106 protein-coding genes (2 of these 106 only partly in view) are annotated in these 114,520 nt (G+C 66.1%); 58 read left to right on the top strand and 48 right to left on the bottom strand.

The features are described from left to right. Positions 1-297, top strand: partial view of a preprotein translocase subunit SecA gene (gene secA / locus CJ028_RS14015; protein WP_105035836.1) — the 3' portion only. It extends 2,511 nt beyond the left edge of the window; the window shows 297 of its 2,808 coding nt (coding positions 2,512-2,808); the start codon falls outside the window, past its left edge; the stop codon is at positions 295-297. An 87-nt stretch (positions 298-384) separates the two neighbouring features. On the opposite strand, the gene CJ028_RS14010 is transcribed toward secA, so the two are convergent. Beyond that, the gene (locus CJ028_RS14010) at positions 385-825 is read right to left on the bottom strand and encodes an Rv3235 family protein (RefSeq protein ID WP_105035835.1); all 441 of its coding nucleotides are present in this window, start codon (positions 823-825) and stop codon (positions 385-387) included. 132 nt (positions 826-957) lie between these two features. Here CJ028_RS14010 and CJ028_RS14005 point away from each other — a divergent pair, with 132 nt between their 5' ends. The 4 genes from CJ028_RS14005 (at position 958) to CJ028_RS13990 (ending at position 5,070) form a co-directional block, all read left to right on the top strand. After that, positions 958-1,557 carry a hypothetical protein gene (locus CJ028_RS14005; RefSeq protein WP_105035834.1) on the top strand — a complete coding sequence of 200 codons (600 nt, stop codon included), beginning with the start codon at positions 958-960 and terminating at the stop codon, positions 1,555-1,557. A gap of 93 nt (positions 1,558-1,650) precedes the next feature. Next, positions 1,651-2,286 (top strand): hypothetical protein, encoded by a 636-nt coding sequence (locus tag CJ028_RS14000; RefSeq protein WP_105035833.1) that lies wholly within the window; start codon positions 1,651-1,653, stop codon positions 2,284-2,286. Beyond that, positions 2,286-3,548, top strand: a complete 1,263-nt coding sequence (locus CJ028_RS13995) for a CpaE/TadZ family protein (RefSeq protein ID WP_105035832.1) — start codon at positions 2,286-2,288, stop codon at positions 3,546-3,548. Before CJ028_RS14000 ends, CJ028_RS13995 begins: the two co-directional genes overlap by 1 nt. Before the next feature lie 28 nt (positions 3,549-3,576). Then, a complete protein-coding gene (locus tag CJ028_RS13990) occupies positions 3,577-5,070 on the top strand; it encodes a sensor histidine kinase (RefSeq protein ID WP_105035831.1) in 1,494 nt (497 codons plus the stop codon). Positions 5,071-5,282: 212 nt separating this feature from the next. On the opposite strand, the gene CJ028_RS13985 is transcribed toward CJ028_RS13990, so the two are convergent. Beyond that, positions 5,283-5,531, bottom strand: coding sequence for a WhiB family transcriptional regulator (locus tag CJ028_RS13985; RefSeq protein ID WP_035837005.1), 249 nt, complete (start codon positions 5,529-5,531; stop codon positions 5,283-5,285). Between the two features lie 192 nt (positions 5,532-5,723). Between CJ028_RS13985 and CJ028_RS13980 the strand changes: the two genes are divergently transcribed. Beyond that, positions 5,724-6,179 carry a hypothetical protein gene (locus CJ028_RS13980; RefSeq protein WP_240607280.1) on the top strand — a complete coding sequence of 152 codons (456 nt, stop codon included), beginning with the start codon at positions 5,724-5,726 and terminating at the stop codon, positions 6,177-6,179. 72 nt (positions 6,180-6,251) lie between these two features. Here CJ028_RS13980 and bcp read toward each other — a convergent pair whose 3' ends face one another. The 3 genes from bcp to aroA form a co-directional block, all read right to left on the bottom strand. Then, complete coding sequence (gene bcp / locus CJ028_RS13975) at positions 6,252-6,731, bottom strand: thioredoxin-dependent thiol peroxidase (RefSeq protein WP_105035830.1); 480 nt, start codon at positions 6,729-6,731, stop codon at positions 6,252-6,254. 169 nt (positions 6,732-6,900) lie between these two features. Beyond that, positions 6,901-7,962, bottom strand: a complete 1,062-nt coding sequence (gene rsgA / locus CJ028_RS13970) for a ribosome small subunit-dependent GTPase A (RefSeq protein WP_240607292.1) — start codon at positions 7,960-7,962, stop codon at positions 6,901-6,903. A gap of 81 nt (positions 7,963-8,043) precedes the next feature. Beyond that, on the bottom strand, positions 8,044-9,405 hold the full coding sequence (aroA, locus tag CJ028_RS13965) for a 3-phosphoshikimate 1-carboxyvinyltransferase (protein ID WP_105035828.1): 1,362 nt from the start codon (positions 9,403-9,405) through the stop codon (positions 8,044-8,046). 105 nt (positions 9,406-9,510) lie between these two features. On the opposite strand from aroA, the gene CJ028_RS13960 reads away from it, so the two are divergent. Next, a complete protein-coding gene (locus tag CJ028_RS13960; RefSeq protein ID WP_105035827.1) occupies positions 9,511-10,191 on the top strand; it encodes a sigma-70 family RNA polymerase sigma factor in 681 nt (226 codons plus the stop codon). Continuing rightward, the gene (locus CJ028_RS13955) at positions 10,188-10,430 is read left to right on the top strand and encodes a zf-HC2 domain-containing protein (protein WP_105035826.1); all 243 of its coding nucleotides are present in this window, start codon (positions 10,188-10,190) and stop codon (positions 10,428-10,430) included. Before CJ028_RS13960 ends, CJ028_RS13955 begins: the two co-directional genes overlap by 4 nt. Before the next feature lie 4 nt (positions 10,431-10,434). Here the strand turns inward: CJ028_RS13955 and CJ028_RS13950 are convergent, their stop codons facing one another. Beyond that, complete coding sequence (locus CJ028_RS13950; protein ID WP_105035825.1) at positions 10,435-11,220, bottom strand: VOC family protein; 786 nt, start codon at positions 11,218-11,220, stop codon at positions 10,435-10,437. Between the two features lie 179 nt (positions 11,221-11,399). After that, positions 11,400-15,161, bottom strand: coding sequence for a multifunctional oxoglutarate decarboxylase/oxoglutarate dehydrogenase thiamine pyrophosphate-binding subunit/dihydrolipoyllysine-residue succinyltransferase subunit (locus CJ028_RS13945; RefSeq protein WP_105035864.1), 3,762 nt, complete (start codon positions 15,159-15,161; stop codon positions 11,400-11,402). Positions 15,162-15,341: 180 nt separating this feature from the next. Between CJ028_RS13945 and guaB1 the strand changes: the two genes are divergently transcribed. The 9 genes from guaB1 (at position 15,342) to CJ028_RS13900 (ending at position 26,709) form a co-directional block, all read left to right on the top strand. Continuing rightward, a complete protein-coding gene (guaB1, locus tag CJ028_RS13940; protein WP_105035824.1) occupies positions 15,342-16,781 on the top strand; it encodes a GMP reductase in 1,440 nt (479 codons plus the stop codon). Between the two features lie 173 nt (positions 16,782-16,954). Continuing rightward, positions 16,955-18,307, top strand: a complete 1,353-nt coding sequence (locus tag CJ028_RS13935) for a hemolysin family protein (protein WP_105035823.1) — start codon at positions 16,955-16,957, stop codon at positions 18,305-18,307. Beyond that, complete coding sequence (locus CJ028_RS13930; RefSeq protein WP_105035822.1) at positions 18,304-19,380, top strand: hemolysin family protein; 1,077 nt, start codon at positions 18,304-18,306, stop codon at positions 19,378-19,380. Before CJ028_RS13935 ends, CJ028_RS13930 begins: the two co-directional genes overlap by 4 nt. 213 nt (positions 19,381-19,593) lie before the next feature. Next, positions 19,594-20,022 carry a VOC family protein gene (locus CJ028_RS13925; protein ID WP_105035863.1) on the top strand — a complete coding sequence of 143 codons (429 nt, stop codon included), beginning with the start codon at positions 19,594-19,596 and terminating at the stop codon, positions 20,020-20,022. A gap of 84 nt (positions 20,023-20,106) precedes the next feature. Further along, positions 20,107-20,982, top strand: a complete 876-nt coding sequence (locus CJ028_RS13920) for an ADP-dependent NAD(P)H-hydrate dehydratase (RefSeq protein WP_105035821.1) — start codon at positions 20,107-20,109, stop codon at positions 20,980-20,982. A gap of 39 nt (positions 20,983-21,021) precedes the next feature. After that, positions 21,022-22,260, top strand: coding sequence for a glycosyltransferase family 87 protein (locus tag CJ028_RS13915; RefSeq protein ID WP_240607279.1), 1,239 nt, complete (start codon positions 21,022-21,024; stop codon positions 22,258-22,260). Further along, positions 22,257-25,049: a cation-translocating P-type ATPase gene (locus tag CJ028_RS13910; protein WP_240607278.1), complete on the top strand. Its 2,793-nt coding sequence runs from the start codon at positions 22,257-22,259 to the stop codon at positions 25,047-25,049. The genes CJ028_RS13915 and CJ028_RS13910 overlap by 4 nt, the downstream gene beginning before the upstream one ends. Positions 25,050-25,090: 41 nt before the next feature. Beyond that, entirely contained in the window at positions 25,091-25,393 is a 303-nt protein-coding gene (locus CJ028_RS13905) for a thiamine-binding protein (RefSeq protein WP_105035820.1), read from the top strand. 38 nt (positions 25,394-25,431) lie between these two features. After that, positions 25,432-26,709, top strand: a complete 1,278-nt coding sequence (locus tag CJ028_RS13900) for an MFS transporter (RefSeq protein ID WP_105035819.1) — start codon at positions 25,432-25,434, stop codon at positions 26,707-26,709. 12 nt (positions 26,710-26,721) lie between these two features. Here the strand turns inward: CJ028_RS13900 and CJ028_RS13895 are convergent, their stop codons facing one another. The 6 genes from CJ028_RS13895 to CJ028_RS13870 form a co-directional block, all read right to left on the bottom strand. Then, complete coding sequence (locus CJ028_RS13895; RefSeq protein WP_092111590.1) at positions 26,722-27,378, bottom strand: response regulator transcription factor; 657 nt, start codon at positions 27,376-27,378, stop codon at positions 26,722-26,724. Between the two features lie 48 nt (positions 27,379-27,426). Beyond that, the gene (locus tag CJ028_RS13890) at positions 27,427-28,764 is read right to left on the bottom strand and encodes a US12 family protein (RefSeq protein ID WP_105035818.1); all 1,338 of its coding nucleotides are present in this window, start codon (positions 28,762-28,764) and stop codon (positions 27,427-27,429) included. Further along, entirely contained in the window at positions 28,761-29,930 is a 1,170-nt protein-coding gene (locus CJ028_RS13885; protein ID WP_105035817.1) for a sensor histidine kinase, read from the bottom strand. The genes CJ028_RS13890 and CJ028_RS13885 overlap by 4 nt, the downstream gene beginning before the upstream one ends. Before the next feature lie 71 nt (positions 29,931-30,001). After that, positions 30,002-31,204: a homoserine O-acetyltransferase MetX gene (gene metX / locus CJ028_RS13880; RefSeq protein WP_105035816.1), complete on the bottom strand. Its 1,203-nt coding sequence runs from the start codon at positions 31,202-31,204 to the stop codon at positions 30,002-30,004. A 71-nt stretch (positions 31,205-31,275) separates the two neighbouring features. Beyond that, positions 31,276-32,607, bottom strand: coding sequence for a bifunctional o-acetylhomoserine/o-acetylserine sulfhydrylase (locus CJ028_RS13875; protein WP_105035815.1), 1,332 nt, complete (start codon positions 32,605-32,607; stop codon positions 31,276-31,278). Positions 32,608-32,720: 113 nt separating this feature from the next. Next, positions 32,721-33,848, bottom strand: a complete 1,128-nt coding sequence (locus CJ028_RS13870) for an acyltransferase family protein (RefSeq protein WP_105035814.1) — start codon at positions 33,846-33,848, stop codon at positions 32,721-32,723. Positions 33,849-33,877: 29 nt separating this feature from the next. Between CJ028_RS13870 and CJ028_RS13865 the strand changes: the two genes are divergently transcribed. Next, complete coding sequence (locus CJ028_RS13865; protein WP_105035813.1) at positions 33,878-34,660, top strand: SDR family NAD(P)-dependent oxidoreductase; 783 nt, start codon at positions 33,878-33,880, stop codon at positions 34,658-34,660. Between the two features lie 382 nt (positions 34,661-35,042). On the opposite strand, the gene CJ028_RS13860 is transcribed toward CJ028_RS13865, so the two are convergent. From CJ028_RS13860 to CJ028_RS13850, 3 genes are all read right to left on the bottom strand, one after another. Beyond that, entirely contained in the window at positions 35,043-36,659 is a 1,617-nt protein-coding gene (locus tag CJ028_RS13860; protein ID WP_105035812.1) for a monocarboxylic acid transporter, read from the bottom strand. Beyond that, on the bottom strand, positions 36,656-37,003 hold the full coding sequence (locus CJ028_RS13855; RefSeq protein WP_105035811.1) for a DUF485 domain-containing protein: 348 nt from the start codon (positions 37,001-37,003) through the stop codon (positions 36,656-36,658). The genes CJ028_RS13860 and CJ028_RS13855 overlap by 4 nt, the downstream gene beginning before the upstream one ends. Before the next feature lie 81 nt (positions 37,004-37,084). Further along, entirely contained in the window at positions 37,085-39,013 is a 1,929-nt protein-coding gene (locus CJ028_RS13850; protein ID WP_105035810.1) for an AMP-binding protein, read from the bottom strand. Positions 39,014-39,120: 107 nt separating this feature from the next. Here CJ028_RS13850 and CJ028_RS13845 point away from each other — a divergent pair, with 107 nt between their 5' ends. The 8 genes from CJ028_RS13845 to CJ028_RS13810 all read left to right on the top strand — a co-directional run bounded on the left by CJ028_RS13845 (position 39,121) and on the right by CJ028_RS13810 (position 46,111). Further along, entirely contained in the window at positions 39,121-39,816 is a 696-nt protein-coding gene (locus CJ028_RS13845) for a GntR family transcriptional regulator (protein WP_105035809.1), read from the top strand. Positions 39,817-39,830: 14 nt separating this feature from the next. Next, positions 39,831-41,366, top strand: a complete 1,536-nt coding sequence (locus tag CJ028_RS13840; protein ID WP_105035808.1) for an MmgE/PrpD family protein — start codon at positions 39,831-39,833, stop codon at positions 41,364-41,366. Continuing rightward, positions 41,366-42,292: a methylisocitrate lyase gene (gene prpB / locus CJ028_RS13835; RefSeq protein WP_105035807.1), complete on the top strand. Its 927-nt coding sequence runs from the start codon at positions 41,366-41,368 to the stop codon at positions 42,290-42,292. The genes CJ028_RS13840 and prpB overlap by 1 nt, the downstream gene beginning before the upstream one ends. Before the next feature lie 9 nt (positions 42,293-42,301). Further along, complete coding sequence (locus CJ028_RS13830; RefSeq protein ID WP_105035806.1) at positions 42,302-43,441, top strand: bifunctional 2-methylcitrate synthase/citrate synthase; 1,140 nt, start codon at positions 42,302-42,304, stop codon at positions 43,439-43,441. Positions 43,442-43,534: 93 nt separating this feature from the next. Further along, on the top strand, positions 43,535-44,110 hold the full coding sequence (locus CJ028_RS13825; RefSeq protein WP_105035805.1) for a phosphoribosyltransferase: 576 nt from the start codon (positions 43,535-43,537) through the stop codon (positions 44,108-44,110). Further along, entirely contained in the window at positions 44,107-44,814 is a 708-nt protein-coding gene (locus tag CJ028_RS13820) for a Type 1 glutamine amidotransferase-like domain-containing protein (protein ID WP_105035804.1), read from the top strand. Before CJ028_RS13825 ends, CJ028_RS13820 begins: the two co-directional genes overlap by 4 nt. A 3-nt stretch (positions 44,815-44,817) precedes the next feature. After that, positions 44,818-45,540, top strand: a complete 723-nt coding sequence (locus tag CJ028_RS13815) for a uracil-DNA glycosylase (protein WP_105035803.1) — start codon at positions 44,818-44,820, stop codon at positions 45,538-45,540. Beyond that, entirely contained in the window at positions 45,533-46,111 is a 579-nt protein-coding gene (locus CJ028_RS13810) for a GNAT family N-acetyltransferase (RefSeq protein WP_205684050.1), read from the top strand. Before CJ028_RS13815 ends, CJ028_RS13810 begins: the two co-directional genes overlap by 8 nt. Positions 46,112-46,126: 15 nt before the next feature. Here the strand turns inward: CJ028_RS13810 and CJ028_RS13805 are convergent, their stop codons facing one another. Beyond that, on the bottom strand, positions 46,127-46,951 hold the full coding sequence (locus tag CJ028_RS13805) for an SDR family NAD(P)-dependent oxidoreductase (RefSeq protein ID WP_105035802.1): 825 nt from the start codon (positions 46,949-46,951) through the stop codon (positions 46,127-46,129). A 77-nt stretch (positions 46,952-47,028) separates the two neighbouring features. On the opposite strand from CJ028_RS13805, the gene CJ028_RS13800 reads away from it, so the two are divergent. Next, positions 47,029-48,459 carry an amidase gene (locus CJ028_RS13800; protein WP_105035801.1) on the top strand — a complete coding sequence of 477 codons (1,431 nt, stop codon included), beginning with the start codon at positions 47,029-47,031 and terminating at the stop codon, positions 48,457-48,459. 36 nt (positions 48,460-48,495) lie between these two features. Here CJ028_RS13800 and CJ028_RS13795 read toward each other — a convergent pair whose 3' ends face one another. Further along, the gene (locus tag CJ028_RS13795; RefSeq protein ID WP_105035800.1) at positions 48,496-50,553 is read right to left on the bottom strand and encodes an MMPL family transporter; all 2,058 of its coding nucleotides are present in this window, start codon (positions 50,551-50,553) and stop codon (positions 48,496-48,498) included. Between the two features lie 100 nt (positions 50,554-50,653). Here CJ028_RS13795 and CJ028_RS13790 point away from each other — a divergent pair, with 100 nt between their 5' ends. Next, on the top strand, positions 50,654-51,136 hold the full coding sequence (locus CJ028_RS13790; protein ID WP_105035799.1) for a Fur family transcriptional regulator: 483 nt from the start codon (positions 50,654-50,656) through the stop codon (positions 51,134-51,136). A 47-nt stretch (positions 51,137-51,183) separates the two neighbouring features. Further along, on the top strand, positions 51,184-52,674 hold the full coding sequence (locus CJ028_RS13785) for a catalase (protein ID WP_105035798.1): 1,491 nt from the start codon (positions 51,184-51,186) through the stop codon (positions 52,672-52,674). 106 nt (positions 52,675-52,780) lie between these two features. Here the strand turns inward: CJ028_RS13785 and CJ028_RS13780 are convergent, their stop codons facing one another. Together CJ028_RS13780 and CJ028_RS13775 are read right to left on the bottom strand one after the other, a co-directional pair. Beyond that, positions 52,781-53,140, bottom strand: coding sequence for a Fe-S oxidoreductase (locus CJ028_RS13780; protein ID WP_105035797.1), 360 nt, complete (start codon positions 53,138-53,140; stop codon positions 52,781-52,783). Between the two features lie 9 nt (positions 53,141-53,149). Continuing rightward, positions 53,150-54,613, bottom strand: a complete 1,464-nt coding sequence (locus CJ028_RS13775; protein WP_105035796.1) for a dihydrolipoyl dehydrogenase family protein — start codon at positions 54,611-54,613, stop codon at positions 53,150-53,152. Positions 54,614-54,831: 218 nt separating this feature from the next. On the opposite strand from CJ028_RS13775, the gene CJ028_RS13770 reads away from it, so the two are divergent. The 3 genes from CJ028_RS13770 to CJ028_RS13760 are packed head-to-tail and all read left to right on the top strand — an operon-like array spanning position 54,832 to position 57,336. Further along, the gene (locus CJ028_RS13770; protein ID WP_105035795.1) at positions 54,832-55,815 is read left to right on the top strand and encodes a diacylglycerol/lipid kinase family protein; all 984 of its coding nucleotides are present in this window, start codon (positions 54,832-54,834) and stop codon (positions 55,813-55,815) included. Then, positions 55,812-56,630, top strand: a complete 819-nt coding sequence (locus CJ028_RS13765; protein ID WP_105035794.1) for an alpha/beta fold hydrolase — start codon at positions 55,812-55,814, stop codon at positions 56,628-56,630. The genes CJ028_RS13770 and CJ028_RS13765 overlap by 4 nt, the downstream gene beginning before the upstream one ends. A gap of 1 nt (position 56,631) precedes the next feature. Further along, positions 56,632-57,336 (top strand): esterase/lipase family protein, encoded by a 705-nt coding sequence (locus CJ028_RS13760; protein ID WP_105035793.1) that lies wholly within the window; start codon positions 56,632-56,634, stop codon positions 57,334-57,336. A gap of 99 nt (positions 57,337-57,435) precedes the next feature. On the opposite strand, the gene CJ028_RS13755 is transcribed toward CJ028_RS13760, so the two are convergent. The 3 genes from CJ028_RS13755 to CJ028_RS13745 form a co-directional block, all read right to left on the bottom strand. Next, positions 57,436-58,224, bottom strand: coding sequence for a crotonase/enoyl-CoA hydratase family protein (locus CJ028_RS13755; protein ID WP_105035792.1), 789 nt, complete (start codon positions 58,222-58,224; stop codon positions 57,436-57,438). 38 nt (positions 58,225-58,262) lie between these two features. Further along, complete coding sequence (locus CJ028_RS13750) at positions 58,263-59,096, bottom strand: arginase family protein (RefSeq protein ID WP_105035791.1); 834 nt, start codon at positions 59,094-59,096, stop codon at positions 58,263-58,265. Between the two features lie 144 nt (positions 59,097-59,240). Further along, the gene (locus CJ028_RS13745) at positions 59,241-59,972 is read right to left on the bottom strand and encodes a PspA/IM30 family protein (protein ID WP_105035790.1); all 732 of its coding nucleotides are present in this window, start codon (positions 59,970-59,972) and stop codon (positions 59,241-59,243) included. Between the two features lie 218 nt (positions 59,973-60,190). On the opposite strand from CJ028_RS13745, the gene CJ028_RS13740 reads away from it, so the two are divergent. Beyond that, positions 60,191-60,970, top strand: a complete 780-nt coding sequence (locus CJ028_RS13740; protein ID WP_105035789.1) for a gamma-glutamyl-gamma-aminobutyrate hydrolase family protein — start codon at positions 60,191-60,193, stop codon at positions 60,968-60,970. Between the two features lie 12 nt (positions 60,971-60,982). On the opposite strand, the gene CJ028_RS13735 is transcribed toward CJ028_RS13740, so the two are convergent. Both CJ028_RS13735 and CJ028_RS21755 read right to left on the bottom strand, forming a co-directional pair. Then, positions 60,983-62,230 (bottom strand): trans-sulfuration enzyme family protein, encoded by a 1,248-nt coding sequence (locus CJ028_RS13735; RefSeq protein ID WP_105035788.1) that lies wholly within the window; start codon positions 62,228-62,230, stop codon positions 60,983-60,985. 335 nt (positions 62,231-62,565) lie between these two features. Further along, positions 62,566-62,763 (bottom strand): hypothetical protein, encoded by a 198-nt coding sequence (locus CJ028_RS21755; RefSeq protein ID WP_276309387.1) that lies wholly within the window; start codon positions 62,761-62,763, stop codon positions 62,566-62,568. A gap of 74 nt (positions 62,764-62,837) precedes the next feature. On the opposite strand from CJ028_RS21755, the gene CJ028_RS13730 reads away from it, so the two are divergent. Beyond that, positions 62,838-63,974 (top strand): FAD-dependent oxidoreductase, encoded by a 1,137-nt coding sequence (locus CJ028_RS13730; RefSeq protein WP_240607290.1) that lies wholly within the window; start codon positions 62,838-62,840, stop codon positions 63,972-63,974. Between the two features lie 131 nt (positions 63,975-64,105). Further along, positions 64,106-64,438: a M20/M25/M40 family metallo-hydrolase gene (locus CJ028_RS22095; protein WP_105035786.1), complete on the top strand. Its 333-nt coding sequence runs from the start codon at positions 64,106-64,108 to the stop codon at positions 64,436-64,438. A 49-nt stretch (positions 64,439-64,487) separates the two neighbouring features. On the opposite strand, the gene CJ028_RS13720 is transcribed toward CJ028_RS22095, so the two are convergent. Together CJ028_RS13720 and CJ028_RS13715 are read right to left on the bottom strand one after the other, a co-directional pair. Next, a complete protein-coding gene (locus CJ028_RS13720; protein WP_105035785.1) occupies positions 64,488-64,688 on the bottom strand; it encodes a hypothetical protein in 201 nt (66 codons plus the stop codon). A gap of 178 nt (positions 64,689-64,866) precedes the next feature. After that, positions 64,867-66,777, bottom strand: coding sequence for a gamma-glutamyltransferase family protein (locus CJ028_RS13715; protein WP_105035784.1), 1,911 nt, complete (start codon positions 66,775-66,777; stop codon positions 64,867-64,869). A gap of 146 nt (positions 66,778-66,923) precedes the next feature. On the opposite strand from CJ028_RS13715, the gene CJ028_RS13710 reads away from it, so the two are divergent. Further along, positions 66,924-67,430 carry a hypothetical protein gene (locus CJ028_RS13710; RefSeq protein ID WP_105035783.1) on the top strand — a complete coding sequence of 169 codons (507 nt, stop codon included), beginning with the start codon at positions 66,924-66,926 and terminating at the stop codon, positions 67,428-67,430. Positions 67,431-67,466: 36 nt separating this feature from the next. On the opposite strand, the gene CJ028_RS13705 is transcribed toward CJ028_RS13710, so the two are convergent. From CJ028_RS13705 to CJ028_RS13675, 7 genes are all read right to left on the bottom strand, one after another. After that, entirely contained in the window at positions 67,467-68,450 is a 984-nt protein-coding gene (locus tag CJ028_RS13705) for an FHA domain-containing protein (protein ID WP_105035782.1), read from the bottom strand. A 2-nt stretch (positions 68,451-68,452) separates the two neighbouring features. Then, positions 68,453-68,725 carry a hypothetical protein gene (locus CJ028_RS13700; RefSeq protein ID WP_105035859.1) on the bottom strand — a complete coding sequence of 91 codons (273 nt, stop codon included), beginning with the start codon at positions 68,723-68,725 and terminating at the stop codon, positions 68,453-68,455. Positions 68,726-68,867: 142 nt separating this feature from the next. Next, a complete protein-coding gene (locus CJ028_RS13695; RefSeq protein ID WP_105035781.1) occupies positions 68,868-69,146 on the bottom strand; it encodes an HPr family phosphocarrier protein in 279 nt (92 codons plus the stop codon). 54 nt (positions 69,147-69,200) lie between these two features. Further along, positions 69,201-70,946 carry a phosphoenolpyruvate--protein phosphotransferase gene (gene ptsP / locus CJ028_RS13690; RefSeq protein WP_276309386.1) on the bottom strand — a complete coding sequence of 582 codons (1,746 nt, stop codon included), beginning with the start codon at positions 70,944-70,946 and terminating at the stop codon, positions 69,201-69,203. Positions 70,947-71,049: 103 nt separating this feature from the next. Continuing rightward, positions 71,050-73,062 (bottom strand): PTS fructose transporter subunit IIABC, encoded by a 2,013-nt coding sequence (locus CJ028_RS13685; protein ID WP_105035779.1) that lies wholly within the window; start codon positions 73,060-73,062, stop codon positions 71,050-71,052. Next, a complete protein-coding gene (locus tag CJ028_RS13680; RefSeq protein ID WP_105035778.1) occupies positions 73,059-74,060 on the bottom strand; it encodes a 1-phosphofructokinase family hexose kinase in 1,002 nt (333 codons plus the stop codon). Before CJ028_RS13680 ends, CJ028_RS13685 begins: the two co-directional genes overlap by 4 nt. Beyond that, positions 74,057-74,845 (bottom strand): DeoR/GlpR family DNA-binding transcription regulator, encoded by a 789-nt coding sequence (locus tag CJ028_RS13675; protein WP_105035777.1) that lies wholly within the window; start codon positions 74,843-74,845, stop codon positions 74,057-74,059. Before CJ028_RS13675 ends, CJ028_RS13680 begins: the two co-directional genes overlap by 4 nt. Positions 74,846-75,017: 172 nt before the next feature. Here CJ028_RS13675 and CJ028_RS13670 point away from each other — a divergent pair, with 172 nt between their 5' ends. The 5 genes from CJ028_RS13670 (at position 75,018) to CJ028_RS13650 (ending at position 80,862) form a co-directional block, all read left to right on the top strand. Further along, complete coding sequence (locus CJ028_RS13670) at positions 75,018-76,181, top strand: exonuclease SbcCD subunit D (protein WP_105035858.1); 1,164 nt, start codon at positions 75,018-75,020, stop codon at positions 76,179-76,181. Further along, the gene (locus CJ028_RS13665; RefSeq protein WP_105035776.1) at positions 76,178-79,210 is read left to right on the top strand and encodes an AAA family ATPase; all 3,033 of its coding nucleotides are present in this window, start codon (positions 76,178-76,180) and stop codon (positions 79,208-79,210) included. The genes CJ028_RS13670 and CJ028_RS13665 overlap by 4 nt, the downstream gene beginning before the upstream one ends. A gap of 148 nt (positions 79,211-79,358) precedes the next feature. Next, positions 79,359-79,895, top strand: coding sequence for a 5' nucleotidase, NT5C type (locus CJ028_RS13660; RefSeq protein ID WP_105035775.1), 537 nt, complete (start codon positions 79,359-79,361; stop codon positions 79,893-79,895). 326 nt (positions 79,896-80,221) lie between these two features. After that, a complete protein-coding gene (locus tag CJ028_RS13655; RefSeq protein WP_240607286.1) occupies positions 80,222-80,569 on the top strand; it encodes a hypothetical protein in 348 nt (115 codons plus the stop codon). Continuing rightward, entirely contained in the window at positions 80,566-80,862 is a 297-nt protein-coding gene (locus CJ028_RS13650) for a hypothetical protein (protein WP_105035774.1), read from the top strand. Before CJ028_RS13655 ends, CJ028_RS13650 begins: the two co-directional genes overlap by 4 nt. A gap of 35 nt (positions 80,863-80,897) precedes the next feature. Here the strand turns inward: CJ028_RS13650 and CJ028_RS13645 are convergent, their stop codons facing one another. The 4 genes from CJ028_RS13645 to CJ028_RS13630 form a co-directional block, all read right to left on the bottom strand. Further along, entirely contained in the window at positions 80,898-81,767 is an 870-nt protein-coding gene (locus tag CJ028_RS13645; protein WP_105035773.1) for an amino acid ABC transporter ATP-binding protein, read from the bottom strand. Continuing rightward, positions 81,754-82,422 carry an amino acid ABC transporter permease gene (locus tag CJ028_RS13640; RefSeq protein ID WP_105035772.1) on the bottom strand — a complete coding sequence of 223 codons (669 nt, stop codon included), beginning with the start codon at positions 82,420-82,422 and terminating at the stop codon, positions 81,754-81,756. Before CJ028_RS13640 ends, CJ028_RS13645 begins: the two co-directional genes overlap by 14 nt. Positions 82,423-82,434: 12 nt before the next feature. After that, a complete protein-coding gene (locus tag CJ028_RS13635) occupies positions 82,435-83,238 on the bottom strand; it encodes an amino acid ABC transporter substrate-binding protein (protein WP_105035771.1) in 804 nt (267 codons plus the stop codon). Positions 83,239-83,369: 131 nt separating this feature from the next. Beyond that, positions 83,370-85,511: a DEAD/DEAH box helicase gene (locus CJ028_RS13630; RefSeq protein WP_105035770.1), complete on the bottom strand. Its 2,142-nt coding sequence runs from the start codon at positions 85,509-85,511 to the stop codon at positions 83,370-83,372. Positions 85,512-85,808: 297 nt separating this feature from the next. Between CJ028_RS13630 and CJ028_RS13625 the strand changes: the two genes are divergently transcribed. The 3 genes from CJ028_RS13625 to CJ028_RS13615 all read left to right on the top strand — a co-directional run bounded on the left by CJ028_RS13625 (position 85,809) and on the right by CJ028_RS13615 (position 88,228). Then, on the top strand, positions 85,809-86,015 hold the full coding sequence (locus CJ028_RS13625) for a type II toxin-antitoxin system RelE family toxin (protein ID WP_240607276.1): 207 nt from the start codon (positions 85,809-85,811) through the stop codon (positions 86,013-86,015). 148 nt (positions 86,016-86,163) lie between these two features. Next, a complete protein-coding gene (locus CJ028_RS13620) occupies positions 86,164-86,898 on the top strand; it encodes a hypothetical protein (protein ID WP_105035768.1) in 735 nt (244 codons plus the stop codon). Positions 86,899-86,947: 49 nt separating this feature from the next. After that, a complete protein-coding gene (locus tag CJ028_RS13615; RefSeq protein WP_105035767.1) occupies positions 86,948-88,228 on the top strand; it encodes a M18 family aminopeptidase in 1,281 nt (426 codons plus the stop codon). 12 nt (positions 88,229-88,240) lie between these two features. Here the strand turns inward: CJ028_RS13615 and CJ028_RS13610 are convergent, their stop codons facing one another. Continuing rightward, complete coding sequence (locus tag CJ028_RS13610; protein WP_105035766.1) at positions 88,241-89,149, bottom strand: oxygenase MpaB family protein; 909 nt, start codon at positions 89,147-89,149, stop codon at positions 88,241-88,243. Between the two features lie 209 nt (positions 89,150-89,358). Next, entirely contained in the window at positions 89,359-90,930 is a 1,572-nt protein-coding gene (locus CJ028_RS13605) for a PucR family transcriptional regulator (protein ID WP_105035765.1), read from the bottom strand. Positions 90,931-91,054: 124 nt separating this feature from the next. Between CJ028_RS13605 and CJ028_RS13600 the strand changes: the two genes are divergently transcribed. The 8 genes from CJ028_RS13600 (at position 91,055) to CJ028_RS13565 (ending at position 100,195) form a co-directional block, all read left to right on the top strand. After that, the gene (locus CJ028_RS13600) at positions 91,055-92,137 is read left to right on the top strand and encodes a BMP family ABC transporter substrate-binding protein (protein ID WP_105035764.1); all 1,083 of its coding nucleotides are present in this window, start codon (positions 91,055-91,057) and stop codon (positions 92,135-92,137) included. Beyond that, positions 92,134-93,858 (top strand): ABC transporter ATP-binding protein, encoded by a 1,725-nt coding sequence (locus CJ028_RS13595; protein ID WP_105035763.1) that lies wholly within the window; start codon positions 92,134-92,136, stop codon positions 93,856-93,858. The genes CJ028_RS13600 and CJ028_RS13595 overlap by 4 nt, the downstream gene beginning before the upstream one ends. Then, on the top strand, positions 93,855-95,012 hold the full coding sequence (locus CJ028_RS13590) for an ABC transporter permease (RefSeq protein WP_105035762.1): 1,158 nt from the start codon (positions 93,855-93,857) through the stop codon (positions 95,010-95,012). Before CJ028_RS13595 ends, CJ028_RS13590 begins: the two co-directional genes overlap by 4 nt. After that, positions 95,012-95,911: an ABC transporter permease gene (locus CJ028_RS13585; RefSeq protein ID WP_105035761.1), complete on the top strand. Its 900-nt coding sequence runs from the start codon at positions 95,012-95,014 to the stop codon at positions 95,909-95,911. Before CJ028_RS13590 ends, CJ028_RS13585 begins: the two co-directional genes overlap by 1 nt. 32 nt (positions 95,912-95,943) lie before the next feature. Further along, positions 95,944-96,396 carry a nucleoside deaminase gene (locus CJ028_RS13580; protein WP_105035760.1) on the top strand — a complete coding sequence of 151 codons (453 nt, stop codon included), beginning with the start codon at positions 95,944-95,946 and terminating at the stop codon, positions 96,394-96,396. A 178-nt stretch (positions 96,397-96,574) separates the two neighbouring features. Further along, positions 96,575-98,044 carry a sugar porter family MFS transporter gene (locus CJ028_RS13575; protein ID WP_105035759.1) on the top strand — a complete coding sequence of 490 codons (1,470 nt, stop codon included), beginning with the start codon at positions 96,575-96,577 and terminating at the stop codon, positions 98,042-98,044. 263 nt (positions 98,045-98,307) lie between these two features. Beyond that, the gene (locus CJ028_RS13570; RefSeq protein ID WP_161498987.1) at positions 98,308-99,546 is read left to right on the top strand and encodes an exonuclease domain-containing protein; all 1,239 of its coding nucleotides are present in this window, start codon (positions 98,308-98,310) and stop codon (positions 99,544-99,546) included. A 199-nt stretch (positions 99,547-99,745) separates the two neighbouring features. Then, positions 99,746-100,195, top strand: a complete 450-nt coding sequence (locus CJ028_RS13565; protein WP_105035757.1) for a hypothetical protein — start codon at positions 99,746-99,748, stop codon at positions 100,193-100,195. 33 nt (positions 100,196-100,228) lie between these two features. On the opposite strand, the gene CJ028_RS13560 is transcribed toward CJ028_RS13565, so the two are convergent. Both CJ028_RS13560 and CJ028_RS13555 read right to left on the bottom strand, forming a co-directional pair. Next, on the bottom strand, positions 100,229-100,615 hold the full coding sequence (locus tag CJ028_RS13560; protein WP_105035756.1) for a TraR/DksA family transcriptional regulator: 387 nt from the start codon (positions 100,613-100,615) through the stop codon (positions 100,229-100,231). An 18-nt stretch (positions 100,616-100,633) separates the two neighbouring features. Beyond that, positions 100,634-101,428 carry an RNase H family protein gene (locus CJ028_RS13555; protein WP_105035755.1) on the bottom strand — a complete coding sequence of 265 codons (795 nt, stop codon included), beginning with the start codon at positions 101,426-101,428 and terminating at the stop codon, positions 100,634-100,636. 272 nt (positions 101,429-101,700) lie between these two features. On the opposite strand from CJ028_RS13555, the gene CJ028_RS13550 reads away from it, so the two are divergent. From CJ028_RS13550 to CJ028_RS13530, 5 genes are all read left to right on the top strand, one after another. Further along, on the top strand, positions 101,701-102,210 hold the full coding sequence (locus CJ028_RS13550) for an MFS transporter (RefSeq protein WP_439099047.1): 510 nt from the start codon (positions 101,701-101,703) through the stop codon (positions 102,208-102,210). A gap of 177 nt (positions 102,211-102,387) precedes the next feature. After that, the gene (locus CJ028_RS13545) at positions 102,388-102,744 is read left to right on the top strand and encodes a (2Fe-2S)-binding protein (protein ID WP_105035754.1); all 357 of its coding nucleotides are present in this window, start codon (positions 102,388-102,390) and stop codon (positions 102,742-102,744) included. Positions 102,745-102,873: 129 nt separating this feature from the next. Continuing rightward, positions 102,874-103,140, top strand: a complete 267-nt coding sequence (tatA, locus tag CJ028_RS13540; protein WP_105035753.1) for a twin-arginine translocase TatA/TatE family subunit — start codon at positions 102,874-102,876, stop codon at positions 103,138-103,140. 48 nt (positions 103,141-103,188) lie between these two features. Further along, positions 103,189-103,944, top strand: coding sequence for a twin-arginine translocase subunit TatC (tatC, locus tag CJ028_RS13535; RefSeq protein WP_105035856.1), 756 nt, complete (start codon positions 103,189-103,191; stop codon positions 103,942-103,944). A gap of 331 nt (positions 103,945-104,275) precedes the next feature. Next, on the top strand, positions 104,276-105,115 hold the full coding sequence (locus CJ028_RS13530; RefSeq protein WP_240607274.1) for a ferritin-like domain-containing protein: 840 nt from the start codon (positions 104,276-104,278) through the stop codon (positions 105,113-105,115). 210 nt (positions 105,116-105,325) lie between these two features. Here the strand turns inward: CJ028_RS13530 and CJ028_RS13525 are convergent, their stop codons facing one another. Continuing rightward, positions 105,326-106,963, bottom strand: a complete 1,638-nt coding sequence (locus CJ028_RS13525) for a molybdopterin-dependent oxidoreductase (RefSeq protein WP_105035751.1) — start codon at positions 106,961-106,963, stop codon at positions 105,326-105,328. A 112-nt stretch (positions 106,964-107,075) separates the two neighbouring features. On the opposite strand from CJ028_RS13525, the gene CJ028_RS13520 reads away from it, so the two are divergent. Next, positions 107,076-109,574: a DEAD/DEAH box helicase gene (locus CJ028_RS13520; RefSeq protein ID WP_105035750.1), complete on the top strand. Its 2,499-nt coding sequence runs from the start codon at positions 107,076-107,078 to the stop codon at positions 109,572-109,574. A 30-nt stretch (positions 109,575-109,604) separates the two neighbouring features. On the opposite strand, the gene CJ028_RS13515 is transcribed toward CJ028_RS13520, so the two are convergent. From CJ028_RS13515 to CJ028_RS13495, 5 genes are all read right to left on the bottom strand, one after another. Further along, the gene (locus CJ028_RS13515) at positions 109,605-110,531 is read right to left on the bottom strand and encodes a sulfurtransferase (protein ID WP_105035749.1); all 927 of its coding nucleotides are present in this window, start codon (positions 110,529-110,531) and stop codon (positions 109,605-109,607) included. A 92-nt stretch (positions 110,532-110,623) separates the two neighbouring features. Then, positions 110,624-111,079: a LysM peptidoglycan-binding domain-containing protein gene (locus CJ028_RS13510; protein WP_105035748.1), complete on the bottom strand. Its 456-nt coding sequence runs from the start codon at positions 111,077-111,079 to the stop codon at positions 110,624-110,626. A 142-nt stretch (positions 111,080-111,221) separates the two neighbouring features. Further along, positions 111,222-112,607 carry an L-serine ammonia-lyase gene (locus CJ028_RS13505; RefSeq protein WP_105035747.1) on the bottom strand — a complete coding sequence of 462 codons (1,386 nt, stop codon included), beginning with the start codon at positions 112,605-112,607 and terminating at the stop codon, positions 111,222-111,224. A gap of 113 nt (positions 112,608-112,720) precedes the next feature. Then, complete coding sequence (locus CJ028_RS13500; RefSeq protein ID WP_105035746.1) at positions 112,721-113,308, bottom strand: WxL domain-containing protein; 588 nt, start codon at positions 113,306-113,308, stop codon at positions 112,721-112,723. A gap of 249 nt (positions 113,309-113,557) precedes the next feature. Continuing rightward, positions 113,558-114,520: the 3' end of an ice-binding family protein gene (locus CJ028_RS13495; RefSeq protein WP_161498986.1), read on the bottom strand. 975 nt of this gene lie beyond the right edge of the window; 963 of the gene's 1,938 nt are visible here — the last part of the coding sequence; the start codon falls outside the window, past its right edge; it ends in the stop codon at positions 113,558-113,560.

Genomic DNA, 114,520 nt, shown 5'->3' with positions numbered 1-114,520 from the left:
GCCGTCGCCGGACCGGTCGTTGCGGCCAAGGGGCTCGCGCCGACGGATTCCGTGGAAGAGAAGCTCAGCTACACCGCACCGAGCGACTCAGGGGGAGTCGAGGTGCGCAACCAGCGCGGCCAGATTCAGCAGGCAGCCACTGACCGGGCCAGGCGCTCGGCCACGGTCGCGGCGAGCGATGACGAGCCGGCCGAAGCGGCCGGTCCGCCCCAGCGCGGAGCGTTTGGGCAGAAGACCGAGGGTGCCGCCCCGGTGAACCGGGCCGAGCGCCGCTCGCAGGGCAAGAAAAACAGCTAGCCCTAACCCCACCACATCAACGCGTTCCCATCCATGGACGCGCGTTGATGGGGTGGGGCATCCGTCTGCTGGTGGGACTGCCGGGCATCACAAGACGACGAGTACGGTAGCCCTCCAGCGCTGATCCAAGCCCTCCAACTGCACGGAGACGACGTGCGCTCTTCGTTTGTCGTACACCAGGATCACCGCGTTGAAACCGCCGGTTTCGGTCGGCCAGGTCTTGACGTGGTCGATCCACAGTCTCGGCCGTTGGGCGACAATTCCCGTGATGGCCCTGGCACGAGAGGCGATCGTTACCCGAACGCGCAGATGGGCATAGACGTCGTCGGTGACCCAACGCGCCAGCTGCTCGAGGTCTCTGGCTCCGGCGATGACCTCGATGGCCCGCAGTGCGAGGGCGCGCAGTAATTGTTCTGTGTCGGGCCCGCGCGCAATTTCGATCCGCTTCGGGCTGACTCCGCGCTGGTCGGGGTGGGGCTCCAACGGGTTGGCCTGCAGACGGGCAGTCCCGGAGCCAGGTGACGTCATTGTTCCTCCTGATATCGAACGTGCAACTCGTGTGGCGCAAAACCTAAGCAGCTTGATCGCTGCTCTGTCGAGCGCTTAAAGAGCCTGTGCACAACCCAAGCGAGAACGCTCGGCGTCGGCTACTTTCAACGTGTGCGCTGGGATGATCTGTTTGACGACCTCGAAGGGCAACTCGAACGCGAGCTGCACTCCGAGGCCACTGACCTGCGCCTGCAGGAAGAACGTACGCGGTTGGAAAAGCTCTCCCTGCGCACTCGGTTGAGCAACGTGGTGCGATCGGCCGGCCCCGGTGGCACGGTGCAACTGCGCATCGTGCTGGTCTCCGGTGAGACCATCGTGGTTCGACCGACGACGCTGGGCCGTGACTGGCTCGCAGCGGACGTGCCTGGCCCCGCCAATGGGCGCGTTCAGTGCGTGATCCCGCTCTCGGCCATCGCCGGGGTGGTGCTCAGCGATGAGCAGAGCCTGGCCTCGCTCGCGGTCGAGTCCGAATCCACCGGCAAGCTCATCGAACGCGTCGGCTTTCCTTTCGTGCTGCGAGACCTGTGCCGGCGGCGGCGCTTCGTGGAACTCGACACCCGTGGTGGTGTCCTGGCCGGCACCATCGACCGGGTGGCGCGTGACCACCTCGATCTGGCGGTGCATCCGCTCGGAACGCTGCGCCGCGCGCCGGAAGTTCTGCACTACCGACTCGTGCCGTTCTGGCAGATTCACGTCATCCGGCTCGGATAGATGTGGATATCCTTATTTTTTTTTACGAATATGCACAATCGGCCACGATAGAGGCCACATCATCAGAATCGATTCAGACAAGCGAGGTAACGGATGAAAACACCCCGTCCCACACGCACGCACCGCCGATTCTGGGTCGACCCCCGATTCGTCATCGGTCTGGTGCTGGTCGCTGCCTCGATATCGGGAGTCGGCGCGATTGTCGCCGGCACTGACCGCACCACGGCGGTCTACACCGCACGGCACACACTGACCGTCGGTGACCAGCTCCGCTCGGCCGACCTCATTGAAACCCGCGTACAGCTCGGCGGAACGGCCGACCTGTACCTGGTGCCGTCCTCCGGGCTGAAGGGTGGACTGCTCGTCACGCAGACGATTCTGACCGGCGAGCTGGTGGCCCGGTCAGCGGTCGGGGAATCGTCGGGGAGTGACGTGACCAGTGTCGTCGTCGACGTTCCGGGCCGACTGGCAGCCTCGATCGCGGCCGGTTCGGTCGTCGACATCTGGTCGGCGCGGGCGACCGGTCCGAGCGAATACGCGCCACCAACGATTCTCGTGGGGCAGGCCGTCGTCGTGCGAATCGTCGAACCGACCGGTATCATTGCCGCCTCCAGTGGGCAATCCGTCGAGATACTCGTGCCGAAAGCCAACGTGGGCGCGGTGCTCGAGTCCATCATGAACGGTGACGCCCTCGCGATCGTGCCCGTGAACACCCCGGTGGTGCCCTGATGGCCCGGCTCGCGCTCGTGCTGGACCGGGCGACCGAGCAGCGCATGCTGGCCGACATCATCGATTGTGGCCACAGCGTGCTCACACGCGTGGATACCGCCCGGGAGTTCCTAGAGACACTGTCGCATGGGCAACCCCACGTCGTGGTGGTCAGCGGTCGCCGCGAATCCCTGACCGGCCAACTGATCGCCGCGTGCGACGAGCGCGGCATTCGGGTCGTCGCCCTGACGAAGACGGAACAGGAGCGGCGCCACGCCGGCACGCTCGGCCTCTACGAAACGGTCGCGATTCCCTGCGACTGGTCGGAGATCGAAGATTTGCTCGTGTCAGGGGTTGTCGTCCCGTTGCGGGTGGGGGAACGACACTTCACCGGCGGCGCACTCAACACCGGCTCGGTGATCGCGGTGTGGGGCCCGAGCGGCGCCCCGGGGCGCACCACGCTCGCCATCAACATTGCGGCGGAAATCGCAGCGGCCGGCCACACTGTCGTCTTGGCCGACGTCGATACCTACAGTGCCTCGATCGCTCCGAGCCTGGGCATGCTCGACGAAGCCCCGGGGTTCGCCGCCGCCTGCCGACTGGCCGGCAGCGACAGCCTGAACCAATCGGAGCTCGAACGTATCGCCCAACGCTACAACTCGCCCAAGGGTGCCTTCTGGGTGCTCACCGGCCTCGGCCGGCCGTCGCGCTGGCCGGAACTCTCGACCGAACGGGTCACCCGCACCATCGACGCTTTGCGCCACTGGGTGGACTACGTCGTGCTGGACACCGGGTTCAGTCTGGAAAGCGATGAAGAACTGACCAGCGACCTGTTGGCGCCCCGGCGCAACGCGGCCACCGTCACTGCCCTGCGCGTGGCAGACCACGTCGTCGCCTGCGGGCTGGCCGACCCGGTCGGGATGGCCCGGTTTCTCCGCGCCTGGAGCGACCTCACCGAGGTGATCGGCAGCAGCACGGTCAGCGTCGTGATGAACCAGGTGCGGGCGAGCGCGGTCGGGCTGAATCCACGCGGGCAGGTCGCGGCAATGCTGTTGCGTTTCGGCGGTATCGAATCATCGATCGTGGTGCCGCACGACCAGGGCAGCCTGGATGCAGCGGTGTTGACCGGGCGCACCCTGCGGGACGCCAGCCCGAAGTCTGCGGCGCGCGTGAGCATCCGTCGTTTTGTGCTGGAGGAACTGATCGTGGTTGCAGCTACGGAATCCAAGCGGATACCGCGGCGCGCCCGGTGGCGCGGACGAAAGGCGGCCCCGGCCACGTGAGGTCCGAGTTACATCTAGGCTATGGAGAGTGTCGACGCTCAGTGATCTCGTACTTGCCCAGGGCCGCAACAGCGCGGAAGATGTGGACTGGCTGCACATGCTGGTCGCGGACGGCCAGCTGCTCGCCGACCTTGCCTTCGCGGATATCGTCGTGTGGGTTCCGGCGCAGGCCGGCAGCTTCGTCGCGGTCGCGCACGCGCGTCCTTCAAGCGCCGCCACGCTGTTCTACCGCGACTTCGTCGGGCAGCAGATCAAGGTCGAATGGCGCAATCAGGTTACCGAGGCCTTCGAAACCGCGAGGATCGTCGACGCCACCGCTCCCGACTGGTACGAGGAGACGCCGACCCGGGTGCGAGCTATCCCGGTGCTGCGCCGCCTGAGCACGACCGGCGCCGCGGTAACGGATGCCCCGGTGGCGGTGCTGACCTGCCATAGCAACCTGAGCGAGGCTCGCACGCCGGGACGCCAAGAGCTGACCTTTAACGATTGCGCCAACGATCTGTTCGCCATGATCGCGTCCGGCGATTTTCCCGACCTCGGAGCTCCAACCGGTCCGCGCCGCGGCGCGCCGCGCGCCTCCGACGGGCTGCTTCGGCTCGATGTCGACGGACTGACCACCTTTGCCAGCCCTAACGCGCTCTCCGCGTTCAACCGCATGGGTTTCGCGGAGGAACTCGAGGGAGAGTCGCTCGCCGAGGTCACCACGAGCTTGCTCACCGGCACCGCCGTCGTGGACGAGTCGCTGCCTCTGGTGGTCACCGGGCGGGCACCGTGGCGCACCGACATCGAAGCGCGCGGCGTCACGGTGTCGCTGCGGGCCATTCCCATTCGCAACCGGGGCGAACGAGTCGGGGCGATCATTTTGTCGCGTGACGTCACCGAGCTGCGGCACCAGGAACGTGAGCTGATCACCAAGGATGCCACTATCCGCGAGATTCACCACCGGGTGAAGAACAACCTGCAGACCGTGGCCTCGCTGCTGCGCATCCAGGCCAGGCGAACCCAGTCTGACCGGGCGCGCGAGGCGCTGACCCAGGCGATGCGGCGGGTCGCAGCCATCGCGGTCGTGCACGACACCCTGTCGGAGGGGCTGAGCCAGATCGTCGACTTTGACGCCGTCTTTGAGCGGGTGTTGCTGTTGACGGTGGAGGTGGCATCCGCTCACAATACGACGGTGCATCCGAAGTCTTTCGGCAGCTTCGGAACGCTGCCGAGCGCCTACGCGACGCCGCTCGCGCTCGTGCTCACGGAACTCGTTACCAACGCGGTCGAGCATGGCCTCGCCGGGCGTGAGGGCGAGGTCTCGATCGAGGCGCAGCGCAGCGACGAGACCCTCACTGTCATGGTGCGCGACACCGGTGCCGGCCTGCCGGAGGGCAAGGTGGGGTCCGGTCTCGGCACGCAGATCGTACGAACCCTCATTCAGGGCGAACTGGGCGGCACCATCGACTGGCACACCATGATGGGCAGCGGCACCGAGGTCACGATCGAGATCCCCCTGCGCTTCATGCAGAAAGGCTAGCCCCTCGTTCTATCCGAACGGGGCCCGGGCCCCGTCCGTGGGCCCAGTTTATAAACTGGGCCCACGACCATAAGGTGGGCCCGGCGAGCGGACGCCCGCCACGAGACCTGAGGGCTGTGAGTGCCGGACCGCGTACGCACAAAAAAGCGAGCCTGCGGCTTCCGGGAGTACCGGATGGCCGTAGGCTCGCGTTCTGTAGTTGTGCTGGCTCGCTAGGAGGCGCGGCGGGCGCGCGCGGCGCGACGCTTGAGCGCACGGCGCTCGTCTTCGCTCAGACCTCCCCAGACTCCCGAGTCCTGGCCGGTCTCGAGTGCGTACTGGAGGCACACCTCGGTGACGTTGCATCGGGCGCACACCGACTTTGCCTTCTCGATCTGGTCCACAGCGGGTCCAGTGTTGCCGACCGGAAAGAAAAGTTCCGGGTCAGCGGTGAGGCAGGCAGCTTTATCGCGCCAGTCCATAGGGATGCTCCTTTATTACATGGGTGCACGGCCGATTGGCCAGAGTTGCAGGGGTGATGGCCGGTTGCAGGAAAGTGGGATCTGCGCGATAACCGCGTTGAAACAGCTCACGTCCCTGTGAGCGTCAACCGGGCCTCATATATCGTCCCATAATAGAGGTATCGAATCAATAGTGTTGTATGGCTTTTCGCTGTGAACAGCGGCTCTGGCGCACGGCGTCCAGCCCGGATCGACCTCCGGGCGCTTCGCCGTACCCCCCTGTTGGGGGTGCTGATCGCGCTACTCGCCGTGGAAGCGCTCGCCCTGTGGGCCTTCAGCGCCTGGTGGGTGCTCGAACTACTCGTCGCCACCCCAAACTCCGTCGGAACCTCGCTCGCCCTGCTAGCCCTCACCGTGGTCGCTGCCGTGTGGGTCAGCGCGATCACTGTCGGGGCTCTCCGCCGCCGTCCGTGGATTCGCGGCGCCGCCGTCACTTGGCAACTCGTGCAGGTGATGATCGCCATCGGCTGTTTCCAGGGCATCTACGCTCGTCCCGACGTCGGCTGGGCGCTGCTCACTCCGTCGATCGTCGTGCTCGTGCTGGTCTTCAACCCGCGCGTGGTCGCCGCCACCAGCCACGAACCCGAGCCCGAGCCCGAGGCCGACTGACGGAGCCAGCGCCGAGCCAGCGTTGACCGCAGCTGGCACAGTGCCGGCCGTGAAGACCAGATCAGGCCGAACTCAGGCGTCGATGCCGAGCTTCTTACGCAGGCTCGCGACGTGGCCGGTGGCCTTCACGTTGTAGAGGGCATGGGTGATGATTCCGGCCTCATCGAGCACGAAGGTGGACCGCAGCACGCCGGTCACGAGCTTGCCGTACAGGTTCTTCTCGCCCCAGGCGCCGTAGGCCTGGTGCACCGCAAGGTCGGTGTCGCTCAGCAGCGGAAAGTTCACCGCGTCGAGCTCCTGAAACTTTTTGAGCTTGGCCGGAGCGTCCTTCGACAGACCCAGCACCTGGTAGCCGGCCGATTTCAGCGACCCGAGGTTATCGCGAAAGTCGCAGGCCTGGGTGGTGCACCCTGGGGTCATCGCGGCCGGGTAGAAGTAGACGACGACCTTGCTGCCAGCGAAGTCCGCCAGGGAAACGGATACCCCATCCTGGTCGGTCAGGGTGAACTGGGGGGCCGTGTCGCCAACTGCTAGGCGTGCTGATTCCGTCATGCGTCCATCGTATCGAGCGTTCATTGCAGGTATGTCGACAGTCCCCGCGCTTCGGGCCGGCTGGCGCGCGGGTTCTACGCCAATACGCGGGGGTTGTGGCGAGGCTCGGGAGTTGCGGTAAGGAGCATCCGCCGGGTTGGGTTGTGGTGCGCGGGCGCGCGACCGAACCTCAGCGGGCGGGGGCGAAGGTGGCGAGCAAACGCTGCAGGGAGTCCAGGCGCACCTGGCCGGTGTCGCCAAGCTCGCCCGCTTCAACGGCCTCGATGATGGCGCAGTCCGGCGAGCCCGGCAGATGCGTGCAGCCGCGCGGGCAGCGCTCGGCGATCGTGGCCAGGTCGGTGAACGCCTTGAGGATGTTGTCGGTGTTGATATGGCCGAGGCCGAAGGACCGCACGCCGGGGGTGTCGATGACCCAGCCGCGGCCGGCATCCGTTTGAAGGCGCAGCGACACGGTCGACGACGAGGTGTGGCGGCCACGGCCGGTGACGGTGTTGACGACGCCGATGGCCCGGTTGGTGCCGGGGACGAGCGCGTTCACCAGGGTGGACTTGCCAACGCCAGAGTGCCCGACGAAAACGGTGTCGTGGCCGACCAGCGCCGCCGAGATCTCCTCGATCGGCATGCCTCCCTCGCCGCTTTGGAACACCGGCAGGTCGAGGCCGGCAAAATTCGCCAGAAAAGCTGCTGGGTCGGCCAGGTCGGTCTTGGTGATGCACAGAATGGGCTTGACGCCAGCATCGTAGGCGGCGACCAAATAGCGATCTACCAAGCGGATGCGCGGCTCCGGGTTTGCCGCAGCGACCACGATCAGCATCTGGTCGGCGTTGGCCACGATCACGCGCTCGACGGCGTCGGTGTCGTCGGCGCTGCGCCGGAGCAGGGTATCCCGCGGCACGATGCGCACGATGCGGGCCAGGCTGCCCTCGGCTCCGGTGGTGTCACCGACGATGTCGACCCGGTCGCCGTTGACGACGGCCTTCTTGCGCAGCTCACTGGCCCTGGCGGTCGTGATGCGTCGCTCGGTGGGCAGGTTCTCGTCGAGCATGACGGTGTAGCGTCCGCGATCCACAGAGAGGATGCGTCCGGTCAGGGCGTCCTGATGGCTCGGCCGGGTCTTGGAGCGCGGTTTAGAGCCCTTACGGCCGGGTCGCACGCGCACGCTCGACTCGTCGAACTCGGGTTCGTCGTCGTCGGCGGAGGCCCACCAGGTATCGCCGGGATCGCCGGCCAAATCGTCGGGACCGGCCAAATCGTCGGACCCGTCACGATCGTTATCCCAGGTGGGGTCGCCAGCGGTCGGCGCCACGGGCATCTACAGCGTCGCTTCGGTGATCATCGCGTGCCACAGCTCGGGAAACTGGGGGAGGGTCTTGGCCGTCGTGCCGATGTTCTCCACGTCGACGCCGGCCACCCTTAGGCCGATCAGCGCCCCGGCCGTGGCCATGCGGTGGTCGTCGTAGCTGAGCCACTGGCCGCCGTGCAGTGCGGCGGGCTCGATCTGCAGGCCGTCGGGCAGCTCGATGACGTTGCCGCCGAGTCGGTTGATCTCGGTCGCCAGCGCGGTGAGACGGTCGGTCTCGTGGTTGCGGATGTGCCCGATGCCGGTGATCGTGCTCGGAGTCTCGGCCAGGGCGGCGAGGGCCACGAGGGTGCAGGCGAGCTCGCCGCCGGTGGAGAGATCGAGTTCGACGCCCAGGATGCGCTCGCCGCCGGTGACAGTGAGGCGGTCGCCCACCCTGGTGACGCTGGCACCGAACAGCGGCAGTAGCTGCTCCAGGTCGGCGCCGACCTGCGTGGTCGCCTCTGGCCAGCCGGTGATCGTGACGCTGCCGCCGGCCACGAGGGCGGCGCAGAGGAACGGCGCGGCGTTGGAGAGATCGGGTTCGATATCGATCGTTCGGCCCGCGATCGGCCCGGGCTCGATGATCCATTCGCCAACGGCAGGGGTGGCAACGGCCACGCCACGCGCGCGCAGTACCTCGATGGTCATCTCGATGTGCGGCAGGCTCGGCAGCCGTTCGCCGGAGTGCGTGAGGTGCAGCCCCTGCTCGAAGCGTGCGCCGGCCAGCAGCAGTCCAGAGACGAACTGGCTCGACGCCCCGGCATCGATCGTCACGGCGCCGCCGCTGACCGCTCCGCGGCCGTGCACGGTGAAGGGCAGGGCGCGCTTGCCGTCGTCATTGATATCGCCGCCGAGGTCACTCAGCGCACCGATGATCGGCCCCATCGGGCGGCGGCGGGCGCCGGCATCACCGTCGAACGTCGTCGGGCCGAGGGCCAGGGCGGCCAGCGGCGGCAGAAAACGCATCACGGTGCCGGCCAGACCGCAGTCGATCGTGGTGGAGCCGAGCAGTTCCGCCGGCGGGGTCACGCGCAGGTCGGTGCCGAACGCTCCGGAGCCGGGAACCGCCTCAATGGTTGCCCCGAGCTGGCGCAGCGCGTCGACCATGAGGTCGCTGTCCCTGGAGTGCAGCGGCGACCGCAACAGCGACGGTTCACTGGCCAGAGCGGATGCGACCAGCTCCCGGTTGGTCAGCGATTTCGAGCCCGGGAGGGCCAGCACCGCCTGCAGCGGCGCGTCCGTGGTCGGCGCGGGCCACCAGGCATCCTCTTCGGTCGGCGAATTGTCGCCGTACGGATCGAACTCCGGCTTGGAATATCTCGAGATCAACATCGGTTATCAGAATAGTCGGTGATAACAATCTGAGGGAGATCCGTAACGGTGTCAATGCTGTTGGAACGACCCCTGGCTGTGGGTAACAGCTTAGAATTACCCGTGATGACTTCAGACACGCCCGTTTCCGCGGAAGACCTTTCCAGCAGTGACCCAGAACTCACGCCCCAGGCCCCGACCAAGGCCGAACTGCGCGAGCAGACCCGCGGACTGTTCGAAGAGCAGGCGTTGCCTTTCCTCGACCAGCTGTACGCGGCGGCCATGCGTATGACACGCAATCCCTCCGATGCGCAGGACCTCGTGCAGGAAACCTTCGTGAAGGCGTTCGCCGCATTCGCGCAGTACGAGCAGGGCACCAACCTCAAGGCGTGGCTGTACCGCATTCTCACCAACACCTTCATTAACCAGTACCGCAAGAAGCAGCGCGAGCCCTACCAGGGCACCATCGATGAGCTCGAAGACTGGCAGCTCGGCGGCGCCGAATCCACCACCGCCATGTCTGGGCGGTCAGCCGAGGCTGAAGCCATCGACCACCTGCCGGACAGTGCCGTCAAAGACGCCCTGCAGTCCATTCCCGAAGACTTCCGACTCGCCGTGTACTTCGCCGACGTCGAAGGGTTCTCCTACCAGGAGATCGCCGAAATCATGAAAACCCCCATTGGCACCGTGATGAGCCGCCTGCACCGTGGCCGGCGACTCCTCCGCGAGCTTTTGGCCGGCTACGCGGCTGAGCGCGGGCTGGGTATGGGCCAGGACCAGAAAACATCCAGGAGCGCAGACAAATGACCGATTGTGGTTGCGAGAAGGCCAAGGCCGAGCTCGAAGAATACCTGCACAACGAACTTCGCAAGAACGATGCGGCGGACATTCGGGAGCACCTCGCGAGTTGCCCAGATTGCAGCAGTGAACACCTCGTCGGGCGCACGCTGACCGACGTCATGCAGCGCGCCTGCAAGGAGACCGCGCCGGAAGACCTGCGCGACCAGGTTCTGCTGAAGCTCCGCGCGTTGCAGGCTTCGCACTAAAAACTCAGGCACCAGGGGACTGTTCGACCTGGCCCAGCAGGAAGACGGCGCCGGTCGCATCCGCTATCTGGGCGAAGGTGCCGAAGTCGGAATCCCACGGTTCCCGCAGTACCGTGCCGCCGAGTTCAGGCACCCGTTCAGCGGAAGCCCGCACGTCGGCGACGCCGAGATACACCTGCCAGTGCGACGGCACCCCGGCGGGCAGCATGGCATCGGCGTCGTACACCCCGCCGGTCATCGATTCGTCGTGGCCGAAGGTGCTGTACCGAAAATCGTTCGTGTCGCTGAGCGGAATCGGCGTCCAGCCGAAGACCTCTCCGTAAAAGGCGACCGCGCTCGCAAAATTGCGGGTGATCAGCTCGTGCCAGACCGGCGTGCCGATCTCATTGTCGGCAGCGAAGCCCCGGTGGCCACCGGCCTCCCAGATGCCGACGGCCGCTCCGGCCGGGTCGGTCAGCACCGCCAGCCGCCCCTGGTCGCCGACCGTCTGCGGCACAGCGAGCACGGCGGCACCGGCAGACTTCGCGGACTGAACCGTTTCATCGACGCTGTCGACAGCGAGAAAGGTGGTCCAGAAGTCTCGGTTTCCGTTCGACGGGTCCTGGGCGGTCAGACCGGCGATGGCGGCGTCGCCGTGAAAAAACATCGTGTACCGGCCGCTTCCGGCCCCGGTATCGACGGCCCGCCAGCCGAGCAGCGCGGCGTAGAACTCAATCGAGGCGGCCGGGTCGCGCGTTACGAGGTCGATCCAGCACGGCTCCCCGAGCGGGTTTTCAGTGCGAGCGGGCATGGTCTCTCCTCGGGTGTGCCTGCGAGCCTAGAACTGTCGGCTGGCAAGCACAATGCCAGCCGAACCGCCTGCGCGAGAACGCGGCAAGCGGATGCTGCCACCCCAACCGCAGACGGCCGCAGAGACAGCAATGGAGGGTGACGACGTCACCCTCCATTGCTACCGCATTGCTGTGATCGTTACAGCGTCAGAGCGTCGCGCTGCAGCTGGGCCTGCTCGATCGCATGGCGCTTGGCCGAACCGGCAGCCGGCGAGGCCGAAGCGGGGCGGGAGAACAGACGCATGGCGCGCGGACCGAGCTTATTGGTCTCCAGATAGAAGAACGGCCAGGCTCCCTGGTTCTCCGGTTCGTCCTGTACCCAGGCCAGTTCGGCGTTCGGGTATTGGGCGGCCACGCTCTTCAGTTCCACGGCGGGCAGTGGGTAATACTGCTCGACGCGCACGAGGGCGATCTCGGGGTTCGGGTTCTTCTCGAGTTCGTTCAGCAGGTCGTAGTAGATCTTGCCGGCCATGAACAAGACGCGCTTCACGGCGTTCTTGTCCTGGACGCGGGCATCGTCGATGACCGTCTCGAACTTGCCGCTGGTGAGTTCGGCCACGGCGCTCGTCGCGCCGCGCAGGCGCAACATCGATTTGGGCGTGAACACGATCAGCGGGCGGCGCGGGCGCATGTACGCCTGGCGGCGCAGCAGGTGGAAGTACGATGCGGGCGTTGACGGGCGCGCCACGGTCATGTTCTCCTCGGCACACAGCTGCAGGAACCGCTCGATCCGGGCCGACGAGTGGTCGGGGCCCTGACCCTCGTAACCGTGCGGCAGCAGCAGCACAACGGATGACCGCTGGCCCCACTTCTGCTCAGCCGAGGACACGAACTGGTCGATGATGGTCTGCGCGCCATTGGCGAAGTCACCGAACTGGGCTTCCCAGAGTACGAGGGCATCGGCGCGTTCCACCGAGTAGCCGTACTCGAAGCCCATGGCCGCATATTCGCTCAGTAGCGAGTCGTAGATCCAGAACCGGGCCTGGTTGTCCTTGAGGTTGGCCAGCGGGAGCCATTCCTGGCCGTTCACTCGGTCGTGCAGAACGGCGTGACGCTGCACGAACGTGCCGCGGCGGGCATCCTGTCCGGCGAAACGCACCGGGGTGCCCTCGACCAGCAACGAGCCGAGGGCGAGCAGTTCGCCGAAGCTCCAGTCGATGTTGCCGTTGCGACTCATGTCGAGACGCTTCTGCAGCAGCTGCTGCAGCTTGTTGTGCACCGTGAACCCGACCGGCTTGTTATTGAACGCGTCACCGATGAGCTGGATGACGCTTTCGGGAACACCGGTGGTTTCTGGCTCGCCGGCGGCGTCTTCCCTGGCCTGCGCTTCAGACTCAGCCTTGGCGGCAGCGGCCATCTCGGGAGTGATGATCGGGATAGATGCGGTCTGTGCGGCGTGCGTCTCCATGAAGGCGCGTTCGAGACGGTCCTGGAAGTCGCGGTGAGCGGCTTCATATTCTTCCTCGGTGATGTCGCCACGGCCGACGAGCGCCTCGGTGTAGAGCTTGCGTACGCTGCGCTTGGCCTCGACCAGGTTGTACATCAGCGGCTGGGTCATCGAGGGGTCATCGCCCTCGTTGTGGCCTCGGCGGCGGTAGCAGATGAGGTCGACGACGACATCCTTCTTGAATTCCTGGCGATAGGCGAAGGCGAGCTCGCCGGCCCGAACCACGGCCTCCGGGTCGTCCCCGTTGACGTGGAAAATGGGCGCCTGGATGGTCTTGGCGACGTCGGTCGCGTAGACGCTGGTGCGGGCATCCTGCGGCAGGGTCGTGAAACCGAGCTGGTTGTTGACGACGATGTGCACGGTTCCGCCGGTGCGGTAGCCGCGCAGCTGCGACATCTGCAGGGTTTCGAGCACAACGCCCTGGCCGGCCATCGCGGCGTCACCGTGAATGAGGATCGGCAGGGTGGAGAAAGTGCCGATCGGCTTGCGGTCCTGCTTGGCCCGCACGATGCCCTCGAGCACGCCGTCGCCGGCTTCGAGGTGCGAGGGGTTCGCGGCGAGCGACACCGGAATCTCGGCGCCGTCTTCACCACGGAAGGTTCCCGTGGTGCCGAGGTGATACTTCACGTCACCGGAGCCGTGCACCGTGCGCGGATCCTGGGTGCCCTCGAACTCGCGGAAGATCTCGCCATAGGTCTTGCCGGCGATGTTAGTGAGCACGTTCAGACGGCCGCGGTGGGCCATGCCGATCGCGACCTCGTCGAGGCCCTGCTCTGCAGCGCCCTGCAAAATGGTGTCGAGCAACGGAATAGTGCACTCTCCACCCTCGAGGCTGAACCGCTTCTGACCGACGTACTTGGTCTGCAGGAACGTCTCGAACGCTTCGGCCTCGTTGAGCTTGGCGAGAATTCGCATCTGCTCGTGGTGCGTGGGCTTGACGTAGGACTTCTCAATCTTCTCCTGCACCCATTTGCGCTGGGCCGGATCCTGAATGTGCATGTACTCGATGCCCGTGGTGCGGCAGTAGGAGTCGCGGAGCACACCGAGAATGTCGCGCAGGAGCATCTGGCGCTGGGATCCGAAACCGCCGGTCACGAAGGACCGGTCGAGGTCCCAGAAGGTGAGGCCGTGGGTGGCGATGTCGAGGTCGGGGTGACTGCGCTGCGAGTACTCGAGCGGGTCGATGTCGGCCATCAGGTGGCCGCGCACGCGGAACGAGTTGATCAGTTCCTGCACGCGGGCGGTCTTGTCGACGGCGCTGGCCAGGTCGACGCTGATGTCCGGTGCCCAGTGGATCGGGTCGTAGGGGATGCGCAGGGCCGAGAAGATCTCTTCGTAGAAGTTGTGCTGGCCGATCAACAGCTCGTGCACGATCTTGAGGAACTCGCCCGAACCGGCTCCCTGGATGACGCGGTGGTCGTAGGTGCTGGTCAGGGTGATGGTCTTGGAGATGGCCAGGCCAGTGAGGGTCTTGACGCTCGAACCCTGGAACTCGGCCGGGTAGTCGAGGGCGCCGGCACCGATAATGCAACCCTGGCCCTTCATGAGGCGGGGCACCGAGTGCACGGTGCCGATGCCGCCCGGGTTGGTCAGCGACAGCGTCGCGCCGGCGAAGTCGTCGGCGGTGAGCTTGTTCTGGCGTGCCCGGGTGACGAGGTCTTCATAGGCGGCGAGGTACTCGCCGAACGTCATCGTGTCTGCACGCTTGATGGCCGGAACCAGCAGGGCGCGGGTGCCGTCGGGCTTGGGCATGTCGATGGCCAGGCCCATGCCGACGTGGGCGGGGGCGACGACGGACGGCTTGCCGTCGACCTCGTCGTAGTAGACGTTCTGGCTGGGGAACATCTTGAGCGCGCGAATCAGCGCCCAACCGATCAGGTGGGTGAAGGAGACCTTGCCGCCACGAGCCCGCTTCATGTGATTATTCATGACGATGCGGTTGTCGATGAGCAGCTTGGCCGGTATGGTGCGCACGCTCGTGGCGGTCGGCACGGTGAGGCTGGTGACCATGTTGGTCGCGAGCGACTTCGCCATGCCGCGCAGCGGAACGACCTTGTCTTGCTTGACCGGTTCTGAGGCGTCGACGACGACGGCCTGCGGGCTGGTCACGGGGGCGTCGGCGGGAACCGGGGCCGGCTTGGGCGCACTCGAGGTGGTGCGGGCCGTCGGCTGGTTCTCGGTGACGGGGGCTGGCGCGGCAGCGGGTGCCGCTGCAACAGCTGCGGCGGCTGCCGGTGTTGCTGGGGGAGCGGATGCAGCTGGTGCGGCTGCCGGCGCTGCCGCCGGGGTATTGGCAGTCTGGTGGTAGCTCTCGAGCACCGGCCACCATGATTCATCCACCGACTGCTTGTCGATCAGGAATCGTTCGTACAATTCGTCAACGAGCCACTCGTTTGCTCCGAATTCGCCTGACGTTGTCTCGTCAGAAGCTCCACCGGTTACCTGGCTTGACACCGTGGGATCGCCCACTCTCTGCTTTGAATTTGGTTGCCCGAAGCGGAGTCAATCGCCGGGTCAATCTGCGTTTTCAGTGTCTGTCGCTGACGATGTCGACCGCCAGGTCAGTCTGCCCATCTAGCCTAATCCCATCCTGCGCGACCATTAACACCCCACAGAACGGCTAGCGTTCTTGGTATGCAGTTCTATGGAACGACGCCCAGCCACGATTTGACCTACTCCGACGTGTTCCTGGTCCCCGGTCAATCGGCCGTCACCAGCCGTTTAGACGTCTCGCTGGCCCCGAATGACGGGACAGGCGCCACGATCCCCATCGTGTCGGCGAACATGAACTCGGTCACCGGGCCGCGCCTGGCGGCCTCACTGGCGCGGCGTGGCGGGCTCGGGGTGCTGCCGCAGGACATGCACCTGCAGGACCTGGATGCCGCCATCCGCTGGGTAAAAGATCAATCGGTTCGTTTCGACACGCCGTTCGTGTTCGCGCCCGACGACACCGTCGAGCGGGCGCTGCGGCAGGTTCCGGCCGTTGCAGGGCAGGGACTCGTGATCCACTCCGGCGCTGGCGACTACCTCGGCTGCATCGCCGCCAGCCGGCTGGCCACCGCACTGCCCGACGCGCGCCTGGGCGATCTGCTGCACGGCGAACTGACCGCACTCGACGCCGATGACGTCGACGGGCCGCGTCGCGCGTTCGACCTGATGACCGAGGCCGACATCGATTTCGCTCCGGTGCTGCACCACGGCGTCGTGGTCGGAACCCTCAGCCGCAAGAGCGCCCTGCGGTCCACGCTTTACCAGAGCACCCTCGACGCCCACGGACGACTCAAGGTGGCCGCGGCGATCGGGATCAACGGTGACGTTGCGGCGAAGGCTCGCGCGCTCGCGGCGGCCGGCGTCGATATCCTGGTGATCGACACCGCCCACGGTCACCAGGACGGCATGCTGCGCGCGCTCGGCATCGTCGCCGACCTGAACCTCGGGCTGCCGATCGTGGCCGGCAACGTCGTGACCAAGGACGCCGTGCGCGACCTGGTCGGTGCCGGCGCCACGATCGTCAAGGTCGGAGTCGGTCCAGGGGCAATGTGCACCACCCGCATGATGACCGCCGTCGGTCGGCCCCAGTTCTCGGCCGTGCTCGAAACGGCCACGGCAGCCCGCGAACTCGGCGCTCACGTCTGGGCCGACGGTGGGGTGCGCTACCCGCGGGACGTGGCGCTGGCACTGGCCGCTGGCGCGGCATCCGTCATGATCGGTTCTTGGTTCGCCGGCACGACCGAAGCCCCAGGCACGCTCAACACGGATGCCCGTGGCGCGCTCTACAAGGAAAGCTGGGGAATGGCCTCGACTAAGGCCGTGCAAGCGCGGTTCGAACGCCTCGACGCCTACGACCTCGCCCGAAAGACCCTGTTCGCCGAGGGAATCTCGAGCTCGAAGATCTACCTCGATCCGCTGCGGCCGTCGATCGAGGATCTGCTCGACATGATCACCTCGGGCGTTCGCTCCTCGTTCACCTATGCCGGGGCCACCACCGTGGCCGAATTTCACGAGAAGGCTCTCGTGGGCATTCAGTCGGCAGCCGGCTACGAGGAGGGCAAGGCGCTGCCCGTGTCCTGGTAGGTGCGGTCTCGCGCTGTGAGGCAGGCGCTGGCAGGCCGGGTGGGTTGCAGCATTCGGGGTTACCGGGCGCAGGTCAGACGCGCCCGGTATACTCGGACGAATAATGGATGACCCTCCCACCGCTGAACCCTCTTCCCACAAACCCTCGCCCGTAGCCGCTGTCGGTGTCGCCCATGTCTGAGCTGATCATGCTCGGCTTCGGCCTCATCCTCACCGTCGGAACGGGCCTTTTCGTCGCCAGTGAGTTCGCCCTGGTGAATCTCGACCGCGCCGACCTCGAAGCCAGGCGCGACCGCGGCCAAACCCGCCTTGCCCTCACCATCTCGGCGCTGAAAATCACCTCGACGCACCTCTCGAGCGCGCAGTTGGGTATCACGCTCACGACCCTACTCACCGGGTACACGATCGAACCGGCCCTGTCATCGCTGCTACGGGGCCCGCTGACCGCGACCGGACTTCCCGTCGACGTCGTACCGGTGTTCGGCACCACGATCGCCATTGTCACGGCGACCCTGGTGTCGATGGTCATCGGCGAGCTGGTTCCGAAGAACTTCGCGCTCGCCCTGCCCATTCAGACCGCTCGCTTGGTCATTCCGTTCCAGACCGTGTTCACGACCGTGTTCAAACCGGCCGTGCTGGTGCTGAACAACAGCGCCAACGGTCTACTGCGCGCCATCGGCATCGAGCCCAAAGAAGAACTCTCCGGTGCGCGCACCGCCGAGGAACTCTCCTCGCTGGTACGCCGTTCGGCCAGCGCCGGGCTGCTCGAGAAAGACACCGCGACCCTGCTGCACCGCACCCTGCGCTTCTCCGGACACGATGCCTCCGACGTTATGTCGCCGCGTCCGCGGGTGGCGAGCATCCATCGCACCGATTCGGCGCAGGCCGTCATTGACCTCGCCCGCTCCACCGGTTACTCCCGGTTTCCGGTCGTCGACGAAAGCGTCGACGACGTCGTGGGCATTGTGCACGTCAAGCAGGCGGTGGCTGTGCCGCGCACGCGTCGAGCGGATGTTCCGGTGTCCGCCCTGCAGACCGACCCGGTTCGCGTGCCAGAGACGATGAAACTCGACGACCTGCTTGGTGAGCTGCGTGGCCGCGGCTACCAGATGGCGATCGTCGTTGACGAGTACGGCGGAACGGCCGGCGTCGTCACCCTCGAAGACCTGGTCGAGGAACTGGTCGGCGAGGTCGCCGACGAGCACGACCGGGCCCGTGCCGGCGTGGTGCGCTCGCCCGACTCCCTGACCTTTCCCGGCATGCTCCGGCCAGACGAACTGCTCGAACGCACCAGCGTTGTCGTGCCGGAGCAAGGCCCCTATGAGACCGTGGCCGGTTTTGTCATGAGCGTGCTGGGCCGACTGCCGGTGGTCGGTGACCGGGTACCGGTCAACGGCGGCTTCCTCACCGTTGAGCGGCTGGAGGGGCGCCGCATCGACCGGCTGCGCTTCACCCCGGAGGTCGTGCACGAACCCGTATCGACTGTTGAAACCAAGTCCGATCGAAAGAAGGTGAACGACAAATGAGCGATTGGGCCGGACTTGCCTGGTTGGTCGTGCTTCTCGCCGCCAACGCCTTCTTTGTCGGGGCGGAATTCGCCGTGATCTCGGCGCGTCGTTCGCAGATCGAGCCGCTCGCCGAGGCCGGCAAGCGCAGCGCCAAGACGGCGCTGTGGGCGATGGAACACGCCACGCTCATGCTCGCGACCTCCCAGCTGGGCATCACGGTGTGCTCGCTGCTCATTTTGAACGTGTCAGAGCCGGCGATCCACCACCTGCTCCAGGTGCCGCTCGGCCTGACCGGTCTGCCCGACGCCTACATCGGCACCATCGCGTTCATCGTCGCGCTGCTCGTGGTCTCCTACCTGCACGTCGTGTTCGGTGAGATGGTACCGAAGAACCTGTCGTTCTCGGTGCCGGACCGCGCCGTGCTGCTGCTCGCGCCGCCGCTCGTGTTCGTGGCCCGTGTGTTCAAGCCGCTGATCCTCACCCTTAACGCCTGCGCCAACGGTGTGTTGCGCCTGTTCGGAGTGCAACCGAAGAACGAGGCGACGAGCGCGTACACCCTCGACGAGGTCGCCACGATCGTCACCCAGTCCACCCGGGAGGGTGTGCTGAGCGACGGAACCGGCGCGCTCAATGCCGCGTTCGAATTCACCAATCTCAAGGTGCGCGATGTGGCGGTCGGCCTCGGCAAGCTGGTCAGCTTGCCGGAATCGGCTACGCCGGCCGACGTCGAGAAGGCCGTGACGCGCCACGGATTCTCCCGCTACGTGCTCGCCGATGCTGAGGGCTACCTCACCGGCTACGTGCACTTGAAGGACGTGCTCGACCTCGATGTGGCCTCGGCCTCGGTCGGCGGCGCAACGCTGGGCGTGCCGGACAGTTACGCGGGAAGGATCCCGGCCAAGCGCATCCGGGCCCTGATCTCGATCTTTGAAGACACCGACCTCGAAGACGCCCTCGCCACCATGCGGCGCTCTGGCGCTCACCTCGCGCGGTCGTTCACCGCTGAGGGCGAGACTACCGGGGTGCTCTTTCTCGAGGACATCATCGAAGAGCTCGTCGGCGAAGTGCAGGACGCCACGCGTAGAGACTAGCCCCGCCACTGCTACGGGACGGGGCCCGGGCCCCGTCCCCGGGCCCAGTTTATAACCTGGGCCCACGGACGGGGCCTGGGCCCCGTCCGGCGGCACGCACACGGGCCGGCGACAAACGGATGCCGCCCCCGCCTCGCCAAGACGTCGGCGCGGGCGTAAAATGCTCCCTGAAAAATGCACATTCACCCATGAAAGTGCAGAAAGGGAATGCTCATGTTAAGTCAATTGGAAACCTACTCCGTGCTTCCTGCGCGTGATTTGGCGCGCGCCCGGCGCTTCTACAAGGACGTGCTCGGCATGGAACCGGTTGAGGAACGCATGGAGGGGCTGCTCTACCGCACCCCGAAGGGCGCCGCCATCATGATCTACGAAACCGACAATGCCGGAAGCGCGGCGAACACGGCGATCGGCTTCGACACCGACGATATCGAGGCGGAAGTCGCCGTGCTGCGCGGACTGGGCGTCACGTTCGAGGAATACGATTTTCCGGGATTGAAGACCGAGAACGGCATCGCCACCACCAACGAGGATCGTGCGGCCTGGTTCAAGGACACCGAGGGAAACATCCTCTGCGTGTCGCAGACCAACCAGGTGGAGGGCCTTCCACGGCGCGAGCGGGAAGGGTCGCAGTCCGCGAACTGATGCCCGCCGAGGCGGCTGCCGACACGTCGAGGCGGGTGGAGGCATCCGCCTGCGCGGATCTGAGAAACGACCTATCGTGGAGGCATGGTGAAACCGCGCGGCTGGCTCGAATGGGAGGCCGAACAGGCCCGCGACTGGATCTACCGGCCCCAGGCCGGCGACGACAAGTATTCGCGCGGCGTGCTGGGCGTGCGCACCGGTTCCAAGGACTACCCGGGCGCCGCGGTGCTCGGCGTCGACGCGGCCGTGCGCACCGGCCTGGGTATGGTGCGCTACCTCGGCCCGCGCCGCGCCGCCACCCTGGTACTGCAGCGCCGCCCGGAGATCGTGACCGTGCCCGGGCGGGTGCAGGCCTGGCTGCTCGGCTCCGGCATCAATGGCAGCACGCGAACGGATGCCGTCACCACCGCCCTGACGGCGGCCCTCGCCGAGGGCCTGCCGACGGTTCTCGACGCTGGCGCGCTCGATCTGGTCTCCCGGGCGATCGGCCCGACCGTGATCACCCCGCATGCCGGCGAGCTGGCCGCCATGCTCGCGGATGAGGCCAAGCCTGGTTCGGCGTCGCAGATCGCCGCCAATCCGGGGGAGTGGGCCATTCGCGCCGCTCGCCTGTTCGACGTGACAGTGTTGCTCAAGGGCACCGTCACCCATATTGCGTCGCCGTCTGGTGCCCGCCTGACCGTGTCGACCGGGCCGGCCTGGCTGGCCACGGCCGGATCTGGCGACGTTCTCGGCGGCATTCTCGGCGCGCTCCTGGCCACGCACTCCGACCAGCTCGAAACGGATGCCGCCTCCCTCGCCCCGCTCGCCGCCACCGCAGCCCTGCTGCACGCCGAAGCTGCGATTCTCGCTTCAGCCGGCGGTCCGATCGCGGCTCTCGACATAGCGGATGCCGTGCCGCGGGTGGTCGCCGCTCTGCTCGCCCACGGCATTGATCAGGGGCCCCGCCCGATCCGCTAGAACGAAACACGACGCGGCCGGCTGTGCAAAGGTAAAAGCGTGCAAATTCCCGATGAGAGCAGGGCCGTGACCCGGTCTGCGCAGCCGGTGCTGCGGCATCCGCTCGCCGCGCTGTGGTCGGCTTTCGCGCTTGTGCACCTGCTGCTGATCCTGCTGGCCCTGTTCAGTCCCGGGTATCCGCTCGGCGACGTCGAGATCGTCTACCGCCGCTGGGCCGCGAACGCGGCCGCGGGCAGCATCGTGGGAATCACCGACAATTTCGTCTACCCGATTCTCGCCCTCGTGCCGATTCTGGGTGCGTTCGCCTTCGGTGGGCCGGCCTACCTCGCAACCTGGCTCGCGCTCGTGAGCGGGCTGAACGCCGGGGCGTTCTGGGTACTCGTGCGCTCGCACCGGACCGTGGCCTGGTGGTGGCTGGCCTTCCTGGCGATGCTCGGCCCCATCGCGCTTTTGCGAATCGACGCGGTCACGGTGCCGCTGTGCATCGTCGCCCTGCTCTGGCTGCGTCGCCGCCCATTCTGGGGCACGGCACTGCTTACGATCGCGACCTGGATCAAGATCTGGCCGGTCGCCGTGCTCGCAGCCCTGTTCGTGGCGTCGAAACGACGGTGGCGGATGCTCATGCTCGCCGCCGCGGTCACCGCAACGGTTATCGGGGTTGCCGGGGCGTTCAGCCTGAGCCGGGGCAGCGGCATTCACGTGCTGAGTTTCGTGGCAGAACAGGCGGGCCGGGGGATCCAGATTGAATCGCCCGTTGCCGTGCCCTGGCTCTGGCAGACCGCACTGGGCGTGCCGGGCAGTTTCATCTACTACGACCACGAGATTCTCACGTTTCAGGTCGACGGCGCTGGCACTACCGCAATGAGCGCCCTGATGACCCCGCTGTTGGCCCTGGCCGCCCTCGCAGTGCTGCTGCTCGGCCTACGCGCCCAACGCCGGGGAGCGAGCACTTTTGCGGTACTTCCGCCGCTGACGCTCGCGTTGACGGTAACCCTGATCGCGTTCAACAAAGTGGGTTCGCCGCAATTCATCAGCTGGCTGGCCGCACCGATCATTCTCGGGCTCGTTCTGAACGGCCGCGACTGGCGCACCCCGGCGCTGCTCGGCCTCGCGCTCGCCGCACTCACCCAACTGGTCTACCCGTACCTGTATGACTGGGTGCTGGCGGCCCATCCGCTCATGGTGCTCGTGCTGACCGTGCGCAACCTGCTCGAATTCGTGCTGCTCGGCTGGGCGCTGCGGGCACTGTACCGACCGACGTCAGGAGCGTTCTTGTGAGTGCCAGACTGCGCCCGACGCCAGCCTCCGGTGCCGGCTCCGAGCCAACGGCCGCACTCGAGGTGTGGCACACCCTCCCCGCCACGGTCGTCGCCACCCGGCTGGACGTCGATCCCGCCACAGGTCTGACCAACGCGTCGGTCGAGGACCGGCAGCAGGAATATGGGCCGAATCTCCTCGCGGAGCCGAAAAGGGTACCGGCCTGGCGCAAGGTCATCCGCTTGCTGGCGGAGAAGATGACACTGGTGCTGGTGATCGCCGCTGTGGTCAGCGCCGTCGTCTCACGGGAATGGGAGACGCCCGTTGTCATCCTGGCCGTGATCATCCTCAACACTGCCCTGAACTACCTGCAGGAACGACGGGCCGAAAATAGCCTCCAGGCGCTGCGAACCATGTCGGCGGGCACGGCTGTGGTTCGCCGGAACGGCATCGAGCAGGAGGTCGCCCGGAGCGCGCTGGTGCCAGGCGACATCGTTCTGCTCGATGCCGGGGATTCCATTCCGGCCGACGGTCGCATCGTGGAGCAATCGCGATTACAGGTGGCCGAGGCCACGCTGACCGGAGAATCCGAACCCGTTGCCAAGTCGACGAAGTCACTCGCGGCCGGAAACCTGCCGCTCGGCGATCGCGACAATATGCTCTTCATGAATACCGAAGTAACCCGTGGCCGGGCGACCATGATCGTCACCGCAACTGGTGTGCGCACGGAGGTCGGCGCCATTGCGGCGTTGATCAGCGAGGTGAGAAGCGAACGCACCCCGCTTCAACGACGGATCGACCAGCTGGCCCGGATGCTGACCCTGGTGGCCCTGAGCGTGGTCGCGGTCGTCTTCGTGCTGGGACTGCTGCGCGGGCAGTCGTGGTCCGACCTGCTGATCACCTCGGTGTCGCTGGCCGTGGCGACCATCCCAGAGGGGCTCACGGCGGTAGTCGCCTTCACCCTGGCGATGGGTGCCGCGCGGCTGGCCGGCCGCGGGGCCATTCTCAAGCAGCTCTCGGCCGTGGAAACCCTCGGAAGTGTCACCCACATCGCCACGGACAAGACCGGCACGCTGACCATGAACGAGATGACGGCACACCGCCTGCACACTCATGGACACGATTTTCAGGTCACCGGAACGGGCTATTCGACGTTCGGAGAAATTCTGATCCCGGAGGCCTTCCCGGTACCGGACCTGACCGAGGCGCTATTGACGATGGCGCTGTGCAACGATGCCGTTGTCGATGATGGTCGTCTCGTGGGAGATCCGACGGAAGGCGCGCTGGCTGTGCTGGCCGAGAAGGGCGGTCTCGATGTTGGCGGAGCCCGGCGAGATCACCCGCGCCTGGCAGAGGTCCCGTTCGACTCGGAGTACAAATACATGGCCACCTTCCACCGGCTGGCGGCGAATTCGAACCCGTCCGCCCCGACGCCGGTCTACCGCTGTCTGGCGAAGGGGGCACCGGTCGCGCTGATGCAGCTGGCCGACTCGGTACTCACCGCTGACGGTATCCAGCCGCTGACAGAGGAACATCGCCGGCGTATCCACGATGCCATCCAGGATCTGGCCGGAGAGGGCCTGCGCACGCTCATGATCGCTGGGCGGCAACTGCACACGGTCCTCCCGGACGACGAGAAATCGTTGCAGGCGCTCGTCACCGGTTTGACGATCTATGCGATCGTGGGAATCGTCGATCCCGCCCGTGCCGAGGCTGCCGAGGCCATCGCTGAGGCGCGCGGAGCCGGTATCACAGTGCACATGATCACGGGGGACCACCTGGTCACCGCTTCGGCCATTGCGAAAGATTTAGGTATCCTCGGCGACGCCGCGTCCGGCCTCGACCTCGACGAACTGGACGACGGCGAGCTCGGCCGACGTGCTGCCGAGTACGGAGTGCTTGCCCGGGTCACTCCCGCGCACAAGATCCGAATGGTCAAGGCTCTGCAAAGGGAGGGCAATATCGTGGCGATGACCGGGGACGGTGTCAATGATGCCCCAGCCCTGAAGCAGGCTGACATCGGGATCGCCATGGGCATCACCGGAACGGATGTGTCCAAGGGCGCAGCGAACATGATCCTCACCGACGACAACTTCGCCACCATCGTGGCCGCGGTGAGGGAAGGCCGCGGCATCTATGCCAACATCCTGAAGTTCGTGAGATTCCAGCTCACCACGGCTTGGGGGTTCGTGCTCATCTTCCTGGTCGCGGGCGTCACTGGGCTGGCTGGCGGTGCGCCGTTCACCGCCCTGCAGATCCTCTGGGTCAACATCATCATGGACGGCCCGCCCGCCCTCGCCCTCGGCGTGGATCCGGCCGAGCCCGGCACGATGAAGCAGCAGCCCCGCCCGGCGAATGAACGGCTACTGACCCGGGCCCGGCTCGTCCGGATCCTCGGGCTCGGTCTCGTCATGGCAGCCGGCACCCTCTTCGTGCTGACCCTGGCTCCGGTCGTGTTCCCGGACAGCGCCACCGATGCGGCCTTCCCCACTACCCTGGCGTTCACCACGTTCGTGTTCTACCAGGTGTTCAATCTGCTCAACGTGCGCTCCGACACCCACTCGGTCTTCTCCGCCCAGACCTTGACGAACCGGAGCATCTGGGTCGCACTGGTCGCTGTCATCGTGCTACAGGTCGCCGTGGTGCAGCTCGAGGTGCTGCAGGGCCTCTTCCACACCACGGGGCTCACCGCACCCCAGTGGGGTGTGGCCGTTTTAATCGGATCGTCTGCCCTCTGGGTCGAAGAAGCCGGTAAAGCCATCGTTCGGGCGGTCGACCGCCGCCGGGTCGGTTCAGCCAAGAAGAAATAGTCATCTTTTCCAGTCAGATCATCACACCGAAGGAGTCACCAATGCTCGTAGCATTCTCTGTCGCACCATCCGTCGCCGCCGACTCGCAGGGATCCGTGCACGACGCGGTCGCCGCCGCGGTGCGGGTTGTTCGCGAATCCGGCCTGCCCAACCACACCGACTCGATGTTCACCACCATCGAGGGCGACTGGGACGAAGTCTTCACCGTGATCAAGGCCGCAACCGAAGCGGTGGGCGCCTTCGGGCCGCGCGTGTCCCTGGTACTGAAGGCGGACATCCGCCCCGGCCACACCGGGGAACTCACCGGCAAGCTCGAGCGCCTCGAGGCCGCCCTCGTCGAGTAGCTCTCACGTGCGGGCAGGCTCGGGCTTAGGCTTGATACATGCCCCTCACTCCTGACGGGTCGACGCAGCTGTCGTCGACCCGTATTCGTCTTGCCCTGCTCGCCCTTGCCCTGGGCGGATTCGGCATCGGCGCGACCGAATTCGTCGCCATGGGTCTGCTGCCGAGCCTCGCCGCCGACCTGCTGCCGGGACTCTATGCGAGCGCACCGGATGCCGCCAACGCGCAGGCCGGCTGGCTCATCTCGGCCTATGCCCTCGGAGTCGTCGTCGGCGCGCCGACGATCGCCGCAGCGGCCGCCCGCTGGCCGCGCAAGCAGTTGCTGCTCGCGCTGCTGACCGCGTTCACCCTCGGCACCATCGCCTCGGCCCTGCTGCCGACCTTTGAGACCGTGCTCGCCGCCCGGTTTGTCGCCGGGCTGCCGCACGGCGCCTACTTCGGCATCGCCTCGCTCGTTGCCGCCCACCTGATGGGCCCGGGCAAGCGGGCCCGTGGCATCGCGATCGTGCTCAGCGGCCTGACCATCTCCAACGTCATCGGGGTGCCGACGATCACCTGGATCGGCCAGATGAGCGGATGGCGCGTTGCTTACCTCGTCGTCGCCGCTATTTTCGCGCTCACCTTCGTGGCCGTCGCCGTGTTCGTGCCGTTCCAGTCCGGCAACCCGAAAGCGACCATGCGGGCAGAACTACGGGCGTTCGGCAAACTTCAGGTCTGGATCACCCTGTCGATCGGTGCGATCGGCTTCGGCGGTTTGTTCGCCGTGTACACCTACGTCGCCCCGCTCGTGATCGAAATCACCGGGCTCGCCGCCGCCTCGGTGCCGCTCATTCTGGTGGTGGTCGGCCTCGGCATGACGGTCGGCAACTTCGCCGGGGGAGCGCTGGCCGACTGGAGCGTGCGCCGCACCATGTACGTCTCGTTTGGCGTGCTCATTATCGCGCTCGTCACACTCGGCTTGTCGGCGCAGTTCTTGGCAGGGCTGCTGGTGGGGATGTTCCTGGTGGGGGCTGCGGCATCCGCTTTGTCGCCGACCATTCAGGCCCGGCTGATGGATGTGGCGCACGAAAGCCAGTCGCTCGCGGCGGCGCTCAATCACTCGTCACTCAACGTGGGCAATGCGCTGGGCGCAGCCCTCGGTGGTGTGGCTATCGCCGCGGGGCTCGGCTATCTGGCCCCGGTCTGGATTGGCGTGGCGCTCAGCGCGCTCGGCGTGCTGCTGACCCTGCTCACCTTCAGCATCGACCGCCGGCGTCGCCGGCGCGGCCACCACGTGCCATACGGCACGCAACTGATCCCGGTCGTGCGCCAGCGTTAATGCAACGAACGATCAGTCGGTCTGCAGCAGGATGCCGTCATGGATGGCGCGCTTGCGCAGCGCGACCTTGGTTCCCACGTCGTACCCGGCCAGGCGGTACTTCTCGCGAATGCGCTTGAGGTAGCTTTTGGCGGTCTCCTCGGAGATGCCGAGCTGATAGGCGACGGCCTTCACCGGCTCACCGGCGCCATAGAGCGCCATGACCCGGCGTTCCTGCGCGCTGAGCCGCGGGCCTTCGACGTTCTCGGTGGAGTTGAGCGCATAGTCGAGCTCCGCCGAGATGTACGACTTGCCGTTGTAGGCGGCTCGAATGGCGTCGACGATCATGCTCGCTTCCTCGCTCTTCACGAGGTAGCCGAGCGCGCCCGCCGCGAGGGCTTCTCGCACGAGGGCCGGTTCGGAATAGGTGCTCATGAGCACCGTCTTCACGCCGGTCGTCTTGAGCGTGGAGATCTTCAGGGACACCGGAATGTTGTCTTTGAGATCGAGGTCGAGCAGCACGACATCCACCGGAAACTCTGGGTGCGTCAGCAGCTCGGGCCAGGTGGTCACCGCGGCCACCATCTCGATGTCATCAGCGGCGCTGCGGATCCACTCGGTGAGGGCCCCCAAGAGCATCCTGTGGTCATCAACCAGGGCTAACCGGATGGGACGGTCTGTTGTCGTCATTTTCTGCCTCCTCCTACTAAGTGCACCCTAGCGTCAAACTGACCCATATTAGGCATCCGCCGGATTGTCCACGCTGCACTCGATATCTACCCTCAGACTACCGGCGCGATTCGAATCCACATGGGGTCCAATGGCCCTAATTGCCTGCCAAGTTTCTGGATCGACACGCCGCCTGGCCACCCCCGTTGTGGTCAATTCAACGGGAAAACGCACCTTTCGGTGCGGACCAGCCCCATGTGTGGGGGCGATCGGTCCAAGGCGCAGCGAAACGGATGCCCCCGACCGCGCAGTATCCCCGATCAGCAGCCAGATTGTCAGCAGCAGCCCATCGCGTTGCGGCGGCGAAAGCAGGCCGGCCAGGCCGGCCGGATCGCTGAGCGCAACCACCGGACCGAGAAATTCGCTCTCGGTGACGGCGTGGTGCAGCCAGGTTTCGGTGCGTCCCTCGATGAGGTGCAAGCGCAGTTGGGTGGCCAGAGAGGCCGCCGTGGTCGCCGTCGACGGCGCCAGCGGCAGTGCGGTGCGGCCCTGGGCCACATCGTCAAGCAGGGTCTCGGCGTCGAGGTCGAGCCGTGCCAACTGCTCCGAAGCCAGCATCCCCACCGCGAATCGCGGCTGGGAGACCGTGCTCTGCACCAGAACGAGGTCGAGTTCGCGCTGCACCATGCGCCGAAACGCCTGCACGATGCTCGCACCGACCAGCGATGGTGCGACCGCGAGGGCAATGGAGAGGATGTCGGGGCCGAGGGTGAGCAGGTCCGTGCGCGTTTCAAACAGTGTCGCCGCGCTCATCGCCAGACCGAGGGCAACGGTGGCCATGGTGATGTCGCCGGTCTCTCGCAGGGTCACGATCGACAGCAGAAATGCGCCGACGGCGGGCGCCGCGGTCGGGAAGTCTGCCGCGCCGGCCGCCCCCCAGGATCCGGCCAGATCAAGCGCCACCACGACCGCGCAAGCGCCCAGCGCCCCCAGGAACAGCCAGAGCGGCAGTCGGGAGGCCAGTTTGTGCACCGCGAGGTGAACGGCCACCGCGGTGGTCAGCAGAATGACCCAGGCCAGAATGCTCAGCACCGGTACGTGTGCCGGGTCCCTCTCGATGAACAGCCGCGCGAGCAGGAACACCGCGATGAAGGCTCCGCTGATGCTCATGCCGATACCGAGGTGGCGGGCGCCCAAACCGTTCTGGTCCGACCGAAAGACGGTGATGCGGCCGTTGCCGCGCAGGAGCGTGCGGGGAAACCGCAGCGGTAACAGGTCAGCGCTGGTGCGATGCGCAGCGGATGCCGGTGGCCAGCTGCGCTCGGAGGATCCGCCGAGCAGACGCGAACCCACACCGCGGGCCCGCGGGTGGGTGGAGATGGGGGCGGTGTCGTTGAACGGGCTCACTTGGGAACTTCCAGCACCACCGTGGTTCCGGCGCCGGGTGAGGAAAACAGGCGGGCGTTGCCGCCGACATCCCGAAGCCGGGCAATCACCGATTCGGCGACGCCGAGCCGCTCCGACCCCACCTGGCCGAGGTCGAAGCCGACCCCGGTATCGGTGACCATCGCGCGAACGGTGCTGGCGTCATCCGTTATGGTCACGTCGGCGTGGTCGACACCGGAATGACGGCGCACGTTTTCAAGGCACTCAGAGAGAGCCAGCAGAAAGGAATCGAGCACGTTGCTGGAGAGCTGTACCTGCCCGCTGCCGTGCCAGTTGACCGTGAGTCCCATGCGCTCAAAACGTTGGCGCACCGCGTCGAGGGTGTCTCCGAGGGTGAGCACGGACGCCGGTTCCAGGCTGTAAACCCCGGAACGACGCGGCGTCGGCAGACCGCCGAGGCGCAGCTGGCGCAGCAGTCGAGCGTCGTCACCGGCCTGCTTCTGCAGGGCGATCGGGCTCACCCCCACGCCCGAGTGGGCCAGCAGGGTGAGCGTGGCGAGCACCGTGTCGTGCAGCAGTCGGGCGTCCTGGCGACGCTGCGCCTCCAGCTCGCTCGCGTATCGCTCCGCCCGGTGAGCGCGACCGATCGCGGCGATGCGGTGCATTACCCGGGGCACGCTCTGCGCGATCCACCAGGCGGCGAGTGTGAACGCCAGCCACATGCTCACGGTCAGCACCACAAGCACGGCGCGGTCGGGCGCATCGACGGTCACGACGGCCACACTCGAGATGGTGAGTGCGAAACACGAGATGAGCAGCAGCACCCGGCGGGGGCTTGTCAGCAGCACGGCCGCGACCGCGCACATGGGCGCGGTGGAGACCATGCCGATGACGCTCTCCTCGATGAGGTTCAGGGGAGCGCCGGAATGGCTGGCGAAGCCAACGATGAGAATGATAGCTTCCCCGCTGAGCACGATCAGAACGGCCCAGCGCAGCGCCCCGGTGCTGCCGAGCAGGTACTGGCCCGCGCCTAGAGACAGCACGAGCACGGTGCACCACAGGCGTGCCCCGGCCTCCACCCCGCCGGGCACCAGCAGGCAGGCCAGCGTCGTTGCCGAACCCACGAGCCCGGCCGCCTGCACCGCTCTGCGCAGGAGACGGTCGCGCTCCTTGAGGATGCGTTGCATGGGGGCCTGTCCGGTTGGAGATGAACGTGTTCTATCAGCACCATACCGGGCGGCGCACGGACGGGCTCACCCTAGTGCAGCACCCGACGGATCTGGGCGCCGATTGCCTCGTTCTCAATGAGGAAACCATCGTGACCATAGCCGGATTCCAGCACGACCGCGGTGGGTCCATCAATATTGTTGGTCAGATGTGCGGCGATGGTGTGCTGGCCATCGACCGGAAAGAGGCGGTCGCTGTCAATTCCGACGACGACCGATCGGGCGCTGATCCGGCCGAGGGCGGCCTCGACGCCGCCGCGACCGCGACCGACATCGTGCGAGTTCATGGCTTCGACCAGCACGATGTAGCTGTTCGCGTCGAATCGTCGGGTGAATTTATTGCCGTGAAAGTCAAGGTACGACTCAACCGCGAAGCGGCCGTTGGCGCCGAGCGGACTGATGCCGCTCTGCCAGCCCCGGTCGAAACGGGCGTTCAGCTCGGCCGGGCTGCGGTAGTTGAGCAGGGCCATTCTGCGGGCCAGGGCGAGGCCGCGGGTCGGGCCGTCGCCATCCGCTTCGTCGTAGTAGTCGCCGGCGCGAAAGGCCGGGTCGGTGCGAATGGCCTCGATCTGCACCGAGTTGAGCGCGATCTGGTCGGCGGTGGTAATGGGTGGCGCGGCCAGAATGATCAGGCGCGCGACGCGCTGGGGGGTTTCGATGGCCCATTCGAGGGCGTGCATGCCGCCCATGGAACCGCCGATGACGGCCGCCCAGCGGTCGATGCCGAGCCGGTCGCTGAACACGCGCTGGGCGCTGACCTGGTCGCGAATGGTGAGATAGGGAAAGCGGATGCCCCACTCCAGCGCGTCGGGCGCGAGCGAGGCCGGCCCGGTGCTGCCCTGGCAGCCCCCGAGCATGTTCGGGGCGACGACGAACCAGATATCGGTGTCAATGGCGAGGCCTGGGCCGACGATGCCGTCCCACCAGCCGCCGGTTTCCTGGCCGGGGCCGGGCGCGCCGGCCACGTGGCTGTCGCCGGTGAGGGCGTGCAGCACGAGCACGGCGTTGTCAGCGGCCGGGCTGAGGGCACCCCAGGTTTCGTAGGCGAGGCGGGCCGCCGGCAGGCTGCCGCCGGCTTCGAAGCTGAGCGGGCCGAGGTTTTGAAACTGGCGGTGGCCGACCGCGTCACCGTCGCGCCAGGCTCCGGTCGCCGGAGGCTTGCCAAGTACCGAGCGCGCCTGAGCTTCGGTGATGAAGCTCGACGGGACCGTGTCTGCTGACGATTGCCATTCCATACAGGTCCATTCTGCCGGTCGAATGAACCGCCCGGGCGCATGTTACGTCGTACGCCCGGGCTCGATTGCCTTTAGGCGTCGGCGCGGTCGCGCTTGACGACGGCGCGGGCGGCGGTCAGACCGGCCTCGAGGTCGGCCTTGAGGTCGGCGACATTCTCGATGCCCACCGAGAGCCGCACCAGGCCGGGCGTGACGCCGGCCGTGAGCTGCTGCTCCGGAGTGAGCTGGGAGTGCGTGGTCGAGGCCGGGTGAATCACCAGGGAACGCACGTCGCCGATGTTGGCGAGGTGGCTGAACAGGCTCAGGTTGTCGACCAGGGAGCGGCCGGCTTCGACACCGCCCTTGAGTTCGAACGAGAGCACTGCTCCGACGCCAAGCGGCGCGTACTTGTTGGCGTTGGCATACCAGGGGCTCGACGGCAGTCCGGCGTAGTTCACCGAGGCGATGTCGTCGTGGGTGTCGAGCCACTCGGCGATGTCCTGAGCGTTCTGCACGTGGCGTTCGATGCGCAGGCTGAGCGTCTCAATGCCCTGGATGAGCTGCCAGGCGCTGGCCGGGGCGATGGCGCTGCCGAGGTCGCGCAGCAATTGCACGCGGGCCTTGATGACGTAGGCGATGCCGTCGCCGACCGCGGTGGTGTAGCTCGCGCCGTGATACGACGGGTCGGGTTCGGTCAGGCCCGGGAACTTCTCCACGTTCTTCGACCACTCGAACTTGCCGCCGTCGACGAGCACGCCACCGATGATGGTGCCGTGGCCGCCGAGAAATTTCGTCGCCGAGTGCACGATGATGTCGGCTCCGTGCTCGAACGGGCGAATCAGGTACGGGGTGGCGATGGTGTTGTCGACGATCAGGGGAATGCCAGCGGCGTGGGCGATATCCGCTACCAGGGAAATGTCGAGAACGTTGATGCGCGGGTTGCCGATGGTTTCGGCGAAGAACAGCTTGGTGTTCGGGCGCACCGCGCGCTGCCATTCGGCCGCGTCATCCTGGTCTTCGACGAAGGTAACCTCGATGCCGAGCTTGGCCAGGGTGTACTTGAACAGGTTGTAGGTGCCGCCGTAGATCGAGCTCGACGACACGATGTGGTCGCCGGCCTGGGCGATGTTCAATACCGCAAAAGTTGATGCCGATTGGCCGGAAGACAGCAGCAGCGCCGCGGTTCCGCCCTCGAGCGCGGCGACGCGCTCTTCGACGACCGCCTGGGTGGGGTTCTGGATGCGGGTGTAGATGTTGCCGAATTCGGCCAGGGCGAACAGGTTCTGGGCGTGCTCGGCGCTGTTGAACACGTACGACGTGGTCTGGTAAATCGGGGTCGCCCGCGCGTTGGTGACCGGGTCGGGCCGAGCGCCGGAATGAACCTGCTTGGTCTCAAACTTCCACGATGAAGAATTGTCGGTCACGATAGCCTCCGGGTCATTCAGCGCGGACTCTCCAGCGCTCTGGCCCCGAGCATAAAGAGGCCCGAATGGCCGTGCAAGAGCGGGCGAAACACAACGTCATGTTCGGCCAGCTGCTAGTTGCGATCGCGGTGCGGCAACACGATCGTGCCGGTCGGCGTCGCAGCGGCAGGCCGGAACAGCCAGCGTGCCCGAGGCTCGACCAGGGGCCGAGCCAGCCGCCGCACAATGGGCAGCGACAGCACGATCGAGATGGCGACGCTGAGCACGATCATGCCGGGCAACACCCACCACGGCTGGGGCCCGTCGAGCAGACCGGACTCGCGCAGCGGGTACAGCACGAAGGTGTGCAGCAGGTAGATGTACATCGTGGCTGCGCCGAGGGCGGTGAACCAGGTCGTGCGGCGCGGGATCAGCATGAGGAACGCCACGATCAGCGCGAAAGCGAGCACCATGACCGCCAAGCGGATGCCGCCGGCCCAGAATTCGGAATAGTCGAACGTAGCGTACGACTCGTCATAGAGCAGAAAGCGGCGCACCTGCAGGGTGCGGAGGGTATCGATGTTGAGCCCGATCAGCAGGTAGAGCAGGGCGAACAGGCCGATCGCGCCGGCCCGCCAGCGCCAGATCAGGCCGGCGGAGAGCTCGAGCCAGGTGTCGGTCAGTAGCCACTGGCGTAGCTTCCAGCCGAACACGAAGAACGGCAGCAATCCGAGGGTGCGGGCCAGCGTGAAGGTGCCGTCGATATTCGTCAGGTAGCCGGCCCCGATCGAGATCAAGATCGCGATCGTGAGCGGGTAGCGCAGCAGCACGAGGTAGGGCAGCGCGATGCGCCAGACCAGCAGTGCGAGCAGAAACCACAGGGTCCAACTGGCGGTGGAGTAATCAGGCAGTAATTTGTCGGCATCCAGCTTGCCGCCGAGAATCCAGCGCAGACCCGTCCAGAGCGTCTCAAAGATGAAATAGGGAAAAATGATGTCCGTGAGCAGCCGATGCATCTGCCGCCCGTCCGGCGGTCCCGACTTGGCGAAATAGCCGCTCACCGCCACGAAAACCGGAACGTGGAAGGCGTAGATGAACAGGTAGAGCGTGTAGGCGACATCCGCTTCGCCAATGAGTTTCAGAATGGCGTGGCCGATCACCATGAGAGTGATCGCGATCCAGCGCGCGTTGTCCCAGAGGGGTACACGACGTCGCGGAGAAGTGATGGCGGTGCCAACTGAGTTCATCGGTACGTAGCTCATTGAATCCATTCTCCCGCCACAATGGAGAAATGAGTACTCGAAGAGTTGTGGTGACCGGGGCAAGTTCGGGAATTGGAGCGGCGACCGTTCGGTTGTTCCGGGAGCATGGCTGGGATGTGGTGGGGGTCGCTCGGCGTGCCGACCGTCTCGCTACGCTGCAAGCGCAAACGGGTGCGGATGTCTTCACCGCCGACCTGACGGTGCAAGCGGATGTCGACGCCCTGCGCGACTATCTCGCCCAGACCGGCCCGGTGCACGCCCTGGTTAACAATGCCGGCGGTGCCAAGGGACTCGACACCGTCGAGGCCGGCAGTATCGCCGACTGGGCCTGGATGTTCGAGATCAACGTGCTCGCCGTCAAGCGGGTCACCACGGCAATCCTGCCGCTGCTGCGCGCCGGCATCGACTCCGGTGCCGGGTCGGCCGACATCGTGACAGTGACGTCGATTGCCGGACACGTGGCCTACCTCGGTGGAGGCGGGTACAACGCGGCCAAGTTCGCCGCGCACGCAATGACGGAGGTGCTGCGCCTTGAACTCTCCGGCGAGCCGATTCGAGTGATCGAGATCGCACCGGGCATGGTCAAAACGGATGAGTTCGGCCTGGTTCGCTTTGACGGCGACGCCGAGAAGGCGTTCGCGGCCTACGACAACGTGCCCGATCCGCTCTCGGCTGAGGACATCGCGGAGACAATCGTGTCGAGCGTTGAGCGCCCCGCGCACGTGAACCTCGACCTGATTGTGATCAAGCCGGTCGCCCAGGCGGCTCCGACCCGCATCGCCCGTGGCGAGCTGAAGGTGCGCGAGGAGTAAGCCTGCGGCCTGCGGGCTTCTCGGCGCGGCCGCAGCTTGTCAGCGCGGCCCGCGGCGTCGGCGGGTCATCCGCTCCTCGCTCAAAACTCGCCACCCCGCGGAAAACCCGTCGCCGCCGCTTCCCCAAGACGGCCCGGGTGGCTGTACGTAAAACCGGTTGAATTCCGACACGCCGGGCTCCCCATGCTCGAAACACGGCGTGTCGCAAAATCTACCGGCACTACGTACCAGAACCTACCTGCGGGACGGACTCTGCGCATCCGCTGATCGCGTTGGTCGGGATCGCCCTCAACCAGCCTGAGCCGGATCGTAGATCGCCGGTACGGAAAACGGGCCGGACAGGATGTGAATCCTGGCCGGCCCGTTCGTTGTACCGCGAGGGTTAGTGCTCGACGGCCTTTTCGGCACCGTGACCGGTGAGTGAACGCACCGACATTTCGGCGGCGAGCTTCGGGCTCTCCTTCACTGTGCTGGTGACCGATCCGAGCCAGCCCAGGAAGAATCCGAGCGGGATCGAAATGATGCCGGGGTTGCTCAGCGGGAAGAACGCGAAGTTCACGTCGGCACCGAACATGGAGGTATCTGTACCGGAGAACACCGGCGAAAAGACGATCAGTAGCACGGCCGAGCCGAGTCCGCCGTACATGCTCCAGACCGCGCCCCGGGTGGTGAAACGGCGCCAGAACAGAGAGTAGAGAATGGTCGGCAGGTTGGCGCTCGCCGCGACGGCGAAGGCCAGGGCTACCAGGAAGGCGATGTTCTGTCCTTGCACACCGATACCACCAGCGATGGCGAGGATGCCGATCACGACCACGGTTCGACGAGCAACCTTGACCTCGTCGTCGGGGTTTCCCTTGCCCTTCTTGATGACGGAGCCGTAGATGTCGTGCGCGAAGCTGGTCGCTGCCGTGATGGTGATGCCGGCCACCACGGCCAGGATGGTCGCGAAGGCGATGGCCGAGATGAAGCCGAGCAGCAGCGGACCGCCGAGGGCGAGCGCGAGCAGCGGGGCTGCCGAGTTCACTCCGCCGGGAGCGGCGAGCACGGTGTCAGCACCCACGAGCGATGCGGCGCCGAAGCCGAGCACCAGCGTGAAGATGTAGAACGCGCCGATGAGCCAGATGGCCCAGACCACCGAGCGGCGAGCTTCCTTGGCGGTCGGAACCGTGTAGAAACGCATGAGCACGTGCGGCAGGCCGGCGGTTCCGAGAACCAGGGCGAGGGCGAGCGAGATGAAGTCGAGCGGGTTGGTGCCGTACTTCAGGCCAGGAGCCAGGATGTCGGCGCCGGAGGCGGAGATGGCGACGGCGCTGTCGAGCAGGTTCGACAGGCTGAAGCCGTTGATCGCCAGTACCCAGATGGTCATGGCGAAGGCACCGATGATGAGCAGGAACGCCTTGACGATCTGCACCCAGGTGGTGCCCTTCATGCCGCCGACCAGTACGTAGACGATCATCAGGGCGCCGACGACGGTGACCACGATGGACTGGCCGAGCTTGTCGTTGATGCCGAGGAGCAGCGAGACGAGTCCGCCGGCTCCCGCCATCTGGGCGAGCAGGTAGAAGAAGCAGACGGCCAGCGTGGTCGTTGCCGCTGCCACTCGCACTGGCCCCTGCTTCAACCGGAAGGAGAGCACGTCGGCCATGGTGAACTTGCCGGTGTTGCGCATGAGCTCCGCAACGAGCAGCAGGGCCACGAGCCAGGCGACGAGGAATCCGATCGAGTACATGAACCCGTCATAACCACTGACGGCGATCGCGCCGACGATGCCGAGGAACGACGCCGCTGACAGGTAGTCGCCGGCGATGGCGAATCCGTTCTGCGGCCCGGTGAATGAGCGCCCACCGGTGTAGTAGTCCGCGGCGGACTTGTTGTTGCGGCCGGAGCGGATCACGATGATCAGCGTGACCGCCACGAAGGCCAGAAAGATGGAGATATTCAGGACCGGGTTGTTTTCAACCGATTTGACTGTGGTGGCCAGAAGGTGCAGTGCGCTCATCGCTGTTCCATCCGCTCGAGTTCAAGGCGAAGTTCTTCGGTGCGGGGGTCGATCTTGCGGTTGGCGAAGGTCACATACGTCATGGTGATGGCAAAGGTCGTGACGAACTGGCCGAGGCCGAGGAGAAGTCCGATGTTGATGCTGCCGAAGACGGGCGTAGCCATGAACTCGTGCAGGTACGCTGCCGCGAGCACGTAGGCGATGTACCAGACGAAGAAGAAGATGGCCATGGGGACGACGAACTTATTGCGGGTGCGCTTCAACTCGAGAAAACGGGGGGTCTTCTCGAACGCCTCGTAATCGATAATGGACTTCGGTGGGGCGTCTTTCACTGCTTCACTCATGGGGCCTCCTTGCCTCAGGGACGGAAAATGCGGGTTTTGGGGAAAATTGTGGGTGCGCGGCGGGGAGTGGTCGTGACCGGGTTAGGAAACGGACGCTGACAGCGCTCGTTTCAGATCGTCAAGGACCGTGGGGTCTTCGATGGTGGGCGGGATGGAATATTCTTCTCCATCGACGATTTGCCGAATGGTTTTCCGAAGAATCTTGCCCGACCGCGTTTTGGGCAGCCGGTCGAGTATGGTGACGTCGCGAAACGCTGCGACCGGGCCGACGTGCTCCCGAACGAGGGCGACGAGTTCTGCGGTGAGTACGTCGTGATCGACAGTACTGCCCGCCTTGAGGGTGACGAAACCAGCGGCGCGTTGGCCCTTGAGCGGGTCGTGCACGCCGAGCACCGCGCACTCGGCAACGGCCGGGTGCAGCGTGAGGACCTCTTCCAGGGAACCGGTCGAGAGCCGGTGCCCGGCAACGTTGATGACGTCGTCGGTGCGGCCCATCACGAACAGGTAGCCGTCGGCATCGAAGTGGCCGGAGTCACCGGTGGCGTAGTAGCCCGGAAAAGCGGTGAGGTACGAACTCGCGAATCGTTCTTCGCTGCCCCAGACCCCGAGAAGCGTGCCGGGTGGCAGCGGAAGTCGGATGGCGATGTTGCCGTCCTTGCCGATCTTCTCGATCGGCTTGCCCTTGGAGTCCAGAATGGCGATGTCATATCCGGGAACGGGAACGGTGGCCGAACCCGGTTTCGTTGGCAATTCCTCGATGCCGAGCAGGTTGGCGCAGACCGGCCAGCCGGTCTCGGTCTGCCACCAGTGGTCGACGACCGGGCAGTGCAGGCCGTTGTTGGCCCAGTGGAAGGTTTCGGGGTCGAGGCGTTCGCCGGCCAAGAACAGGCTGGTCAAACTCGACACGTCATGATTCTTCAGCTCGAGCAGGTCGGGGTCGACGCGGCGGATGGCTCGAATGGCGGTCGGCGCGGTAAACAGCACCTTCACCTTGTAGTCGTCGACGACGCGCCAGAAGGCACCGGCATCTGGGGTCCCGATCGGTTTGCCCTCGTAGATGACCGTGGTCGCGCCCGCCAGGAGTGGTGCGTAGACGATATAGGAGTGCCCGACCACCCAGCCCACATCAGAGGCAGCCCAGTAGACGTCGCCTGGGCCCACGTTGTAGACGTTGCGCATCGACCAGTTCAGGGCCACGGCGTGGCCGCCATTGTCGCGGATGATGCCCTTGGGCTCGCCGGTCGTACCGGACGTATAGAGGATGTAGAGCGGGTCGTCGGAGTGCAGGGCCACAGGGTCGGCCGGTGCTGCCTTGGCCTCTTCGTCGGCCCAGTCGAGCCAGACGGCATCCGTTTCTGCACGGTTCTGATAGTCGGCAGCCGAACCGGGAATGCTGTCCCGACCCCGCACGATCACCGTGTGCACCGAGCCCCGGCTGAGGGCGAGGGCCTTCTCGACCAGCGGCAGGTATTGCACGGTGCGGCCGGGCTCCAGACCACCGGATGCCGTGACGATGACACTCGGGCGGGCGTCATCGATGCGCGCGGCCAGTTCGGTCGCGGCGAAACCACCGAATACAACTGAGTGCACCGCACCGATGCGCGCGCAGGCGAGCATGGCGACGACGGCTTCGGGGATCATCGGCAGGTAGATGATGACGCGGTCGCCGGTGCCGACGCCGTTGGCGCGGAGCACGCCGGCGAATCTGGCGACGCGGCCGAGCAGTTCGAGGTAGCTCAGCTGAACCCGGGTGCCGGTCATGGCGGAGTCGTAGATGAGTGCCGTGTGGGAGCCCCGGCCGGCCACAACGTGCCGGTCGAGAGCGTTGTAGCTTGTGTTGAGCATTCCCCCGGGAAACCAGCTTCCGGTCGCGGTGCCGTCGACGGCGAGCGCACGTGTCGGTTGCGTGATCCAGTCGATACCCTCGGCGGCCTCAAGCCAGAAGTCTTCCGGCGACGAAATGCTGTGTCGCCAGACCTCCCGGTAGCCCTCACCTGATTCGCCGTTCATGTCTACCTTCTCCATCGAAGTGCCTTGTGTATACAAAGAGTGGTTGAAGTATTGCATATAACCCGGCAATGTGGAATAGGATCGCTCTTGTGTATACAGAAACCGCAATGTTGGGGTTAGACGTACCGCTTCGCGCTAGCGAGCGGGCGTACCGTCAGCTGCGCGGGGAGATTCTGGGCGGCCTCCTCGCCCCCGGCGCCGCCCTGCTCGAAGTAGAACAAGCCGAGCGCATCGGCGTGTCTCGCACCCCGCTGCGTGAAGCGGTAGCCCGGTTGATTACCGACGGGCTCGTCGTTGGACGTCGCGGCCGCGGGTTCGAGGTGACCGACATCTCCGTCGACAGCATCTCCGAACTGTACGAACTGCGCCAGGCGCTCGAGGTGCAGGCCATCCGTCTGGCCGCCACTCGGCGTGACCCCGCACCGTTCATGAAACTGCGCGACGCCTTTGTGAGCGCCCCGGAGCTGCTGGAGCAGGGCGATATCGGTGTGCACCGCTACTACGTGCTGATCGACGAGCTCGAAGATGCTGTCGACGTGGCCGTCGAAAACCCCTTTCTCGTCGGCGCCCTGCGCGCCGTACGCACCCACTTGGCCCGTATCCGTCGGTTGGCCCGGAGAAATCCGCTGCGGCTTCGTGCCGCAGCGGCCGAGCACCTGCTGATTATCGACGCCATCATCGCCGGCGACCCGTCGCTGGCAGCCCATGCCACCCATATTCATCTTCACCAAAGCCTCTTGAGCGTCCTCGCGGCGATCGAAGAGGACTCGGTCGGTAGTCGATCAACGACTGCGGCCGACTAACGAAGGGATCCACCGTGCAGCTGCACCACGTTCGAGTTCACAAGAGCGACGAGAATCTGGCCCGCGAGGACCAGTTGGCCTGGAAGATCGCTGAGGTCGCCGCCGATCCAGCCCCGGTCTCCGAGGAGGTGACCGAGATGGTCATCAACCGCGTCATCGACAACGCTTCCGTTGCCGCGGCCAGCCTGACCCGTCGCCCGGTGATCGCTGCTCGTTCGCAGGCACTCGCGCACCCGCGTTCGAACGGCGGCGACGGCGCGACCGTGTTCGGCCTCGCACCGGCCCGACGGGTGTCGCCGGAGTGGGCCGCCTGGGCCAACGGCGTCGCCGTGCGTGAACTCGATTACCACGACACCTTCCTGGCCGCCGAATATTCCCACCCGGGCGACAACATTCCCCCGATCACGGCCGTCGCCCAGCACCTCGCCGCCGCCCGCGGCCTGACCGGCAGCGACCTGATTCGCGGTATCGCCACCGGCTACGAGATTCAGATCGACCTCGTGAAATCGATCAGCCTGCACGCGCACAAGATCGACCACGTCGCCCACCTCGGCCCGTCGGTCGCCGCCGGCATCGGCACCCTGCTCGGCCTCGACAAGGAAATCGTCTTTCAGGCCGTCGGCCAGGCGCTGCACACCACGACCGCGACCCGCCAGTCGCGGAAGGGCGAAATCTCCAGCTGGAAGGCGCACGCCCCGGCCTTCGCCGGGAAGATGGCCGTCGAAGCCGTTGACCGTGCGCTCCGCGGCGAGACCAGCCCGACCCCGATCTACGAGGGCGAAGACGGCGTCATCGCCTGGCTGCTCGACGGACCGGAGGGCTCCTACGACGTGTCGCTGCCCAAACCCGGCAGTATCAAGCGCGCCATTCTGGACAGCTATACCAAGGAGCACTCGGCCGAGTACCAGGCGCAGGCCTGGATCGACCTCGCTCGCAAGCTGCACAACGAGCACCCCGAGCTGCTCGTGGCCGGCGCCATCAAGAGCGTTGTGATCCACACCAGCCACCACACGCACTTCGTGATCGGTTCCGGCGCCAACGACCCCCAGAAGTACGACCCCACGGCGAGCCGCGAAACCCTCGACCACTCCATTCCGTACATCTTCACGGTGGCCCTGCAGGACGGCACCTGGAACCACGTCGACTCCTACAGCCCGGAGCGCGCGGGCCGCCCAGACACCATCGCCCTGTGGAACACCGTCACCACGACCGAAGACAAGGAGTGGACGCGTCGCTACCACTCCCTCGACCCGGCCGAGAAGGCCTTCGGCGGTCGCGTTGAAATCGAACTGGCCAACGGAACCCGTCTGGTCGACGAGATCGCCGTCGCCGATGCGCATCCGCTCGGCGCTCGACCGTTCGCCCGCGCGGAGTACATCAACAAGTTCCGCACGCTGGCCGCGCCGGTGATGGAGGAGGCTGAGATCGAACGCTTCCTCACGCTCGCGCAGCGCCTGCCGGAGCTGAACGCCGCCGACCTCGGCGGCCTGACCATCGTGGCCAAGCCCGGGCTGCTCTCGTCGATCGCCACCCCGAACGGAATCTTCTAATGCTGTACGCCGGAACGACCGCCGCCGACAAGCGCGTCGCCCTCCGGGCTGGTCTGGCCAGTGGCAAGATTCTCCGTTATCCCGGCGCGTTCAACCCGCTCTCGGCCAAACTGATCCAGCAGAAGGGGTTCGAGGGGGTCTACATTTCGGGCGCGGTACTCTCGGCAGACCTCGGCCTGCCCGACATCGGTCTGACCACCCTGACCGAGGTGGCCGGCCGGTCGCAGCAGATCGCCCGCATGACCGACCTGCCGGCCATCGTCGACGCCGACACCGGGTTCGGTGAGCCGATGAACGTGGCCCGCACCATCCAGACTCTCGAGGATGCCGGCCTGGCCGGTATGCACATCGAGGACCAGATCAACCCGAAACGCTGCGGCCACCTCGACGGCAAGCAGGTAGTGGACGCCGACACCGCGATCAAGCGTATCCGCGCTGCGGTCGACGCGCGGCGGGATGCGAACTTTCTCGTGATGGCGCGCACGGACATCCGTGCCGTCGACGGGCTGGACGCGGCCGTGACGCGGGCCAAGCAGCTGCAGGATGCCGGAGCCGACGCGATCTTCCCCGAGGCGATGGGCAGCCTGGCCGAGTTCGAAACGATTCGGGCGGCCGTGTCGGTGCCGATCTTGGCCAACATGACCGAGTTCGGCAAGGGCGAGCTGTACACCGTGCAGCAGCTTGAAAACGTGGGTATGAACCTGGTGATCTTTCCGGTTTCGTTGCTCCGCCTCGCGATGGGATCGGCCGCGCGCGGACTGGACGCGATCGAGCAGACGGGCTCCCTCAGCACGATGCTGCCGGAGATGCAGCACCGGGCCGACCTGTACGAGTTGCTGGATTATGCGTCGTACAGCCAGTTCGATTCGGGTATCTTCGATTTCACGTTGAACCCGCACATTTCCACGCCCAGTTCACAGGTCTAAAGGAGCACAATGTCTGACACCCAAACTGTCGAACCGCACGTTTATAAGGGGCTCACCGGCGTCGTCGTCGACACGACCGCGGTCTCCAAGGTCAACCCGGAGACCAACTCGCTGCTCTATCGGGGCTACCCGGTGCAGGAACTCGCGGCGAAGAAGAGCTTTGAAGAGGTCGCCTACCTGCTCTGGCACGGCGAACTGCCTACAGACCAGCAGCTCGCTGACTTCGAGGCGCTCGAGCGCTCGCTGCGTCACCTCAGCCCGGTGGTGAAGCGGATCATCGACGAACTGCCGCTGACCGCCCACCCGATGGACGTCGTGCGCACCGCGGTGAGCGTCATCGGTGCGAGCGACCCGGAGGCCGAAAACCCATCGCCCGAATCCGACCTCGCCAAGTCGATTCGCCTGTTCGCCCAGCTGCCGGCGATCGTCTCCTACGACCAGCGTCGTCGGCACGGCCTCGATTTGGTCGAGCCCCGCGACGACCTCGGCTACTCGGCAAACTTTCTGCACATGGCTTTCGGCGAGGTGCCGGAACTCGTCGTGGTCAACGCGTTCGATGTGTCGATGATTCTCTACGCCGAGCACTCCTTCAACGCGTCGACCTTCACCGCTCGGGTCATCACGTCCACCCTGTCTGACCTGTACTCGGCCGTGACCGGTGCGGTCGGGGCGCTCAAGGGAGCGCTGCACGGCGGCGCCAACGAAGCCGTCATGCACACCTTCACCGAGATCGGCTTTGAGGCCGGATCGGCCACGCGGGCCGAGCCGTGGCTCGAGCAGGCGCTCGCCGCCAAGCGCAAGATCATGGGCTTCGGACACCGCGTCTACAAGAGCGGCGACTCGCGGGTTCCCACCATGCGGGCCGCGCTCGTCACCCTGGTTGACCACTACGAGAAGCCGGAGCTGCTCGAACTGTACGAAGCCCTCGAGACGGCGATGACCACGCGCAAGAACATCCTGCCCAACCTCGACTATCCGTCGGGCCCGGCCTACCACCTGATGGGATTCGACACCCTCACCTTCACCCCCATCTTCGTGGCGGCGCGCATCACCGGGTGGACCGCGCACATCTGCGAGCAGAAGAAGAGCAACGCGCTCATCCGCCCGCTGTCGGCCTACAACGGCGTCGATCAGCGGCAGGTGCCGTAGGCGCATTTTCTGTGAAGCGGATGCCGCACTACCAGCTGGCAGTGCGGCATCCGCTTTGTGTATGGTCGACCGGGATATGGATAGCATTGACGGATGACATTTGATGCCGAGGTTTTGCCCACTGCGCCCGCTATCGACCGCGAAATTCTGCAGTGGACCGACTTCGCTGCGGCGTCGCGCGAGCTGGCGACCCGGGTACGGGCAAGCGATTTTCACCCGGATGTCGTGATCGCCATTGCCCGCGGTGGGCTGCTGCTGGCCGGCGCAATCTCGTACGCGCTCGGCACCAAGAACTGTGGCAGCATCAATGTGGAGTTCTACACCGGTATCGACGAGCGCCTGCCGGAGCCCGTGCTGTCGGCGCCGATGCTCGACGCCCCGGCGCTCGCCGGCAAGAAGGTGCTCTTGGTTGACGACGTCTCCGACTCCGGCCACACGCTCGCGCTCGTCATGCGCCTGCTCGGCGAGACGGCAATGGAGGTGCGCACCGCGACGCTATACACCAAGCCGCGCACCGTGCACGTGCCCGACTTCACCTGGCGCGAAACCGACAGATGGATCGTGTTTCCCTGGTCGGCGTTGCCGCCGGTACCCGGCGCGCCCGGCGCGAACGCGCCGGAAGCGTTCGCCGACGTGAGTCTTGACGGGGCTGCCGAGGTCTCCGCGTGAGCGTGCACCTGGTCGGCGGCGGGGGAGACGCTGAGAGTGACATTCCGGTCTTCGCCACGTTCCGGGCCGAGGTCACGGCGCAGGCTTTCAAAGCCAACCGCGACGAACCGATCGTGGCGATCATCACCGTCGGCCCGGGCAGCGCCCACGCCGAGGAACTGTCCGCAGCGCTCGGGCTGACGGCGCAGGCTCGACTGACCGTGCTCGCCCCCGGCGACGTGGCCGCCCTCACCGCTGTTTCTGCGGTCGACGGCATCATCATCGGCGGCGGCGTGACGCCCGACTACCTCGCTGCCTTGCTGCCGATTGCCGGCGAGATTCGCCGCCAGGTATCGGCCGGCGTTCCCTATCTCGGCTTCTCGGCCGGTGCCATGATCGCGGCCGAACGTGCCCTGATCGGCGGCTGGCGCATCGGCGGCGTCGAGGTCACTCCCGAAGACGTCTCAGAGGGACTCGACGAGATCACCCTCGCCCAGGGCATCGGACTGCTCGATGTCACCGTCGACGTGCACGCCGCCCAGTCCGGCAGCCTGTCCCGCCTGATCGCCGCGACCGAGGCCGGGCTCATCGACGGCGGCCTGGCCATCGACGAGAACACCGTGCTCGTGGTCGGCGAGGGCGCTCTGCGCGTGCTCGGCTCCGGCAGCATCTGGAAGGTCAGCCAGGCCGACGGCGGCGTGCTCGTGAGCACCATCGGCGCCTGACGAGTGAACCTCGACGCCCTCGCGGCCAGCGGCGAGATCGACCCGGGCTGGGCGCGAGCGCTCGCCCCCGTGGCCAACGACCTGGCCACGGTTGGCGCGTTCCTCGCGAGCGAACGCGCGGCCGGCCACGAGGTGTTGCCAGCCGCCGATGACCTGCTGCGCGCATTCCGGCAGCCTTTCGACGCCGTGCGAGTGCTCATCGTCGGGCAGGATCCGTACCCCACTCCGGGGCATCCGATCGGTCTGGCGTTCGCCGTCAACGCCGACGTGCGGCCGGTGCCGCGCAGCCTCGGCAATATCTACACCGAACTCGGCACTGACCTCGGCCTGCCGCGCCCCGAGCACGGCGATCTCTCCGCCTGGTCCGACCAGGGCGTGCTGCTGCTGAACCGGGTGCTCAGCGTGCGCGCCGGGGTGGCCGGATCGCATCGGCGGCACGGTTGGGAAGCAGTGACCGATCAGGCCATCCGTGCGTTGGTGGGGCGGACGCATCCGCTCATCGCGATTCTCTGGGGTAAAGATGCCGGCGCGCTCGCGCCCCTGCTCGGCGACACGCCCGTGCTCGAGTCGGCGCACCCGAGCCCGCTGTCGGCCCGCCGCGGATTTTTCGGCTCCAAGCCGTTCAGCGCGGCCAATCGGTTACTTGCCCGGCAGGGGGCGGCACCGGTCTGCTGGGAGCTTCCGGTAATCTGGAACCAACCAGAAAGGGGAGTTCCGGGTGCTTGAGGAAGAATACGAGCCTCGTCGTCGGCTGCCCCGCCACCTGCGGCCGGAAGCTGTGGCCGAGGCACCGTTCGAGTACGAGATGCGCGAGGTTCGGGCGACCGATCTGCCGCACATTCGCGAGATCTACAACTACTACGTGGCCAACAGCACGGTCACCTTCGACGAAGATGCCATGACGCTCGCCGAGTGGCGCGATAAGTTCTACTACCTGAACAAGCAGGGCATGCCGTTCGTCGTTGCTGTCTCGCCGGCCGGCCAGATTCTCGGGTATGCCCTGGTCAGCCCGTGGAAGCAGAAGAAGGCCTACCGGTTCACGGTGGAAAACTCGATCTATCTCGGTGCCGCGTCGACCGGCAAGGGCCTCGGGCGCGAGCTGCTCGGCGAGCTGATTAAGCGCTCCAAAGCAGCCGGCTTGAAGGAGATCATCGCCGTCATCGCTGACCAGGGAGCGGATGCCTCGATCAAGCTGCACCGCGACTTCGGCTTCGAGGAGATCGGCCGCATGGGCAAGGTGGGGTTCAAGTTCGAGCGCTGGCTCGGCACGATTCTGTTGCAAAAAAGCCTGAAGTAGCTTCAGTATCCCGGGTCAGCGGGCGGCGCGTGGCGTGTTCATTCGCCCGACCGCATTGAGCACGGCGCGCCGGGGATAGATGCTCGCTACCCGGGCAAGAAGGGCATTGCGGGCTCCGACCAGCACCACAGACGGCGTCACCGAGCGGTCGAGGGCGGAGAACGAGGCCCGCATGACCTCCTCCACCGTGAGCGGTTTACCCTTCTTGCCGCCGCTGGTCTGGGCAACCTCGAAGAACTCGGTGTCGGCAGGCCCGGGGCAGATCGCGGTCACCTTGAGGCCGCTCGCGCGGGTTTCGTAGCTGATTGCCTCGGTATAACTGAGCACGTACGCTTTGGTCGCCCCGTAGACCGCCATGCGCGGCACGGGCTGGAACGCGGCCGTGCTGGCCAGATTCACGAGCGCTGCCGTGTGCGGATTCAATGAGGCCGTTTCGACCAGGTCGGGCAGAAAGGCGTGGGTCAGCGCGGTGAGGGCGTGCACGTTGAGGGCGACCTGCTCGCGTTCCCTGGCCTGGTCGGAGTCGAGAACGGTGCCGAAGGTCGCGAAGCCCGCGTTGTTCACGAGGGTACCGATGGTGATCGTCCGCTCACGGAGGTCGCGCACCAGCTCGGGAACGGCATCCGCTTCGGTGAGGTCGAGGGGGATGACGGTGGAGACCGTGCCGTATTTCTCGGCTAGATCGACAGCGAGGGCTTCGAGGCGAGCCTGCCGGCGGGCGACGAGCACGAGATCCGCGCCGCGCTGCGCGAGCTCGTGCGCGTATCCGACGCCGAGTCCGCTCGACGCTCCGGTGATAAGCGCGGTGGTGCCGATGGGGTTGTACAAAGCGCTGGCCATGGCTTGAGGCTAGCCGTCCTGCGCGTGCATAACCAGTGTTGGCTGGCCGCCCGCCCCGGTCGAACTAGGCTCGGGTCATGGCTGATCCACACGAATTGACTGCTCTGGAACAATGGCAGGCCCTGCAGAGCCGCGATATCAGTCCGAGCGAGCTGACCGAGCATTACCTGGCCCGCATCGAGAAATTCAACCCGGCGCTCGGCGCCTTTGTCACCGTCACCGCGGACGCCGCCCGGGCCCGCGCCCGTTTTGTCGAAGAGCGGATGCCGCGCACCGCGCCGCTCTGGGGCCTCCCCTTCGCTGACAAAGACCTCTACCTGCGCGCCGGGGTGCACGCCGGGTTCGGCTCGCGCCTGTTCGCCGACTACGTGCCCGAACAGTCGGACGACCTGGTGCAGGCGCTCGACGACGCCGGCGGAGTCAGCCTCGGCAAGACCAACACCCCCGAATTCGGTTTGGCCTCCTACACCGAAAGCCTCGCCGCACCGCCCGCCCGCACTCCCTGGAACCTCGCGCTTGGCGCTGGCGGATCCAGCGGCGGTGCCGCCGTCGCGGTCGCCGCCCGGCTGCTTCCGTTCGCACCGGGCTCCGACGGTGGCGGGTCCATCCGCATTCCAGCTGCCGCCTGCGGACTGGTCGGGCTCAAGCCGAGCCGCGGGCGCGTGCCAGCTGCCTCCGGCATCGACAAGCTCGGCGGTCTGCCCGTCGGCGGCCCGCTGGCGCGCACGGTAGCGGATGCCGCCCTGCTGCTCGACGCTATGATCGCGCCCCGAGACGGTCACCCCGACCATCACTACGCTCTGCGGGCTCCCGGCGATGAGACGCCATTGCTGGCGGCGGCGGTGCGCGGCGAGGGCCGGTTCCAGCTCGGCGTGATGACGACCTCGGTCTGGGACGACGACTACGACATTGCGATCGCCCCCGAAGCGCGAGCCGCCCTCGACCTGGCCGTGGCCGGATTCGCCGCGCTGCACCACGGCCTCGAGGAGACGGCGCTACAGCCCGACCCGAGCTACGCGCCGGCGTTCCGCACTATCTGGCAGGCCGGGGCGGCCGGTATCCCGGCCGAAACCGACGACGAGATCGCCCTGCTCGAACCGCTGACCCAGTGGCTGCTGGCCCGGGGACGAGCACTCAGTGCCCGCGACCTGGCCGAGGCGCTCGCCGCACTGACCGCGTTCGAGCGGTCGTTTATCTATCAGCTGTCGAAATTCGATGCCGTGCTGACCCCGGCCATGGCGATGACGCCGCGCCCGGTCGGCTGGTACGACGCCGACGACGCCGAGGCGAATTTCGCGCAGCAGGTGCAGTACACGCCGTTCACCTCGATGATCAACGTGAGCGGGCTGCCGGCCATCGTGCTCCCCGTGCACCAGACCGACAATGGCCTGCCGATGGGCGTGCAGCTCATCGGCCGACCGGGCGGGGAGGCCACGCTGCTGTCGCTCGGCGCGCAACTGGAGCGGCGCATCCGCTGGCAGGATAGGGTGCCGCCGGAGCCGGCCTAGCGGGCAAGTAGAGCCAGCCAGCCGGGTCGGCCTGACTTAGCGGCGGGTCGCCACCGGCCGCGACGGCCACCAGAACCGGTCGTCGACCAGAAACACTATCGCCGGGACCAGTACGGTGCGCACCACGAGGGTGTCGAGCAGCACCCCGATGCAGACGATCACGCCGATCTGGGTGAGCGCCACGACCGGCAGCACCCCGAGCACGGCGAACACCGCCGCGATCAGAATTCCGGCGCTCGTGATCACCGCGCCGGTTGACGAGAGCGCCCGCACCATGCCCTCGCGGGTGCCGTAGCGCTTGGCCTCTTCGCGGGCCCTGGTGGTCAAAAAGATGTTGTAATCCACACCGAGTGCCACCAAAAACAGGAACGCGAACAGCACAACGTTGGTGTCGAACGCCGTGAAACCGAGCAGGTTCTGAAAGATTAGGTTCGAGGCGCCGAGGCTCGCGAAGAAGGTGCCGAGCACGGTCACGATGAGCAGCACCGGAGCCACGAGTGAGCGCAGCAGCAGCGCCAGGATCAAAAAGACGATGCCGAGGATCAGCGGCAGGATCAGGTCTTGGTCGCGCTCGGCGCTGGTCTTCGTGTCGAGGGCCGTGGCATCGCTGCCGCCGACGAGCGACTGCGAGACTGCGGCCGGGGCATCCGCTAAATCGGTGCGCAGCGCGGCGATGGCCGTGAAGGTTTCGTCGCTGCCCGGTTCGCCCTCGAGCGTGACGTCGATGCGGGTGAGGCCGCCGGAGTTCTCGCCGGCCACCGCCGAGGAAACCCCCGGTGTTTTCAGGGCGACCGCCACCGCGTCAGCGGATGCCGCATCCGGCGCCAGTACAACCGTCTGGCTGGTCAGCCCCGCCGAAAAAGACGCGTCCACGATCTCCTGCGCAACGACCGACTCCGGGTTTCCGAGCAGCTGGTCGGCCTGGGACAATCCGACGGCGGCGCCGTTCAGCCCGAACGCGAGAGAGCCGATCGCCAGAACGGACACGACCGTCACGATGGCCGGGTGCCTCGCCACGCCGCGACCGAGCCGGGTCCAGAGGCCGGTGCGCGGGGCGACGGACACGGGCTGCACCCGCGGAATGAACGGCCAGAACAGGCCGCGCCCGCACACCACGAGGGCCGCCGGCAGCACGAGCAGGGCGAACAGAATGGCGATGATCACGCCGATCGCGCAGGCGATTCCGAGCGCCCGGTTGCCGGCCAGCTCGGCGAAGACCAGGGTCGCGAGGCTCAGCGCGACCGTGCCGCCGCTGGCCGCGATGGCGGGGCCGGCGCTCGTCACTGCGGTGCGCATCGCGACGTTGCGGTTCTCGGTGTGCAGCAGCTCTTCGCGGTAGCGGGCCACGAGCAGCAGGGCGTAGTTGGTGCCGGCGCCGAACACCAGCACCGAGAGAATACCCGAGATCGAGGCGTCGAGGGCGAAACCGAGCGGCTCGGCCAGCGCGCCGGCCACCTTGCCGGCCAGGCCGTCGGCCAGGCCAACCACGACGAGCGGCACGATCCAGAGCACGGGGCTGCGGTAGGTCACGATCAGCAGCACTGCGACCACGATCACGGTCACCAGCAGCAGGCGAAAGTCGGCTCCGGCGAAGGCGTTGGTGATGTCGGCCTGAAAACCGACCGGCCCGGTGACATAGGCGTTGACATCGCTGGGCAGGCCGGTCGACGCCGTAGAGCGGATGTCGGTGGCCGTCTTCTCAATATCGGCAGTGGCCGTGGCAGCCTGAAGCGGCACCACGCTCAGCGCCGCCTGGCCATCCTGACTGAACTGGGGCGTCGCTGCCCGCGGGGCGATCGACGCGGCGCCGAGGTTCTCGGCGGCGGCGGTGATCGCGGTCTTGTCGGCCGCCGTGAGGTCTTCGCCGTCGCGGCTCCAGACCACGATCGCCGCGGTCTGATCGGCCGACGGAAACTCGGCGAGAAGTTTCGTGACCTGCGCGGCCTGGCTGCTCTCCGGCAGGCCGGCGGCTGGAAAATCGGCGGATTCATTGGCCGGAAGCAGCGCGAACAGCAGTCCAACGGCAATGATCGTGCCGAGCAGAACCGCCCAGGCGGTGCGTTTGCCGGTGATGAAGCTGGTGATGGCGAGCACAGTTCCTCCCAGAACCTCGATGATCGCTATCCTAGCTAGGTAAATGAGACCCTGATGGCATTTGTTTTGATTCACTCAAAACAAATGCTAGGGTTGACTCATGACAACGATCGATTCGAGCCAGGACCACGCAGGCCGTCGCCTGGCCGCGGCCGACGCCGAGTTGCTTGCTGACAGCATCCGTTCGGCCGGACTCAAGGTGACTGCGCCGCGACTGGCGGTGCTGCGTGCCCTCACCGTTATGCCGCACTCGAACGCAGAGGCCCTGTTCGGCGCGGTGCACGCAGACCTGCCCGGCACGTCGCTGCAGGCTGTCTACGGTGTGCTCGCGTCGTTCGGCACCGCAGGGCTGGTGCGCAAGATCGAACCGGCCGGCTCGCCCGCGCTGTTCGAACGCCGGGTCGGCGACAACCACCACCACATCGTCTGTACCCGGTGCAGTGTGGTGCACGACGTGGATTGCGCCGTCGGCCACGCTCCCTGCCTCACCCCGGCGGATGCGCTCGGTTTCGACGTGCGCGCCGCCGAGGTCATCTACTGGGGCCTCTGCGCACAGTGCCAGCTCGACACCTCGAACCCCTAAACTTCCTCCGTCAACCTCGCGTTGCTGATCCACACTCAAGGAGCACCATGACTATCAAGCCTACAACCGACCAGACGGGAACGCCCGTCGCCAGCGACGCGCACTCCCTCACCGTCGGCGCCGACGGCGTCACCGCGCTGCACGACCGCTACCTGGTCGAAAAGCTCGCCCAGTTCAACCGCGAGCGCATTCCGGAGCGCATCGTGCACGCCAAGGGCGGCGGAGCGCACGGCGAGTTCGTCGTCACCGGCGACGTCTCCAAGTACACCCGCGCGGCCGTGTTCCAGCCGGGCACCGTCACCCCGACCCTGCAGCGCTTCTCCAGCGTTGCCGGCGAACAGGGCAGCCCAGACACCTGGCGCGACGTGCGCGGCTTCTCGGTGAAGTTCTACACGACCGAGGGCAACTACGACATCGTCGGCAACAACACCCCGGTGTTTTTCATTCGCGACGGCATCAAGTTCCCCGACTTCATCCACTCGCAGAAACGCCTGCCGGGCACCGGCCTGCGCGATGCGAACATGCAGTGGGACTTCTGGACCCTCTCCCCGGAGTCGGCCCACCAGGTCACCTACCTCATGGGCGACCGCGGCCTGCCGCGCTCCTGGCGTGAAATGCCCGGCTTCGGCTCACACACCTACCAGTGGATCAACGCTGCCGGCGAACGCTTCTGGGTGAAGTACCACTTCGAATCCAACCAGGGCAACGTGGAGATGGAAGGCTCAGAGGCCGAACTCATCGCCGGAGCGGACGCCGACTACTACCGTCGCGACCTCTCCGACGCCATCGCCGCCGGCAACTTCCCGTCGTGGAACGTGTCCGTGCAGGTCATGCCGTACGAGCAGGGCAACACCTACCGGTTCAACCCGTTCGACGTGACCAAGGTCTGGCCGCACGCCGACTTCCCGCTGATCCCGGTGGGTACCCACACCCTCAACCGCAACCCGGAGAACTTCTTCGCGGAGATCGAGCAGGCGGCGTTCTCACCGGCCAACCTCGTTCCCGGAATCGCGGCGAGCCCCGACAAGATGCTCATGGCGCGCATCTTCTCCTACCCGGATGCTCAGCGTTATCGTGTGGGCACCAACTACGCGCAGCTCCCGATCAACGCTCCAGTGAGCCCGGTGAACAACTACTCGCAGGACGGCGCGCAGCGTCACCACTTCAACTCAGCCGACGTACCGAACTATGCACCCAACTCCCTCGGTGGCCCCGTCGCCGACCCGGCCGCTGCCGGCGAGGGCGCCTGGGAAGGCGACGGAACGCTGCTGCGTGCCGCCGCCACCCTGCGCAGTGAGGACAGCGACTTCGGCCAGGCCGGAACGCTGTACCGCGAGGTTTACGACGACGCTGCCAAGGCCCGGTTCCTCGACACCATCACCGGTGCCATCAGCGGAGTGACTCGCCCCGAGGTCACTGAGCGCGCTATCTGGTACTGGACCAGCGTTGACGCCGACCTCGGCGCCAAGCTGCGCGCGAATCTCGCCGTGTTCGCCGAAGCTGCTGCCGTCGACGCGGAATACGTCGCCGCGAAGTAGCTCGTCTCGTTTGATCACAACCGCCCGGCCTGTTCGCAGGCCGGGCGGTTGTGTCTGCGCTGTCGCTCGGAAGGGTCGTAAATGGCGTGTTTAGGGGCTGGCTGAACTAGCGGAGGTAGCCGCCGTTTTTCAGGCCGGCCTCGATCTCGAAACGGTTTTTCAGCGGATTGCGCCCGGCGACGGCGTAGAGCAGCGGAAAGACCATTCCGAAGCGCTGCCACTGGTGTTTGTGCACGGCTTCGTGCTCGAGCACGGCCGCGGTGACGTTCTGGCTGGTGAGGTAGCAGCCGCCGACGCAGGAGCCGCCGCGACCGAAAGTCCACGCGGGCATGCCGCGAAACACATACAGTCCAGCCCTGCGTTCGACGCGGCCGGTGCTCCAGATCGAGCCCCAGACCAGCCCGAACGCGGTTGCGTAGAGATAGCCGGCACGGCTGATGGTTGAGTCGAAGAGAAGGCGGCGCATCCGTTCAGCCTATTCTTCAGCTGTGTCGGTGAACCCCGGGCGTCCGTAGGCCTCGAGCAGACGCAGCCACACCTCGCTGAGGGTCGGGTAGCTCGGCACCGCGTGCCACAGCCGGTTGATCGGCACTTCGCCGACGACGGCGACCGTGGCCGAGTGCAGCAGTTCGGCGACGTCCTGCCCGACGAAGGTGACCCCGAGCAGCACCTCCCGATCAAGATCGACGATGGCTCGGGCCTTGCCTACGTAGCCGACGGCGAGCACCGAGGCGCCGCCGAGGTTGGCGAGGTCGTAATCGAGAATGCGGATGCGATACCCCGCCTTCACGGCTGATGCTGCGGTCAGCCCGACCGAGGCCACTTCCGGGTCAGTGAAGGTCACCTGCGGAACGGCGGCGTGGTCAGCCGTCGCGACGTGGGCGCCCCAAGGGGCATCATCGACCGGCCCGCCAGCCGCACGGGTCACGATCGCGTCGCCGGCCGCACGGGCCTGGTATTTGCCCTGGTGGGTGAGGAGGGCCCGGTGGTTGACGTCGCCGGTGGCATAGAGCCAGTCGCCGGAGAGGGCGGGGGAGTCGCCCTGCACGAGTAGCGTGTCGTCCACGTCGAGCCAGTCACCGCCGTTGAGGCCGACCGTCTCAAGGCCGAGGTCGTGCGTCTGCGCCGTACGGCCGATGGCCACGAGCACTCGGTCGGCCGTGACCGTTCTGCCGTCATCGAGGGTAAGGGCGACCGCGCCGTCGTTGTCGCGGTGCGCCGCGGTAGTGGATGGGCCGACAAGTATGGTGACGCCATTTTCTATCAAGGCGGCGGAGACGAGTTCGCCGGCGAAGGGTTCCTGCCCGCCGAGCAGGGGGCTGCGCGCGATGACGGTCACCGCCGAGCCGAGCGAGGCATAGGCTGCGGCCATCTCAGCGGCGACGACGCCTCCGCCGATCACCGCGAGGCGTTGCGGAATCTGCTGGGCGCTCGTCGCGTCACGGCTGGTCCACGGTTCGATGTCTTTGAGGCCGGGGATATCGGGCAGCACCGCCGCCGATCCGGTGCTGACGACGACGGCGTGGGTGGCGGTGAGAACGGTCACCGCCCCATCCGCTGCGGTCACGGTGACTTCCTTGACTCCGGTCAGTCGAGCGTGGCCACGAACGAGGGCGATGCCGGCGGAGTCGAGCCATTTCGCCTGGCCGTCGTCCTTCCAGTTGCTGGCGATGGAGTCGCGTTGTTTGAGGGCGGCGCGCACGTCGACGGTTCCGGTGACGGCCTCGGCGGCGCCGGGCACTCGGCGGGCCGCAGCGAGGGCGGCACCGCTGCGCAGCAACACCTTGGAGGGCATGCAGGCCCAGTAGGAGCATTCACCGCCGACCAGTTCCCTCTCGACGACGACCGTGCTCAGGCCGCCCTGCGCTGTGCGGTCGGCGACGTTCTCGCCGACGGCGCCGCCGCCGATCACGATGACGTCGTAGCTCTGACTCGACATTGAATCTCCTTGACGGGTGGCGATGGGTTTGGAGCAGCCTAGCCGAGGTTGTGACGTTCGGGGTGGGTTGTAGCGGGAACGGGTCATCCGCTCCGCGCGCAGACGAAAAATCGCCACCCCGCGGACAATTCGCATTTGCCGCTCGGGGGGTCGAAGGTGATCACAATTCAGCTACTGTAGCTCCATGCCTGGCCGTCGAACAATATCCGGAGGTCTTTATGAATGACGTAGCGTCCACGTCCAATCGCCGACATGCTGCCGTTATCTACAATCCGATCAAGATCGATCTGGATGCGATGAAAGCTGTCGTCGGGCACGAGGAAACTGAAAACGACTGGGATCAGACCATCTGGCTTTCAACCAGCGAGGATGATCCGGGGCAGGGTCGCGCGGCGGAAGCGCTCGAGTCGGGCGCCTCGGTGGTCATCGTTGCCGGCGGCGATGGCACGGTTCGGGCCGTTGCCGAGGGGCTCAAGGACGGAGCTGTTCCCCTGGCGCTGATTCCGTCCGGAACCGGAAACCTCCTGGCACGCAATCTGGATCTCAGTCTGGATGATGTTGAACTCTCCGTGCACACCGCCTTCACCGGCGTCGATCGCAAGATCGACCTGGGAATGCTCGAGATCACACGTGCAGACGGGGCCAAGACCAGTCATGTGTTCCTCGTCATGGCCGGGCTGGGACTGGACGCGAAAATGCTGGCCAACACCGATGACGACCTGAAGAAGAAGGCGGGTTGGCTGGCCTACGTCACAGCTCTCGCCACGACTTTGCGGGACAAGCATGAGCTGCGGTTTCGGTACAGCCTCAATCGTGGTCCGACCCGCGCAACCCGGGCGCACACCATCATCGTCGCCAATTGCGGGTCGCTTCCATCGAACATCGTGCTGCTGCCCGACGCCGCTGTGGATGATGGGCAGTTCGACATCGCGTTGCTACGCCCGGAGGGATTCGTTGGCTGGGTGCAAATCTTCGTCAAGGTGATCTGGGAGAACGGCGTTCTGAGACGCACCAGGGCCGGTCGCGCTCTGATGACCGGGGAGGTCAGCGCTCTGCGGTACGTGCGGGCCGAAGAACTCAGCATTCGGCTGGAACGCCCGGAGCAGATCGAACTTGACGGCGATGGATTCGGCGAAGCAGCAGCGTTCGATGTCCGGGTGAATCCGGGCGGCCTGACCATCAAATTTCCTTCGAGCTCATGACGACTCCGATACCCCCGCAGTCGTTGGTCCACTCGCCAGGTCGCCTGGTACCGTCCCCACCGACCCGTCGGATCGAACTGGACGGTTGTGAATTCGGAGTGCATTATTCACCTGGACCATTGGTCGCGGTCAGCACGCCCGTGTTCGTTATCGTGCACGGTATTGGAACCTCACACCGGTATTCCGTCCCACTGCACCGCGCTATCGCAGCCGGGCACAGAACCTACTCGGTGGATCTGCCGGGCTTTGGCGGGATGAGAACACCGCAACACCGTTTATGGGTCGAGGATTACGCGCACCTGCTCGGTATCTTCCTGGACACGCTCGGCGTGACGAACTGCGTCATGGTCGGCCATTCGATGGGCGCCCAGTTCGTCACAGAACTTGCCGTTCAACGGCCCGAGCTGGTTTCCCAGCTCGTGTTGATCGGGCCGGTTGTCGATGCTCGCCGTCGAACAGTTGTGGCCCAGGCCGTCGACCTGTGCAGGGACACGCTCAAGGAACCGCTGCGTGCGAACATATTGGTTTTCGGCGACTACGCGCGATGCGGCCCGCTGTGGTATACCAAAACGCTCAGTGCCATGCTCGCCTATGCGACCGATGAGCGCCTTGTGCGCGTGGCCGCGCCCGTGCTGGTTTTAAGGGGCAGCGATGACCCGGTAGCACGACGAGGCTGGTGCAGTCGTCTCGTGCACAATTCACCCCATGGGCGCCTCGTGGAAATTGCGGGGCACCGTCACCTCGTTCACTACAGTGCTGCCGATCGGGTCGCGGACCACATCGTGCAGTTCGCGGGTGTCGGCGCAGACCCGTGAAATGACCGTCGGCATCCGTGATCTGCTGTCGTGGGCCCAGGACTACGCCTACGCCGCCAACAGGCAGCTACGTGCGCTCACATCGCGCGAGAGCCCTCGCGGCTTTCAGACGGGCGACGGTTGTCCGGTCGTGATCATTCCCGGAGTGTACGAGACGTGGAAGTTTCTCCAGCCGCTGATCAAGCGGGTTCACGATGCCGGCCACCCCGTGTACGTCGTCGACCGGCTGTCCTGGAATATCGCCTCCGTTCCCGACGCTGCTCGGCACGTTGCAGATTTTATCGCCGACGAGCACTTGACCGACGTTGTCCTCCTCGCGCACAGCAAGGGCGGGCTGATCGGAAAATTTGTGATGATCGGGCACGACGCCGACTCGCGCATTGCAGGAATGATCGCAGTAGCTGCCCCCTTCTCCGGCTCCACCTACGCAAAATATATGCTCCCGCCGAGCCTCCGGTCCTTCGCTGCGAGAAACAAACACATCATCGGGCTAAATGAGAACACCAAAACGAACCGCAAAATCACGTCCATTTTTGCTCGGTTCGACCCGCACATTCCGGAAGGAAGCGCACTTGCCGGAGCGAGAAACTTTGAAATCGACACCGGTGGGCACTTTCGTCTCCTCGCTGATGTGCGCGTGATCGATGCTGTCATGACGGTGTTGGCCGGTTTCGGCCACCCCAACGGCATCGCCAGTGCCGAATAAGGGCCTCCTGGGGACTCTGCGGCCACCCTATGAACGTGGGCCCAGTTTCTAAACTGGGCCCGTGGTCGGGGCCAGGTCCCCGTCCCGAAACGAGGAGGGTCAGTGACCTACGAAGACTGCGGCGGTTCGGGTGAGGAAGGACTGCATGCCGATTCGGGAGTCCTCGGTCGCCACCAGACGGGCGAGGGTGGGTTGGAGCGTTGCCTCAGCGGATGCTGCCCCCTCCCGCTGGGCAAGATGAGCGTTGGCGAGCGTGGCCTGGATGGCGAGGGGCGCCTGGGCGGCGATTTTCTCGGCGAGTTCGAGGGCGCGGTCGAACTGGGTGCCGTCGGGCACGATCTCCTGCACGAGGCCCAGGCGGTGCGCCTCGGCAGCATCGAACAGGTCGCCGGTGAGTAGCCAGCGCATGGCATTGCCCCAGCCGGCAGCGCGCGGAAACCGAATGGTCGCGCCGCCGAACGGCAGAATTCCGCGCGCCACCTCGATCTGCCCGAACCGGGTCGACTCGGCGGCGACCACGATGTCGCTCGCGAGCATCAGCTCGATGCCGAGGGTGAGGCAGGTGCCCTGCACGGCGATGACGACCGGTTTGCTGAGGGATTGGCCATCCACTTGCCACGGATTGATGCCGCCCTCCGGCACCAGCTCGAGCCCGTTCGGGCCGAGCCTGGGCCCGATGTCGGCGAGGTCGAGCCCGGCGGTGAAGTGCTCGCCGACCGCGTAGACCAGGCCGACGCGCAGCTCTGGGTCGCGGTCGAGCTCACCGTAGGCGAGGGACAACTGCTGAAGCAGGGCGAAATCGGCGGCATTGCGTTTCTCGGGCCGATTCAGCCCGATCAGCAGAATGTGGCCGCGGCGTTCGGTGAGAATGCGGGGCTGGTCGGTCATGGGGCCTCCATTGATCGGTGTGATTTCGTACAGTTCGATCAGCGGGTGAGCGCCCCGATAATGCGCAGGATGCTCGGCAGGTCGTCGTTCGCCGCCTCGGGCGAGGCGGGCGCAAACCCGGTGATGGTCGCGCCGGCGAGGGTGAACTCGGCGCGAAGCGCGGTGATCGCACCGCCGAGATCGGACACGCTTAGCCCGAACGGAATCAGGTCGCTCAGGCCGTCGAGCGCCGACGGGTCGAGCACGTCGAGGTCGATGTGCACGAAGACGTGTGTGGCGCCGGTCGCCGCGATCGCCGCGACGAGCGCGGACGGGTCGGTCAGCTCTGAGCACGACACGCTCACCAGGCTGCGTTCGTGCAGCAGCTCGTCTTCGGCGTCGTCGACGTCGCGAATGCCGGCCAGCACCACGTTCTGCAGCGGCACGGTGCTTGCGGCGGCCAGTTCGAGTTCGGCCGGACCCTCGCCGCTGATCGCGCGCAGCACCATGCCGCAGAATCCGCCCGACGGCGAGGATTCAGGGGTGTGCAGGTCGGGGTGGGCGTCGAACCACACCACGGCCAGATCGCCCGGATGTGTGCGTGCCGCGTGCTCCACCGCGGCCAGCGCGATGCCGCAGTCGCCGCCGATCGAGAGCGCCCAGTCGGTGGTGTCCTTCAAAATCTTGGTGTGGCGCTGGCGCACCTGCGCGATCGCGGAGAACCGATGTACCCCGGTATCGAGCGCATCACCGGCCTCGACCGGCACGTCGACCAGGCGGGTGGCCGAGAACGGCAGGTCGCCCTGAATGGCCGCCGCCCCGTCGACCAGGCGCATCGCGCGCGGAGAAATCGAACCCTGCCACTGCGGCACTACAACGAAGGTGGGAGCCATACCTCAGTATGGCGCAGCGGCCGGGGGTGGCAGCATCCGCTTCGCCAGCAGCGAATTTCTTGCGAAGCGGATGCTCGAACGCTCACTCGACGAATTTGACGGGTGTTACGGGGCCACAACCCATCAAAGTTGTCTACTCAGCGACTAGCTCTCGATGGCGGCGTTGTTGCCGGCCTTGAGGGCCGCCAGGCGGGCATCCACCTCGGTCAACTCGCCGAGGTCGTCGAGGCTTTCGAACTGGGCGTCGAGGCTCGACGCTGCGAGCTCCTGGGCGCCGCGCACGCGGGCTTCTTCGCGACGGATCTTGTCTTCAAAACGGTTGACCTCGCTCGTAGGGTCCATCATGTCGATGCTCTTGACGGCGTCCATCACCTGCGCCTGCGCCTTGGCGGTCTTGGAACGCGCGATCAACTCGGCGCGCTTGTTGGTGAGCTGCACCAACTTCTCCTTCATGGCGTTCAGGCCGGTCTTGAGCTGGTTGACCACGGCGGTCTGCGACTGGATCTGCGGTTCGGCGGTCTTAGCCTCCTTCTCGGAGGTCAGCTGGCGACCCAGCGCTACCTTGGCGAGGTTGTCGAACTTGTCGGCGTCGGCAGCGTTGCCGACCAGGCGCAGTTCGTCGGCCTTGCGGCTGGCCGCGAGGGCCTTGTCGCCCCACTCCACGGCGGCTTCCTGGTCTTCGCGGTGGTCGTCTTCGAGCAGGCGCAGGTTTCCGATGGTCTCGGCGATCGCGCTCTCGGCGTCGGAGATGCTGCTCGAGAAGTCCCGCACCATCTGATCGAGCATTTTCGCCGGGTCTTCCGCCGAGTCGAGGATAGCGTTGATGTTCGCCTTCGCGAGCTGGGAAATACGGCCGAAAATGGACTGCTTGGTCATTCGGAGGTCCTTTCAAAGGAGTGACCCTGGGCGAGGTCTCGCCAGGAACGTGCGTGCCTGTTGCAAAGTTTAGGGTGAGCGACAGACGCGAGTCTGGGAACCGCCAAAAATCCGCTCCGGTCGTGATGTTGCCCTGTGTTACAGGGACGCTCACGTGCCACGCGCGCCCCACCCAAAATAGAACCAACGCAAGAAGATCGACACCGACGGGAGCCGGCATGAACCAAGAATTCACCGACCGGATGCTCGTCGTCGTCGAGGTCACCACCGAGCGTCCCGACCGCCCGGCGTATCACGCCAAGGTGCAGGTGCTCAACGCTCGCGTTGTCACCGAGGCCGAAACGGCGGGCTGGGCTGTCGCCCGCGTCGCCGCGGCCGACGTCACTCCCGCCGACCTGCTGCGCCTCACAGCGGATGCCGACGCCCTCGTCATCGTCGGCGGCGAAGACATCACGCCCCACTTCTACGGCGGTGCCACGGGCTACGAGGGCGAGACGCACCACTTCGCCACCGCCGACGAGGGCCAGATTGCTCTCGTGCAGCGTGCCCTCGCCCTCGGAACCCCGCTGCTCGGAATCTGCCGCGGGCTGCAGATCATCAACGTCGCCCTCGGCGGCAGCCTCGTGCAGCACATTGACGACGGCATCCACAAGAATGTCGGCGTGCCGATCGACCAGATCCTCTCCACTCACGGCGTGATCCTGGCCGCCGACAGTACCCTGAGCCTGAGCCTCGGCCGGGTCGATATCTCGGTGCAGAGCGCGCACCACCAGATCGTCGACCGCCTCGGTGCCGGCCTGGTTTCCGCCGCCCACGCTCCCGACGGCCTGATCGAGGCCCTCGAACACGAGACCGCGCCGATCGTTGGCGTGCAGTGGCACCCTGAGGCACCCAATGCCCCGGCCGACCAGCTCGGTCTGCTGCTGGCTTCCCTCGCCGCCCAGCACGACGCCCGAGCGCTCGCCGAGGCCCTGGTCGCGAACGCCCTGGCCGCCTAAGCCCGCACCCGGCTAGGCAGCAACCGAGAACGTCGCATCGAGGGCCGCCGCGAGATCCGCCACCAGGTCCGCGGTGTCTTCGAGGCCCACCGAGAAGCGCAGGTGCCCGAACTCGCGGAACGCAGCCGGGTAGGCCGCGACGCGCGGCCCGGAATTGTCCACGTGAACGATGAGCGACTCGTCGTGGCCGAGCGACACGGCCGAGGTAATCACGCGCAGGTTCGCGACGAACCGGTTCTGCGCCGCCTTGTGGCCGTTGACGGCGAAGGCGAGCATACCGCCAAACCCGTGCGGCAGTTGCCGCAGTGCCACGGGGTGCTGCGGATGCGACGCTAAACCCGGGTAGGCCACATACGCGACTCGCGGGTCGGACTCCAGAAAACGGGCGATGCCCAGTGCTGAGTCGCAGTGCTGCCGAATGCGCAGGGGCAGGGTGACCGAACCGCGCATGATCAGCCAGGCGTTGAACGGGCTGATCACCCCGCCGACATCGACCATCGCGTCGAGCTTGATCCGGCGAATTAGCTCCGCCCGGCCGATCACGGCGCCGCCCATCGCATCGCCGTGCCCGTTGATGTACTTGGTCAGCGAGTGTACGACGAGGTCGGCTCCGTGTTCGATCGGCCGAAACAACGGCGGCGGCGTGAACGTGTTGTCGATGGAGAGCAGCGCGCCGGCCTCGTGCGCGATGGCCGCAACGGCCGCGACATCCGTTACCGCGGTTGTGGGGTTGCCGACCGTCTCAATGTGAATCAGCCGCGTCGACGAGCGGATGGCGCCGCGCACCGCCGCGAGGTCCGTCGCGTCCACGAAGGTGGCCTCGATGCCGTACTTCTCGGGCAGCAGCTCGGTGAACAACCGATAAGAGGCCTCATAGGTCACGTTGGCCACCACGACGTGGTCGCCGCTCTTCAGCAGCGTGAAGAACACGGCGTGCAGGGCGGCGACGCCGCTGGCCATCGCCACGGCATCCTCGCCGCCCTCGAGCACGGCGAGCTTCTGCTGCAGGCCCTCCTGGTTGGTGCCGGTGTTGCGGGTATACAGGCCGGGGATCGCGCCCGACCAGCTCAACGTTGACGGGTCTTCCGGCAGGGCGTACGAGTTCGCCATCACGATCGGTGTGCGCAGCGCGCCCGACCCGGCATCGATCGCGTTGCCGGCGTGCACCGACTGGGTCTGAAAGCCCAGGGTGGCGGGGTTATGTTTGTCGGGCCGCGGTGCCGGGCTCGTGGTGGGTGTCGGTTCGGTGCGAGGGCTCATTCCTCCACGCTAGGCCCGTTGCGCCATTCGGCGCTGAACGTTACGCGCGATCGACATCCGGCCGGGCCAGAGACCACGAAAAAGCCCCGGTACTTCTCGCCTGGGGGGAGGTGAGAAATATACCGGGGCCAATCGTTGGAGTGGGGGAACTCCGTGTGTAACCGTACGTGGGATGGCCTGAGAAGAGGCTGATAAAAATGCAAAACGTGAGTTTACCCTCGCCGGGCAGTCAGTCATTCCCGGTCGGTCGGTTTGTTATGCATCCGTTGCAATCGCGCGCATCGCGGGCCGTCCTTGCTTCGAGTGCACTGCATTTACCTGTTCGTGACTCCCGGTCACACTCTGTCGACGTCGTGGGTGTGCACATGGTCGGCGGCCTGGTCGGTAGCCTGTTGATCGGGTTTCGCAACGGATGCCGCCCCAACGGTCGCAGCGGCCTGTTCTCCGGAGGCGGCGTCGAGCTGCTCGGCATCCAGGCACGGCGACGCCAACGTCGTGTTGGCACCGTAAGCATTCGCCCTTTCCCCCATCATCGATTGTCACCGAGCAGGAGCATGCAGTGAGTTCCGTACCGAACACAGCACCGAGCCTTCCCACGGCACCCAGCATTCCCACCGCACCGAGCAGTTCGAAGTACGTCGTGATCGGGGCAGGCCTGGCCGGCGCGGCCACCGCCTGGCAGCTCGCCAGCCGCGGGCACGAGGTCACCATTCTGGAGCGGTCCACCCCCGCCAACGATGCCGGAAGCTCGCACGGGTCGGCGCGTATCTTTCGCTACGCCTACCCCGATGCCTTCTACACCGGTCTCGTGCAGCAGGCCAGACTCGGCTGGGACGAACTGACCCGGCTGAGCGGGCGGCAGCTGATTACCCCCACCGGTTCGGTCGATTACGGGGCGCTGCGCCAGCCCGAAGTGCTCGCCCGGGTGCTGCGGGCTGCCGGCATCGAGCACGACCTGCTCACAGCGGATGCTGCCCGCGAGCGCTGGCCGCAGATCGCCTTCGACACCCCGGTGCTCTGGCACCCAGGCGCCGGGGTCATCGACGCTGAGACGGCCGTGACCACCATGGTCGAGCTGGCCCTCGGGGCGGGCGCTCAGTTACGGAGCGACTGGCCGGTGGCCAAGGTAACCGAGACGGCCACTGGATACCGGGTGCACAGCGACACCGGGGAGTCCGTCGACGCCGAGAACGTGATCGTCAGTGCCGGCGGCTGGCTGCCGAGCCTGCTCGGCGAACTGCCGCTGCCGAGCGCCTTCCGTGCGCAGATCCCCGTGATCACGGTCATGCAGGAGCAGGCCTATCACTTTCCCTACGTCGACCCTGACAGTGCCGGCCGCTGGCCGACCTTCATCCACAGGATGGACGGCATGCAGGTGTACGGGCTGCCGGGCGGCCGCGACGCCTCGTTTCGCGGCCAGAAGATCGCCGAGTACAACGGAGGCAGGCCCCTCGCCTCGGCCGCCGACCAGGACGGCATCCTGGGAGCGGCCAACCGCGATCGTGTCGTCGACTACGTGGCCCGCTACCTGCCGGGACTCGACCACACACCCTACGCGGAGACCACGTGCCTGTTCACCAACACGCCCACCGAGGACTTCATCATCGACCGCGTTGACAACATCACCCTGCTCTCGCCGTGCTCGGGGCACGGCGCCAAATTCGCCCCGGTGATCGGTCAGCTCGCCGCCGACCTCGCGACCGGCATCGGGTCGGTGCCGCAGCAGTTCCGGGTGCGCCCGTGACCATTCCGGCTGCTGGGGGCTCTCGCCGCACCCGCTGACACGGTTCAGCTCACCGAGGAGTACCTCAGTCGCACCGTGAGCTTGGACACGGTGCTGCGGGATCGCCTGAGCCTCATATTGCCGGATGCCCGGTGCAGCACACCGGCGCCGGTCACGACGCGGGAATTCTCACCCAGTTCGTGCCGACCGCGATGCTGTTCGTACGCAATCCCACCGGGGTGTCGCACTCGCCGGAGGAATACGTGGAGATCGCGGATGCCGAGGCCGGTGCGCGTGCGCTCGCCGCAGTGCTGTCCGATCTCCTGCTACCCCAGCCCCATTCCCCCCGTCACGTCGCGCGAGAGCGGGAAATTTGCTGCTTCGGGGGTGCTGAAGCGACGAATTTCCCGCTCTCGCGAGCAGGAAGAGACACAGAAGGCGGTGCGACCCGCGATCGGGTCGGCACCGCCGTGTGTTGGGGCTGATGGCATCGATTGGTCGGGTTAATCGGTGTCGATCCCGGGTAACAAGGGGTCAGGCGGCCTGGTGGGTGCCGGCGCTGACCGCGCTGGTGGCGTGGGTCCAGGCGAGTAGTTCGGCCTGCGCGCGCCGACGGCTCGCAGCAGTCTGTTTGGGGGGTACCGGAACGTTCATGCGGGAGCCGGGGCAATCGTTGGTGGAGTTGGCCAACGAGTGATAGGTCGCGAATCGGGTATCCGACGTGATCCATACCATTTGCTGGCATTCTGGGCATTCTGTCTGCAACATTTTCACGATTGTCCGTTCCATCGCCGACTCGGGTAATCGGTTCGATAACTCCAATCTAGTGGGGATAGACAAGTCGATGTCCTCCCCCTTCGTGGGGACAGCAAAAAACATGAATCGGTGATATTTTGTTCCCGGCAGCGCGTGATCAGCGACCGGCTGCGTACCCCTGAGCCCCGCGCGGATTGGCCGCTGCCTGCAGCAGCCTGGTCTGCGGGTCGCGAGTGACCGCCGAAATGCGGCCGAGTGCCCAGTCGCCCGCGCGGGTGATTCGGTGGCCGCGCTGTTCCAGCGCAGTGATGACCGCGTCGCCCAGCCGATCCTCGACCACGGCGCCGCCGGGCTCCCACGTGCGCGGCCAGAACGAGCCCGGAAATGAGGTGCTGTGAAAGGCGGGCGCATCGATCGCCTGCTGCGGCGAATAGCCGCCGACAATCGTGCGCAACAGGTAGAGCAGCTGCCACTGGTCCTGCTGGTCGCCACCGGGGGAGCCGAGCGCCGTGACCGCCTGCCCGTCCTTGAGCACGAGCGTCGGGGTGAGGGTCGTGCGCGGACGCTTGCCGCCGGTCAGCGCCGAGGGTGCGCCGGGTTCGAGCCAGGTCATCTGCAGCCGAGAACCGAGGCAGAATCCCAGCTCGGGAATGGTCGGCGACGACTGCAGCCAGCCGCCCGACGGAGTTGCCGAGATCATGTTGCCCCAACGGTCGACGACGTCGATGTGGCAGGTGTCACCGCGCAGTTCCCCGGTCGAGAGCGTCTCGGGCTCGGCGCTGCCCGGTGCGGGTCGCGTCGGAGTCGCCACCGTCGGTTCACCCACCCCAGCGGATGCCCCGGCACTCTGCGTCGACAGAGCCTCCGTTGTGTACTCGGTGCGCAGCACCGGGTAATACGGGGTGTGGCCGGGAACGGTACCCGGTCGGAACTCGTGTGAGGCGGCATCCGTGATGAGGGCCCGCCGGGTGGCCGCATAGTCGGCCGAGAGCAGGTAATCCAGCGGCACGGTGTTAGTGGGCACGGTGTTGAGGGGTGCGGTGTCGATAGGTTCAGCGGCGTCGCCGTAGTAGGCCTCCCGGTCGGCGATGGCTAACTTCTGCGCCTCGAGGATCGTGTGTGCGCCGAGCGCGGTCGACGGGTCGAGGTATTCGTCACTGAAGCCATCGAGAATCATCAGTGTCTGCAACAGCGCCGGCCCTTGGCCCCAGGTGCCGGTCTTGGCGATCGTGTGGCCCCGAAAAACGACGGTCGTGGCGTCCTCGATGCCCGCTTCGAAACCGGCCAGATCCGCCAAGGTCATGACACCGGCGTGATCCGTGCCGGAGGAATGCCGGTGCGCCGTGCGCCCGAAGTCGACGATGGCGTGGGCCACGAACCCCTCCCGCCATTCCCGCCTGGCTGCGTCGATGCGCCCCTCGCGGGTGGCGACGGCCGCATCGGCGCTCGCCGCGAGCAGACGGTCGAGGCTCCGCGCCCATGCCTCGTTCGTCACGAGATCGCCGGCCCGGGGGAGGTGACCGCCCGGCATCCACTGCGCCGCCGAGGTGGGCCAGTGCTCGGTGAACAGCGCCGCGACGGAGTTGATCGTGGCGACAACCCGACCCAGAATCGGATGCCCGTCGCGCGCGTATCCGAGGGCGAACGCGAGCACATCGGGCAGTTCCCAGGTGCCGTAGTCGCGCAGCAGCACGAGCCAGGCGTCGACGGCGCCGGGAACGGCTGCGGCGAGCACGCCAGACCCGGGAACCAGCTCGAGGCCCTCCGACCGGTAGTGCTCGATGGTGGCCTTTTTTGGGGCCGGGCCCTGCCCCATCAAGACGCGCGGGGCATCCGGTTCACTGGCCGTCGCGAAGACGCCGGTCATGTCGCCGCCGGGACCATTCAGGTGGGGCTCGACGATGTGCAGCACGAACGCGCCGGCAACGACGGCGTCGAAGGCGTTGCCGCCGCGCTCGAGCACGGCCTGGGCGCAGGCCGTCGCTAGCCAGTGCGTTGAGGCGGTCATGCCGAAGGTTCCCTGCAGAGTCGGACGGGTGATGAAGACGAACGGTTCGGTATAGGTCACCCGTCTACCCTTGCACTACGGGCGGCCGAAGCGCCAGAAGACGGGCTCCCGTCGGTAAGAGACGGCAAATTCGTGCAATGATCAGGCCGAGCGGCCCGCCCGCCCATTCGGAGTCCCCGAAGTCAGAGCTGTGAAGTGGAGACACCATGAACATTGATTGGGAATTCAACGGACTGCCGCTGCACGTGCTGATCGTGCACGCGGTCGTGATCGTGGTGCCGCTGGCGGCACTGTGCGCGCTGCTCACCGCCTTCTGGCCGGCCGCTCGACGGCGACTGGGCATTGTGACGCCCCTGGTGGCCCTCGCCGCGCTGGTGCTGGTTCCGCTCGCTGTGCAGGCGGGGGAGTGGCTGCAGTCACGGCTGGTCAACGTGACCCCGCTACTCGGCACGCACACGTCCCTTGGTAAGACACTGTTGCCGTGGGTGATCGCGCTCTTTCTCGTGGCAGTGCTGCAGTGGGTGTGGTACCGCTACGTTGCGGTTGACGGAGCACGCTTCGGTTCCGCTGTGCCGAGCCGTTCCGGGCGTCTCGCGGTACGGATCCTTCTCGACGTCGTCGTTGTGGTGAGCGCGCTGGGAGCCACCGTGACCGTTGCCCTCATCGGGGAATCGGGTTCTCGAGCGGTCTGGACCGACCTCTTCACCTCGTGAGGCTGCACGGCACGTTTGGCACCCTCAAAGCACGGGTCAGGCGCGCGGCCGCGGTGGCTGCGGTTTCTGGACGGCCAACTCGCCGCCGACACGTCCGCCGAAGGGGCGGCCATGGTCGGCGAATTCCTCCCGAAAGTAGCCCATCCGCCACGGGCCCATTTCCAGCCGTGATCCGGTGCGCAGGATCTGGCCGTTGCCGATGCTGCGCCCGTCCTCGGTCGGCCGGGAGCTGCCCGCGACGGTACCGATCGCAAACAGTCGGTACTCATCGTTGTGATCGTGGCGAATCTCGGCGTGCAACGGTTTCAAGCCTGGCAATTGCAGGTCGGCGTCGGCGGAGGAGCCGATCGTCGTGGTTCCCGGCAGCAGGTTGAATTCGCGGGGCATCTGCCCGTTCCAATTCTCCGATCCCACGACGAAAATGAGGCGGGGACGCCCGCTTCCCGGCGTGTAGTGCGTCGTGGTGATCTTGCCGCGGCGGTGTCGATCGAAGGTCGGAGCGAGGGGAAACACCGTCGACGGCGGAAGTGGAATGGCGACCGGCATCCGCGACTTTCCCCGCAGGCGAGCCTGCACGAGCGGGCCAAGAGCGTTCCGCGACCCCAGCACGATGTGGGGCGATCGCGTCATGAGGCGTTGCGAAACGGATGCCTGCACGTGGCCGAGTCGGGCAATCAGCCCGACCGGCCCGGTGACGGCCACGGTCAGGCCGCGCGCCGCCAATTCGGCCGCAAGCCCGCGCAACGGGTCCAGATTGAGGGCTCGGCCCTGCACGAACATTTCCGGGTTGCTGGTGAAGATGGTGATTTCCGTGCCGTTGGCGGTCACCGTGCCCTGCATCGCATCCGCTGCCCCGAAGGAATCCCCGAACGCCGCCCCGGTCGAGTCAGTGCGGGATTCGGCTGTGGAAGCCCCGACGGCACCCGGCGGTTCGATCATGGAGAAGGCCAGGTCGATGTGCAGGCTAACGGTCGGTTTCGCTGGTGCGCCGCCCGCCGTCGAGCCCGAGAAGGAGCTCACGATCAGCCCCGAAAGGGATCAGAGCCGACGGATTTCTCGTCGCTCGTCGTGACGCGCAGGGTGCCATTGAACTTCCACACGGCGCGCGGGGCGTCGGGACCGATGTCCCGGGGAACCTCCACGACCATATCGATGAAGCTGTAGTTGATCGCTGCGCCCTGGCCGGTGAGATAGGACCACATTTCCTGGCCGAGGTCGGTCCAGTCCTTGATGGTGTGCTCCTCAGATTCGTCGGAGCTCTCGACATTGCCTAGGTACGTCTGTCGTTCGGTCACGGTAGGTTCCTTTTCGCTCGCACAGAAAATGGTGCCGGTTCCGGCAGGTTCACCGGTCACGAGGAAGAGTCCCTCGAGGTTTACTTAGCTTAGGTACCTAGTTGCGCGTCGTAAAGGATTATGGGTAAACGGGGAGCAGGTATTATTCGGCGTCGAGGTCGGTTTCGAGAATCTTAACGAGGGATTCCAGAGCCTCATCGGCGCCCTCGCCTTCTGCCCGCAGCACGACAGTGTCGCCGTTAGAGGCGCCGAGGCTCATGATCGAGAGGATGCTCGAGGCGTCCATGGCATCGTCGGCTGGCTCACCGGCCATGGCAATGGTGACTTCGAGAGGCAGCTCGCCCACGGCGGCGACGAAAATTCCGGCCGGGCGAGCGTGTAGGCCGACGCGGCTGGCAATGACGGCGGTTCGTTCAGACATGGGGTCCTCCAGGGTAGGCATGTGAAAGTCGTGCGGTGAAACGGGTGCGACGGGTTAGAGACCCAGCGATATAAGTATGGGCAGTTTCTCGCGAACGAGGCGACGGGCATCCGCTGCCGAATGCGCCGACAGGGCCAGTTTGGCCAGCTGCTCTGCTTCGACCAGTGTCACGCTCGCGAGCACAGCGGCGACGGCGGAGAGTGCCCGCGCGGTCATCGACAGGGTCGCCACGCCGAGGCCGACCAGCACGACCGCGAGGGCTGGGTCGGCCGCGGCCTCGCCGCAGACCCCGACGGGCTTGTCGTGGCCTTCGTCGACCGACCCAGCCACGGTCAGCCGAATCAGCTGGAGCACAGCGGGCTGCCACGGCGTGTTGAGTCCCGCGAGCTGGCCGAGCTGGCGGTCGGCCGCCATGGCGTACTGGGTGAGGTCGTTGGTGCCGAGACTGACGAAGTCGACGTGTTCGAGAATGCTCGCGGAGGTCAGGGCGGCGGAGGGGACCTCGACCATGACTCCGGGCGTGGTGAGACCGGCCGTGGCGCAGAGGGAGGCGAAGTGCTCGGCCTCCTCGGCGGTGGAGATCATCGGCGCCATCACCCAGACCTGGGCTTTGGTGCCCTCGACGGCCTGCGCGATGGCTTGTAGCTGGCGTTCGAGCACTCCGGGCGAGGTGAAATCGGTGCGGTAGCCGCGCACGCCGAGGGCCGGGTTGGGCTCGGAGGCATCGGTCAGAAATGGCAGTGGCTTGTCGGCGCCGGCGTCGAGGGTGCGCACGACCACTTTCTTGCCCGGAAAAGCGTCGAACACGCCGCGATAGGCCTCGACCTGTTCGGCGATGGTGGGTTCGGTGTCGCGTTCCAGAAAGCAGAACTCGGTGCGCAGAAGCCCGACGCCCTGGGCGCCGGCCGCTGCGGCCTTGACCGCATCCTTGGCACCGCCGACGTTCGACAGCAACGGAACCAGGTGGCCGTCCTTCAGCCGCCCAGTGCCGTCGAACACAGCGAGGGCTGCGGTAGTCGTCTCCCACGACTTGGCGAGGGCAACCTCGTCGGCGCCGGGGTCCACCACAATGGTGCCGGCGGCTCCGTCGACGAAGACGAGGGTGCCGTCAGTGAGACCGTCGACCCCCACGGCCGCGACCACGGCCGGCAGCCCGAGGGCGCGGGCGATGATGGCCGTGTGCGACTGCGGTCCGCCGCTGGCGGTGACGAGAGCCATGACCTTCGCCGGGTCGAGGGTGGCGGTGTCGGCCGGTGCGAGGTCCTCGCCGACCAGAATGAACGGGGTCTCCGAAAAGGGAATCCCGGGGGCGGGAACGCCGCGCAGCTCGGCGACGATTCGCCCCCGTACGTCGAGCACGTCGGTCGCGCGTTCGGCCATGTAGCCGCCGAGGTTGTGCAGCATCTCGGCAACGGATGCCGCGGCGTCCCAGATGGCGCGTTCGGCCGAGGCGCCGTTGGTGATGAGCTTGACGGCTGCCTTCACCAGCATCGGGTCATTCGCCATCAGTGCGGTAGCCTCCAGCACCTCCCGGCCGGCGCCCACGGCTGAGGCTGAGCGTGCGGTGAGGTTGGCCTGCACGGCTTTCGCTGCGGTACGCAGGGCAGCGGATGCGTCTCCCGCGCTGGTTCCCGCAGCCAGAAGCTCGCCCACCGCAGGTTCACGCACCGCCTTGGGCATCAACAGGACGGAACCGATGATGCGTCCGGGGCTGACTCCGACTCCGGCGAAGGTGCGGCCGGTCTCGGCCTCGTCTGCCGGTGCCTGGTCTGCACCGGCACTGTCTGAAAGCGTCTGCACGATCGTCCTCGATTCCTTCATCCCCAGCCTGCGGCTGGCGTTACTTTACTGCGGAACTGTAGTCGCGCGTGGCGCCGGCAGTTCGCGCGGTGACTGCGCCGGATCAGGCGTTGACGAGCACGGCCTCCGGAGCGTCGACCGGACGCTTCCGCACGGCGTAGCGCTTGAGTCCGACGACAGTAAACGCTGATACAACAGTACCGATCGCGATTGCGAGCAGGAACAACCAGAAGTTGTCGATGGCGAAGAACACGAACGCTCCTCCGTGCGGAGCCTTGCTCGTGATGTTCCAGGCCATCGAGAGACCTCCGGTCACGGCAGCGCCGAGCATGCTGGCCGGGATCACCCGGAACACGTCGGCGGCGGCGAACGGAATGGCACCCTCGGAGATGAAGGAGAGTCCGAGCAGCCAGGCCGCCTTGCCGTTCTCTCGCTCAGCGAGGCTGAACAGCTTGCGGTCGAGCGTGGTGGCCAGGGCCATCGCGAGCGGCGGCACCATGCCGGCGGCCATGACCGCGGCCATGATCTGCCACGGTGCCTGGTTGGCGAGGGTGGCTGCGCCGAGGCCGGCAACGGCGAAGGCGTAGGCAACCTTGTTGACCGGGCCGCCGAGGTCGAAGGCCATCATGAGGCCGAGAATGACACCGAGAATGACAGCGGATGCCCCGGTCATGCCGTTCAGCCAGTCGCTGAGGCCTACGGTCAGCAGGGCGATCGGGCCGCCGAGCACGATGAACATCAACCCGGAGGCGACGATCGACGCAATGAGCGGAATGATGACGACGGGCATCAGACTGCGCAGCCAGCGCGGAACGCTGATTCTGGCGATGTTCACCGCGACGACACCGGCGAGCAGCCCGCCAACAATGCCGCCGAGGAACCCGGCACCCATGAATCCGGCCACGGCACCGGCGACGAAGCCGGGGGCGATGCCGGGGCGATCGGCGATGGCGAAGGAGATATAGCCGGCCAGCGCGGGAACCAGGAAGCCCATCGACAGGGCGCCGATCTTGAAGAAGACCGCTCCCAGGTAAATGTTCAGGCCCCCATCGGGAAGATTGAACAAGCTGTTGTTCAGGACGACCGCATCGGCGACCTTGGTGATCTCGAAGCCGCCGAGGGCGAAGCCCAGGGCGATCAGGAGGCCTCCGCCGGCGACGAACGGAATCATGTAGCTGACACCGGTGAGCAGCGCACGCTTGAGCTTCTGGCCCAGGTGCTCGCTCTTCTCCTCTGACGAACCACCCAAGTCCACGGTGCCACTGACACGACGGGCGTTCGGGTTGAGAGCGGCGGCGAGGGCTTCCTCGATCAACCGTCCGGGTTCGTCGATGCCGCGCTTGACCGGGGCATTGATGACGGGCAGTCCGGCGAAGCGTTCCCGGCCGCGCACGTCGACGTCGACGGCGAAGATGACGGCGTCGGCCGCTGCGATGACGGCGGGGTCGAGCGGGGTGAGTCCGGCCGAACCCTGGGTCTCCACCTGCAGGTCGACTCCGACAGCCTTGGCCGCGGCCACGAGAGAGTCGGCGGCCATATAGGTGTGTGCGATGCCGGTCGGGCAGGCGGTGACAGCGACGATGCGCTTCATGCCGGATCGTGCGGGGCCGGTGCCGGCGTTCGCGTTGTCGGCGCCTCCGGCATGAGCGCCGGCGGCAACCGGCACCGGGGAGACGACGTTGCCCACGAGTTCGACGATCTGCTGCGGCGTCGACGCGTCGCGCAGGGCGGTGGTGAAGTCCTTCTTCATGAGCGACCGGGCCAGCTTGGCCAAGATCTTCAGGTGCTCCTGGTCGGCGCCGTCCGGCGCGGCAATGAGAAAGACCAGGTCGGCCGGGCCGTCCTTAGCTCCGAAGTCGACCGGGGTCGAGAGGCGAGCCAGTGCCAGCGTGGGCTCCAGCACGGCCGTAGAGCGGCAGTGCGGAATGGCGAGGCCACCCGGGATGCCGGTGGCGGTCTTCGCTTCGCGAGCGAGAGCATCCGCGTAGAGCGACTCGATCTCGGTGGCTCGGCCGGCGCCGACGACGAGCTCGGCGAGGTGCCGAATGACGTCTTTCGGCTCGGAACCGAGATAGGTGTCCAGAGCAACAAGCTCCGGGGTAATCAGTGCACTCACTGGTCATCCTCCTTTGGATGTGTGGCCAGAACCGGCCCGGAGGCCAGGACTGGGGCCAGCGGCGTCACGGTGACGACGCTGGGGTTGGTTTGGTGCAGGGCGGGAACAGTGGAACCGGGCAGGGAGGCGGCGGCGGCGCCGTGGGCGGCGGCCTGGCGCAGGCAATCGGGGGCACTCGCTCCGGCGTTGCTCTGCAGCAGGTAGCCGGCCAGGGCCGAGTCGCCGGCACCGACCGTGCTCACGGCGAGCATCGGGGGAGTGGTGGCCAGCCAACTACCGTCGGCCGTGACGAGCACCGCGCCCCTCGCTCCGAGAGTGGCCAGCACGGCGCCGACACCACCGGCGATGAGAACGCGAGCCGCGTCGACGACGAGATCGGGGTTCGCTTCGAGCGTGTCGCCGTCGAAGAGGCCGCTCAGCTCGGCGAGTTCTTCGCCGTTGGGCTTGAGCAGGTCGGGGTGGGCCAAAGCTGCTGCGGCGAGCGGGCCGCCGGAGGAATCCACGGCGACTTTCGGCGCCTGGTTGCCCAGTCGAGTGCGCAGCTCGCCGATGATGCGGGCGTAGAAATCGTCGGGCACGCCGGGGGGTACCGATCCGGCCAGCACCAGCCAGCTGGCGCCGACCGACTTTTCCAGAACGAGTTCCACCAGGGCATCCTGCTGGGCGAGGCTCAGCATTGGGCCGGGTTCGTTGAGCTTGGTCGTGGTGCCGTCAGGCTCGGTGATCGCGACATTGCTGCGGAGCGGCGCGCCGATCGGCAGGCCGAGGTGCGGGATCGAGTGGCTGGTCAGGGCCAGCAGCACCGGGTCGTCGGCGTCACCCGGCAAAATGGCGAGGCTTCCGATGCCGCTCGCTTCGAGGGCGCGGCAGATGTTGACGCCTTTGCCGCCGGGTTCGCTGTGGGCGGCCACGGCCCGCTGCACCTCGCCGCGCTCAAGCGGTCCGGCCAGCTCGATAGTGCGGTCGAGACTCGGGTTGGGGGTCAGTGTGACGATCACACGATCACCACGTCGACGTCGGCAGCGGCCAGGGCGGCGGTGAGGGCTGCGGATGGCGCGGCATCCGTTATCAGCGTGTCGATGGCATCGAGGGTGGAAAAGCACACCAGCGTCTCCTGGTCGAGTTTGGAAGAGTCGGCGAGTACGACGACCCGCCTGGTCGACCGGACGATGGCCGATTTGACGGCCGCTTCAACCGAGTCCGGGGTGCTGAGGCCGAAGGTGGCACTGATGCCGTTGGCGCCGATGAAGGCGATGTCGGGGCGCAGAGCGCCCATCTGCGCGACGGTGCCGGCGCCGACGATAGCGCTGGTCAACCCGCGCACCCGCCCTCCAAGAATGTGCAGTTGGATTGCCTCGTTGCGGGAGAGCTTGCCGGCGATGGGCACCGCATTCGTGATCACGAGCAGCTGGTCGCCGGCGACGGCGGGAGTGAAGCCGGCCAGAAGGTCGGCCAGGCGCTCTGTGGTGCTTCCGGCGTCGAGCATGACCGAAACGGTACGACTGGCCGGAATCAGGCGCATGGCCGCATCGGCAATACGCGACTTTTCGTCGAGACGCTGCGTCTGGCGTTCGTCGAGGCTCGGCTCGGACAGGCTGAGGCGGTCGATGGCGACGGCGCCGCCGTGCACGCGACGCAACTGGCGGGCCGCTTCGAGGGTGTCGAGGTCGCGGCGCACGGTTTCGGCTGTGACGGCGAATCGCGTGGCGAGGTCGGTCACGGTGACCCGACCCTCGGTCGCGACGAGCGCGGCGATCAAGAGTTGACGTTCTTCGGCGAACACGAATGCCTCCGTGGCGGTGAGTGATGGTGGTCACAAAGTTGGTTTCATTGACTTTAGCTGTGAATATTTTTGTTTGTCAAGAAAAAAGAAGATAAACAAAGAAAAATGCACAAGCACGGTGAGCGGATGCTGCCGGTCGGGCATGTCGGTGGGCGACGGTAGCGTGATTGGTATGAAGATTCTGCACACCTCGGACTGGCACATCGGGCGCACCTTCCATACCCATTCCACGCTGGAGCACCTCGGTCTCGTGCTGGACGCACTCGTTGCGGTGGTGGCGGAACGTGGTGTCGACGTGGTGGCCGTGGCGGGTGATGTGTTCGATTCCGCGATGCCGTCCAAAGAGAGCTATGCCCTGCTGGCCGACACACTGCGGCGTCTGAAAGAGGCCGGGGCATCCGTTGTGATGACGAGCGGCAATCACGATTCGGCGACCCGCCTCGGTTTTCAGTCGGAGTGGGCGGCGCTGGCCGGCATCCACATCGTGACTCGGCCGGAGCAATACGCCTCGCCGATCACCCTCGCCGACGAGCACGGTCCGGTGCATTTCTATGGTATTCCCTACCTGGAGCCCGCACTCATTCGCCACCTGCACCCCGGTGTGATGCTGAAAACGCACGAACAGGTTCTCGATTTCGCCATGACCCGCATTCGAAACGATCTGGTCGGCCGTGGTGGCCGCAGCGTCGTGCTCGCGCACTGTTTCGCGGCCGGCGTCACCCCGGCCACCGAGTCGAGCGATGTGGAGCGCGATATCACCGCCGGTGGGCTCGACGTCGTGCCGCTGTCGGTGTTCGACGGCTGCGACTACACCGCGCTCGGCCACATCCACGGGCGGGCCACCCTCACCCCGCGAGTACGCTATTCCGGGGCGCCGCTGCACTATTCCTTTGCCGAGGCCGGCAAGCCGCGCGGAGCCTGGCTGGTCGAACTCGGCGCCGACGCCAGTGCCGTGGAGTGGGTCGATCTGCCCGTTCCGCGCCGCCTCGTGGTACTCACCGGCGACCTCGCCGATTTGCTCGCCGACGAGGCGTTTGCCGACAACGAGGGCGACTGGGTGAAAGCCATTCTCACCGACCAGGTGCGTCCGCTCGACGCCATGAGGGCGCTGCAAACCCGATTTGCCCACGCTGTGACACTCGAGCACCGCCCCACGATAACTTTTGAAGCGGATGGCTCCACCTACGCCGAGCGTATTCGTGCGGCCACGAGTGATCCTGAGATTGTGGCGGGCTTCCTGTCGTTCGTGCGCAACGGGGTCGGTCCCAGTGAGTTTGAACGGGCGTTGGTCGCAGAACTGTTGAACGAACAGAATGCGAAGAAAGCGAACGCATGAAGATCAAGCGACTGCGTCTGGCCGGATTCGGGCCCTATAAGACTGAACAAATTGTCGATTTCGAACGTTTCGATGCCGACGGAATCTTTCTCATCACCGGCAAGACCGGTGCCGGCAAGTCCAGTATCCTCGACGCCATCAGTTTCGCCCTCTATGACCAGGTGCCGCGATTCTCGGACGTCGCGCCGCGTTTGCGGAGCGATTACTGCGGGCCCGATGATCCCACCTTCGTCGAACTCGATTTCAGTCTGCGCGGTCGTGAGTACCGTCTCCGGCGCAGCCCGGCCTACGAGCGAGCGAAGAAGAACGGCACCGGAACAACCACCGCAGCGCCCACCGCTGTACTGCAAGTACTCCACGGCACCGAGTGGCGGGGCATTGCGGCCAAGCCACACGCCGTAGGCCTCGAACTGAGCGCGATCCTGCCCTTGAAGGCCGACCAATTCCTCCAGGTGATCCTGCTCGCCCAAAACCGGTTCCAATACTTTTTGCTGGCCAAGACCGATGAACGACGTGCGGTGCTGCGCACCCTGTTCGGGACCACCCGATTCGAACAACTCGAAACCGCGCTCGTGCAACGCCGCAAATCCCTCGACGACCGGCTGGCCGACGTGCAGCGCGACGTCGCCGAACACACCACAGCTGCCATGCATCAGCTTCGGCTTCTTGAACCGCCCGTCGCCCCCGACCTCGGCTGGTTTCGGGGCGCTCTGGCCGGTCTGAACGCCGCAGTCGACGTGGCCTCGGAGGGGTCGACCCGTGCAGCTGCTCGACTGTCTCATGCCACCACCGAACTCCGAGCGGCAACGGAGACCCAGCGGCGTCAGAGCCGGCGCGCCCTCGCCGACACCGCCTTGGCTGCCCTCGATGGCCGCCAGTTGGAGGTCGAGGAGCAACGCCGTACCCTGCTGCGCGCTGCCCGGGCGGCTCGGGTCTGGCCACACATTCGCAGCAGCCGCGCCGCGACTGCCGACTGGCAGGCGGCCCTGGCCGCCGAAACCACGGCGCGGATCGCCTGGCTCCCGTTCGGCGACAGTGCTACCGCAGACAGCGGCGCCGATGACAGCAGCGCGGATGACAGCAGCGCGGGTGACAGCAGCAGCACGGCGCGCAGCCATTCCGAGCCGGCGCTGCGTCCGATCATGGACGCCCTGGCGGGACGGCTCGGAGCACTCGCGGAGGTGCTCGCGGAAGAGAAGCAGCTCCCGGCCCTGAATCACGAGATCACCGCTCTGTTCGACGTGCTCACCGGACACACCGATGGCTTGACGCGTGCGCAGAAGCGCATCGATGCGCTGCCTCAGCAGATCGATTTCGTCAGCGAGCAACTCGCGGCCGCAACCCTTGCCGCCTCCGGTGCGACCGACGCCGACGAGGCCATGCGCCGGTCCGACGCCGCGTTCACGGCCGCCGAAAACGTGGTGTCGTTGCAGACCGAGCTGGCCGGGGCAGGCGCACAACTGCTCGACCGCAGTCGGGACAACGCTGCGGCCGCCGTTGACTACGAGGCACTGGTGACTCGCCGGTTTGCCGGGCAGGCGTCTGAACTGGCCAGCCGGCTCGTCGATGGTGCGCCGTGTGCGGTCTGCGGTTCGGTCGAACACCCTGCTCCCGCAGCGGCGGACGGCGAGCTGGTCACTGCAGCCCACCTCACCACAGCCCGACTGCAGATGCAGGGCCGGCAGCACGACCTGGCCGATGCCCAGGAGGTCCAGGCCACCCTGACGAATCGTCTCGGGCAGGCGCAGGCCCTGGCCGGGCAGCGAAGTGTCGATGAGCTCCGCGCCGAATGCGTGGCTGTTCGCGCCAGGTTGGCCACCGCGCGCACGGCTGCCGACCTGGTCGGTGGGCTTCGACAGGAACAAGCCGACCTTCGGGACGCCCAGACCGGCGCACACGCCGCGGTGGTGAGCCTCCGAGCGGCACGCGATACGGCCGCAGACACCCACAGCGAGCGGTCAGGGCAGCGCGACCTGCTCGTGGCCCGCGTGGGTGCGCAGCGTGGTGGAAGCGATAGCGTGACCGACCAGGTGCGTGCCTTGGAGCACGAGCTCAAATGCGCGCACACTCTCGACGACGCCCTCCTGCTCAGCCAGCAACGCGCCGTCGCCCGCGATGCGGCCGTCCTCGACCTCGCGAGCCAGTTGACCGAGCAAGCCTTCGATGACGAGGAGGCGGCTGCCAGGGCGCGGCTCGACGAGCGCCAGATTGTCCAGCTGACGAACGACGTGCGGTCCTTTGACGACCAACGTGCAGCAGCCCTGGCGGCAGTGGCCGATCCCGAACTGGTCGCTCTTGCGTCAGATCCGGTCGATCTCGAGCCATTCCGGCTGGCCTTCGACGCCGCGAGCGGCGCGCGCGACGACGCCGTGAGCGCGCACAGCTCGCTCGCCGAACGTGCCGGCCAGCTGGACCTGCTCGTGCGGGGCGTTACCACACGATTCGCGGCATCTGCCGGCCTGCTCGACGAGCGCTCTCAGGTACGAGGCCTGGCCGACGTCGTGCAGGGCGACGAACCGAACACGAAACGGATGCGACTGGAGACCTACGTTCTGGCCGCCCAGCTGGAAGAGATCGTCGTGGCGGCAAACCTACGGCTGCGCACGATGACCAGCGGGCGCTACACCCTCGAACACGATGACTCGCGAGTGAAGGGTGGTGCTCGGTCTGGGCTGGGGCTGGCGATCCGCGATGAGTTCACCGGTCGCGCCCGGGCGACGCACTCCCTGTCGGGTGGCGAGACCTTCCTGGCCTCCCTCGCCCTCGCACTCGGACTGGCGGAGGTGGTGACCGGGCAAGCCGGCGGCATCACGCTCGACACCCTGTTCGTCGACGAGGGTTTCGGCTCCCTCGACAGCGAAACCCTCGAGACCGCCATGAGCACTCTGGACAGCTTGCGCGCCGGCGGGCGCACGATCGGCCTGATCAGCCACGTCGACTCCATGAAAGAGCAGATTCCGACGACGCTGCGCATCTCGGTCACCGACCAGGGGTACAGCCGAATCGAGGTCGATACGCCCGTCGAATGACCGTACGTGGGTCGTGACTTGCCGACCGAGCGCCGCGGCGGCTGCCGGGCTGGCCACATGAGGTTGGCTTCAGCCATTGCCCATCCGGGGTGAGCCTGTCACGATCGGAGCGTTGCCGCAACGAAGCGAGCCGCGCCAGGGAGCCCGAATGAAAAAGATCCTCTATATCGACCTCGACAACACCCTCGTCAATGTGCAATCGGGGATCGACCGACTCACCAACGCCGAGTATATCCGCTACGAGAAACGGCTCGACGAAGTGCCGGGCATTTTCGCCCGCATGGAACCGATCAACGGTGCCATTGACGCGTTTCACACGCTCGCCCAATCGTTCGACACCTACATTCTGTCGATGGCACCGTGGGGCAACGCAAGTGCCTGGCAGCACAAGCTCGAGTGGGTGCAGGAACATCTGGGAGCGGATGCTGGCGGACCGGCCTACAAGCGGCTGATTCTCTCGCACCACAAACACCTGAACCGCGGTGACTTTCTCGTCGACGACGGGTCTGCCGTTGGCGCCGACCGGTTCGAGGGCGAGCTGATCAAATTTCTCACCCCGTTGTTTCCCGACTGGAACACGGTAACGCGTTACCTGCTGGAACGCGCCGAACGCGCACCGCGCCCGAAATTCTTCCCGCTCGCTGCCCGACCTGCGCTCCACAGCGGCGCGGCGCTGACACCGTGATAGCGAACTCGGAGGTCTTTAACCTGATGTCGAAATTCTGGCGAGAGAATAGGTGAATTCGGCCCTTGATCAGGTGCACGGCCTTCGGTATATTCATGTTGCTTAGACCAGTCCGATCGCCCTGCCGACCGGACTGGTCCTTCCGTTTTCGCGCGTACGGTTCCCGCAGCTGTCTACTTCGCGCGGGATACCATACATCGTCCACATTATTTATCCAGGGGTTTACCCACATGTAAATCTGGGGTAATCTCACTTTCAGACAGGTTTGGATCGGTCCCGGAAATTGCCAGGGCGGGTGCGGGCCACCAGATGATTGGGTGAAGACGATGGTGGAACTGAAGAAGATGACGGAACTGAAATCGGATTTCGTTCCGATGGGCGAAGTCAGCGCCGATGAGCGTTCCCGCATGGCGTTCGGCAAAGCCGGAGTGCACCGCGACGATCGTTACGCCGTCGCCGTGAATGCCGAGGGTGAAATTCTTCTGACCCCGCTCGTTTCCATCCCGCGCCGCGAGCTCCTGGTCTGGGATGACGAAGGCATCCGTGCCGCTCTGGTGCGAGGCCTCGAGCACAGCAGCAAGGAAGAGACCAGCGAGGGTGGCGACTTCACCCGGTACGCCGATGAGGAGCACGCTGTCGATGAGTCGGCCGTGCCCGCCGAGCCCCAGTCATGAGTTTTACGCTCCTTCTCACGCGGGAAGCGGCATCGGGACTGTCCATGCTCGAGACAAAACCACAACTGGTCGGCCGGCTCAAACGGGTGCGCACCGCACTCGGCCGGCTTCAGCTGAACCCCGACGACCCGGCATTGCGCTCGCACAAATACGTGTCGCTGGCCGGTAAGAAGGGCGAGGCCGTCGGGGACTCCTATATTGAGCACCGCACGCCCACGGCCGGGCGCATCTACTGGCATTACGGTCCCGGGCTTGATCGCATCACCGTTGTGATTATCACGCCGCACCCGTAGCGCTGTGCCCGCCGTCCGCGGCCGGGGGCTTGGCCCTAAAACGGGTTGAGCAGCCGGTGCAGAAACTGACGGGTACGTTGCTGCTGCGGGTGCCGCAAAAGCTGTTTCGGCTCGCCATGCTCGACGATGGTGCCGCCGTCCACAAAGGCGATCTCGTGCGCGACCTCGCGGGCGAATTCGAGTTCGTGGGTGACGATGACCATGCTCCAGCCCTCGTCGGCCAGCTCTTTGATGAGGCGCAGTACGTCGCCGACGAGCTCCGGATCGAGCGCAGAGGTCGGCTCGTCGAACAAGAGCAGCTGCGGGCGAAGCGCGAGGGCCCGCACGATGCCGACCCGCTGCTGCTGGCCGCCGGAGAGTTCGAACGGGAAGCTGCCCTGCTTGTCGGTCAGGCCGACCCGCTCCAGTAGGGCGAGCGCTTCGGCCGTGACCTCGGCGACCGGGCGGCGTTGCACGACGACCGGTCCCTCGATCACGTTTTGCAGCACGGTCTTGTGCGGAAACAGGTTGTAGTGCTGGAACACCATGGCTGACCGGTCCCGTAGGTCTGCGCGCTGCTTCGACGTGGTCTTGACGGTGAAATCAACGTTTACCGGCACGGCCGTATTGGTACCGCGACCCGGAGCCTGGCCGACACGACCGCGGTCGGTATCGGCGGCTGCGGCGACCTCGATGGTGCCCCCGTCGGGCAGCTCCAGCCCATTCAGGCAGCGCAAAATGGTGGTCTTTCCGGAGCCGGACGGCCCGATCAGGGCGAGCACGCGGCCGCGGCCCACGGTGAGGTCCACCGATTCGAGCACCCGGTTGCTGCCGAAACTCTTCTGCAGGCCGCGAACCCGCAGCAGGGCAGCGGATGCCGCAGCATCCGCCTGGCTGGTCGACGTTGGCAGATCAGCGGGCGACATAGCGGTCCAATCGCTTCTCAAGAAAACCCTGCCCGGTGGACAGCACCAGGCAGATAACCCAGTAGATGAGCGCTGCTTCGAGGTAGATCAGCATGAACTCGTTACTGAAGGATGCGATCTGCTGAGCCTCACGGAACAGGTCGGTGACCAGAATCAGCGAGGCGAGGGACGTGTCCTTGACCAGGCTGATGAACGTGTTTGACAGCGGAGGCACCGAGACCCGAGCCGCCTGCGGCAGGATGATGCGGGTTAGGGCCCGACGGTGCGACATGCCGATCATGTAGGCGGCCTCCCACTGGCCCTTAGGCACCGAGAGAATCGCGGCCCGGATGACCTCGGCGGCGTATCCGCCGACGTTGATCGAGAACGCCACGATAGCGCTCGGCCACGGGTCGATGAGCACGCCGACCGAGGGCAATCCGTAGAAGATCACGAACAGCTGCACGAGCAAGGGGGTACCGCGCACGATCGAGATGTAGCCGCGAGCGATGCCCGACAACCAGCGCTTCGTCGATAACCGCATGAGCGCGAGAACGAGAGCGAGCACGAGGCCGATCGCAAACGACGTCAGGGCAAGGGGAATCGTGCCCCGCACAGCGCCGTCCACCATCGGCCAGAACGAGCCGAAGAACAACTCCCAATCAGGCTGGATCATCGAATCGTCGGGTTACTGGCTGACGTCGGCGCCGAAGTACTCATCGGAGAGCTCGGCGAGCGTTCCATCGTTGCTGAGGGTTGCCAGAGCCTCGCTCACGGCGTCGGCCAGCGCGGTGCCGTCCTTTGCGAAAGCGAACGCACTCTCGGAGCGCTCCTCGGTCTCGGCCGCGATCTTCAGGTTGTCGGCGTCATTGGTCTTCTGGTACTCCAGAAAGGTCAGCTTGTCGTTGACCGTGGCATCCACTCGGCCCTGTTCGACCAGGGCGACCGACTGGGCCCAGCCCTCGATGTGCTGCACGTTCGCGCCGCTCTCGGTAGCCAGGGTGTCCCAGTTGCTGGACAGCGACTGCGCCGTGGTCAGGCCCTCGAGGCTCGCGAACGACGTGATCGACGTGTTGTCGGCGAGAACCACGATGACACCGGGGGAGTAGGTATACGGCGTCGAGAACTCGTAAGCCTCCAGGCGCTCCGGGGTCATCGACACCTGGTTGGCGATGGTGTCCCAGCGGCCGGCGGTGAGGCCCGCAAAAATGCCGTCCCACTGAGTTTCTTCAAACACGGCATCAACGCCGAGCTCGGCGGCAACGGCGCGGGCCACCTCGACGTCGTAGCCGGTGAGTTTGCCCGAACCGTCTTCATGGAACGAGAACGGCCGGTAGGTGCCCTCGGTGCCGATCGTGAGGGTGCCAGAGTCGAGCACACTGCTCAGCGAGTCGTCGGCGGCAGGCGTGCTGTCGCCATTAGAGGCGGAGCAGCCGGCGAGAGTGAGGGCGACGACACTGAGCAGGGCAGCCGGAATGAGTCTGAACTTCATGGAAAGAATCGCCTAACAAGCTAGGTGGGGGTCGTGTCGCCCCCGAATGGTGCGGAGGCCGCGGGTAGCGGCTTGCTTAGATTATCAAGGAGCCGCAAGCCCCAATTATTCCAGTTCAGCCCGATAATGGCCTACGAGCGCAGGGCCAGGGTGAACGGAAGTACCGCCGATGCGCCGTGCCGGCGCAGCACGCGCGCAGCCACGGTCAGGGTCCACCGGCTGTCGGCGTGGTCGTCGATCAGCAAAATGGGGCGGCCGGTGAACGGGATGAGTGCCTCAGTCAGCTCGGGGCCGACATCGAAGCGGTCCCACACGCTGGACAGCCGGTAGGCGCTGTTGCCGCCCGGCTCCCCGCTGGGGCCGCCGTTCGCCCAGCCCAGGGTGCCGAGCAGTGGCAACCGACCGACGTCTGCCAACGATCGTGCCACCGAATCGATGATGAGTGGATGCCGCCGCGACGGCATCGAGACGATGGCTGCCGGACGCTCTGCCCACCCCCACTCGGCGAGCACGCGCACACAGGCGGCCAGCATGGCCGGCGAGGCTACGGCATCCGCTGCCTGGGCGTCGAACAGATCACGCAGCGGACCGCCCCAGCCGAGGTCGGTCAGGCGGGCCAGCGCGCGGCCGGGCTCGGCGCGTTCGCCGAGCGCAATTTTGCCGGTGGCCGCGACGCCGAGGCTGCTCATGCCGGTCGGCCACTGCGCACGCACATCGATGGCGACGCCGACGCGATCGAGCGATTGCGTGGCCGTCGCCACGGCTCCCTCTGCCACATCACTCGGATACCAGGCACCCCGGCAATTGTCACAGCGCCCGCACGCCACCGCAGTCTCATCGTCGAGGGCGCGCTGCAGAAACTCCATGCGGCATCCAGCGGTGGTTTCAAATTCGAGCATGGCCTGCTGCTCACCGAGCCTGGCAGCGGCGATGCGTTCGTAACGCTCCCCGTCGTAGACCCAGGGCCGCCCGGTGGACTGCCAGCCGCCCTTGACCCGGTGCACCGCGCCGTCGACGTCGAGCACCTTGAGCAGCAGCTCAAGCGGAGTGCGCTTGAGGTCGACCCTGGCTTCGAGCGCCGGTGTGGACAGGGGAACGCCGGCGGCTTCGAGCTCGCCAATCACGGCGAGGGCCTTCGCCTGATTGGGCATTGAGGCGGTGGCGAAATAGTGCCAGATGGCCTCATCTTCGGCACCGGGCAGCAGCAATACGTCGGCCGAGGCGGTGGCACGGCCGGCGCGACCGACCTGCTGGTAGTAGGCAACGGGGGAGGACGGCGCGCCCAGGTGCAGTACGAACCCGAGGTCTGGTTTGTCGAATCCCATTCCGAGGGCGCTCGTGGCGATGAGCGCTTTGACCTGGTTGGTCTTGAGCAACTCCTCGGATTCTTCGCGTTCGGCCGTGTCGGTCTGGCCGGTGTAGGCGCGCACCGCGTGACCCGCCTCACGCAGCAGCCGAGCGGTGTCTTCGGCGGCCGCCACGGTGAGGGTGTAGATGATGCCGCTGCCCGGCAGTTCGGCGAGGTGGCTGAGCAGCCAGGCCAGGCGGGCGCGCGAATCGGGCAGGCGCAGCACACCCAGCCGCAGCGATGAGCGGGCGAGCGGGCCACGAATGGTGACGACTTCAGCGGTTCCGGCGGTGGCGCCATCGAAGCCGGTGGCGACCATGCCCACCTGCTCCGCGACATCCTGCACGACGCGGCTATTGGCCGTGGCCGTGGTGGCGAGCACGGGCACGCCGGGCGGCATCTGGGCGATCAGGTCGCGCAGGCGGCGGTAGTCCGGGCGAAAATCGTGGCCCCAATCGGAGATGCAGTGCGCCTCATCGACCACGAGCAGGCCGACCCGAGAGATCAAGGCGGGCAGCTGCTCATCGCGGAAAGACGGGTTGTTCAATCGTTCGGGCGACACCAGCAGCACGTCGACCTCGTCGGCGTCGAGCTTCTGAAGCACGTCGCTCCACTCGTGCGCGTTCGACGAGTTGATCGACACCGCCCGCACCCCCGCCCGGGCCGCGGCGGCGACCTGATCACGCATAAGGGCGAGCAGCGGCGAGACCAAGATGGTCGGGCCCGCGCCTTGGCGTCGCAGCAGCAGGGTCGCCACAAAGTACACGGCCGATTTGCCCCACCCGGTGCGCTGCACGACGAGCGCGCGGCGGCGCTGGTCGACCAGGGTTTCGATGGCCTCGAATTGTCCGTCGTGCCAGGAGGCGTCTTCTCGCCCAACGAGCGTACGCAGAATGGCCAGAGCGGATGCGCGGGTGTCGGTCATCCTTCAAGGGTGCCAGATACCGCCGACACGGCTCGCCCTCGGGCTTGTGCGTGTGAGCAAAAATCGGCTTGGAGTCAGCGTTCGCGCAAACGCCTCCTCCTACCCCGGTGCTACGGAGTCAGCCCGAGAAACTTTTGGAACTGTTCGGTTATCACCTGAACAGTGTCGCATCCAGGGTTCGACAACTGACTATGCACGTGTCATCTCGCAAAACCGTGTCCTAGGCTGACCTCATGAGCGACTGGCGGGGAATCGGCGACATATATACCGTCAGCGACCGCTCGCCCGCCAGGAGCGGTGGCAGCGAAGTGGATCCGTGATTTTCTCGAGCAGAAACTTTCACGGCTGGAAAATCCGCGTCAGCTAGGCAAGAAGCTCGTCAATGAAGAGTTCTGGCGGTACCGGGTCGGCGACTACCGAATCCTCACGCATATCGACGACGATCAAAGCGTCATCCTGATCGTTGAAATTGCGCACCGGCGCGAGGTCTACAAGAATCTCTGAAATGACGATCACAACGCGGGCGTCCCGCCAACGATTCGCCGACAAAACGCCGGTCGAACCCCCGGTTAGGCGAATCCCGACGGGGTCGTCAGTGCGTGTCGCGGGGCATCCGTCGCCTTCGAGCGGCATCGCTCAGTAGGCTCGGTGGGTGAACGTGATTCAGGAGATCGAAACGCGACTGCCGGAACAGGCCGTCGTCGGTTTCCGCCGACTTATCGGGCAGGCCCGCGTGAAAGATGCGGTGCTGTTGCAGGAGCGGGCCATGGCGCGCATGGTGGCGCCAGCGCAGTGGATTCTGACCCGGGTCGGGGCCGACGGCATCCGTTTGACCAAGGCGGGGCATCTGCCGCCGGCGGTCGTCCTTGAAGCATCGGCCGAGCTCAACTGGGGCTGGCCGATCAGCGTCAACCGCGAGGTGCACCTGCGACCCCTGCAGGAGCTGCGCGGTCACCTGCGCGACGTTGGGCTTCTGCGCGTCAGCAAGGGGATGCTGGTACTTACCAAGAAGGGCGCCGCCCTGTCCGGGTCTTCCCGCGAACTGTGGTGGCATCTCGCCCGCACGATTCACTCAAGCCGCACGCCCGCCGTGGCTGACGCCACCCGACTGCTGCTGCTCTTCGTCGCCACCCGCGGTCTGGCCCGCCGCGAGGACTACCTTACGACCCTGTCTCGCGCGCTCGGTTCGCTTGGCTGGGTGCAGTCCGACGGCCAGGAACCGACGACGGAATCGGTCTGGCACCTCGTCGACGCCAAATGGCGTCTGCTTGACCGGCTCGGGGCGTTCGAGCAGACCGAGGCCTGGCACGGTGACCGCGGCACCGTCACGGTCGGTGGCGCCGCCTTCGCGCGCGCTGCGTTGCAGGCCGACGCACCCGCCGAGTAGGTAGCCGGCCGCGGCATCCGCTGCACTGCGCGGGTGGTTGGATGGGTGAATGGATGCTACACCGGACTACATCGCTGATTTCTCCGCCTTTCTGCAAGCGTCACCGTCGTCATACCACGCCGCCGCCGAGATCGCCCGGCTGCTTCACGCGGCCGGTTTTACCCGGCTGAGCGAGTCGGAGAGCTGGACGACCGACGACGGCGCTGGTCACTACGTCGTGCGCGACGGCGCCGTGATCGCCTGGTCGCAGCCGGTCGGCGCTGGCCCAACGACGCCGTTTCGCATTCTCGGCGCCCACACCGACTCCCCGGGATTCAAGCTCAAGCCCAAGCCCACGATCGGTTCGCACGGCTGGCTGCAGGCCGGCGTCGAGGTCTATGGCGGTCCGCTGCAGAACTCCTGGCTCGACCGCGAACTCGAATTGGCCGGCCGGTTGGTCACCCGTGACGGCGCCGAGCACCTCGTGCGCACCGGGCCGTTCCTGCGCATCCCGCAGCTCGCTGTGCACCTCGACCGCGAGGTCAACAACGGCCTCACCCTCGACCGGCAACGTCACCTCTCGCCCGTTTTCGGCGTCGGCGACCCGTCCGAGGCTGACCTGCTCGCCCACCTGGCTGGTTTGGCCGGGCTCGAGGCAGCGGATGTTGCCGGCTACGACATCCTCAGCAACGACACCCAGCCGCCCGCGATCTTCGGCCTGGGCAGCGAGCTGTTTGCCGCCGGACGCCTCGACAACCTGTCGTCGGTCTACGCGGCACTGCACGCGCTCCTCGCGACCAGCAATCGGGCCGGCGGCCCGATCAGCGTGCTCGCCGCCTTCGATCACGAGGAACTCGGCTCCCAGTCCCGCTCCGGCGCGAGCGGACCGCTGCTCGACGACATTCTCACCCGCATCGGTCACGGCCTTGGTGCCACCGGGTCAGACCGATTGCGGGCCTACGCCGAATCATGGTGCCTCTCGGCCGACGCCGGTCACGCCGTGCACCCCAACTATCCCGAGCGCCACGATTCGGCCAACCAGCCCATTCTCGGCGGCGGCCCGCTGCTGAAGATCAACGCCAATCAGCGTTACGCGACGGATGCCCATGGCGGCGCACTCTGGGCCCGGACCTGCGCCCAGGCGGGCGTCGCCTACCAGGAATTTGTCTCCAACAACACCGTTCCGTGCGGTTCGACCATCGGTCCACTCACCGCGACCCGGCTAGGCATCCGTGTGGTCGACGTGGGCGTGCCGCTCTTGTCGATGCACTCCGCCAGGGAGCTCTGCCACGTCAACGATCCGCAGGCGCTCGCCGCGGCAACGGCGGCCTTCTTCGCGCCCGCGGCGTAGCGGGCCGCCGGCTCAGGCGGTCAGCTCGTCGGCGCGATTGATGCGCGCGAGCCGCGCGCGGGCGGCATCCTCTGAGGTTGAGGAGGGACCGAGCAGGGTGCGCACCACTCCGAGAACGAGCCGGGTGCCCCAGACAACGGGCAGACGCGACCGCTGGAGGCCGAGCATGTCGCGATACTCGCGGGGGATCGACGCCACCGCGCCGGCGAACATAATGCGGTAGAACGGCAGCATGCCGCGACTCAGCGGCGGGTAGCGGATGAATCGCACGGCTTCCGCGACGCGGGCGTCACTTTTCAGGATGCCTGCGCTGCGAAATCCCTCGAGCTGGGCGGCGAGTTCGTCAGTCGAATGCGGGGCATTCTGCACTCCGATGAGTTCGCCGGCCGTGGCCCATTCCTTGACGTAGCGGTCGGCGCCGCCCGGAATGGCATCACCCCAGAGCAGGTGGGATTGCAGGAAAGCGTCGGTGAAGACCACGTGCACCCACGACAACAGCTCGGGATCACCCGCGGCATAGGGCCGTTCCTCGCCACGCGCGTCGAGATAGGTGCCGCTCACCCGTTCGTGAAAATGAGCAACCCGCCCCGATTCCCGCTCGGCCACGACGGTGTCGGCGAAAGTCACCGTGATGAGCCACTGAATGGTGCCGGAGAGACGGCCGAGGGGATCTTCGTGATACCGGGACCAGTCGTGCACGCCAGCCATGGCGCCCGGGTGCAGGGTCTGCATGAGCAGCGCGCGAATGCCGGCGACCATGGTCGCCATGCCGCCGTGCACTGCCCAGGCCGCACTTCCCGGGCCGAAGAAGCCGGCATTGTCGCCGGTAGCGATCTGGCCGACCCATTTCGGCCGTCCCTCGCTGTTCCCTGAGAGAGTCACCAGAAGGTGCGAGCGCCAACTGTCCGTGAATCTGCCCATTCTCGGATGGTAGCCCCGCCTCGCTGGAAGCCCGCCGCGAGCGGTTGAGTTTCGAAATCCTTCGGGGCTTGACCTGGCATTGCTGTGCACGGGGCCCGGGCCCGGAACACGGGCCCAGTTTGCAAACTGGGCCCGTGTTCGCAACATGGGCCCAGGCCCTACCCTGGAGAAAAAATCAACTGGAACAAGTAGCGCAAGCCCTTCAACCGCTACCGCGTCGTCGTTGCGGACGACGAACGGAGGCGCCAGCTGACCAGGGCCAGGTCCAGGGCGGTACGCCGTTCGCGGTTGTCGAGATCGAGACCCCCGAGCAGCGTTTCGATGCGCTCCAGGCGCCCGTAGAGAGTCTGGCGGCGAATGCCCAGCGCTTGGGCAGTGTGAGTTTTCGACAGTCCTGCCTCCAGATAGGCGTCCAGCGTCATGACCAGTCCGGCACCGGTCTGGGCGTCGTGTGCGAGCAGGGGACCAAGCTGGTCGGCGACAAAATGCTCCAGTTTTTCGTCATCAACGAGCGAGACCAGCAGCTGGTACAGCGCGAAGTCGGCAGCGAGCACCACACTCGCCGACGGTGTCAAACGCAACGCCAAACGTGCCGTCTCCCGGGCAGCAGGAATCGCGCCGACGAGAGCCGGAACCGAGTCGACTGCTGGCCCGACACTCACCATGACCGCCGCGCCCATCGTCGACCGCAGCTCCCGATCGAGTTCCTCGGCAAACCTGGTCAGGTCAGCGCGCAACTCGCGCGGTCGAGTGAGGGCGCCCACGAGTACATCACCGCCGTGCTCGGCAACGAGGCACGCGCCGTAAACCCGGCGGGCCACGTTTCGCGCCGCGATCAAGACGCCCGCGCTGCCTGGCGAGATCGCTCTAGTTCGCACGCAGATTGCAATGACCTGCTGACCGGACCGCACCGTCAGACCGACGCCGACTGCGCGCGAGTTCAGCTCTGCGGCGCCGAGATAGTGGCCAGAGGCCATATCCCGCATCAGTTCGGCACCCGCCTGATCCCGGCTCAGCAGAGCGAATCCGCTCCGTCCGGCTTCGAGCGCGAGCAGTGGGGCTGCCGCGTCAAGTACGGTACGCAGCCGCCGGGACGGTGCTGCGTCGAGCAGCAGATAACCCCAGGTCGCACCCGCGACGGTGATCGGCTGGCGCAACGTATGTCGTTCTCCCGGTTCCACGCGAGTGGTAGAACGGGAGGCAGCGGCGACGTCGTCACCGAGAAGCGCCCCGGCCACCAGTTCTCCCGATTGCGAGTAGAGCGCTGCCGGGCAACCGGCGACATCACTGATCGCCGCGGTGAATCCGACCAGCCCACGATTCTCGCCCAGTGCCTGCAGCAGACGCTCCCGAATGTCAGTGGCCGCGCGCAGTTGCTCCAGCTCACCACCTAAAATCCGGGTGTGTGCGACCTCGGTTACCTCGATGAACGGCACCACCCCGTGCAGCAGCACCAGGGGCAGGCCCACCCGCTGCGCCTCGGCGACGATGTCCGGCGGCACCGTAGAAAACGTGCGTCCGAGTTCGAGTACCAACGCGGCTACGCCGATGCGCGCAAGCGATGCGATGTAGCCGCGCCGGGCATCCGCTGACACGGCCACCAGGCCGAGTCCGGTCGTCATCAATACCTCACCACCCTTGAGCAGGGGGGAGATGGCGAAGATCTCACTCGTGTGCACCCAGCGCACCGCCCGTTCGTCCAACGCCTCGCCGCACACCAGTTCGGCCCGCGCGCGCTGCAACTCGGGCAGATTCAGAAAATCCGCGACGGAAAACATCATGTCCCTACCGTACAGAACGTCCAGGGTTTACCGATTCGAAATGACGTTATGTCTCTAGGGGGGCTTACGCCGGTCCCTTACGCTCGAAGTGTTCCTGTGAATCACAACCCGAAAGTGAGCCCTCATGACCCGCGGCCCCTCTGCACACGGTGCGTCTCCCCGGTGGTCCCGACGAGTGCTCGGCGCTCTCGGCACAGCAGCCATTGCTGCCTTGGTCCTCTCCGGTTGCGGTGGTGCCACCGGCGCAGACCCGAGTAGCGACAGCGCGGCGAGTGACCTACCCCTGGTCTTCGGCGCCTTCGCCACCCCGCTCGAGGAACCGTGGGACGGTGCCATTCACGCAGCCCTGCAGGGTGCCGCCGATGACGGATTGATCCGATACGAGCACGTCGACAACCTCGCCACGGCCGATGACATGGAGAGAGCACTGCGCGACATCATCGGCAGTGAAGACCCCGACCTGATCATGGGTGACGCCTTCGCGGCCGAAGATGCCGTGCGCGCCGTTGCGGCCGACTTTCCCGACACCGCTTTCGCGTTCGGCTCCGGTGGTGCCGAGCAGGCACCCAACTTCAGCGTGTTTGACAACTGGATGCAGGACCCCGCCTACCTCGCCGGCATGCTCGCCGGCGGGCTCACCACGACCGGCACCATCGGCGTGATCGGCGCCATGCCAATCCCCGAAGTCAATCGCATCGTCAACGCGTTCATCGCCGGCGTGGCTGAGACTAATGCTGGGGCCACCGTGACCGTGTCCTTCATCAACTCCTTCTTCGACCCGGCCACGGCCAAACAGGCTGCGGAAGCAGCCATCGCGGGTGGGGCCGACGTGCTGTTCGCCGAGCGAGACGGCGTCATCGCGGCGGCCGAAGAGCACGAACTGCCCGTCTTCGGCATGATGGTCGACCAGCAGGAGCAGTCGCCCGACTACGTTGTCTCCTCCCTCGTGTGGAGCATGCGTCCTACCGTGGAAGCGGTCGTCGCTGACGTTGTCGCCGACAAGTTTGCGGCGAGCAACCTCGCGGAGTTCTCCTTCATGATCAACGGTGGCAGCTTTCTCGCACCGCTCAATACGGGCACCGTGTTCACGATCCCGTCCGAGCTGACCACGCTGGTCGACGAACGCCAGGGCGCCATCATGGATGGCTCGTTTGTCACCATCGTGAACGAAGACGCCCCGGCCGGATCGACGACTCTCGGCGAATGAGTTTCACTGAATCACGTCCAGACGAAGTGAGCGAGGCCCCCCGCGCGTTGGGGGTCCCGCTCGCGGAACTCGTCGGCATCACCAAGTCTTTCGGCGCGCTGCGGGCCAACGACTCGATCGATCTGGCGGTGGCACCGGGCGAGGTACACGCGCTGCTCGGCGAGAACGGGGCCGGCAAGAGCACTCTCACCCGGATCCTGTTCGGGCTGAGCCAGCCAGACAGCGGCGAGATTCTCATCGATGGCCGGCTGACCCGCATCGCATCTCCAGCGGATGCCCGCGCCGCCGGTATCGGCATGGTCACCCAGGAATTCTCCCTGGTCGGCACGATGACCGTGACCGAGAACCTCATGCTCGCCGGGGTCGGCCTCGGCCGCATCAGCCGGGCCGCAGCCCGATCCCGCGTGCTCGAAGCGGCCGCCCGCCTCGGCGTAACGATCGACGCAGACGCCGTTGTGGAAACCCTGTCGGTCGGCGAGCGCCAACGCGTGGAGATCGTCAAGGCGCTGTTCCACAACTGCCGCCTGCTGATCCTCGATGAACCCACGGCCGTGCTCGTTCCGCAAGACGTCGAGATTCTGTTCGACTCGATTCGACGGCTGCGCGCGGACGGTCTCGGCGTCATCTTCATCAGCCACAAACTGCACGAGGTCGTGGCGATCGCCGACCGGGTGAGTATCCTGCGTCGCGGTCGGATCGTCGCGAGCCTGCCCGCCGCCGGCCTGTCCCCGCGCCGAATCGCAGCACTGATGGTCGGTGCCGAGGCGATCATCCCTGACCTGGCCGAGCCGACCGAGGCGTCGTCCGACCCGGCACTCGACGCACTCTCCACGAGCATCGGACTCGCCTCCAGCGACCTTCCCGATGCTGCGACGGATGCCCCGGCACGGTCCAGTGGCCCCGTTCCTGCCCCAGCGCAGACGGCCCCAGCACAGCCCGCCCCAGCACAGCCGGCCCTCAGAATGTCGAAACTCACCCTCGCCGGCCCGGCCCGTGCCCTCCTCGATGAGGTGTCGCTCACTGTTCGCTCGGGGGAGATCGTGGGAATTGCCGGGGTCTCCGGCAACGGCCAGACCGAACTGGTCAACGTGCTCTGCGGCGTGACGGCGACCACGAGTGGAACGGTGCACGTCGGCGACGCCGATATCACCGAACGGACCGTGACTGAACGTCTGGCCGCCGGACTCGGCCGCCTCACCGAGGATCGCCGGGGGAGCGTTGCCCTCAGCCTGAGTGTCGCCCAGAATCTCGTTCTGGAAGACCTGAACCGGTTTCGGCGGGGACCGTTCCTCGACCGCCGCCGTATTCGCGCTCACGTCGCCGACCTCATCGAACGCTTCGATATTCGCGCCGATCCGAACGACCCCATTCGCAGCCTGAGCGGTGGCAACATGCAGAAGGTTCTGCTGGCGCGAGCGATCGACCGCAAGCCGCGCGCACTCGTGGCGTCACAGCCGACCCGCGGCCTCGATGTGGGCTCCTGCGAATACGTCTATTCACAATTACGCGCCCTTAAACGTGCCGGGACCGGCGTGCTGCTCATCTCGGAAGACCTCGACGAGTTGCTCGGCCTCGCTGACCGCATCGTCGTGATCTTTTCCGGCCGCCTCATCGGTGAGGTACCAGCACACACCGCTTCGCGCCAGGAACTCGGCCTGCTCATGACGGGTCACGTTGCAAACCCGGTGCCGCCGGACGAGCGCGCGGGGGTCACCGCATGAAAATTCTGCTGCGCGCACGCGACTCCCGCTGGCTGGCCCCGGCGGCCGTTGTCGGCGCGGTGCTCCTCACCCTGCTGTTGACTGCCGGTCCCATCCGGCTGGCCGGGGCTAACCCCCTGGCGGCGTACGAACGCTATCTGGTCACCCCCCTGATGAGCCTCACCGGTCTCGGTGACGTGCTGCTGGCATCCACCCCGCTGATTTTCACCGGGCTCGCCGTGGCCATCGCTTTTCGAGTCGGATACTTCAACATCGGTGCCGAGGGGCAATTTCTGGTCGGCACCGTGGCTGCGACGCTGCCTGCCCTCTACCTCTCCGAGCTGCCCGGGCTGATTGCCCTGCCGCTCGCCCTCGGCTGTGGCGCCCTCGGCGGGGCGGCGTGGGCGTTTCTGCCAGCGTGGCTCAAACGCCACGCCCGGATCGACGAGGTCGTGACCACTCTGCTGCTCAACCCGGTGGCGCTACTACTCGTGCAGGGCCTGCTCAACGGTCCGTGGCGCAACAGCGAAACCGGCTTTCCCGACTCCGATCGGTTCGACGCCGGCTACACCCTCCCCGCCCTGGTCGACGGTTCCCGGGTGCATTGGGGCCTGGTCATCGCCCTACTGCTCGTACTCGCTGTTGGAATTGTGCTGGCGTTCACCCCGCTCGGACTGCGCCTCAAGGCTGCTGGCCAGTCACCGGATGCCGCGCGCTTCTCCGGCATACCGGTCGCCACCCTGAAATGGCGCTGCGCGCTGGCCTCCGGCGCGATCGCCGGCCTCGGCGGGGCGAGCCAGGTGCTCGGGGTACAGCATCAGCTCACCGCGAGCGTGTCCAACGGCTACGGCTATACCGGTGTCGTGGTGGCGACGCTCGGTGCTCTGGCGGCCGGTGGGGTTCTCCTGGTCGCCCTGCTGCTCGGCGACATCGCCGTCGGCGCCCAGAACGCGTCGATCGTGCTGCACGTGCCCACCCAGATGGGCACGATCGTCAGCTCGACCCTGCTGTTGACCGTGGTGGCCTTTCTCGCCGCCCGGCGGTACCGTCTCGTGCTGCGCCGTCGCCCCCCGCGAACACAGGCCCCACGACCACGGGCCCCGCAACCACAGGCCCCGCGACCACGCAGCACTCAACCGCGCGGGCCCGCATCAACGCTCGGACAGGAACGCTGATGGACTTTCCCCTGATCGCCGTGCTCGCCGCCACCCTCACGATCGCCACGCCACTGGTTTGGGCTGGACTCGGCGCCATCATCAATGAACGCGCCGGCATTCTGAACCTCGGCATCGAGGGCACCATGTACGCCGGAGCGTTCGTCGGCTTCCTCACGGCCTCGGCGAGCGGCTCGGCCACGCTGGGCCTTCTCGCCGCGATCATTGCCGGAGCGCTCGCCGGGTCATTGATGGGCCTCCTCACCGTCACCCTCGGCGTCAACCAGCACGTCGCCGGAATCGGAACCACCCTGCTGCTGATTGGTGCCTGTGACTTCAGCAACCGCATCCTCTTTTCGGCGGGTTCCCAGGCCGTCACCGCGAAATTCGACCGCCTCTTCGCCGGCACCGGGTTCTTCGCCCAGTATCCGATGACCTATCTGGCCTTTCTGGTCGCCGCGCCCGCGCTGTGGTGGGTGTTGCGCTCGAGTGGCTTCGGTCTGCGGCTTCGCGCGGTCGGGGAGAACCCCGAGGCAGCGGATGCCGCCGGTATTCCGGTGGCTGGCACCCGGTACACGGCGCTCGTGCTCGGTGGCGCTCTGATGGGCACCGGTGGAGCGTTCCTCACCCTGTCGCTGCTCGGCTCCTTCACCCTGGATATCGTCAGTGGGCGCGGCTGGATTTGTATCGCCCTGATCATCTTCGGGCGCTGGAAGGTCTGGCCGGTCGTCGCGGGAGCATTGCTGTTCGGCTTCGCTGATGCTCTGCAACTCCAACTGGCCATCACCCCGCAGTTCGGCGCCGTGCCCAACGAGCTGCTCATCGCCTTTCCCTACCTTGTCGTGATCGGTGCCCTGGCCATCTGGGGCCGTGGCGTGCGGTACCCCGGTGCCTACCTCGTTCCCTACCGACGCGCTTGATCACCCAGTCCACCCCGAACCAGGAGACACCGATGACGCTCAGCAATGCCGAACTGCTCGCCTATGCCCTCGACGAAGCCCGCATCGGGCGCGCGGAAGGCGGAATCCCGATCGGTGCGGCGCTCATCGTCGACGGCCGAGTCCTCGCCGTCGGCCACAACCAGCGGGTCCAGCGGGGCAGCTCGATTCATCACGGCGAAACGAACTGCCTGGAAAACGCCGGTCGGCTTCCGGCCAGCGTTTACGCCCGGGCCACCATGGTCACAACCCTTTCACCGTGTGACATGTGCACGGGGGCAATCCTTCTCTACAAGATTCCTCGGGTCATCATCGGGGAAAACGCGACCTTTTTCGGCGGTGAAGACTACCTGCGGTCGCGGGGAGTCGACGTTGTCGTGCTCGACGATGAGGAATGCATTCAACTCATGAGCGATTTCATCACCGCCGAACCGGACCTGTGGAATGAAGATATCGGCGAAGACTGAGGGCCGCCACGTTGGTTTCGGGTGATACCCCCGTCAGAAACGAGTGGCACCCGAAGTAGGCTAGTCAGGTTGCACACGTGCACCAGGCCCGCTCGGGTCGCACACGTTACTCCAGACCCACGCTGCACAGCGAGGGTCACCTGACCCAGAGGGCGGCAGTTTTGATCGAGACAGCACGATGAACGCCTCCACGAAGGCGACCGACCGTGGCACTCCCAGTACGAACCGAAAGGTCATCGCGTTGGCCGTGGCCGGCGCCCTCGGCGGGTTTCTGTTCGGCTTCGACTCCTCGGTTATCAACGGCGCCGTCAATGCGGTGCAGCAGGAATTCGGGCTGAACGCCACCCTCACCGGGTTCGCCGTTGCCTGTGCGCTGCTCGGCGCCGCGGCCGGAGCATTCTTCGGCGGGCGCTTCGCCGACCGCTACGGACGCATCCCGATGATGGTGCTCGGCGGCGTCGTGTTCCTGATCAGCTCGATCGGCTCTGGCTTCGCGTTCGGCGTCGTCGACCTGATCGTCTGGAGGGTGGTCGGCGGACTGGGTATCGGCCTCGCCTCCGTTGTCGCGCCGGCCTACATCGCCGAAATCTCTCCGCGGCAGATGCGCGGCCGCCTCGGCTCGTTGCAGCAGCTCGCGATCACCCTCGGCATCTTCACGGCGCTGCTCTCCGACGCCGTGTTCGCCGAGAGTGCCGGCGGCGCCGGCAGCGAGTTCTGGTTCGGGCTGGAAGCCTGGCGCTGGATGTTCCTGGCCGGTGCCGTACCGGCCATCGTCTACGGCGGCATCGCGTTCATTCTGCCGGAATCCCCACGTTTTCTCATTCTAAAAGACAAAGAAACGGATGCCCGCGCCGTCTTCACCCGGCTCTGGCCGAGCGGCGACGTCGACCGGGAGATTCGCGACATGCGCCGCTCGATCGAGGTTGATGCGCGCTCGCAGAAATCCGGTTCGCTGCGCGGCAGTGCCTTCGGCCTCAAGCCGATTGTCTGGGTTGGCATCATTCTGTCGGTGTTCCAGCAGTTCGTCGGTATCAACGTAATCTTCTACTACTCGACCACCCTGTGGTCGGCGGTAGGCTTCGCGGAATCCAACTCGCTGACCATCTCGGTGATCACCAGCGTGACCAACATTCTGGTCACCCTGGTCGCGATCGCGCTGGTCGATCGCATCGGCCGACGACCGATTCTGCTGGCCGGGTCCATCGGTATGACGGTGTCGCTCGCCACAATGGCGGTGGCGTTCAGTCAGTCGGTCACTCTCGACGGTGAGCTCAGCCTGCCCAGGGCCTGGGCCCCGATCGCGCTCGTTGCCGCGAACCTGTTCGTGATCTCGTTCGGAGCGTCCTGGGGACCGGTGGTGTGGGTGCTCCTCGGCGAGATGTTCCCCAACTCGATTCGCGCCAAGGCCCTCGGGTTGGCCGCGGCCGCCCAATGGATCGCGAATTTTCTCATCACGGTCAGCTTCCCCCCGATGGCGGATGCGTCCCTGCCGATCACCTATGGGCTCTACGCTCTGTTCGCCGGGCTTTCGTTCTGGTTCGTGCTGCGCAAGGTTCCCGAAACCAACGGAATGTCACTCGAGGAAGCCGACACCCTGCTGCCACCGAAGAACTCGGCCAAAAAGAGGGCCGCGGGCAGGCCCGTCTAGCGTTCAGGCCGCCGCACGAACCAGCAATTCAACCGGTTACGCGGCCGAAACCTGCTGACGCGCGTGGCCTGCGGTAATTGTCAGCCGCATCCGGTCGCCCCTGCAGCTTTCGGCGGTGCGGCGCGGAGGCAGACCAGTCGCGCGTGCGGTTTCGGGGCACCCAGAAGACTAGACTGTCCTGTCTAGTCAATCCCCCCGAAGGGGCGGTCGTGTCGTCGGGGGTTTGTGGATAGCTTCACACCAGAAGAATGTGGAGTGTGACCATGCCCGAACGTGGATACGCCGTTATATGTTTGAAAACTACCGGACTGTTCCCGTATCAGCGGGATCGGGTCGTCGAGGTCGCCGTGGTGCACCTCGACGAGGGTGGTCGCATTGCTGAGAGCTGGGAAACCGCGGTCAACCCCGGAAGCAACGCGGGCGATGTGGCCAACCACGGCATCAGCACCGCGGAACTGCTCCGCGCGCCGACCTTCGAACAGATTGCTCCACGCCTGGTCGATCTGCTGCGCGGCCGGGTGTTGGTGACGCACAACGCCCAGTTCGTCACCGGATTTCTGATGCGCGAGTTCGAGCTGATCGGTTATACCCCCGCCCGCGGACTCGAGGCCGTGTGCACCATGCACCTCGCCCGCACCTATCTGCCAGGGGCCGGCCGGCTCCTTGTCGATTGCTGCGCCGCCTATGACATCGAAATCGAATCTGGCCCCGGTGCCCTGGTGCAGGCCGTGGCGTGTGCGAGTTTGTTGGCGGCCTACGTGCACGGCTCGCAGACAGCTGCACCGTGGATCAGTGCGCTTGACCGCGCCGAGCGGTCGGCCTGGCCGAGAATTGCGGCGGCCACCGACGCAGGCTGGGTGCAGCGCGACCCGTCAACTCCCGATGACATGGTGGTGGCGCCGAGCTTTCTGGTCCGCGCGGTAGTGAAACTCCCCGACTACACCGGCCCCGAGGAGCACCTCGACTATCTCGCCCTGCTCGACTTGTGCCTGCTCGATCGGGTTCTCGAGCCGCGGGAAACACGTGAACTTCGGGTCCTGGCCGAATTCAGCGGTATCAATGCCGCCGAGTGCAAAGCACTGCACCGTCGATATTTTGAGGATCTCGTGCGGGTGGCCTGGTCGAACGGAGCTCTCAGCTTCGCGGATTCCGCCGATCTGATCGCGGTCGCGCGCATGCTGGACGTCGCTCCGGAGGTCGTGGCGGCAGCACTGACGGCACCCGCATCCGTGGCGCAGCTGCCGATCGCCTCAATCGACACCGTGCTACTGGAGCAGGGCGACATCGTCGTGCTGACCGGTGACATGGCCCGCGCCCGCTCCGACTGGGGCCGGGAATTGGTCGCGCGGGGCCTGTCCCTGGGCACGGCGGTCACCCTGCGCACCCGGCTGCTCGTGGCCGCGGACCCGGCGTCGCTCACCGGCAAGACCGGCAAGGCGCGGGACTACGGTATTCCGATCGTCTCCGAATTCGGCCTGCGCTCTCTCATCGGGGTGCGCTGACCGCGTCTATTCGTGGCGTGAGCCCTCGCCGGCCGACCATTTCTCTTCGACGTGGCCGAACCGCCAGGCGGCGAGGGCGATGACCAAGCTCCCTTCGCGCGAACGGATGCCTGTCCCGCGGCCGGCCGTCCGGCCTCTAAACTGACTGGACCAGTCAGGCGTCGAACTCGACGGCCCGTTTGGCCACGGGGGTAATTGAATGAAGAAGAGCTACAAGGCGGCCGCGATTCTGCTGATGGTGCAGGGCGGACTGATGGAATTCGGCGTCTTCATCGGAGTCATTCCCCTGCTCCTGCTCGGGGTAGAGCAGGACACCGTCTCGGAGCATTTCTCGTTCATCGTGCCGTACTTGCAGGAGAACCTCTATCTCATGATGGTGATGAGCGGAGTGTTCGGTGCCCTGCGACTGATCGGGGCGATCGGAATTCTCGGCAATCGCCTGTGGGGTCTGGCCCTGTCGGTCATCAACTGCGTCGTCACGATGGCGCTGATGATTTTTCTTCTTCCAGCGGGAACTCTCGATGGGATCTTTTCTGGAACAGCACTGATCCTGATTCTGACCGCCTATTTCGGAACCCGGAAAATCTCCGGTGATGGTCCGCCCTCAGATGTCACTCACGCGCCTGCGAGAGTCAAACAACGCCAGTGACAATGAAGCAGACTGCGCGTGCCCGCGCTGGCACTAGCGGCGGCGCGAAGCGGCCTTCTCGGCGCACATGATGCAGAGGTCGGCGGCCGGTTTGATCTCCAGCCGGCCCTCGGGGATGCGCTCACCGCCGCGCACGCACAGGCCGTAGCTGCCGTCGACGATGCGCTGCAGAGCCCGATCGATGGCCGCGAGCTCTTCGACGGCCTCGCCCTGGAACCCCGACAGGCGTGACCATTCGGTGCGCAGCGAGGAGGCCTCAGCGTCGTGGGCACCGTCGGCCGAGCCATCGGTACGAGAGCTTTGCACGCGGGCATTGGTGTCGGCGAGGCGCTGGGACTCGACGGTCAGTTCGCGGCGGCGTTCAGCGAGAGCGGTCTCGAAGGCGTGCAGTTGCGCGGGGTCAAAGGGAGAAACGGTCATGTTCCATGGTCCCACGGCTCAGATCTGACCGCGCAGGTACTCCTCGATCGTCACTCCGCGGGTCGCAGCGCGCTGCACCAGGCGCCGGTGTTCCTCGGCGCTGAGCGAGAGCGTCACCCGGTGCAGTTCACTGGTGCTTCGCATCGCGTCGGGGCCGTGTGGGTCGGTGAACTCGCGGTGGTCCTCGCCGATATCGTCACCGAGGTCATCGAACGAGAACAACTCGTCGTGCGAGTAAGCGGCGGCACGCTCGGTGACCCGGTCCGCGGGAAGCCCCGGCGAGCCCGGCGAGCTCTGCCCGACGGATGCCGCGGCTCGCGCCCGCACCACCGGTTCGGCTACCGCAGCAGCCCCGCGAAAACCCGGGCCGGCCGGAGCCGGCCGGCCGCGCTGAAACGCCTCGGCCGCGCCGCGCGCACGCTCATCGGCTGCCTCGTTGAGCGGATGCCCGACGTGACCCTTGACCCACTCGAATCGGTACCGCCGACCAATGATGGCCTCATCGATTTCCTTGAGCAGGTCGAGGTTCATCACCGGTTTGCCGTCGCCCTTGCGCCAGCCCTTGGCCTTCCAGCCCTTCATCCACTTCGTGACCGAGTTGATCACGTACTGGCTGTCGCACAGCACGAGCAGATCGTCGTCAATGTGCGCGGTCGCGCGAAACAACTCGAGCACGGCCTTCAGCTCGCCCTGGTTGTTGGTCGCGTGCTTCCAACCGCCAGCCGCCCACGAGTAGTCGTCGACGTACCAGGCCCAGCCGGCTGGTCCGGGGTTTCCGAGGGCAGAACCGTCGGCGGCAGCGGTGATCGTCATGTGCGGGCCTTTCAAACAGCGTCACGCTCGGGCGCAGGTTGTCTAATTCTGCCACCCTCGGCATCCGCTGCCCGTATCACCGGGTCTCAGCGTGGACTGTGTCCGCCGTGTAACAGCGCCCCAACAACCCCCCGAACAGCCTGTGATCATCTGGTGATCGAAAGGTAACGGGTGCCACCGTTGCCCGAAACACGCGCTGGCTAACGTCGAAGCAGGAAAGCCGCCCGGGCTGACTGCAGTCGCTCCACTTTCATTTCCCGAGGGAGATTTCGATGACATCCAGTACCGTTGAATCAGCACCAGGCGCCACCGTACCCAGTACCGATGCGGCGGTGCTGGTGCACCGTCCGGGTCGATGGATCGACTTCGCCGTGCTCTACATCGGCACCTTCGGCTCCTTCATCGGCTTCGCCAGCGTGTTCCCCAAGCTCATCGCCGACCAGTTCCCGGCCTACTCCACTTTCCAGGTCGCGTCGGCCTGCCTGTCGCTCGCCTTCATCGGCGCACTCGTCGGGTCGCTGGCCCGCCCGGCCGGCGGACGCCTGGCCGACCGCTTGGCATCCGTCACCGTCGCAGCCTTCGGTGTCATGGTCGTCGGAACCCTCGCGGTAGTCGCGGTGCTGCCGCTCGGCAACTTCTTGGCGTTCCTCGGCAGTTGCCTGCTGATCTTCGTTGCCACCGGAATCGGCAACGGTTCGACCTACCGCATGATTCCGAGCGTTTTCTCGGCTCGCAGCGGCGTGAAAGACGCCCACCAGAACTCCGCGAAACCCTGGAGCTGACGGCATCTGCTTCGGCTGTGGTCATGCTCCCGGCCGAGGGGATCGACGTCGTGTCGGTCGGGAACACCGGGGCCGATCCCTGGGACGTCCCCGGCCTACGACCATGCGGCGGGGTGTGCATCCGCTCCGCTGCGCGTCTCGCAGTGGGCCGACCCCGAACACGGCCGCTACGTGAAAATGGTCACCCGCAGCGGTATTCTGGAGGGCTGCGTCTCTGTCGGCATGCCGCGCACCGCCGCCGAACTGACACTGCTGTTCGAACGCGGCAGCGAACTGCCGGCCGATCGTTCCGTGCTGCTGTGCTACGACGGGCCGGACTACGAGCCCGAAGCCGGCAGCGCGTTCGCCGTCGATGTGACCGTCTGCTGGTGCAACGGGGTCACCGTCGGTGCCATTGCCGAATCGGCCGAGGCCAGCAACACGAGTGTCGCCTGTATCGGTGCAGCGACCCGAGCTGGCACTGGATGCGGGGGGTGCGCAATGCGCATCGGCGAGGTTCTCGAACGGTTCGCAACGTTCGGGTCGACGCCCTGACAGCGTGAATTTTATCGCCCGGGTGAGCGATTATCCTACAGGCGAAAAAAATGATGAGATTTACCCGGTTTTATCTCCGCTGAGACCGTTACACTGCTGCACGACCGACTCACTAGAGGGAGAATTCGCATGCTGAGCAACCTGACCGGATGGCATTTCCTAATTATTCTCGTCGTGATCCTGCTGTTGTTCGGCGCACCGAAACTGCCGGGGCTCGCCCGCAGTCTCGGTCAGTCGATGAAGATTTTCAAGAGCGAGATCACCCCGGAACGCACCGACGACGGCACGCCGGTTGGTTCGGCAGACAGCGCTCGTGCCGACGGTGCTCGTGCCGACGGTGCTCGCGCCGACATTCCTCGCGCCGATCCGAGCGGCACGCCGAACCCGAAAGCCTAGGCAATCGTGGTGGTGGAGGGCGTGCGTACCGCGCCCGCCAAGAAAAAGATGTCGCTTGGGCAACACCTGCTTGAGCTGCGCAAGCGACTCTTTCTCGCCGCTGCGGGCATCCTCGTCGGTGCCATTGCCGGCTGGTTGCTTTCCGGCTTTGTCTGGGATGGTCTGCGCGAGCCGATCTACGCGATCGTGCGTGCCCAGAACCGTAACGCACAGATCAATTACCCAGATATCACGAGCGCCTTTGACCTGAAACTACGCATCTCCTTCTACGTCGGACTGATCGTTTCGAGCCCGATGTGGCTGTATCAGGTCTTTGCTTTTCTGATGCCCGGTCTGACGCGCAAAGAGAAGCAATACACCTTCGGGTTCTTTTTTTCGGCCGTACCGCTGTTTCTGATCGGGTGCGCGTCCGGCTGGTATGTGTTGCCGCACGTGGTTGAACTCATGACGAGTTTTGCGCCCCAGCAGGATGCTGCGCTGATTAATGCGGGAAACTACTTCGACTTCGTGCTGAAACTGATGATCGCCATCGGGATCGCGTTTGTACTGCCGGTATTTATTGTGTTGTTGAACTTTGCCGGGGTGATCAGTGCCAGCTCCATTATCAAATCCTGGCGCCTGGCCATTCTGGTGATCATCCTGTTCACGGCCATTGCGACTCCGGCGGCCGACGTCGTGTCCATGTTCCTACTCGCCGTGCCGATGGTGGTGCTCTATTTCGCCGCGTACGGAATTGCATTGCTTCACGACCGCCGCGTTGCCCGCCGGGTGCCGCGAGTCGGCGCGGACGGCCTGTTGCTCTAATCTGCAACCGCTCCGGCTCGAAGATTTCACCGAAACTGCACGCAACTTCGGCGCGCTCAAAATAGCGCAGACACGGACTTCTGCACGAAAGTGAGAATTATTCTTATCGTTTGCTTACAACCTTTGTCCACCCCTGCACGAAATTGATTTGCGAGGGTACGTTACCGATGTTACTGAGCCACACCCGGCACGTTCACTTACCGTCAGGAGAACCAGGATGTTTGATCAGGGATTTATTACCAATGCCATCAATCGCAGTGCGGAGAATTCTTCAGATCGCCGAAACTTTCTTCGCGCGGCGGGTGTGGCTGGCTTCGGTGTAGGAGCAGCGATGCTCGCTACCGGCGGCCCGGCGATGGCCGTCGACTCCACCGGCCCGGCGGAGGCACCGAGCGACGCGGCCATTTTGAACTTCGCCCTCAACCTCGAATACCTCGAGGCCGAGTTCTACCTTCGGGCCACGACCGGCCGCGGTCTGCCCGACAGCATGACCACGGGAACCGGCACTCGCGGCGGCGTGACCGGCGGTCGCATGGTGAACTTCAAGACCGCAATCATCAAGAAGTACGCCGATGAGATCGCCGCCGACGAGAAGGCCCACGTGGCCTTCCTGCGGTCTGCCCTGGGCAGCGCGAAGGTGTCTCGCCCGAAGATCAACCTCGACGCGAGCTTCACCGCTGCCGCCCAGGCCGCCGGACTGGTCAAGCCCGGACAGAAATTCGATGTGTACGCCAACGAGGCGAACTTCCTCTTCGGGGCCTTCATCTTCGAAGACGTCGGAGTCACCGCGTACAAGGGCGCCGCGCCGCTGATCACGAACAAGACATTCCTCGAAGCGGCCGCCGGCCTGCTCGCGGTCGAGGCCTACCACGCCGGGGTCATTCGCAGCACGCTCTACGCACTCGGCATCGCTCTTCCTTCGGTTTACACGACCGCGCAGGCCATCTCCGATGTGCGCGACGCCGTCGACGGCCCGACCGACCTCGACCAGGGCATCGGCAACGCGTCGAAGGCGAACCTGGTGCCCACCGACGCTAACGGCCTGGTCTATAGCCGCAGTGCAGCTCAGGTGCTCAACATCACCTACCTGAATGCGGCGCCGGTGAAGTCGGGCGGGTTCTTCCCGGCAGGCGTGAACGGTGTCATCAACACCAGCGGGGCCAACGGCTAGAACTGACACGCTCACGGTGCGCGGGAGTTGGGCTGCTGCGCGGGAGGCGAAACTCCCGCGCACTGGCGCAACTCCCGCGCACCATGTATGCCGCCTTAATCGATCGCGGTGCTTCGCCCTTAGTAGATGCGCGGTGTCGCGGTGCAGGTTTGATGGCTAGGCGCACGTTCAGTCAGGCGCCCGCCAGGTAAACCTGCGCCCAGGGCATTGCTACGAGATGGACACCGAGGTCTCGTGCAGTCCGGTGGCCCCGTTGGGCGCCACGTCGGCGGTGGCCGACGTTTGCACGAGGCCCTCGGCATCCGTTGCCCGCACCCTGACGGAGTGGCTTCCGCTGGTCGCATCGGTCCAGGTGTAGGCCCACTGCCGCCAGGTGTCGACCGAGATCGCTTCGGCGAGGGTGGCGTCCTGCCACGGGCCGTCGTCGATCTGCACGGCGACATTGCTCACCCCCACGTGCTGCGACCATGTGACGCCGGCGATGACGACGGATCCGGACGGCATCGTCGAGCCGTCGCGCGGCACGTCGACCCGGGAGGACAGCTTGACCGGGCCAAATTCGGACCAACCGCGCGGAGTCCAATACCCCTGTTCCTGGTCGAACCGGGTGAGCTTGAGCTCGACGACCCACTTCGTGGCCGAGACGTAGCCGTACAGGCCGGGTACGACCATGCGCACCGGGTAACCGTGCTCGAGCGGCAGCGGTTCGCCGTTCATGCCAACGGCGAGAATGGCATTGCGCTCGTCGGTCAGCGCCTCGATCGGGGTGCCGGCGGTGAAGCCGTCCTGGCTGGTCGAGAGCACCATGTCGGCGCCGCTCGTTGGCTTCGCCCGGGCGAGCAGCTCGCGAATGGGGTAACCGAGCCAGGTGGCATTGCCGATCAGGTCGCCGCCGACGTAGTTCGACACACAGGCCAGGGTGGTCGTGCTTTCTTCGAGCGGTAGGGCTAGCAGCTCGGCGAAATCAATCTCGATTTCATTCTCGACCATGCCGGTGATTTTCAGCCGCCAGGTGGTGGGGTCGATTCTCGGCACGCTCAGGGCGGTGTCGATGCGATAGAAGTCGACGTTCGGCGTGATCAGCGGGGTGATGCCCGCCACGTCGAGGCTCGCTGCGGCCGGTATTGCGGCCTGGGCAACGGATGCCGCTGGCAGCGTGAACAACGCGCGTGCGGCATCCGCTGCCCGGGTTGCTGCGGCGCTGAGCTGGCCGCCGATCAGGGCGAGCAGCCCGATGCCCGCGGTGACGCCGGTGTAGACGAGAAAGCGGCGGCGGTCGGGGCTGGGGGTTTCGGCGCGGTCCGCCACGCCCGACGGTGCGTCCGGTTGGAGCGCCCCGTCGGGCGTGGCGGCGGTGTGCCCGGTGGCTCGAACGATCGGCAGTCGGGTGGTCAGGAAGGTCAGCGCGATGGCCGCGACTCCCATGGCGACAACCGCCGGTACGGCGTCGAGGGTCGAGACGCTCGAGCGGGAGAGCGCCGCGAACAGGGCGATCGCGCCGATGAGTACGACCACGAGTCGGCCGAACGGTGGGCGCCTCGACTCGAGGATGCCGGCCAGCGCGGCGAGCACGGCCAAAACGAGCACGATGGTGACGATGAGCACGATCTTGTCGGCCGTGCCGAACAGACCGATCACGAGTTCTTTGACACGGGTCGGAACGATGTCGATGACGAGGGCCCCGACCGTGAATACCGGGCTGGCGCCGGGCGCGATCCAGGCAGCGGTCAGCTCGGCCAGACCGAGGCCGGCCAGGGCTGAGGCGAGTCCGGCGGCGGCTGGGCGCCCCAGCGCCCGGGCCGGACGTGGCGCGGCAACCGCAGCGGTGTCGGGGGTGACGTAGACCATGCCGTCAGCCTAGAACTAGCGGCTGTGATTACCACCCCGCCAGGGGCAGCGGCTTGGTTTCGTCAGACATCCGTCACATCTCGGTCGCGCGGTAGTGCACTGTTAAGGGACTATGTCTCTGCTTGCGCGCCTTGAAAATGAAACCGACCCCGACGTTCTCTTCGAGGCGTTCGAAACCTGGGCGACCGAACAGGGCCTCACCTTGTACCCGGCGCAGGAGGAAGCGGTCATCGAGATCGTCTCCGGCGCCAACCTCATCCTCAGCACCCCGACCGGAACCGGCAAATCGCTCGTGGCCGTCGGCGCGCACTTCGCGGCGCTCTCGGCCGGCAAGCGCAGCTTCTACACCGCGCCGATCAAGGCGCTCGTGAGCGAGAAGTTCTTTTCCCTGGTCGAGACCTTCGGTGCTGAGAACGTCGGCATGATGACCGGCGACTCGAGCGTCAACGCGGATGCCCCAATTATTTGCTGCACCGCCGAGATTCTCGCCAACCTCGCGCTGCGAAACGGCGAAGACACCGAGGTGGACCTCGTCGTGATGGATGAGTTCCACTTCTACGGCGATCCGGAGCGCGGCTGGGCCTGGCAGGTGCCCTTGCTGTTGTTGCCAAGGGCGCAGTTCATTCTTATGTCGGCCACGCTCGGCGACGTGAAATTCATCAGCGATGACCTGACCCGGCGCACCGGTCGGCCCACCGCTGTCGTCACCGGGGTGGAACGCCCGGTACCGCTCAGCTACTACTACGAACAGACGCCGGTGCACGAAACGGTCGAAGAGCTGCTGCACACTGATAAAGCGCCGGTCTATATTGTGCACTTTTCCCAGGCGGCCGCCCTTGAACGCGCTCAGGCGCTCGCGAGCGCTAAGGTAGCCACCCGCGAACAGCGGGACGTCATCGCCGAGCTGATCGGCGAGTTTCGGTTCACCACGAGTTTCGGCAAGACCCTGTCGCGGCTCATTCGCATGGGAATCGGGGTGCACCACGCCGGCATGCTGCCGAAATACCGGCGGCTGGTCGAGCAGCTCGCGCAGCGCGGCTACCTGCGGGTGATCTGCGGCACCGACACCCTTGGCGTCGGCATCAACGTGCCCATTCGTACCGTGCTGTTCACCGCGCTCACGAAATATGACGGGGTGAAAATGCGTCAGGTGAATGTGCGGGAGTTCCACCAGATCGCCGGGCGGGCCGGCCGGGCCGGCTACGACACGGCCGGCACGGTGGTCATCCAGGCACCGGAGCACGAGACCGACAACCTCAAGGCCATCGAGAAGGCCGGCGACGATCCGAAAAAGAAGCGCAAGATCGTGCGCAAGAAGGCACCGGATGGCTTCGTGTCCTGGGGCGAACCGAGCTTTCGCCGCCTGGTCGATGCAGAGCCAGAGACCCTGTCCTCGAGCATGCAGATGACCGCGGCGATGCTCATCAACGTGATCGGACGCGGTGGCGATGCCTTCGCCCACGTGCACTCCCTCGTGTTCGACAACCACGAACCGTGGCGCCGCCAGCTGGTGTTGGCCCGGCGCGCCCTGGGCATCTACAAGACCCTGCGCGAAGCCGGCATTGTGGAGCAGAGCGCGAGCGGAAACATCCGCTTGACCGTTGATCTGCAGGCGAACTTTGCGCTCAACCAGCCGCTGTCACCGTTTGCTCTGGCCGCGTTTGAACTTCTCGACCCTGAGTCGCCGACCTACTCGCTCGACATGATCTCGATTCTGGAGTCGACCCTCGACAACCCGCGGCCCGTGCTGATGGGGCAACAGTTCGCCGCCCGGGGAGAAGCGGTTAACGCGATGAAGCGTGAGGGCATCGAATACGACGAGCGGATGGTGCTGCTCGAGGAGATCACGCATCCCAAGCCGCTCGAAGAACTGTTGAACTACACCTTCGACACCTACAAAGCGTCGCAGCCGTGGATCGCCGACTTCGAGCTGAAGCCCAAGTCCGTGGTGCGCGATATGTACGAGCGGGCCATGTCGTTCGGCGAGTTCATCGCGTTCTACAAGCTTGCCCGCAGCGAAGGCGTGGTGTTGCGCTACCTTTCGGACGCCTATCGGGCCGCGCGGCAGACCATTCCCGACGAGGCCAAGAACGAGGATCTACTCGACCTTATCGAATGGCTTGGCGAGCTCGTGCGCCAGGTGGACTCGAGCCTGCTCGACGAATGGGAAGAGCTGCTGCACCCCGACCTCGCCGCGCACGAAGCGGATGCACACACGATTCTGCCGCCGCCGCCTCGCCGCCTCACCACCAACGTGCGAGCATTCCGCATTCTGGTGCGCAATGAGCTGTTCCGTCGGGTGCAGCTGGCCGCGCTGGAACACTACGACGAGCTCGGCGAACTCGACCGCGAGCACGGCTACTCGGCCGATGTCTGGGCTGACGCGATGGACGGCTACTTCGCCGAGCACGATGAGCTGCTCACCGGCGGCGACGCCAGGAGCTCCGACCTGCTCATGATCGAGGAGGGCGCCGCGGAGTGGACCGTGCGCCAGATTCTCGACGACCCGGCCGGCGACCACGACTGGGGGATCAGCGCGAGCGTCAACCTCGCCGACTCCGACGAGCTCGGCGCCGCGGTCGTGCGCGTCACCGGGGTGAATCGGCTCTAGCGTGCCGGTGCGGGTGGCATATGCCCGGCTCTACATGCCGGGCGCGGTCAGCGGCGCAGCCGCGTCGGCGGCCCACTCGTTGAGCGAGCCGTCGTAGATCGACACGTGCTCATTGCCAGCGCGGATGAGCGCGAGGGCACTGGCGGCCGCGGCGATACCGCCGCCGCAGTAAGTCACGAGGTGACCCGAAGCGACCGATCCGGCGGCTGAGACGGCCGGGGAAAGTATTGCATTGAGCTGGTCACCGCGCAGGAATGCATTCGTGGCGGGATCGACGAGTGTGCCGGCCGGCAGACTGATGCTGCCGGGAATGTGCCCGGACCGCGCTCGTGCCCCGGCTGTGCCGGCGAATTCCGCCGGCGGCAGGGAGCAGACGAGGGCGGCATTCGCAACGCCTGCCACGATGGACGCGACGAAGCTCTTGTCAACCCACAGCTCGGGACGAGGCCGTGCCGTGAACCCGCCGACGACCCGCGGGCGCACCGCGCCGGTCGAAAAGGGGCGCGTTTCGGCGTGCCACTTAGAGAGGCCGCCGTCGAGCACAGCGACATCGTCGTAGCCGAAGGCGCGAAACAACCACCAGATGCGGGCCGCCCACTGGCCGACCACGGCGTCGTAGACGATAACGGTCGTGCCGTTGTCGATACCGACGGATGCCGCAGCCATTTCGAACAGGTCGGCGTTCGGCCGGGAGAAATCGAATTCACCGGCCGGGTCGGAGAAGACGTCGAATAGGTCGGCGAACACCGCCCCGGGGATGTGCCCCTTGGTGAGGTAGTCCTCACGCCCGCTGAGGTAGCGCGGACCCAGTGCGCCGGTCTCGGTGGTGGACGGGGCCATCGCGAAGACGGTGGCGTCGAGAATGACCAGGTTTTCGGAACCGAGGTGATCGGCGAGCCACTGGGTTGACACGACGGGGCTGGAGACAACGCGCGAAGGCGGAACGGGAGAACTCATGGTGCAAGGCTAGCGGGGGCCACCGACACCGGGCGGAACCGGTGCCGGTTCGAGTCATCCGGCGACACAGTGGCCGGCGGCACCCGTGCGGATTACCGGGTGGTGGTCCAGTCCAGGTTGATGATCTGCTTGATGTAGATGTTCTCGCCGAGCCCCGGCACGGAGGGGTTCATGGTGAGCAGCAATTGCACCGGAATATTGAATCGTTGGGCGATGTCGAAGAAGGCATCACCCTCGACGACCGTGTAGGTGAGCAGGGCCCCGGCACCGTCGGCGGTCGTGGTGCCGCGGGCTCCTGGTGTGCTGCCGAGGTCGGTGGCCGGCCCCTGCGGCAGCGGCACGGGCTCCGCATTGGGAACGAGGTCGGGCACCGTTGGATTGGGAATGAGCGCCGGCTCTTCGGTGGGAACGGGCGTCGGTGTCGGCGTGGGGCTCGGTGTGGGCGTTGGCGTGACGGTCGGGGTGATGGTCACGGTGACGGCCGGAGCCGGTTCGCCGGCACAGCCAGCCACCGTCACGAGCAGGAGAGCGGCAACAATGATGCCCAACGGGCGGCGTGCGAGTGTGCTGCGAATGGTTCGACCCTTTCAAGAGGCGCGCTGCGACATCGTCGATGCACGCGTTCAGCCAGCTTAGGCTGCCGACATGACGCAACGAAGAAGCGTACTACCCCCGTTCAGGGGTGACTGTTCAACACTCGATGACGTTCACGGCGAGCCCGCCCTCGCTGGTTTCCTTGTACTTCGTCATCATGTCGAGTCCGGTCTGCCGCATGGTTTCAATCACGGTGTCGAGCGAGACCAGGTGGGTTCCGTCGCCGTGCAGTGCCAGCCGGGCCGCCGACACGGCGGTCGACGAGGCGATGGCGTTGCGCTCGATGCAGGGCACCTGCACGAGGCCGCCAACCGGATCGCAGGTGAGCCCCAGGTGGTGTTCCATAGCGATCTCGGCTGCATTCTCGACCTGTCGCGAAGTGCCGCCGAGCACAGCGCAGAGCGCGCCGGAGGCCATGGCACAGGCCGCGCCCACCTCGGCCTGGCAGCCGCCCTCGGCTCCGGAGATCGAAGCATTCGCCTTCACGAGCGACCCTATCGCCACGGCGGTGAGCAGATACCGACGGATGCCGGCGGCATCCGCTCCGGGAACGAAGCGCAGGTAGTAGTGGCCGACGGCCGGGATGATGCCGGCCGCCCCATTGGTCGGCGCGGTGACTACCCGGCCGCCGGCCGCGTTCTCCTCGTTCACCGCGAGCGCGAAGGCGTGCAGCCACTCGGTGGAGGTGTCCCGGTCGTGCAGCGGCAGGCGATCATATTCCTCTAGGCGCATACGTACAGCGGCGGCCCGACGCTTGACCTTGAGGCCGCCCGGCAGAATTCCGGTATGGCTGAGCCCGGCTTCCACGCAGGTGTGCATGGCGTCCCAAATGGCGTCGAGGCCCGCGTCGAGCGCTGCGGCGCCGTGAATCGCCTCCTCGTTTCGGCGGGCAACCTCGCAGATGGTGAGATTGTGGGCGTCGCACAGGGCGAGCAACTCTGCGCTGGAATCGTAGGGAAGTGGCTGGGGCACTCGGGTCTGGGCACTCGAGCGTTCGGCGCCTCGGCGGATGAACCCGCCACCGATCGAATAGAAGGTCTCCTCGAGCAGAGGGACGGCATCTGCTTCGCTGTCGGCCGCCCAGGCGGACAGCGTGAGCGCGTTCGGGTGGCCGGGCAGGCGGGTGCGGGGTTCGAAGCAGACGTCCTCGGTGCTGATCGGAATGCTGTGGCCACCGAGCAGGGTGAGGGTGGCGCCATCGCGCAGGCCAGACCAGGCGAAATGCACCTGGTCCGGGTCGCAGGTCTCCGGGCGCAGGCCGGTCAGCCCGGCGAGGACGGCATCGGGTGTGCCGTGGCCGAGACCGGTTGACCCGAGCGATCCAAACAGGGAACAGCGGATGCGCTCCACCTCGGCCAGGCGACCGGTCGCCACGAGGTCTTCGGCGAAAACGCGGGCAGCACGCATCGGACCCACCGTGTGAGAACTGGACGGGCCGATTCCGATGGAAAACAGGTCCAGGGCTGAGACGTACGCTGTCACGGACTTCATGCTACGGCACCCGCGCGCGGGGGGCTTAACCAACAATGCCCCGCACCGTGAGGCGCGGGGCATTACCCGGCAGGTCCACCCGAAGGACCTGCCGAGAATGGTGGCTACGCGATGGTGAACGTGATGGTCGATACGTAGGGGTTGACGGCGGTGCTGCCGATCGCGGCCGAGAAATTGGAGCGGTAGGTGTTGGCTGGAACGCTCAGGTTGAAGGTCGGCGCGAGGGTGAAGGTGCCCTTGCCGAGGGTGGTGGTGTACACCAGCGACTGGGCGACGTTGCTGATGGTGACGGCCTCGGCGGTGGGAGCCGCGTCGGAACCGGTGCCGGCGGTAATGGTGCCCGGCGTAATGACCAGGTTGGACGCCGGCAGGGTGCGGGCGGTCGTGTCGACCGTGCCGGCCGCGCTGACGAAGTCGGTGGCGCTGGCCGAGAGCGACCAGGCGGCGTTCGTGCCGCGGGCGTTGGTGATGGTCCAGGTGGGCGCGGTTCCGGTGGGCGACTGCGCGTTCACGCCGTCGAGAACCACCGCGGTCATCGCGTCGGGCGCGGTGGGGTTGGCGGTGAGGTTGCCGGCGGTGATGGTCGCTTGGATGGTGTCCGCACTGACGACTGCCTGGGCGGGGGAGAGGGCCACACCGAACAGGATGCCGGTGGCGACGATGATTCCCGCGGTCTTGGTGAAAGCGTGCATGGTGTGTCCTCTGAGGTGGTGCTGGTGGTGCGGGCACGCCAAATAGCGTGTCCACGCGAAGTGTGGGAGAAGCGGATGTCGCAGGCTATGAACCGAACTCGTTATCCGTTGAAAACTAAGTTCCGGTGGCGATAAATCAATCCTTACACGGGGGCGCGCAAATAGGGGGTTCGTCGCGCAGGGTTGAATCAGCGTTAGCTCAAGGTTGGCGCAATGCCCAGAATGGGGGTTGGCGCACGCTCGGATCGGCTACGAAATGGTGAAGGTAAGCACCGTCACGTTGGGGTTCATCGTTGAGGCGTCGATGGCGCCCGCGTAATTCGACCGGTACGCATTAGCCGGAATCATCAGGCTGTAGGTCGGCGTCAGCAAGTAGGTGCCCCGGTTCGGGCCCGACGTGGCGATCAGGGTTTGCGGTGCGGCCGACAGCGCCAGCGTCGGCGCGCTGATGCCGGTCGCGGCATCGGTATTGGGGCCGGTCGTGATGGCGCCCGGCGCGATGGCGAGGTTCTCCACCGGCAGCACGCGCTCGTTGGTTTCGACCGTACCGGCCGCGCTGGTCGGCGCGGTTGCGCTCACCGAGAGGGTCCAGGCCGCTCCGGTTCCCCGCGCGTCGACGATCGACCACTGGCTCGACACGCCCGTGGCGAACTGCGGCTGGGTGCCCAGCAGGGTCACCGCTGACAGTGTTGCGCCCGCGGTCGTCGCGGTGAGGTCGCCGGCGGCCGGCACCGGACTGGTGGAACTCGCCGTGCTCATGCTGACGGCGCCGTTGGCGGTCAGCGCCCGCCCGACGTAGCTGACGCCGGCCCCAATCGAGATCGCGGCCATGCCGATGATGGTTCCGGTGAAAGCGGATGCCGCCCTCAGTGACACCGCGCCGGCGATCTGCCAGTAGACCCGCGACGCCTGTGCTCCGTTAGTCAGGATGATGCTGCTGCCAGCGGCCGTGTTGAAGGCGGCATCCACTTGGATGATGAAGATGGCGTTCGGGTTGCCCTGTCCATCGAGGGTGAGCGTGGTGCTGATGGCGAGGGCGGCAGCCGCCTTATAGACCCCGGAGGTGAGGGTGCGGCCGGCCAGGTCGCCGGAGATGGCGGCGCTGGCCGGCCGCGCCGCGGCATCCTTGTACGCTGCGGCGAGGTCGACCTGTGCGGTCGCCGCCGCCGCGTCGCCGCCGCGAATGGTGCCCGTAAGCTCCCCGGGCGGAAA

Source organism: Cryobacterium aureum, assembly GCF_002954245.1.
GTDB lineage: Bacteria > Actinomycetota > Actinomycetes > Actinomycetales > Microbacteriaceae > Cryobacterium > Cryobacterium aureum.
The sequence above is the reverse complement of the archived record's forward strand: the minus strand, read 5'-3'. Positions and strand labels throughout refer to the sequence as shown.

What these genes read in the sequence shown, in the direction of transcription:
- CJ028_RS14010 (WP_105035835.1), bottom strand. Translation starts at nt 825, where the DNA reads ATGACGTCACCTGGCTCCGGGACTGCCCGTCTGCAGGCCAACCCGTTG.
- CJ028_RS14000 (WP_105035833.1), top strand. Translation starts at nt 1,651, where the DNA reads ATGAAAACACCCCGTCCCACACGCACGCACCGCCGATTCTGGGTCGAC.
- CJ028_RS13995 (WP_105035832.1), top strand. Translation starts at nt 2,286, where the DNA reads ATGGCCCGGCTCGCGCTCGTGCTGGACCGGGCGACCGAGCAGCGCATG.
- CJ028_RS13985 (WP_035837005.1), bottom strand. Translation starts at nt 5,531, where the DNA reads ATGGACTGGCGCGATAAAGCTGCCTGCCTCACCGCTGACCCGGAACTT.
- bcp (WP_105035830.1), bottom strand. Translation starts at nt 6,731, where the DNA reads ATGACGGAATCAGCACGCCTAGCAGTTGGCGACACGGCCCCCCAGTTC.
- aroA (WP_105035828.1), bottom strand. Translation starts at nt 9,405, where the DNA reads ATGTTGATCTCGAGATATTCCAAGCCGGAGTTCGATCCGTACGGCGAC.
- CJ028_RS13960 (WP_105035827.1), top strand. Translation starts at nt 9,511, where the DNA reads ATGACTTCAGACACGCCCGTTTCCGCGGAAGACCTTTCCAGCAGTGAC.
- CJ028_RS13955 (WP_105035826.1), top strand. Translation starts at nt 10,188, where the DNA reads ATGACCGATTGTGGTTGCGAGAAGGCCAAGGCCGAGCTCGAAGAATAC.
- CJ028_RS13950 (WP_105035825.1), bottom strand. Translation starts at nt 11,220, where the DNA reads ATGCCCGCTCGCACTGAAAACCCGCTCGGGGAGCCGTGCTGGATCGAC.
- guaB1 (WP_105035824.1), top strand. Translation starts at nt 15,342, where the DNA reads ATGCAGTTCTATGGAACGACGCCCAGCCACGATTTGACCTACTCCGAC.
- CJ028_RS13935 (WP_105035823.1), top strand. Translation starts at nt 16,955, where the DNA reads ATGTCTGAGCTGATCATGCTCGGCTTCGGCCTCATCCTCACCGTCGGA.
- CJ028_RS13930 (WP_105035822.1), top strand. Translation starts at nt 18,304, where the DNA reads ATGAGCGATTGGGCCGGACTTGCCTGGTTGGTCGTGCTTCTCGCCGCC.
- CJ028_RS13925 (WP_105035863.1), top strand. Translation starts at nt 19,594, where the DNA reads ATGTTAAGTCAATTGGAAACCTACTCCGTGCTTCCTGCGCGTGATTTG.
- CJ028_RS13920 (WP_105035821.1), top strand. Translation starts at nt 20,107, where the DNA reads ATGGTGAAACCGCGCGGCTGGCTCGAATGGGAGGCCGAACAGGCCCGC.
- CJ028_RS13905 (WP_105035820.1), top strand. Translation starts at nt 25,091, where the DNA reads ATGCTCGTAGCATTCTCTGTCGCACCATCCGTCGCCGCCGACTCGCAG.
- CJ028_RS13900 (WP_105035819.1), top strand. Translation starts at nt 25,432, where the DNA reads ATGCCCCTCACTCCTGACGGGTCGACGCAGCTGTCGTCGACCCGTATT.
- CJ028_RS13895 (WP_092111590.1), bottom strand. Translation starts at nt 27,378, where the DNA reads ATGACGACAACAGACCGTCCCATCCGGTTAGCCCTGGTTGATGACCAC.
- CJ028_RS13885 (WP_105035817.1), bottom strand. Translation starts at nt 29,930, where the DNA reads ATGCAACGCATCCTCAAGGAGCGCGACCGTCTCCTGCGCAGAGCGGTG.
- metX (WP_105035816.1), bottom strand. Translation starts at nt 31,204, where the DNA reads ATGGAATGGCAATCGTCAGCAGACACGGTCCCGTCGAGCTTCATCACC.
- CJ028_RS13870 (WP_105035814.1), bottom strand. Translation starts at nt 33,848, where the DNA reads ATGAGCTACGTACCGATGAACTCAGTTGGCACCGCCATCACTTCTCCG.
- CJ028_RS13865 (WP_105035813.1), top strand. Translation starts at nt 33,878, where the DNA reads ATGAGTACTCGAAGAGTTGTGGTGACCGGGGCAAGTTCGGGAATTGGA.
- CJ028_RS13860 (WP_105035812.1), bottom strand. Translation starts at nt 36,659, where the DNA reads ATGAGCGCACTGCACCTTCTGGCCACCACAGTCAAATCGGTTGAAAAC.
- CJ028_RS13855 (WP_105035811.1), bottom strand. Translation starts at nt 37,003, where the DNA reads ATGAGTGAAGCAGTGAAAGACGCCCCACCGAAGTCCATTATCGATTAC.
- CJ028_RS13850 (WP_105035810.1), bottom strand. Translation starts at nt 39,013, where the DNA reads ATGAACGGCGAATCAGGTGAGGGCTACCGGGAGGTCTGGCGACACAGC.
- CJ028_RS13845 (WP_105035809.1), top strand. Translation starts at nt 39,121, where the DNA reads ATGTTGGGGTTAGACGTACCGCTTCGCGCTAGCGAGCGGGCGTACCGT.
- prpB (WP_105035807.1), top strand. Translation starts at nt 41,366, where the DNA reads ATGCTGTACGCCGGAACGACCGCCGCCGACAAGCGCGTCGCCCTCCGG.
- CJ028_RS13830 (WP_105035806.1), top strand. Translation starts at nt 42,302, where the DNA reads ATGTCTGACACCCAAACTGTCGAACCGCACGTTTATAAGGGGCTCACC.
- CJ028_RS13825 (WP_105035805.1), top strand. Translation starts at nt 43,535, where the DNA reads ATGACATTTGATGCCGAGGTTTTGCCCACTGCGCCCGCTATCGACCGC.
- CJ028_RS13805 (WP_105035802.1), bottom strand. Translation starts at nt 46,951, where the DNA reads ATGGCCAGCGCTTTGTACAACCCCATCGGCACCACCGCGCTTATCACC.
- CJ028_RS13800 (WP_105035801.1), top strand. Translation starts at nt 47,029, where the DNA reads ATGGCTGATCCACACGAATTGACTGCTCTGGAACAATGGCAGGCCCTG.
- CJ028_RS13790 (WP_105035799.1), top strand. Translation starts at nt 50,654, where the DNA reads ATGACAACGATCGATTCGAGCCAGGACCACGCAGGCCGTCGCCTGGCC.
- CJ028_RS13785 (WP_105035798.1), top strand. Translation starts at nt 51,184, where the DNA reads ATGACTATCAAGCCTACAACCGACCAGACGGGAACGCCCGTCGCCAGC.
- CJ028_RS13780 (WP_105035797.1), bottom strand. Translation starts at nt 53,140, where the DNA reads ATGCGCCGCCTTCTCTTCGACTCAACCATCAGCCGTGCCGGCTATCTC.
- CJ028_RS13775 (WP_105035796.1), bottom strand. Translation starts at nt 54,613, where the DNA reads ATGTCGAGTCAGAGCTACGACGTCATCGTGATCGGCGGCGGCGCCGTC.
- CJ028_RS13770 (WP_105035795.1), top strand. Translation starts at nt 54,832, where the DNA reads ATGAATGACGTAGCGTCCACGTCCAATCGCCGACATGCTGCCGTTATC.
- CJ028_RS13765 (WP_105035794.1), top strand. Translation starts at nt 55,812, where the DNA reads ATGACGACTCCGATACCCCCGCAGTCGTTGGTCCACTCGCCAGGTCGC.
- CJ028_RS13760 (WP_105035793.1), top strand. Translation starts at nt 56,632, where the DNA reads ATGACCGTCGGCATCCGTGATCTGCTGTCGTGGGCCCAGGACTACGCC.
- CJ028_RS13755 (WP_105035792.1), bottom strand. Translation starts at nt 58,224, where the DNA reads ATGACCGACCAGCCCCGCATTCTCACCGAACGCCGCGGCCACATTCTG.
- CJ028_RS13750 (WP_105035791.1), bottom strand. Translation starts at nt 59,096, where the DNA reads ATGGCTCCCACCTTCGTTGTAGTGCCGCAGTGGCAGGGTTCGATTTCT.
- CJ028_RS13745 (WP_105035790.1), bottom strand. Translation starts at nt 59,972, where the DNA reads ATGACCAAGCAGTCCATTTTCGGCCGTATTTCCCAGCTCGCGAAGGCG.
- CJ028_RS13740 (WP_105035789.1), top strand. Translation starts at nt 60,191, where the DNA reads ATGAACCAAGAATTCACCGACCGGATGCTCGTCGTCGTCGAGGTCACC.
- CJ028_RS13735 (WP_105035788.1), bottom strand. Translation starts at nt 62,230, where the DNA reads ATGAGCCCTCGCACCGAACCGACACCCACCACGAGCCCGGCACCGCGG.
- CJ028_RS21755 (WP_276309387.1), bottom strand. Translation starts at nt 62,763, where the DNA reads ATGATGGGGGAAAGGGCGAATGCTTACGGTGCCAACACGACGTTGGCG.
- CJ028_RS13720 (WP_105035785.1), bottom strand. Translation starts at nt 64,688, where the DNA reads ATGGTATGGATCACGTCGGATACCCGATTCGCGACCTATCACTCGTTG.
- CJ028_RS13710 (WP_105035783.1), top strand. Translation starts at nt 66,924, where the DNA reads ATGAACATTGATTGGGAATTCAACGGACTGCCGCTGCACGTGCTGATC.
- CJ028_RS13695 (WP_105035781.1), bottom strand. Translation starts at nt 69,146, where the DNA reads ATGTCTGAACGAACCGCCGTCATTGCCAGCCGCGTCGGCCTACACGCT.
- CJ028_RS13670 (WP_105035858.1), top strand. Translation starts at nt 75,018, where the DNA reads ATGAAGATTCTGCACACCTCGGACTGGCACATCGGGCGCACCTTCCAT.
- CJ028_RS13665 (WP_105035776.1), top strand. Translation starts at nt 76,178, where the DNA reads ATGAAGATCAAGCGACTGCGTCTGGCCGGATTCGGGCCCTATAAGACT.
- CJ028_RS13660 (WP_105035775.1), top strand. Translation starts at nt 79,359, where the DNA reads ATGAAAAAGATCCTCTATATCGACCTCGACAACACCCTCGTCAATGTG.
- CJ028_RS13655 (WP_240607286.1), top strand. Translation starts at nt 80,222, where the DNA reads ATGGTGGAACTGAAGAAGATGACGGAACTGAAATCGGATTTCGTTCCG.
- CJ028_RS13650 (WP_105035774.1), top strand. Translation starts at nt 80,566, where the DNA reads ATGAGTTTTACGCTCCTTCTCACGCGGGAAGCGGCATCGGGACTGTCC.
- CJ028_RS13645 (WP_105035773.1), bottom strand. Translation starts at nt 81,767, where the DNA reads ATGTCGCCCGCTGATCTGCCAACGTCGACCAGCCAGGCGGATGCTGCG.
- CJ028_RS13640 (WP_105035772.1), bottom strand. Translation starts at nt 82,422, where the DNA reads ATGATCCAGCCTGATTGGGAGTTGTTCTTCGGCTCGTTCTGGCCGATG.
- CJ028_RS13635 (WP_105035771.1), bottom strand. Translation starts at nt 83,238, where the DNA reads ATGAAGTTCAGACTCATTCCGGCTGCCCTGCTCAGTGTCGTCGCCCTC.
- CJ028_RS13630 (WP_105035770.1), bottom strand. Translation starts at nt 85,511, where the DNA reads ATGACCGACACCCGCGCATCCGCTCTGGCCATTCTGCGTACGCTCGTT.
- CJ028_RS13615 (WP_105035767.1), top strand. Translation starts at nt 86,948, where the DNA reads ATGGATGCTACACCGGACTACATCGCTGATTTCTCCGCCTTTCTGCAA.
- CJ028_RS13610 (WP_105035766.1), bottom strand. Translation starts at nt 89,149, where the DNA reads ATGGGCAGATTCACGGACAGTTGGCGCTCGCACCTTCTGGTGACTCTC.
- CJ028_RS13605 (WP_105035765.1), bottom strand. Translation starts at nt 90,930, where the DNA reads ATGATGTTTTCCGTCGCGGATTTTCTGAATCTGCCCGAGTTGCAGCGC.
- CJ028_RS13600 (WP_105035764.1), top strand. Translation starts at nt 91,055, where the DNA reads ATGACCCGCGGCCCCTCTGCACACGGTGCGTCTCCCCGGTGGTCCCGA.
- CJ028_RS13595 (WP_105035763.1), top strand. Translation starts at nt 92,134, where the DNA reads ATGAGTTTCACTGAATCACGTCCAGACGAAGTGAGCGAGGCCCCCCGC.
- CJ028_RS13590 (WP_105035762.1), top strand. Translation starts at nt 93,855, where the DNA reads ATGAAAATTCTGCTGCGCGCACGCGACTCCCGCTGGCTGGCCCCGGCG.
- CJ028_RS13585 (WP_105035761.1), top strand. Translation starts at nt 95,012, where the DNA reads ATGGACTTTCCCCTGATCGCCGTGCTCGCCGCCACCCTCACGATCGCC.
- CJ028_RS13580 (WP_105035760.1), top strand. Translation starts at nt 95,944, where the DNA reads ATGACGCTCAGCAATGCCGAACTGCTCGCCTATGCCCTCGACGAAGCC.
- CJ028_RS13575 (WP_105035759.1), top strand. Translation starts at nt 96,575, where the DNA reads ATGAACGCCTCCACGAAGGCGACCGACCGTGGCACTCCCAGTACGAAC.
- CJ028_RS13570 (WP_161498987.1), top strand. Translation starts at nt 98,308, where the DNA reads ATGCCCGAACGTGGATACGCCGTTATATGTTTGAAAACTACCGGACTG.
- CJ028_RS13565 (WP_105035757.1), top strand. Translation starts at nt 99,746, where the DNA reads ATGAAGAAGAGCTACAAGGCGGCCGCGATTCTGCTGATGGTGCAGGGC.
- CJ028_RS13560 (WP_105035756.1), bottom strand. Translation starts at nt 100,615, where the DNA reads ATGACCGTTTCTCCCTTTGACCCCGCGCAACTGCACGCCTTCGAGACC.
- CJ028_RS13555 (WP_105035755.1), bottom strand. Translation starts at nt 101,428, where the DNA reads ATGACGATCACCGCTGCCGCCGACGGTTCTGCCCTCGGAAACCCCGGA.
- CJ028_RS13550 (WP_439099047.1), top strand. Translation starts at nt 101,701, where the DNA reads ATGACATCCAGTACCGTTGAATCAGCACCAGGCGCCACCGTACCCAGT.
- CJ028_RS13545 (WP_105035754.1), top strand. Translation starts at nt 102,388, where the DNA reads ATGGTCACCCGCAGCGGTATTCTGGAGGGCTGCGTCTCTGTCGGCATG.
- tatA (WP_105035753.1), top strand. Translation starts at nt 102,874, where the DNA reads ATGCTGAGCAACCTGACCGGATGGCATTTCCTAATTATTCTCGTCGTG.
- tatC (WP_105035856.1), top strand. Translation starts at nt 103,189, where the DNA reads ATGTCGCTTGGGCAACACCTGCTTGAGCTGCGCAAGCGACTCTTTCTC.
- CJ028_RS13530 (WP_240607274.1), top strand. Translation starts at nt 104,276, where the DNA reads ATGCTCGCTACCGGCGGCCCGGCGATGGCCGTCGACTCCACCGGCCCG.
- CJ028_RS13525 (WP_105035751.1), bottom strand. Translation starts at nt 106,963, where the DNA reads ATGGTCTACGTCACCCCCGACACCGCTGCGGTTGCCGCGCCACGTCCG.
- CJ028_RS13520 (WP_105035750.1), top strand. Translation starts at nt 107,076, where the DNA reads ATGTCTCTGCTTGCGCGCCTTGAAAATGAAACCGACCCCGACGTTCTC.
- CJ028_RS13515 (WP_105035749.1), bottom strand. Translation starts at nt 110,531, where the DNA reads ATGAGTTCTCCCGTTCCGCCTTCGCGCGTTGTCTCCAGCCCCGTCGTG.
- CJ028_RS13500 (WP_105035746.1), bottom strand. Translation starts at nt 113,308, where the DNA reads ATGCACGCTTTCACCAAGACCGCGGGAATCATCGTCGCCACCGGCATC.